General features: G+C 56.5%; 111 protein-coding genes, 3 tRNA genes and 1 other annotated feature (1 of these 115 cut by a window edge). Of the genes, 48 read left to right on the forward strand and 66 right to left on the reverse strand.

The genetic code is table 11. From position 1 onward, the window contains the following. The 7 genes from ELK40_RS03430 to ELK40_RS03460 form a co-directional block, all read right to left on the reverse strand. Positions 1-306: the 5' end (the start) of an ATP-binding cassette domain-containing protein gene (locus ELK40_RS03430; protein WP_115876565.1), read on the reverse strand. Its footprint begins 381 nt before the window's first position; the window shows 306 of its 687 coding nt (coding positions 1-306); it begins with the start codon at positions 304-306; its stop codon lies beyond the left edge, outside the window. Then, the gene (locus ELK40_RS03435) at positions 306-2,261 is read right to left on the reverse strand and encodes a vWA domain-containing protein (RefSeq protein ID WP_115876564.1); all 1,956 of its coding nucleotides are present in this window, start codon (positions 2,259-2,261) and stop codon (positions 306-308) included. Before ELK40_RS03435 ends, ELK40_RS03430 begins: the two co-directional genes overlap by 1 nt. Before the next feature lie 8 nt (positions 2,262-2,269). Next, positions 2,270-3,229, reverse strand: a complete 960-nt coding sequence (locus ELK40_RS03440) for a hypothetical protein (RefSeq protein ID WP_127729462.1) — start codon at positions 3,227-3,229, stop codon at positions 2,270-2,272. 6 nt (positions 3,230-3,235) lie between these two features. Then, entirely contained in the window at positions 3,236-5,899 is a 2,664-nt protein-coding gene (locus ELK40_RS03445) for a virulence factor SrfC family protein (protein WP_127729463.1), read from the reverse strand. After that, entirely contained in the window at positions 5,899-8,904 is a 3,006-nt protein-coding gene (locus ELK40_RS03450) for a virulence factor SrfB (protein WP_127729465.1), read from the reverse strand. The genes ELK40_RS03445 and ELK40_RS03450 overlap by 1 nt, the downstream gene beginning before the upstream one ends. Continuing rightward, positions 8,905-10,278 carry an SrfA family protein gene (locus ELK40_RS03455; RefSeq protein WP_164850614.1) on the reverse strand — a complete coding sequence of 458 codons (1,374 nt, stop codon included), beginning with the start codon at positions 10,276-10,278 and terminating at the stop codon, positions 8,905-8,907. Between the two features lie 249 nt (positions 10,279-10,527). Further along, positions 10,528-11,748, reverse strand: coding sequence for a VWA domain-containing protein (locus tag ELK40_RS03460; RefSeq protein WP_127729467.1), 1,221 nt, complete (start codon positions 11,746-11,748; stop codon positions 10,528-10,530). Positions 11,749-12,079: 331 nt separating this feature from the next. Between ELK40_RS03460 and ELK40_RS03465 the strand changes: the two genes are divergently transcribed. Next, on the forward strand, positions 12,080-13,201 hold the full coding sequence (locus ELK40_RS03465) for a cupin domain-containing protein (protein WP_127729469.1): 1,122 nt from the start codon (positions 12,080-12,082) through the stop codon (positions 13,199-13,201). Between the two features lie 61 nt (positions 13,202-13,262). On the opposite strand, the gene ELK40_RS03470 is transcribed toward ELK40_RS03465, so the two are convergent. Next, positions 13,263-14,681, reverse strand: coding sequence for a PLP-dependent aminotransferase family protein (locus ELK40_RS03470; protein ID WP_111964141.1), 1,419 nt, complete (start codon positions 14,679-14,681; stop codon positions 13,263-13,265). Positions 14,682-14,857: 176 nt separating this feature from the next. Here ELK40_RS03470 and ELK40_RS03475 point away from each other — a divergent pair, with 176 nt between their 5' ends. Beyond that, positions 14,858-15,019 carry a DUF1127 domain-containing protein gene (locus ELK40_RS03475; RefSeq protein ID WP_063154866.1) on the forward strand — a complete coding sequence of 54 codons (162 nt, stop codon included), beginning with the start codon at positions 14,858-14,860 and terminating at the stop codon, positions 15,017-15,019. Between the two features lie 39 nt (positions 15,020-15,058). On the opposite strand, the gene ELK40_RS03480 is transcribed toward ELK40_RS03475, so the two are convergent. Then, entirely contained in the window at positions 15,059-16,447 is a 1,389-nt protein-coding gene (locus tag ELK40_RS03480; protein ID WP_127729471.1) for a PLP-dependent aminotransferase family protein, read from the reverse strand. A 101-nt stretch (positions 16,448-16,548) separates the two neighbouring features. Here ELK40_RS03480 and ELK40_RS03485 point away from each other — a divergent pair, with 101 nt between their 5' ends. Further along, positions 16,549-17,028, forward strand: a complete 480-nt coding sequence (locus tag ELK40_RS03485; protein ID WP_127729473.1) for a carboxymuconolactone decarboxylase family protein — start codon at positions 16,549-16,551, stop codon at positions 17,026-17,028. Here ELK40_RS03485 and ELK40_RS03490 read toward each other — a convergent pair. Then, complete coding sequence (locus ELK40_RS03490; protein WP_127729475.1) at positions 17,015-17,917, reverse strand: LysR family transcriptional regulator; 903 nt, start codon at positions 17,915-17,917, stop codon at positions 17,015-17,017. The two genes, ELK40_RS03485 and ELK40_RS03490, sit on opposite strands and share 14 nt — an antisense overlap. Positions 17,918-18,017: 100 nt before the next feature. Here ELK40_RS03490 and ELK40_RS03495 point away from each other — a divergent pair, with 100 nt between their 5' ends. The 7 genes from ELK40_RS03495 to ELK40_RS03525 all read left to right on the forward strand — a co-directional run bounded on the left by ELK40_RS03495 (position 18,018) and on the right by ELK40_RS03525 (position 23,637). Then, complete coding sequence (locus tag ELK40_RS03495) at positions 18,018-19,433, forward strand: aldehyde dehydrogenase family protein (protein WP_127729477.1); 1,416 nt, start codon at positions 18,018-18,020, stop codon at positions 19,431-19,433. 75 nt (positions 19,434-19,508) lie between these two features. Beyond that, complete coding sequence (locus tag ELK40_RS03500) at positions 19,509-19,832, forward strand: antibiotic biosynthesis monooxygenase (protein ID WP_127729479.1); 324 nt, start codon at positions 19,509-19,511, stop codon at positions 19,830-19,832. Next, the gene (locus ELK40_RS03505; RefSeq protein WP_127729481.1) at positions 19,825-20,202 is read left to right on the forward strand and encodes an amino acid-binding protein; all 378 of its coding nucleotides are present in this window, start codon (positions 19,825-19,827) and stop codon (positions 20,200-20,202) included. Before ELK40_RS03500 ends, ELK40_RS03505 begins: the two co-directional genes overlap by 8 nt. Beyond that, positions 20,195-20,890, forward strand: coding sequence for a winged helix-turn-helix domain-containing protein (locus ELK40_RS03510; protein WP_127729483.1), 696 nt, complete (start codon positions 20,195-20,197; stop codon positions 20,888-20,890). Before ELK40_RS03505 ends, ELK40_RS03510 begins: the two co-directional genes overlap by 8 nt. A gap of 146 nt (positions 20,891-21,036) precedes the next feature. After that, positions 21,037-21,507 (forward strand): MarR family transcriptional regulator, encoded by a 471-nt coding sequence (locus ELK40_RS03515; RefSeq protein WP_127729485.1) that lies wholly within the window; start codon positions 21,037-21,039, stop codon positions 21,505-21,507. Continuing rightward, on the forward strand, positions 21,504-22,571 hold the full coding sequence (locus ELK40_RS03520) for an HlyD family secretion protein (RefSeq protein ID WP_111964134.1): 1,068 nt from the start codon (positions 21,504-21,506) through the stop codon (positions 22,569-22,571). Before ELK40_RS03515 ends, ELK40_RS03520 begins: the two co-directional genes overlap by 4 nt. Then, positions 22,561-23,637: a DUF2955 domain-containing protein gene (locus ELK40_RS03525; protein ID WP_127729487.1), complete on the forward strand. Its 1,077-nt coding sequence runs from the start codon at positions 22,561-22,563 to the stop codon at positions 23,635-23,637. The genes ELK40_RS03520 and ELK40_RS03525 overlap by 11 nt, the downstream gene beginning before the upstream one ends. On the opposite strand, the gene ELK40_RS03530 is transcribed toward ELK40_RS03525, so the two are convergent. Genes ELK40_RS03530 through ELK40_RS03540 form a run of 3 tightly spaced genes read right to left on the reverse strand, consistent with a single transcriptional unit; the run spans position 23,634 to position 26,353 of the window. Beyond that, the gene (locus tag ELK40_RS03530; RefSeq protein ID WP_127729489.1) at positions 23,634-24,905 is read right to left on the reverse strand and encodes a DUF445 domain-containing protein; all 1,272 of its coding nucleotides are present in this window, start codon (positions 24,903-24,905) and stop codon (positions 23,634-23,636) included. The genes ELK40_RS03525 and ELK40_RS03530 overlap by 4 nt on opposite strands. 3 nt (positions 24,906-24,908) lie before the next feature. After that, positions 24,909-25,562 carry a LysE family translocator gene (locus ELK40_RS03535; RefSeq protein ID WP_127729491.1) on the reverse strand — a complete coding sequence of 218 codons (654 nt, stop codon included), beginning with the start codon at positions 25,560-25,562 and terminating at the stop codon, positions 24,909-24,911. 47 nt (positions 25,563-25,609) lie between these two features. Further along, complete coding sequence (locus ELK40_RS03540) at positions 25,610-26,353, reverse strand: AraC family transcriptional regulator (RefSeq protein WP_127729493.1); 744 nt, start codon at positions 26,351-26,353, stop codon at positions 25,610-25,612. Positions 26,354-26,504: 151 nt separating this feature from the next. Here ELK40_RS03540 and ELK40_RS03545 point away from each other — a divergent pair, with 151 nt between their 5' ends. Further along, a complete protein-coding gene (locus ELK40_RS03545) occupies positions 26,505-27,875 on the forward strand; it encodes an NAD-dependent succinate-semialdehyde dehydrogenase (RefSeq protein WP_127729495.1) in 1,371 nt (456 codons plus the stop codon). Between the two features lie 46 nt (positions 27,876-27,921). On the opposite strand, the gene ELK40_RS03550 is transcribed toward ELK40_RS03545, so the two are convergent. Then, the gene (locus ELK40_RS03550; RefSeq protein ID WP_111964128.1) at positions 27,922-28,242 is read right to left on the reverse strand and encodes a hypothetical protein; all 321 of its coding nucleotides are present in this window, start codon (positions 28,240-28,242) and stop codon (positions 27,922-27,924) included. Next, positions 28,242-28,787 (reverse strand): YfaZ family outer membrane protein, encoded by a 546-nt coding sequence (locus tag ELK40_RS03555; RefSeq protein ID WP_023310269.1) that lies wholly within the window; start codon positions 28,785-28,787, stop codon positions 28,242-28,244. Before ELK40_RS03555 ends, ELK40_RS03550 begins: the two co-directional genes overlap by 1 nt. 411 nt (positions 28,788-29,198) lie before the next feature. Between ELK40_RS03555 and ELK40_RS03560 the strand changes: the two genes are divergently transcribed. After that, the gene (locus tag ELK40_RS03560; RefSeq protein ID WP_127729497.1) at positions 29,199-30,557 is read left to right on the forward strand and encodes an esterase-like activity of phytase family protein; all 1,359 of its coding nucleotides are present in this window, start codon (positions 29,199-29,201) and stop codon (positions 30,555-30,557) included. Positions 30,558-30,619: 62 nt separating this feature from the next. Here the strand turns inward: ELK40_RS03560 and yjiA are convergent, their stop codons facing one another. The 14 genes from yjiA to hpaG all read right to left on the reverse strand — a co-directional run bounded on the left by yjiA (position 30,620) and on the right by hpaG (position 45,518). After that, positions 30,620-31,573, reverse strand: coding sequence for a GTPase (yjiA, locus tag ELK40_RS03565; RefSeq protein WP_127729499.1), 954 nt, complete (start codon positions 31,571-31,573; stop codon positions 30,620-30,622). A gap of 10 nt (positions 31,574-31,583) precedes the next feature. Continuing rightward, positions 31,584-31,787 (reverse strand): YbdD/YjiX family protein, encoded by a 204-nt coding sequence (locus ELK40_RS03570; protein WP_003856610.1) that lies wholly within the window; start codon positions 31,785-31,787, stop codon positions 31,584-31,586. Positions 31,788-31,852: 65 nt separating this feature from the next. Beyond that, a complete protein-coding gene (locus tag ELK40_RS03575) occupies positions 31,853-34,006 on the reverse strand; it encodes a carbon starvation CstA family protein (protein ID WP_111964124.1) in 2,154 nt (717 codons plus the stop codon). A gap of 191 nt (positions 34,007-34,197) precedes the next feature. Then, positions 34,198-35,115, reverse strand: a complete 918-nt coding sequence (locus ELK40_RS03580; RefSeq protein WP_115876541.1) for a WYL domain-containing protein — start codon at positions 35,113-35,115, stop codon at positions 34,198-34,200. 179 nt (positions 35,116-35,294) lie between these two features. Next, positions 35,295-35,807: a 4-hydroxyphenylacetate 3-monooxygenase reductase subunit gene (locus ELK40_RS03585; RefSeq protein WP_111964122.1), complete on the reverse strand. Its 513-nt coding sequence runs from the start codon at positions 35,805-35,807 to the stop codon at positions 35,295-35,297. 17 nt (positions 35,808-35,824) lie between these two features. Next, positions 35,825-37,387, reverse strand: a complete 1,563-nt coding sequence (hpaB, locus tag ELK40_RS03590; protein ID WP_008501307.1) for a 4-hydroxyphenylacetate 3-monooxygenase, oxygenase component — start codon at positions 37,385-37,387, stop codon at positions 35,825-35,827. 195 nt (positions 37,388-37,582) lie between these two features. Then, positions 37,583-38,473, reverse strand: a complete 891-nt coding sequence (gene hpaA, locus ELK40_RS03595) for a 4-hydroxyphenylacetate catabolism regulatory protein HpaA (RefSeq protein ID WP_127729501.1) — start codon at positions 38,471-38,473, stop codon at positions 37,583-37,585. Between the two features lie 9 nt (positions 38,474-38,482). Next, positions 38,483-39,835: a 4-hydroxyphenylacetate permease gene (gene hpaX, locus ELK40_RS03600; protein WP_127729503.1), complete on the reverse strand. Its 1,353-nt coding sequence runs from the start codon at positions 39,833-39,835 to the stop codon at positions 38,483-38,485. A 21-nt stretch (positions 39,836-39,856) separates the two neighbouring features. Further along, positions 39,857-40,651: a 4-hydroxy-2-oxoheptanedioate aldolase gene (hpaI, locus tag ELK40_RS03605; protein WP_127729505.1), complete on the reverse strand. Its 795-nt coding sequence runs from the start codon at positions 40,649-40,651 to the stop codon at positions 39,857-39,859. Between the two features lie 9 nt (positions 40,652-40,660). Next, on the reverse strand, positions 40,661-41,464 hold the full coding sequence (hpaH, locus tag ELK40_RS03610; protein ID WP_127729510.1) for a 2-oxo-hept-4-ene-1,7-dioate hydratase: 804 nt from the start codon (positions 41,462-41,464) through the stop codon (positions 40,661-40,663). 69 nt (positions 41,465-41,533) lie between these two features. Continuing rightward, entirely contained in the window at positions 41,534-41,914 is a 381-nt protein-coding gene (locus ELK40_RS03615) for a 5-carboxymethyl-2-hydroxymuconate Delta-isomerase (protein ID WP_127729512.1), read from the reverse strand. 9 nt (positions 41,915-41,923) lie between these two features. Beyond that, complete coding sequence (gene hpaD / locus ELK40_RS03620; protein WP_127729514.1) at positions 41,924-42,775, reverse strand: 3,4-dihydroxyphenylacetate 2,3-dioxygenase; 852 nt, start codon at positions 42,773-42,775, stop codon at positions 41,924-41,926. 2 nt (positions 42,776-42,777) lie between these two features. After that, entirely contained in the window at positions 42,778-44,244 is a 1,467-nt protein-coding gene (hpaE, locus tag ELK40_RS03625; RefSeq protein ID WP_127729516.1) for a 5-carboxymethyl-2-hydroxymuconate semialdehyde dehydrogenase, read from the reverse strand. After that, on the reverse strand, positions 44,241-45,518 hold the full coding sequence (gene hpaG, locus ELK40_RS03630; RefSeq protein WP_127729518.1) for a 4-hydroxyphenylacetate degradation bifunctional isomerase/decarboxylase: 1,278 nt from the start codon (positions 45,516-45,518) through the stop codon (positions 44,241-44,243). Before hpaG ends, hpaE begins: the two co-directional genes overlap by 4 nt. A 270-nt stretch (positions 45,519-45,788) precedes the next feature. Between hpaG and hpaR the strand changes: the two genes are divergently transcribed. Together hpaR and tsr are read left to right on the forward strand one after the other, a co-directional pair. After that, positions 45,789-46,229 carry a homoprotocatechuate degradation operon regulator HpaR gene (gene hpaR, locus ELK40_RS03635; RefSeq protein WP_023334396.1) on the forward strand — a complete coding sequence of 147 codons (441 nt, stop codon included), beginning with the start codon at positions 45,789-45,791 and terminating at the stop codon, positions 46,227-46,229. Between the two features lie 83 nt (positions 46,230-46,312). After that, positions 46,313-47,977 (forward strand): methyl-accepting chemotaxis protein, encoded by a 1,665-nt coding sequence (gene tsr, locus ELK40_RS03640; protein WP_127729520.1) that lies wholly within the window; start codon positions 46,313-46,315, stop codon positions 47,975-47,977. Between the two features lie 92 nt (positions 47,978-48,069). Here the strand turns inward: tsr and ELK40_RS03645 are convergent, their stop codons facing one another. The 18 genes from ELK40_RS03645 to ELK40_RS03730 all read right to left on the reverse strand — a co-directional run bounded on the left by ELK40_RS03645 (position 48,070) and on the right by ELK40_RS03730 (position 63,277). Continuing rightward, a complete protein-coding gene (locus ELK40_RS03645) occupies positions 48,070-48,576 on the reverse strand; it encodes a GNAT family N-acetyltransferase (RefSeq protein ID WP_127729522.1) in 507 nt (168 codons plus the stop codon). Between the two features lie 29 nt (positions 48,577-48,605). Further along, on the reverse strand, positions 48,606-49,079 hold the full coding sequence (locus ELK40_RS03650; protein WP_023615762.1) for a hypothetical protein: 474 nt from the start codon (positions 49,077-49,079) through the stop codon (positions 48,606-48,608). Between the two features lies 1 nt (position 49,080). Beyond that, positions 49,081-49,821 (reverse strand): winged helix-turn-helix domain-containing protein, encoded by a 741-nt coding sequence (locus ELK40_RS03655; protein ID WP_127729524.1) that lies wholly within the window; start codon positions 49,819-49,821, stop codon positions 49,081-49,083. Positions 49,822-49,945: 124 nt separating this feature from the next. Next, entirely contained in the window at positions 49,946-50,902 is a 957-nt protein-coding gene (locus tag ELK40_RS03660) for a spore coat U domain-containing protein (RefSeq protein ID WP_115876530.1), read from the reverse strand. After that, positions 50,893-53,181 carry a fimbria/pilus outer membrane usher protein gene (locus ELK40_RS03665; protein WP_244599402.1) on the reverse strand — a complete coding sequence of 763 codons (2,289 nt, stop codon included), beginning with the start codon at positions 53,179-53,181 and terminating at the stop codon, positions 50,893-50,895. Before ELK40_RS03665 ends, ELK40_RS03660 begins: the two co-directional genes overlap by 10 nt. After that, positions 53,102-53,878: a molecular chaperone gene (locus ELK40_RS03670; protein ID WP_127729528.1), complete on the reverse strand. Its 777-nt coding sequence runs from the start codon at positions 53,876-53,878 to the stop codon at positions 53,102-53,104. The genes ELK40_RS03665 and ELK40_RS03670 overlap by 80 nt, the downstream gene beginning before the upstream one ends. Positions 53,879-53,880: 2 nt before the next feature. After that, the gene (locus tag ELK40_RS03675) at positions 53,881-54,375 is read right to left on the reverse strand and encodes a spore coat protein U domain-containing protein (RefSeq protein WP_127729530.1); all 495 of its coding nucleotides are present in this window, start codon (positions 54,373-54,375) and stop codon (positions 53,881-53,883) included. A 32-nt stretch (positions 54,376-54,407) separates the two neighbouring features. Next, positions 54,408-54,950 carry a helix-turn-helix transcriptional regulator gene (locus tag ELK40_RS03680; RefSeq protein ID WP_127729532.1) on the reverse strand — a complete coding sequence of 181 codons (543 nt, stop codon included), beginning with the start codon at positions 54,948-54,950 and terminating at the stop codon, positions 54,408-54,410. Further along, entirely contained in the window at positions 54,947-55,585 is a 639-nt protein-coding gene (locus tag ELK40_RS03685) for an EAL domain-containing protein (RefSeq protein WP_127729534.1), read from the reverse strand. The genes ELK40_RS03680 and ELK40_RS03685 overlap by 4 nt, the downstream gene beginning before the upstream one ends. A gap of 180 nt (positions 55,586-55,765) precedes the next feature. Further along, the gene (gene opgB, locus ELK40_RS03690) at positions 55,766-58,057 is read right to left on the reverse strand and encodes a phosphatidylglycerol--membrane-oligosaccharide glycerophosphotransferase (protein WP_127729536.1); all 2,292 of its coding nucleotides are present in this window, start codon (positions 58,055-58,057) and stop codon (positions 55,766-55,768) included. A 270-nt stretch (positions 58,058-58,327) separates the two neighbouring features. After that, positions 58,328-58,810: a DUF2501 domain-containing protein gene (locus tag ELK40_RS03695; protein WP_073001066.1), complete on the reverse strand. Its 483-nt coding sequence runs from the start codon at positions 58,808-58,810 to the stop codon at positions 58,328-58,330. An 82-nt stretch (positions 58,811-58,892) separates the two neighbouring features. Further along, the gene (gene dnaC / locus ELK40_RS03700) at positions 58,893-59,630 is read right to left on the reverse strand and encodes a DNA replication protein DnaC (RefSeq protein WP_014168503.1); all 738 of its coding nucleotides are present in this window, start codon (positions 59,628-59,630) and stop codon (positions 58,893-58,895) included. Next, positions 59,627-60,172, reverse strand: coding sequence for a primosomal protein DnaT (dnaT, locus tag ELK40_RS03705; protein ID WP_127729538.1), 546 nt, complete (start codon positions 60,170-60,172; stop codon positions 59,627-59,629). The genes dnaC and dnaT overlap by 4 nt, the downstream gene beginning before the upstream one ends. A 148-nt stretch (positions 60,173-60,320) precedes the next feature. Continuing rightward, entirely contained in the window at positions 60,321-60,749 is a 429-nt protein-coding gene (locus ELK40_RS03710) for an organic hydroperoxide resistance protein (protein WP_023310299.1), read from the reverse strand. A gap of 84 nt (positions 60,750-60,833) precedes the next feature. Further along, the gene (locus tag ELK40_RS03715) at positions 60,834-61,286 is read right to left on the reverse strand and encodes a MarR family transcriptional regulator (RefSeq protein ID WP_127729540.1); all 453 of its coding nucleotides are present in this window, start codon (positions 61,284-61,286) and stop codon (positions 60,834-60,836) included. Between the two features lie 41 nt (positions 61,287-61,327). Next, a complete protein-coding gene (locus ELK40_RS03720) occupies positions 61,328-61,969 on the reverse strand; it encodes a TetR family transcriptional regulator (protein WP_111964103.1) in 642 nt (213 codons plus the stop codon). A gap of 67 nt (positions 61,970-62,036) precedes the next feature. Continuing rightward, a complete protein-coding gene (locus ELK40_RS03725; RefSeq protein WP_020885295.1) occupies positions 62,037-62,510 on the reverse strand; it encodes a threonine/serine exporter in 474 nt (157 codons plus the stop codon). Continuing rightward, positions 62,501-63,277: a threonine/serine exporter ThrE family protein gene (locus ELK40_RS03730; RefSeq protein ID WP_115876516.1), complete on the reverse strand. Its 777-nt coding sequence runs from the start codon at positions 63,275-63,277 to the stop codon at positions 62,501-62,503. Before ELK40_RS03730 ends, ELK40_RS03725 begins: the two co-directional genes overlap by 10 nt. A gap of 409 nt (positions 63,278-63,686) precedes the next feature. Here ELK40_RS03730 and ELK40_RS03735 point away from each other — a divergent pair, with 409 nt between their 5' ends. Together ELK40_RS03735 and bglJ are read left to right on the forward strand one after the other, a co-directional pair. Beyond that, positions 63,687-64,424 (forward strand): LuxR C-terminal-related transcriptional regulator, encoded by a 738-nt coding sequence (locus tag ELK40_RS03735; RefSeq protein WP_115876514.1) that lies wholly within the window; start codon positions 63,687-63,689, stop codon positions 64,422-64,424. Beyond that, positions 64,421-65,056: a DNA-binding transcriptional activator BglJ gene (bglJ, locus tag ELK40_RS03740; RefSeq protein WP_127732727.1), complete on the forward strand. Its 636-nt coding sequence runs from the start codon at positions 64,421-64,423 to the stop codon at positions 65,054-65,056. The genes ELK40_RS03735 and bglJ overlap by 4 nt, the downstream gene beginning before the upstream one ends. A 38-nt stretch (positions 65,057-65,094) precedes the next feature. On the opposite strand, the gene ELK40_RS03745 is transcribed toward bglJ, so the two are convergent. After that, on the reverse strand, positions 65,095-65,553 hold the full coding sequence (locus tag ELK40_RS03745) for a YbaK/EbsC family protein (RefSeq protein ID WP_115876508.1): 459 nt from the start codon (positions 65,551-65,553) through the stop codon (positions 65,095-65,097). A 328-nt stretch (positions 65,554-65,881) separates the two neighbouring features. Between ELK40_RS03745 and ELK40_RS03750 the strand changes: the two genes are divergently transcribed. Continuing rightward, positions 65,882-67,228 carry a PTS sugar transporter subunit IIC gene (locus ELK40_RS03750; RefSeq protein WP_115876505.1) on the forward strand — a complete coding sequence of 449 codons (1,347 nt, stop codon included), beginning with the start codon at positions 65,882-65,884 and terminating at the stop codon, positions 67,226-67,228. 127 nt (positions 67,229-67,355) lie between these two features. Here the strand turns inward: ELK40_RS03750 and fhuF are convergent, their stop codons facing one another. Both fhuF and ELK40_RS03760 read right to left on the reverse strand, forming a co-directional pair. Beyond that, positions 67,356-68,144, reverse strand: coding sequence for a siderophore-iron reductase FhuF (fhuF, locus tag ELK40_RS03755; protein WP_127729542.1), 789 nt, complete (start codon positions 68,142-68,144; stop codon positions 67,356-67,358). Between the two features lie 95 nt (positions 68,145-68,239). Next, the gene (locus ELK40_RS03760) at positions 68,240-69,304 is read right to left on the reverse strand and encodes a diguanylate cyclase (protein WP_029740020.1); all 1,065 of its coding nucleotides are present in this window, start codon (positions 69,302-69,304) and stop codon (positions 68,240-68,242) included. Positions 69,305-69,519: 215 nt separating this feature from the next. Here ELK40_RS03760 and ELK40_RS03765 point away from each other — a divergent pair, with 215 nt between their 5' ends. Next, positions 69,520-69,789, forward strand: a complete 270-nt coding sequence (locus ELK40_RS03765; protein WP_206529377.1) for a DUF1435 domain-containing protein — start codon at positions 69,520-69,522, stop codon at positions 69,787-69,789. A gap of 41 nt (positions 69,790-69,830) precedes the next feature. Here the strand turns inward: ELK40_RS03765 and ELK40_RS03770 are convergent. The 4 genes from ELK40_RS03770 to rsmC form a co-directional block, all read right to left on the reverse strand. Beyond that, positions 69,831-69,916: transfer RNA gene (locus tag ELK40_RS03770), tRNA-Leu, on the reverse strand. A gap of 33 nt (positions 69,917-69,949) precedes the next feature. Continuing rightward, positions 69,950-70,036: transfer RNA gene (locus tag ELK40_RS03775), tRNA-Leu, on the reverse strand. Between the two features lie 28 nt (positions 70,037-70,064). Then, positions 70,065-70,151, reverse strand: a tRNA-Leu gene (locus ELK40_RS03780). Positions 70,152-70,323: 172 nt separating this feature from the next. Further along, positions 70,324-71,352 (reverse strand): 16S rRNA (guanine(1207)-N(2))-methyltransferase RsmC, encoded by a 1,029-nt coding sequence (gene rsmC / locus ELK40_RS03785; RefSeq protein WP_127729544.1) that lies wholly within the window; start codon positions 71,350-71,352, stop codon positions 70,324-70,326. Positions 71,353-71,454: 102 nt separating this feature from the next. Here rsmC and ELK40_RS03790 point away from each other — a divergent pair, with 102 nt between their 5' ends. The 8 genes from ELK40_RS03790 (at position 71,455) to ELK40_RS03825 (ending at position 77,816) form a co-directional block, all read left to right on the forward strand. Then, complete coding sequence (locus tag ELK40_RS03790; protein WP_008502079.1) at positions 71,455-71,868, forward strand: DNA polymerase III subunit psi; 414 nt, start codon at positions 71,455-71,457, stop codon at positions 71,866-71,868. Further along, positions 71,837-72,280 (forward strand): ribosomal protein S18-alanine N-acetyltransferase, encoded by a 444-nt coding sequence (gene rimI, locus ELK40_RS03795; RefSeq protein ID WP_127729546.1) that lies wholly within the window; start codon positions 71,837-71,839, stop codon positions 72,278-72,280. Before ELK40_RS03790 ends, rimI begins: the two co-directional genes overlap by 32 nt. Positions 72,281-72,299: 19 nt before the next feature. Further along, positions 72,300-72,977 carry a pyrimidine 5'-nucleotidase gene (gene yjjG / locus ELK40_RS03800; protein ID WP_127729548.1) on the forward strand — a complete coding sequence of 226 codons (678 nt, stop codon included), beginning with the start codon at positions 72,300-72,302 and terminating at the stop codon, positions 72,975-72,977. Between the two features lie 91 nt (positions 72,978-73,068). Further along, positions 73,069-74,658, forward strand: coding sequence for a peptide chain release factor 3 (gene prfC, locus ELK40_RS03805; RefSeq protein ID WP_127729550.1), 1,590 nt, complete (start codon positions 73,069-73,071; stop codon positions 74,656-74,658). Positions 74,659-74,957: 299 nt separating this feature from the next. Then, positions 74,958-75,575 (forward strand): molecular chaperone OsmY, encoded by a 618-nt coding sequence (osmY, locus tag ELK40_RS03810; protein ID WP_039260909.1) that lies wholly within the window; start codon positions 74,958-74,960, stop codon positions 75,573-75,575. Between the two features lie 127 nt (positions 75,576-75,702). Beyond that, positions 75,703-75,864, forward strand: a complete 162-nt coding sequence (locus ELK40_RS03815) for a DUF1328 domain-containing protein (protein WP_003856556.1) — start codon at positions 75,703-75,705, stop codon at positions 75,862-75,864. A 120-nt stretch (positions 75,865-75,984) separates the two neighbouring features. Next, positions 75,985-77,037 (forward strand): patatin family protein, encoded by a 1,053-nt coding sequence (locus tag ELK40_RS03820; protein WP_008502074.1) that lies wholly within the window; start codon positions 75,985-75,987, stop codon positions 77,035-77,037. Continuing rightward, positions 77,034-77,816 carry a TatD family hydrolase gene (locus tag ELK40_RS03825; RefSeq protein WP_127729552.1) on the forward strand — a complete coding sequence of 261 codons (783 nt, stop codon included), beginning with the start codon at positions 77,034-77,036 and terminating at the stop codon, positions 77,814-77,816. The genes ELK40_RS03820 and ELK40_RS03825 overlap by 4 nt, the downstream gene beginning before the upstream one ends. On the opposite strand, the gene ELK40_RS03830 is transcribed toward ELK40_RS03825, so the two are convergent. Both ELK40_RS03830 and ELK40_RS03835 read right to left on the reverse strand, forming a co-directional pair. Continuing rightward, entirely contained in the window at positions 77,811-78,671 is an 861-nt protein-coding gene (locus tag ELK40_RS03830) for a YjjW family glycine radical enzyme activase (RefSeq protein ID WP_127729554.1), read from the reverse strand. The two genes, ELK40_RS03825 and ELK40_RS03830, sit on opposite strands and share 6 nt — an antisense overlap. Continuing rightward, positions 78,646-80,193, reverse strand: coding sequence for a YjjI family glycine radical enzyme (locus ELK40_RS03835; protein WP_127729556.1), 1,548 nt, complete (start codon positions 80,191-80,193; stop codon positions 78,646-78,648). Before ELK40_RS03835 ends, ELK40_RS03830 begins: the two co-directional genes overlap by 26 nt. A gap of 262 nt (positions 80,194-80,455) precedes the next feature. On the opposite strand from ELK40_RS03835, the gene deoC reads away from it, so the two are divergent. From deoC to deoD, 4 genes are all read left to right on the forward strand, one after another. Further along, positions 80,456-81,235, forward strand: coding sequence for a deoxyribose-phosphate aldolase (gene deoC, locus ELK40_RS03840; RefSeq protein ID WP_023303054.1), 780 nt, complete (start codon positions 80,456-80,458; stop codon positions 81,233-81,235). Positions 81,236-81,344: 109 nt separating this feature from the next. Then, complete coding sequence (deoA, locus tag ELK40_RS03845) at positions 81,345-82,667, forward strand: thymidine phosphorylase (protein ID WP_127729558.1); 1,323 nt, start codon at positions 81,345-81,347, stop codon at positions 82,665-82,667. A gap of 52 nt (positions 82,668-82,719) precedes the next feature. Further along, positions 82,720-83,943: a phosphopentomutase gene (gene deoB / locus ELK40_RS03850; protein WP_127729560.1), complete on the forward strand. Its 1,224-nt coding sequence runs from the start codon at positions 82,720-82,722 to the stop codon at positions 83,941-83,943. Between the two features lie 89 nt (positions 83,944-84,032). Continuing rightward, complete coding sequence (gene deoD / locus ELK40_RS03855) at positions 84,033-84,755, forward strand: purine-nucleoside phosphorylase (RefSeq protein WP_032643987.1); 723 nt, start codon at positions 84,033-84,035, stop codon at positions 84,753-84,755. A 61-nt stretch (positions 84,756-84,816) separates the two neighbouring features. Here deoD and lplA read toward each other — a convergent pair whose 3' ends face one another. Both lplA and ELK40_RS03865 read right to left on the reverse strand, forming a co-directional pair. Further along, entirely contained in the window at positions 84,817-85,833 is a 1,017-nt protein-coding gene (gene lplA, locus ELK40_RS03860; protein WP_127729562.1) for a lipoate--protein ligase LplA, read from the reverse strand. A 39-nt stretch (positions 85,834-85,872) separates the two neighbouring features. After that, positions 85,873-86,517, reverse strand: a complete 645-nt coding sequence (locus ELK40_RS03865) for a YtjB family periplasmic protein (protein ID WP_115876488.1) — start codon at positions 86,515-86,517, stop codon at positions 85,873-85,875. 117 nt (positions 86,518-86,634) lie between these two features. Here ELK40_RS03865 and serB point away from each other — a divergent pair, with 117 nt between their 5' ends. From serB to nadR, 3 genes are read left to right on the forward strand one after another with little or no spacing between them, the layout of a single operon-like run. Beyond that, positions 86,635-87,603, forward strand: a complete 969-nt coding sequence (gene serB, locus ELK40_RS03870) for a phosphoserine phosphatase (RefSeq protein ID WP_008502066.1) — start codon at positions 86,635-86,637, stop codon at positions 87,601-87,603. Positions 87,604-87,614: 11 nt separating this feature from the next. Next, a complete protein-coding gene (gene radA / locus ELK40_RS03875) occupies positions 87,615-89,000 on the forward strand; it encodes a DNA repair protein RadA (protein ID WP_014068810.1) in 1,386 nt (461 codons plus the stop codon). A 35-nt stretch (positions 89,001-89,035) separates the two neighbouring features. Further along, positions 89,036-90,268: a multifunctional transcriptional regulator/nicotinamide-nucleotide adenylyltransferase/ribosylnicotinamide kinase NadR gene (nadR, locus tag ELK40_RS03880; protein WP_006810194.1), complete on the forward strand. Its 1,233-nt coding sequence runs from the start codon at positions 89,036-89,038 to the stop codon at positions 90,266-90,268. Between the two features lie 64 nt (positions 90,269-90,332). Here the strand turns inward: nadR and ELK40_RS03885 are convergent, their stop codons facing one another. Continuing rightward, positions 90,333-91,334 (reverse strand): zinc-binding alcohol dehydrogenase family protein, encoded by a 1,002-nt coding sequence (locus ELK40_RS03885; RefSeq protein ID WP_115876486.1) that lies wholly within the window; start codon positions 91,332-91,334, stop codon positions 90,333-90,335. Positions 91,335-91,442: 108 nt separating this feature from the next. Here ELK40_RS03885 and ELK40_RS03890 point away from each other — a divergent pair, with 108 nt between their 5' ends. After that, positions 91,443-92,342: a LysR family transcriptional regulator gene (locus tag ELK40_RS03890; protein ID WP_115876484.1), complete on the forward strand. Its 900-nt coding sequence runs from the start codon at positions 91,443-91,445 to the stop codon at positions 92,340-92,342. 128 nt (positions 92,343-92,470) lie between these two features. Here ELK40_RS03890 and ettA read toward each other — a convergent pair whose 3' ends face one another. Next, the gene (gene ettA, locus ELK40_RS03895) at positions 92,471-94,138 is read right to left on the reverse strand and encodes an energy-dependent translational throttle protein EttA (RefSeq protein ID WP_003856515.1); all 1,668 of its coding nucleotides are present in this window, start codon (positions 94,136-94,138) and stop codon (positions 92,471-92,473) included. 227 nt (positions 94,139-94,365) lie between these two features. Between ettA and sltY the strand changes: the two genes are divergently transcribed. Then, the gene (gene sltY / locus ELK40_RS03900; protein WP_115876482.1) at positions 94,366-96,303 is read left to right on the forward strand and encodes a murein transglycosylase; all 1,938 of its coding nucleotides are present in this window, start codon (positions 94,366-94,368) and stop codon (positions 96,301-96,303) included. A gap of 55 nt (positions 96,304-96,358) precedes the next feature. Next, a complete protein-coding gene (trpR, locus tag ELK40_RS03905) occupies positions 96,359-96,685 on the forward strand; it encodes a trp operon repressor (protein ID WP_047747961.1) in 327 nt (108 codons plus the stop codon). Here trpR and yjjX read toward each other — a convergent pair. Next, the gene (gene yjjX, locus ELK40_RS03910; protein WP_048961786.1) at positions 96,682-97,197 is read right to left on the reverse strand and encodes an inosine/xanthosine triphosphatase; all 516 of its coding nucleotides are present in this window, start codon (positions 97,195-97,197) and stop codon (positions 96,682-96,684) included. The genes trpR and yjjX overlap by 4 nt on opposite strands. A 50-nt stretch (positions 97,198-97,247) precedes the next feature. Here yjjX and gpmB point away from each other — a divergent pair, with 50 nt between their 5' ends. Continuing rightward, a complete protein-coding gene (gene gpmB, locus ELK40_RS03915; RefSeq protein WP_008502057.1) occupies positions 97,248-97,895 on the forward strand; it encodes a 2,3-diphosphoglycerate-dependent phosphoglycerate mutase GpmB in 648 nt (215 codons plus the stop codon). On the opposite strand, the gene robA is transcribed toward gpmB, so the two are convergent. Beyond that, complete coding sequence (robA, locus tag ELK40_RS03920; RefSeq protein ID WP_111964082.1) at positions 97,892-98,761, reverse strand: MDR efflux pump AcrAB transcriptional activator RobA; 870 nt, start codon at positions 98,759-98,761, stop codon at positions 97,892-97,894. The genes gpmB and robA overlap by 4 nt on opposite strands. Positions 98,762-98,972: 211 nt before the next feature. Between robA and creA the strand changes: the two genes are divergently transcribed. Next, entirely contained in the window at positions 98,973-99,446 is a 474-nt protein-coding gene (creA, locus tag ELK40_RS03925; protein WP_045907753.1) for a protein CreA, read from the forward strand. Positions 99,447-99,492: 46 nt separating this feature from the next. On the opposite strand, the gene arcA is transcribed toward creA, so the two are convergent. Next, a complete protein-coding gene (gene arcA / locus ELK40_RS03930; protein WP_003856501.1) occupies positions 99,493-100,209 on the reverse strand; it encodes a two-component system response regulator ArcA in 717 nt (238 codons plus the stop codon). A gap of 95 nt (positions 100,210-100,304) precedes the next feature. On the opposite strand from arcA, the gene yjjY reads away from it, so the two are divergent. From yjjY to ELK40_RS03965, 7 genes are all read left to right on the forward strand, one after another. Continuing rightward, positions 100,305-100,445, forward strand: a complete 141-nt coding sequence (gene yjjY, locus ELK40_RS03935; RefSeq protein ID WP_085928893.1) for a protein YjjY — start codon at positions 100,305-100,307, stop codon at positions 100,443-100,445. 399 nt (positions 100,446-100,844) lie between these two features. Next, a complete protein-coding gene (locus tag ELK40_RS03940; RefSeq protein ID WP_111964081.1) occupies positions 100,845-101,531 on the forward strand; it encodes a tRNA/rRNA methyltransferase in 687 nt (228 codons plus the stop codon). A gap of 211 nt (positions 101,532-101,742) precedes the next feature. Continuing rightward, positions 101,743-101,811 carry a thr operon leader peptide gene (gene thrL / locus ELK40_RS03945; protein WP_015572623.1) on the forward strand — a complete coding sequence of 23 codons (69 nt, stop codon included), beginning with the start codon at positions 101,743-101,745 and terminating at the stop codon, positions 101,809-101,811. After that, positions 101,750-101,867 (forward strand) — a sequence feature (Thr leader region). (Overlaps the previous gene by 62 nt.) A gap of 24 nt (positions 101,868-101,891) precedes the next feature. Continuing rightward, entirely contained in the window at positions 101,892-104,354 is a 2,463-nt protein-coding gene (gene thrA / locus ELK40_RS03950; RefSeq protein ID WP_127729564.1) for a bifunctional aspartate kinase/homoserine dehydrogenase I, read from the forward strand. 1 nt (position 104,355) lies between these two features. Next, the gene (thrB, locus tag ELK40_RS03955) at positions 104,356-105,285 is read left to right on the forward strand and encodes a homoserine kinase (RefSeq protein WP_048225593.1); all 930 of its coding nucleotides are present in this window, start codon (positions 104,356-104,358) and stop codon (positions 105,283-105,285) included. Positions 105,286-105,288: 3 nt separating this feature from the next. Further along, positions 105,289-106,575, forward strand: coding sequence for a threonine synthase (thrC, locus tag ELK40_RS03960; RefSeq protein ID WP_069720140.1), 1,287 nt, complete (start codon positions 105,289-105,291; stop codon positions 106,573-106,575). 246 nt (positions 106,576-106,821) lie between these two features. Beyond that, the gene (locus ELK40_RS03965) at positions 106,822-107,118 is read left to right on the forward strand and encodes a DUF2502 domain-containing protein (protein ID WP_127729566.1); all 297 of its coding nucleotides are present in this window, start codon (positions 106,822-106,824) and stop codon (positions 107,116-107,118) included. 32 nt (positions 107,119-107,150) lie between these two features. Here ELK40_RS03965 and yaaA read toward each other — a convergent pair whose 3' ends face one another. Together yaaA and ELK40_RS03975 are read right to left on the reverse strand one after the other, a co-directional pair. After that, on the reverse strand, positions 107,151-107,924 hold the full coding sequence (yaaA, locus tag ELK40_RS03970; RefSeq protein WP_127729568.1) for a peroxide stress protein YaaA: 774 nt from the start codon (positions 107,922-107,924) through the stop codon (positions 107,151-107,153). Between the two features lie 66 nt (positions 107,925-107,990). Next, positions 107,991-109,421: a sodium:alanine symporter family protein gene (locus ELK40_RS03975; protein WP_127729570.1), complete on the reverse strand. Its 1,431-nt coding sequence runs from the start codon at positions 109,419-109,421 to the stop codon at positions 107,991-107,993. A gap of 262 nt (positions 109,422-109,683) precedes the next feature. Here ELK40_RS03975 and tal point away from each other — a divergent pair, with 262 nt between their 5' ends. The 3 genes from tal (at position 109,684) to ELK40_RS03990 (ending at position 112,780) form a co-directional block, all read left to right on the forward strand. Continuing rightward, a complete protein-coding gene (gene tal, locus ELK40_RS03980; RefSeq protein WP_023310342.1) occupies positions 109,684-110,637 on the forward strand; it encodes a transaldolase in 954 nt (317 codons plus the stop codon). Positions 110,638-110,747: 110 nt separating this feature from the next. After that, positions 110,748-111,335, forward strand: a complete 588-nt coding sequence (mog, locus tag ELK40_RS03985; RefSeq protein ID WP_127729572.1) for a molybdopterin adenylyltransferase — start codon at positions 110,748-110,750, stop codon at positions 111,333-111,335. A 122-nt stretch (positions 111,336-111,457) separates the two neighbouring features. After that, the gene (locus ELK40_RS03990) at positions 111,458-112,780 is read left to right on the forward strand and encodes an MFS transporter (protein ID WP_127729574.1); all 1,323 of its coding nucleotides are present in this window, start codon (positions 111,458-111,460) and stop codon (positions 112,778-112,780) included. Here the strand turns inward: ELK40_RS03990 and satP are convergent. Then, a complete protein-coding gene (gene satP / locus ELK40_RS03995) occupies positions 112,757-113,323 on the reverse strand; it encodes an acetate uptake transporter (protein WP_008502042.1) in 567 nt (188 codons plus the stop codon). The two genes, ELK40_RS03990 and satP, sit on opposite strands and share 24 nt — an antisense overlap. Between the last annotated feature and the right edge of the window lie 121 nt (positions 113,324-113,444).

Below are 113,444 nucleotides of genomic sequence, written 5' to 3' on the forward strand. Positions count from 1 at the left end.
GGGTAACCAGGGCAACAAGCCGCCGTGCTGTAGCATAAACCCAAGCTCGCGTGCGCGAAGCGCGGCCAGGGCAGGCTCGTTTTCAGCCATGAGCGGTATTGAAATATCGCGACCGGCGAGCCGGTACTCGGCAAGATGCGCTGGGCGGAGGATCGCCCCTATCATCTCCAGAAGCGTGCTTTTACCGCACCCGCTAGGCCCGGTAAGAGCGACCACCTCTCCCTTTTTCAACGAGAGGTGCGGGAGGGCGACGCTATAGCCATGCGTCCCGCCCCGGCTGATCTCCATATCGCGGATCCTCAACATCAGGGCAGGTTCTCCAGAGGTACCGGATAAACGTTATCGCGTGGGTCGCTATCGGGCGCTAATGCCACCCAACGGTCTACATCCTGGTTGTAGCGTTGATAGTAATTAAGCTTGGTGTTCAGCCTGCGGATAAAACGCTCCTGCTCAAGGCCATCCCAGCTTTTCCAGGTTTCTTCATCCAGGCTCAATACTTCACTGAGGTAAGGTAAGCTCTCGATATATTCACCGAGCAGTCCCATCTCTCCGAGGCGGGTCGCATTTTTCCCTTTCGCCTGGTTTGGATCGTTGCCCATGGTTGCCGCCAGAGAACGCAGGCTGGCAAACATGTCATCCGGAGAAATCATCCCCTCATTGGCGGCATTGACGATCTTCTTCATGACATCGCTCAGATCGCTGAGCTCGCTTTTCGTGAGCAGTACGCGCACCTCGGTCGCCGGGATGTTTTGGTCAATCAGATCGCGGTCGCTTATCCATGACTTGAATACCGGTGGTGCCGTGGTGCCTTGCTTTTCACCCAGATAGGCAAGACGTATTGCCTTACTTAACTTGTCGGCATCACTGAGCAGGGGATCTTCTTTCTTACCGGCATATTTAGGGCTTGCCCCCAGCGCACTCCCCGCCGTTTCTTCGCCGCTCCAGGCTGTTTTAATCTGGCCGGTAATGGCATTCGCCAGCTTATCGACCATACTACCGAAGCTATTTACATCACCTGAATCAATAGGATAGTAGAGCGGTTTGTGCAGGAATGGATTTAACGTCAGCTCCTGATACTGGGCTTCAGCAGAACTGTGATTTTTCTTACCATCAGAGGTTTTCAGATGTAACGCATACAGCGCAACGCCACGATAGGCGGCTTCCTGACGCACCTGGGCGGCATCCAGATGGGTTGACGAGAGCTTATCTGTGCCATCAAGCGCGCCTGCGTCAGTAATCAGTACAACGTAGCGGGCGCCAAACTGCGTCCAGTCCACTTTGTCCAGCGCTGTCATGACCCCGCCGTAAGCATCTTCATCAACCTTGCTGCTGGAAACGGTAGCCTGCTTCAGGTCATGTACTTTAGCGAGGAAGTCTTTACCATCTTTAACGGTATTGGGGTCGACATACATCTTGCTGTCGTATTCAAGACCCGGAACCGCTTTCACGCTGGAGCGGAAAGCTACCAGGCCAAACTTGACCTGATCCTGTAAGTGTTCCTTCTCGATCCTCTTGTAGATCTTATCGATCGCCTCTTTGGTGCGATCGATATACGGCCCCATCGAGATGGTGGAGTCGATCACAAAGACAACCGAGGCGGAGAACCCTTTCATCATGTTCTTTTCATCAGCAGCGGACGCGGCCTTTTTTGCGGGCGACTTTTCGCTGACGGAGGCAACGTTGAGTACACGTACCTGGAAGCCGGTATCGGTAAACACATCATCTGAGCCAAGAACAGGTAAGAGATAAAAGTTTTTTAACTGATCCACCATGTAATCAGGCTCGCGTGCCAGAACCTGCGGGACCGGTTTATGGCTGCTCAAACTGTTGAGCATTGGTTGCAATGTTGCCGCAGGGTTTTTGCTGTTCAGAAGAGACTCAACGTCGGATTTCTCTTTAAAGAACAGCATCGGGTGACGGCCAGCAGGATTGGTAAACGCCAGCGTCAGCTGCATTTTCCAGTCAACGGTGCAGGAGGATTTCATCCAGCCAGCGGTATGACCAAAGCTGTCCGGCCCAACCTGCAGCCACGTGTCCTGACCCTGCGTTGTCCTTTGGTAAACATAGAATCGACTAAAGGCCGGCTGCTCTTTACCTGCTTCACCTGCTTTGGCGGACAGCTGGCAGCCTGGGTAAGTCAGTACCCGCTGGAATAACGCATGTTTACCTTCCTGCAAAAGCGGCTGTTTACCCGCGGCACAGACGGGGGATGCCAGCGTTGCGGCACACACCAGGCTACTGAACCAATGCATGTATTTCATTATTTATCCTATTTCTTCAGCTCAGCTAAACGGGCTTTGGCCTCGTTATTCTGCGGATCCTGATTTACAACCGACTCATACCAATACGCCGCTGTCTCTGCGTCAGGATTGAAGCATCCCCCTGGTTTTGCGGTTTTAGGGTCATATTCTTGTGCATAACGAACGGCCATCTGCGTATCGCCGGACTGGGCTTTATAGGCGTAAAGGCGCTGAGCGATATCGCAATGTTTTGCCGCTTTCGCTTTTGCGATGACGTCCAGCAGTTGTGCACTACTTGGCTGGCTACGCAGGCACCCTTTAACGAACGCCATTTCATTGCCGCTCGCCATTTGTTCATCACCACACGGCCCGGTAGTTTTCGCGACGGGTGCGGGAGGTGCCGCTGGAATTGCAGGCTCTGGCTTACGGGTAAACCACCACCCAGCAGCGGCCAGCAGGAGCAATAGAATGGCTAATCCCGCAAATAACGGCAGCTTACTTTTCGGCTTCTGCGGCTGTTGAGATACAGGCTTTTCTGCGACAGGTTCTAAAACGACAGGTTCCGGTTCTTGAACGGACATCGGCTGCACGATGGGGGTATCATTCAGCGTCTGTATATTTTCCGGAAGTGGGTTTTCACCACCGGCCTGGGAGCTAAGTAGCCCTTCAGCGATGGTCAGAATCCCCATATCCTTATTACTTCCATCTTTGATGGTGATGCGATAGGCCGCCTGGCGGTTAGCGAGTAGTGGATCGATCAGAGAAGGGCCGACCTGAACGCAGGGCGTCTCCTCATTTTGTATCAGTGGAGGGAGGGCGAGGAAAATCTCGCCACTGACCCAATCACCGTGGCTGTCCAGATACAGGCGATCCTGATTACGTACTACCGAGATTGTGACGCCCTCGGCATCGCCTTTCCAGCCTTTCAACAAGAGTAATGCGAATCCTGGTTGTATAGGGGTCAGCGTCTTAAGTTCAGGTTTGATCACGTCCAGTTACTCCTTTGCCGATTTAATCTGGCGGAGAATGACGCCCAGATTTTCGTTCTGCGCGACGCTAATCTCGCGTCCGGCAGAATGACCTGCGTTTTCGGTAATGAGTGCTTCCAGGCCAACCAGCCAGTCGATGATAAAGAAGGCACTGTAGTTCAGCTGTTGCGGCGTCAGGCGTGCCAGGCGTTCATCACCTTTCCAGACCACACTGTCGCACGTTGGTGGACGGGTAAAGATCGGCTGTTCGGGCTGGTTGAGACGGGCCGGGCGTTTCGATTCCGGCATATTTTGATAGCCCAGCCAGGTGATGAAATCGCTCATCACGTGAAGCACGCGTGAAACCTGACGCTCGACCATACGTTCACGACGAACGCCAGCCTGCTCGGTATTTTTCATTGCATTGACCAGCGCGTCCTCGACACGTGAACGCAATAACCCCGTGATCAATTCGTCTACCAGCGCTTCGGCAATCGGGCGCGGAAGACTGATGTAGTTGAGCATGGCGGCGGTTTCAGGCAGGCCGCGCAGATGGTTAATCCAGAGCTGAACGCTCTGGTGCGCGAAAGCGACCTCATGACTGTGCGTCGTCACCGCAGTTGCGCTGCTTTCGAAAGCATCTTCCACACCGATATCAAAGAATCCTGCATCTTCTTCTGCTTCAGGCGCAGACAGGGTCGTTTGCTGCATGTAAAGTGCATGGAGATCGCGGCGTGCCGGAACCAACCGCGCCAGCAGTTCGCCGTGCATGCCGCTGCGTTTTTTCAGGGTGGCAAGGATCTCTTGCGCAATTCGGGATTTTCTGGACAGCTCTTCTTCGCCGTCCGGTTGGTACCAGTTCCCCAGTCCCCCTTCGACCAGTTCGTGGCGGATCTCGTCGAGCTGTTCTGCGATCCGCTCCAGTTTCAGTTCAGGGCGGGCGACGCGGGCCAGATAATCGGCCATTCGGCGCATACCACCGTCGTTGAGGGTGAGCATCGCATCCCAGGCTTCAGCAGGGTTCGCGATGTAGCGAGCGACAGCTTCATCTTCAAGGAAGGTTTTCCGCATCAGTGCAAGCTGCCCGCCATTGTCGTCGTTGAAAGCCGCTTCACTACCTGCGTTCATGCGGATAAAGGGCGTTTGCTGGCGCGGTTTGCGCACCAGGAACGTGTTATTGAACGCCTGACCCTGGCTCCATTCCTGCATCCATTTGTACTGGCCAAAACGCTCTGTCATCGCCATTTTGATCATCCCGCCAAGCCCCCAGGACTGGCGAAGAAGTGCTTCGTCATGGGAAAGGTTTTGGCTAATGCGCAGATCAAACATGGTTAATGCCCAGACAAGGCCAGGTAAGCGACGACCACGCGCGTCGGCATCGGCGCCCTGGGTGTAACGGATCCACTCGTCCAGCACGCCGCCCACTTCTTTGACATCAGACTGTTTTGTTGAGGCCGTACACACCACCAGGACATTCATCTCCTGGTTTTCGGTATAACGTTCAAAAAGATAGGCCACTTTTCCGCGCAAAATTAACTGCGCTAGCGGGTTGCTCTCTGCATTTTTAACCTCGCGGGTGACATCACCCATGGACTCCACCGCCAGACGGCCGCGATAACCCGGGAAATCAAGCAAGTCGACGGCTTCGAAGATTGTTTCGCGAGGCGGAGCCATTAACGGGATATGCAATTCAACGGTAAGCGCGGTGAGCTCTGCCAGCGATAGCGAAATAGACGCACCCGTTTGCCCATTTACCACAGGACAGACTTCAATAGTCTGATCTGACGGGGTATTCAGCCGCTCCAGCATATCGACGTTCATGATGCTATCCCGTTGGAGAAGCATGCCGTTTTCGTTACGAACCAGCGTGCTCAGTGGGGCACGCAGCTCCTGCACTCCACCGAGACGCTGTAGCGTGTTGGCAAAACGGATATAGGCATTGGTTAGTTCTGGTACTTCGCCCCATAAAACGGAGAAAAGCTGGCCGCGATCTTCAACAGAAAGCCATGGTGCGAGGCTTACTGCCTGTGGCCAGTAGGTCAGGGCAAAACGGCTTTGCGTTTTCTCAGAATGGCGGATGAGGTAATCCCAAAAAGAAACTACGTCATCTTCGGTCACGCCAGGGCTGCGGGAGGTCAGGCGTCGTTTCGACAGGGACGCTAACAGATCGCTGATACGTTTTTCATCGAACTGCCAGTCAAATTTTTCCTGGTTGAAGTCATGGATGAATGCGTTGGCGAGGATCTTCCCCATTTCCACTTCGTTGAAGAGCTGTAACGTGACAGGCCAGCGTTCGTCCGTGCTCTGATCACTGCGGCTAAACCGGGTAACAAGACCCGTCGCCTCTTTGCCGCCGCCAGGCGGGTTGATGTGGGTCAGAAAATCGAGCTGATTGCCGCCGAGGCGTGTTTCCAGCTTTCCGTTTTCACCCGCAGCCAGCGCGGAAATGAGATACGATTTGCCTGCCTGCGACAAGCCAAAGAAGCCGATTGTCATCGGTTTCGCTGCGGCCTGCGCCAGCCTGCGTGCTTTGTTACGGCTGCGGCGCAAGTTCATGGTCAGGCGATCGGCTTCAGTGTTCAGGCGCGGCGCGTCCTGACGAACGCTAGCGATCCAATCAATGGCCAGGCCTGCACCTTGTTCGACGCCATTCCAGCCCTGGATAATGGTGTTGGGATGAATAGTGCTCATTAGCTTTTAATACTCCCGCTATCCAGCCAGTAATGGGTTTCACTCAGCCCGTTACCGACCATTGTGTTCAACTGGAATGCAACATCTCTACGGCCATAACCGCGCTGTGCGTTTTCCATTTCCATCGAGCCAATCTGGAAGCGCTCCGGACTGACCGGTTCTTCGCTACTACGTCCACGTCCCTGTTCTGCGGTTAAACCGATGCTTATTACAGCATCACCCGACAGCTCGCTTGCCAGGTTCGCACTGGTAATTTTTAGGGTATAAAGTGCGGTCGATGGCCAGCGTTCGTTATCAAGCTGGCGGAAACCGATACGCACTTCCCCCCGTGCTTCAAAGCCTTTCCCTTCGGGTAACTGGAAATTAGCGGAGTCCAAATCAACATCTCGATAGGCGACATTGCTGTCTTTAATCACATTGTTTCCATCAAGCATCCCGACATAGCGGATGGTTGAATAAGGCTTAAAGTTCGCAGTGCGGAAGAAGAAGTTGTTGAGTCTGGATTTCTCCGCTAACAGGCAGAGCATCGCCCCCACAACGGCTGTCGATTTCGGATCGTCAATGCATCCTTTCTTGTTAAACGGATACCAGCCACCGGTTTCATAACCGTGGAGTGGCAGTACGCGAGAAGGGGGAACAGGTTGAAGCTGGCGAATGAGCGCTTGAATTCCCGGCAGGCGAGATGGACGACCGGTTAAAAGTAATACATCGCAGTTGTAGTGCCAAAGTACTTCGCACAACGCGCGCAGGCTGTGGCAAATGTTCATTCGCCCGCTGCGAGGGTCGATAAATTCATTGTGCAGACGCGCAAGATCCAATTCCAGCGGTACATCCAGAATGGAGAACGGTACTTCGCTCGCAAGCTGTCCGGAACGGGCAACGTCGTTTACATAATCCTGTACTTTCTCGGTTGGAAGATTATCGGCAAGTAGCTCACGGAAGGTGTAATTCAGTATCTCCCGCCCATTTTCCGGGGAGTACTCTTCATAGCGATGCAAAATAGATAACGCCAGAGGCGCGAAGATCTGCAATGTAAGCTGCTGACGTAATACCTGTTTTCCGGCTTCGATAGATTCACTACCGAAGAGTTGTGACATCATTGATTCGGCTGCAAGATCGCTGTGGCCGACTTTGGTCATGGCCGCTTTTACTGCTGGTTGGAGGAAAAGCCGTATAACATCCAGCAGTATGTCGTCGCCTGCTACCTTAAACCCTTCACGGAAAAGCTGTTTCGGGGTAATTCGGACGTTAATGCCCTGGCCTTCATCCAGCGTGTAGCGAGAAATGACGAGGTCGGTCGTTCCTCCGCCAATGTCAATCGACGCGATTTTTAATGAGCGTGTATCGCTGGGGTCTTTTTGAGTATCGGGACGGCGAGTAGCTGCAAAAAATTCGTCCGTGCGACCGCCAAAGTAGTTCTGCGTTTCGTTATAGAGATATACCAACTGCCCACAGGTGGCTTCGTCCCACTTCACGTGTACGCCAGGATGGGCGTACTTCAAGCACTGCGGGTCATCGCCTTCATAATCCATCTCTTCCCAGCCGAGCGCTTTCCAGACCATGCGGATAGCGTCATGCATGCTCTCCTCAAAGATAGCGCGCTCAGGCTTTGGCATCGCCGGAGGGACAGTCATAATGACATTTCGTAAACGACGCGGTGTGCTGGCGTGGTTCATCTTCAGCCGCTGTGAAGGGCTGTTGATTTGCATGAGAGCCTGGCTTAATACCTCTGACAACATCATCGTCATCAGCGAGCTACGACTGTATACCGGCGTGAAGACGGGCATACGGTCTTCTTCATTTTTCAGGCGAATGAGCAATTTCCCCTGATCGTTGACCATATACAGCAGCGGTGCTGCAGTGGCTAACGGCTCTCTGTCACTTTTCACGAAGGCCTGGCTAAAGCGCCATCCCGGTGAATAGGGTTGATCGTCCCAGAGGTAGCGTTTAGGGCTGGAGATCCCTGTTGAGCCCTCGGTACCCAGGCGTTGAGCCGCCATTCTGAAGGCTTCTCCGCCGACGCGTCCAATGGTTGGCCATGTGAAGGCATCGCTGCGCCCGCTTTTTAGCGAGAAATCCTGCTTGCCGAATTCGGCCTGGGCAAACTCGAGACGGCTGTCAAAAGGCTCGTTATAAACAAATTGCGGTTGGCTCAAATCGCGGAGCTGAAGCTGATAAAGTTGAGAAAGCCCTTTATTGTCGTCACGATGTTCTTCGATCAAGATGCCGCAGCTACGTGAGTTACCAATGTCCAGCACGAGGTCTACAGGTATCGCTGAGTCCCGGATTTTTACGTCATTGACCTGTACTTCAGGAACGACAATCGTCGTCGCCAGGACATGCAGAAGGTTAAGATAATGCGCCTGATGTTCCTTCTGCAGCAGTTTTTCATCAATGTCATCAATATGTTGGCGTAATACTTCGCGAGCCTGAGTACTGAAAACTTCCCGTAGCCATTCATCCACCCATGGCAGTGAGAGAAACTCCCTCATCTCGTGAGGATGGCGTGCCAGAGCAAATCCCGCACCTGAACGGATATCATCCTCGCCCGGTGCGAGATACTGCGTGTTCTCGCGATCCGGGAAAATTTTGGTATCAAAAATCAGAGTAGCGCGCCAGGTATTACCCTTTTCATCCGGCTCAGGCAGCTCATGGAACTGGACGCGTGACCAGTTATAGGGCCCGTGAGCAAAGGCTCGTGGCGGGTTGAAGCGGAAAAATGGCAGCGGTAACCAGAGGCCGCGATAGAGGCGTAGCGACTCTTCGGTCGTCAATGTGTAGTCGGAGTCTGCGTAGCGAGGAGGTTCGCTGTCAGGCAGAGGGAGCTGCAGCTTATCTTCCCTCTCATTATAGATAAGCCGCATAATAGCCTCGTCACCCTGTTGACGAAGAAATTCCCCATATTCTTTACGCGTTGGCAGGGTAAAGGCGAAATCAAGGAACTGGATCCCGCTGTCGCGAATAAGTTTGACCTGTTTTTTAAAATCAGTGAGTTCAGCGAGCATTTACTGACTTGCCTCCTGCTTCATCGAAATAGGGAAAAGTGTTTTGGCGTCGTAACGGCCTTTGCAATTCGCAATGTTTTGCGCGCCGGGAGCACACAGAATTTCTGGCATTTGGTAGCGTGAGCCATCGGAGCACTGTGCTTCTCCCTGATTGTTAATGGCGAGATGACCTGACTGAATGGCCGCATTGACCGCGCCACGACAGGTCACACCGTCGCCACGGATCATCTGTACTTCGCCCTTACCGTCATTGATTTGGTAACTCAGACTAAGGGGCTTTCCTGTGCGTTGATCCTGAATACCAGCCCCTGCGTGCCAGTTCCCGTCCAGAAAACGGGTATTTCCTTGTGCCAGTGAAGATGCAGGCAGGGTCAACGGGACTTTAGCACCAGCTGAGGTATTGGCTGATGGCGCTTCGAGAGCAGGTGCTGTTCCGCCGGGATGAGGGCCATTCGTGGCTGACGCAGGATCCACAGCAGATGCCGTTGCTGCTGCGCTTTGTGACGGCGTTTGTAATGCTGATTGCTCTTGTGACGTTGTGAGTGAAGTGCCCGTGGCGCTTAAAATCTCACTGCCCGTTGTCGAATGCAGGTTCGCCTTAGACGTTGTTGTGCTGATGATGGCCCTTGACGACGGCGCAAGAGATTCGGCTGTTGGAAGGTGGGGCGCGGGCAAAGCGGGTACAGAAGATGAAATACCAGGGATCGTTATGCCTGGCATGCAACCCCGTAAGAACAGTAGCGCTAAAAGGAGTAACAGAAGTAGCGGCAGTAGCCAACGCAACCATGCGGGTAAGAGCAACCACCAGCGTCTTTTGGCGGGCCTTTGATGCGTAAAGGTGCGTTCTGGTATCACCGGTTCAATACTTGCTGATTGCGGAGGCAAGGCTGTAGATATTGGACGCAAACAGTCTAGCGGCTCGATGCGGGCCTGGTTAGTGGCGTTCACAAATCCCCAAAAACTGATGACCGGCTTTCCACCTACCAGCCACACGTGCTGCTGATCGGGGAATTGCATCGCTTTTTCAAGTAATTTCCCAAAGAGCCGGCGTTCCGGCTGCTGGCTTTGGGCAAATTCATTACTTATCTGGCGAAACGCTGCATGGGTGGTTTCGAGTTGCGCGAGCGCGGCCTGGCGCTCAGCTTCCGTTGCGGCCGTCCATGGAATAACGTCACCGGCCAGCGGGGCATACCAGTCGATTCGATCGCCATGCTCGCTGATTTGCGGGATGGCTAAAGTGTCAGCAACCGCCGTTTGTTTTCTAAGTCGTAGGGTTTCACGCAGCTGTAATGCGGAAATATATACTGCCTGTCCATTCTCACCCATCGACTGATATTTATCGAGCTTGTCACTGCATAGAAAAATTTCTTTCACGCTGCATGCCTTTGCTGTTAAACGAACAAGTGAAAGCTGGTTCCACTGTGGAAAAGGACGCCGCAAATACGCCTGGTAATCTGCGTCATTTGTTTATGGCAACAAAATATTGAGTATTATCGGCAAGTGGCCGAAAACGTTTAGACCTAAACTAAACTTATTATTGGGACCTGCGCATATCCGATTACCGCAAAAAAAGTTTCACTGTGAAACTATATTTCTGGCAATGTATTCATTTTCTCTAATGTGTTAGTCACAACCCTGCGGTATATATTCCTTCACGGCGTTGTTCATCATCTTATTAAATTCCTGCGTATTATTGACAGCAAATACCTTTCCACCTGTATTGCTGGCAATACAGTTTCCGGCGCCGGTATTCATGATATCGACAACATTGACCTGTAATCGGGGCTTACGTTTTTTTAGCTCAAGCGCGACATCGCAAGGCGAGCCTCCGCATGTCTCTTCCCCATCCGTCACCAGTAGAATTATGGCATCACGGTCAACGCCATTAACTCGTTTCCCCGCCTCTTCTAACGCCTCTGCCAGAGCGGTTTTACCCACCGGCTGGATTTTATCAATTAACTTTTTTAGCTCAGCGCGTTGTTCCGGCAGGAAAGCCGGAGTTGCGCTCACCTGGTGGCAGTTAGCTGCGGCAATAAGGCTAATGTCCATGTCATTTGGCACGTCATCGATAATGTGTTTAGCGGATTGATGCGCGAGCGTAATGCGGCGAGGTTCACGATCGATACCGGGTACAGGTTTATCCTGCATCCACCGCATTATCTCTTCTGGTGTGGCATCCATGCTCATGGCCATAGAGCCAGAAGCATCAAAAATAATAACCATTTCAGGTGCCTGCTGTTTTGTCCGCTGTGCCGGGCAGAGCATTTTGACCTGATGCTCAGGGGCTGGCTGGACGGGAGAAACGGCAGGAGTGACTACTTTGACAGTCGGCCAGCAGCCGCGCAGGAGAACAAGAGCCAGAAGCAGAGCCAGCGCTAAAAGCCCCAGCCATAACCACCCACGCTTTTTAGGCAGCTGTTCTGCCGGCAACTTAGTTGCCGGCATGATGTCCCAGCCTGTAATCACAGGCTGACCGTCAACGATCCATATTCTTTCTGGTGAGGGCTGTCTGGCTATTTTTGCCAGTAACTGCAGTGTTTCGGGAGAAGTCTGCGCGCTAGTCGAGAGTGTTTGATGAAGTTGAGTGAGTGCCGCCAGCTTTTGTGAGAGGAGTATGGCGATTTTGTCTCGCTCAACGACGTTTAAAGCGTTAAAGCGTTGGGGTTTACCATTTATTTCGCTATACCATTCAACCGCACCATCTTCAGCCTGCTGAGGGCGGGCAAAAAGATTTAGATAAGTTTTAGAAAGGTGTCGGTCAATAAGATTATTTACGACAGAAAACGTTGAAATATATTCTTGTAAGCAATGTTCGCTCTCAACGGTCCTTGTGATTCTAATCATTGCCTTTAATGAGCCAGGTATGCAAAAGAAAATAGCTTAGAGCTAAATATAAAAAATGACAATCTCTAATACTAATCTTGTTCTTAAAATTAAAAAACTACCAGTTTTAAGAGGTAAGATGTTTTGAGTAAAAGTAAACATCGGACAGGGGAAAAGGTTCAGGAAAAATTATCATTTAAGTTTTACTTTAATACCACTTCACCTAATGACCAGGTTTATCATTGCCAACACGCGCGTGGCAGGCAAATCATCTGCGCTTGACCCACGACAAAGCAGCCCTCCACGCTCTCCACCATAATCGCGCCTGTTTCCCTTCTCACTGGTGCTACCCATGGCGTATCAATTGAACCTGAACTGGCCGGAATTTCTTGAGAAATACTGGCAAAAACAACCCGTTGTGCTGAAAAATGCCTTCCCGAATTTTGCCGATCCGATTACACCGGACGAGCTGGCGGGTCTGGCGATGGAGCCGGAGGTCGATAGCCGTCTGGTAAGCCATTTCAACGGTAAATGGCAGGCCAGCAACGGTCCGTTTGAGCACTTCGACGATCTGGGCGAAACCGGCTGGTCGCTGCTGGCGCAGGCGGTGAACCACTGGCATATGCCCGCCGCGGAGCTGGTGCGTCCGTTCCGCGTTCTGCCGGACTGGCGTCTGGACGATCTGATGATCTCCTTCTCCGTGCCCGGCGGCGGCGTGGGTCCGCATATCGATCAGTACGATGTTTTCATCATTCAGGGGATGGGCAGCCGCCGCTGGCGCGTGGGCGACAAGCTGCCGATGCGTCAGTTCTGCCCGCATCCGGCGCTGCTGCATGTCGATCCGTTCGAGCCGATCATCGACGAAGATCTGGCCCCGGGCGATATCCTCTACATCCCGCCAGGATTCCCGCACGACGGCTTTACCCATGAAACGGCGCTTAACTACTCCGTCGGCTTCCGCGGGCCAAACGGCCGCGATCTGATCAGCAGCTTCGCCGATTACACGCTGGAGAACGATCTGGGCGGCGAGCACTACAGCGATCCGGATCTGACCTGCCGCGAACACCCGGGCCGCGTGGAGCAGTACGAGCTCGATCGCATTCGTCAGATGATGATCGACATGATCGGCAAGCCTGATGATTTCACAAAATGGTTCGGCAGCTTTGTCTCCACGCCGCGCCACGAGCTGGATATCGCCGCCGCCGAGCCGCCGTACGCGCCGGAAGAGGTGCTGGACGCGCTGCAGGGCGGCGAAACGCTGTCTCGCCTGAGCGGCCTGCGCGTGCTGAACGTCAACGGCAGCTTCTTTATCAACAGCGAACAGCTGGAGACGGTAGACGCGAAGGCGGCGGATGCGCTGTGCCGCTACACGGAACTCGGCCAGGCCGAGCTGGGCGATGCGCTGAAAAACCCGGCATTTGTTGAAGAGCTCACCGGGCTGATTAACCAGGGATACTGGTACTTCGACGAGTAGTGCGGCACGGTTTTCTCCCTCTCCCTGTGGGAGAGGGGCGGGGTGAGGGCATCAGGCCGCACTAGCCCTCCTCCATCGCAATCACAATCGCTTCACCCAGCTTCTTCAACGCCTCCCGATGTTTCTCCGTCGGCGGCAGCGCCACGTTGATCCGCAGGCAGTTGCGGTACTTCCCTGATGCGGAAAACAGCGACCCGGCCGCGGCCTGGATCTTCAGCCGGCACAGCTGCTTGCTGACGCACACCATGTCGACCTTCTCCGGCAGCTCAATCCACAGCAGGAAGCTGCCCTGTGGGCGCGTGACGCAAATCTCTGCTGGAAAGTACTGCCGTACCCAGCAGGTGTAAGTTTCCATATTCTGCTGATAAATCTGGCGCATGCGGCGCACGTGGCGATGGTAATGACCGTCGCGAATAAACGCCGCCACCGCCATCTGCGTGCCCGGCACGTTAAACCCGCCGGCGGCGTATTTCATGTGCATTACCCGGTCGTAGTAGCGTCCCGGTACAATCCAGCCGACGCGCAGGCCCGGCGCCACGGTTTTTGTAAAGGAGCTGCAGAGGATCACGCGGCCGTCGATATCCATCGAATGAATGGTGCGCGGGCGCGGGTACTCCGCCGCCAGCTCGCCGTAAATGTCATCCTCGACAATCACGATATCGTGCCGCTGAGCGAGGGCCAGCACCTGCTTTTTCCGCGCCTCCGGCATGATAAACCCGAGCGGGTTATTGCAGTTGGGCACCAGAATCACTGCCTTGATTGGCCACTGCTCCAGCGCCAGCTCTAACGCTTCGATGCTGATCCCGGTTTCAGAGTCGGTAGGAATTTCAATCGCCTTGATGTCAAACCCGCGCAGCATCTGCATGGTGCCGTGAAACGACGGCGATTCCACCGCCACGATATCTCCAGGTTTGCATACCGAGAGCAGGGCGATTGATAGCGCACCGTGGCAGCCGTTGGTAATCACAATGTCGCTTGCCGAGACGGTAGAGCCGCCGTCCAGCATCAGGCGCGCGATCTGCTCGCGCAGTTCCAGGCGCCCGTCGAGCACGTCATAGCTCAGCATCTCACCGGGGTTATGCTGCGCGATGCGGCTCATCTCGCGCCACAGGGGCTTCAGGCTCGGCTGGTTAATGTCCGGCGAACCGCCGCCAAAGGAGATCATCTCTTTGTCGGCGCGGGCGTCCAGCAGCATCATCACCTCATCCCACTGGGTAACGTCCACGGGGCGCTGCACCGGGCGCGTCATCGCCGGGACGGGCGGCTGGGCCTTGCGCGGTGAGACAAAATAGCCGGAGCGCGGCTGAGGCGTGATCAGCTGGAGGTTTTCGAGGATCTGGTAGGCCTGCTGTATGGTGCTGATGCTCACGCCGTGCTCCTGGCTCAGCGCACGCACCGACGGCAAACGTTCACCGCTGCGATACAGACCTTGTTGAATGCGTTCTGCCAGAAGGTTGGCGAGATGTTGATAGCGCGTCATTCTGTATCCTTTGTTTTCACCATACAGATTATAAAACCAGTACAGATTGCTGCGAAAATTGGCATGCAGATACTGTTTTAACGGATCTGTATGTTAAACAAAAGCTGTTTTTGCATCTGTATTGCACGGGTGGATTTCCGGGATGATAACCCCACTGGCACAGTGAGGAGAGCATCATGGAATTCTACGAGAATCGTTCAAAACGTCCGTTTATTGTGTTTGTCTGGATCGCAAAAACGCTGCGTAACTGGTATCGCATCAACCGCACCCGCCGCATCCTGAGCCAGATGAGCGACGAGCAGCTGAAGGACGTTGGTTTATCCCGCAATGATATTTAAACCCCAGGCCGGGTAAGGCGCAGCCGCACCCGGCGATGTTTAGCGCAACAGCTCAAGCGTCTGCCGCTTCGGCCTTTCCAGCAGCTCAACCGCCTCTTCATACGACCGCACGTTGTTATAGCCCATCACCAGCCCGTAACGTTTGCCCGACCCGCGATACCACTCCGAGAGCGCATTGACCTGCAGCTGCTGTTCCTGCCAGCAGCGCGCCACTTCCCGGTCACGGCTTCCTTTGGTCAGGAACGCCACGATATGCATCCCACCGTCGTTTTGCTCGGTGAAAAACAGATCGCCATACACCTCCTGCAGGGCGGCAATCATCCAGTCGCGGCGGGTCTGATACAGCGCGCGCATCTTTTTCAGATGACGGAAAAAATGCCCTTCGTTGAGAAACGCGGTGAGGATCTTTTGCGTCAGCACCGGCTGGCCGCTGGTGGTGATGTCCGCGCAGTCGGTAAAGGCTCCGACGGTGCTGGCGGGCATCACCACGTAGCCCATGCGCAGCGACGGCATGATGGTTTTACTGAAGGTGCCCATAAAAATCACCCGGTCGTGCTGGTCGAGGCTTTTCAGCGACGGCAGCACCTTGCGGGTATAGTGGAATTCCCCGTCGTAATCGTCTTCGATAATCCACGCCTCGTTCTGGCTGGCCCAGTCGAGCAGCTGCTGCTTGCGCGGCAGGGAGAGCGTTACCGCCAGCGGGCTCTGATGCGACGGGGTGACGATGGCAAAACGGGCGTCGCGATGGTAACGGAGCAGGTAGTCCGTATCGATGCCGCAGCGATCGACCGGCACGGTGTGCAGGCGCGGCACGATCCGCTTGAGCAGCTGCTGGCCCATAAAATAGCCCGGATCTTCAAACAATACCTTGTCGCTGCGGCTGGCTAGGGTGTCGAGGATCAGCCGCAGGCTACCGCTGTAGCCGCTGGTGATCAGCACCTGTTCGGCGCTGCAGGACAGCCCGCGCGAAATGTTGAGATAGCTGGCGATGGCCTGGCGCAGCGGATACCAGCCCAGTACGGGCGGGTTGAGCATCTCCTCCTGACGCATAGCCCGCGTCGCCTGGCCCGCCAGCAGCAGCCATTTTTTATACGGGAAGCTGTCGAGGGCCGGGATGCCGGGGCGCAGAAACCCCGCCCGCTCGCGCTGGCTGATGAGCGATGCCGGAAGCGTGCCGGTGGGCTGTTCCGCGGGGGCTGTCTTGTCCGGCAACAGTAAGTCCGGGTTAACCCGCGTGCCGCGCGCCCCCTGGCTCACCAGATACCCTTCGCCCGTCAGAATGGCATACGCCGTTTCGACGGTTTTACGCGCCACCTTCAGCTCTTCGGCTAGCACGCGGATGGCAGGCACCTTATCGCCCGGCTTCAGCACGCCGCGCATGATGTTGTCGCGATAGCGGGAATAAATCTCGTGATAGCCCGGCTTCATGTCCTACCTCATTTCACGATTTTTGTATCTTTTTACTATGTCATGAACGGCGTAGATTTGCCTCATCGCACGGCACATGCCGCACAAAAAGAGGAAAGACAATGAGCACTCGCGTTAACCACCATAAAGTTACACCTGCCCTCGCCAACGCGCTGTCTGCCCTGAGCATGGAGGTAGCAAAAACCTCCATCGACCCGGCGCTGAAGCACCTGATCGACATTCGCGTGTCGCAGCTGAACGGCTGTACGTTCTGTCTGGATATGCACTCAAAAGAGGCCAAAATCGCCGGCGAGCGCGAGCTGCGCCTGTACCATCTGGCGGCCTGGCGCGAGTCCCCGCTGTTCAGCGCCCGCGAGAAAGCGGCGCTGGCGTTCACCGAAGCGCTGACCCAGATTAGCGTTCACGGCGTAAGCGATGCGCTGTACCGCAGCGTGGCGGAGCACTTCTCGGACGTCGAGATTTCAGAGCTGAACTTCGCCATCGTGGCGATCAACGCCTGGAACCGTCTGGGGATTACCTCCCGCATGGCGCCCGGCGCGCTGGACGCGGCGTACGGGCTGAATAAGGCTAACCTGGAATAATTCCGCGCTCGCGGATCATCGCCACCAGCGCCCGCAGTCCCGGCGGGACGTGGCGATGGCCGGGGTAGTACAGGCGCAGCCCGGCAAACGGCTGCGCCCAGTCGTTTAAGACGCTCACCAGTTCCCCGCTTTTCAGCTCGTCCCGAATATAGAGTTCCGGTAAAAATCCCACCCCTAATCCCGCTTTCACGGCGCGGATCGAGGCAAAAAGATCGGACGTCGCAAAGCGCGGCGGCACGGCAAGGGCGTACGTTTCCCCCCGACGCGCCAGCTCCCAGCGGTAGATCCCGCCGTGAGCCATACGCATACCGATCCCCTGATGTGAAAGCAGATCGTCCGGCGTCTCGGGTATGCCGTGACGGGCGAAATAGTCCGGCGTGGCGGTGACGAGCTGGCGGATCTCACCGGTCAGCGGCACGGCGATCATGTCCTGCGGGACGGACTCTTCGAGGCGGATCCCCGCATCATAGCCTTCCGCGACGATGTCGATCATTCGCGCTTCGCTGACGGTCTCTACGCGCATCTTCGGGTAGCGGATCATGAAGTCGATCAGCAACTGGTCCAGAAACAGCGTGCCGATATGGTTCGGCACGTTCAGCCGTAGCGTACCGGCGGGTTCCCCGGTGTCGCTGTGGATCTCCTCGCTGGCGAGACGGATCTCCTGCAGGGCAGGGCCGATACGCGCCACGTACCGTTGCCCGGCGTCGGTGAGAGCCACGCTGCGGGTGGTGCGGTTGAAAAGTCGCGTCTCAAGGCGGCTTTCCAGCCCGGCGATGGCGTTGCTGACCGCCGTGGCGGACATCCCCAGCTCCTGTGCCGCGCCGCGAAAACTGCCGCGCCGCACCACCGCCATCACTACTTCCAGCTCTGTCAGACCTGAACGATGCATAGATTATCCTGAAAATCGAAACAACCCTTGCAGCATAGCGTGGATTATCGCAACGGAGAAGCCGTGACAGACTGGGCTCACACAGCCTGAGGAGGTTTATATGCACACCATCGAACAGATCTTTATTAACGGCGAGTTTGTTACCCCGCACGGTACCGAGTGGTTTGATTTGTACAATCCGGCGACGGCGCAGGTCATCGGCCAGGTTCGTCTGGCGGATGAGGTTGACGCAACGCGCGCCGTTGCGGCGGCAAAAGCGGCGTTTCCGGCGTGGTCGCAGACCACAAAACAGGAACGCATCACCGCGCTGAAGCGCATGCACGCCGCCGTGGCCGCTCGCCACGACGATCTGCTGGAAGCGGTCATTGAAGAGTACGGCGCGCCCGCCTCGCGCTCGGCGTGGATGGCCAGCTATCCGGCGGAGGTGATTGCTCAGGCCATCGAGGCACTGGAGGCGTTTGAGTTTGTCACCCCCGCAGGTGCAGCGACGGTGCAGATGACGCCGCTTGGGGTGGCCGGGTTGATTACGCCCTGGAACAGCGACGCGGGCTTTATCTGCGGCAAGCTGGCAGCCGCGCTGGCTGCGGGCTGCACGGCGGTGATCAAGCCGTGCGAAATGAGCGCCCTGCAAACGCAGATTGTCACCGAAGCGCTGCGCGATGCTGAATTACCGCCAGGGGTATTTAATATCGTCACCGGACGCGGCGAGACGGTAGGCGAAACGATTAGCCGTCATCCGGACGTGGCGAAAATCTCGTTCACTGGCTCCACGAATACCGGCAAGGCGATCCTGCGTAGCGCGGCGGAAAGCTTTAAGCGCGTGACGCTGGAGTTAGGCGGTAAATCGCCGACGATCCTGCTGGATGATGTGGATCTCGCGCAGGCGATCCCGCTGGCGATCCAGGCCGGGTTTATGAACAGCGGGCAGGCGTGCGTGGCCGGAACGCGCATTCTGGTGCCGCAGGCGCGCAAGGCAGAGATCGAAACCGCGCTGGCGCAGGCCGTGGCGGCGGTGAAATCCGGCGACCCGCGCGATAGCACAACGGACGTCGGCCCCATGGTCAGCGAAAAGCAGTGGCTGCGGGTGCAGGGCTATATCCGGAAAGGTATCGAAGAGGGGGCACGCCTGCTGGCGGGCGGTGAAGGGCGACCGGAAGGCACGCGGGACGGCTGGTTCGTGCGTCCGACGCTGTTTGCCGACGTGAACAACCGGATGACGATTGCCCGCGACGAGATTTTCGGTCCGGTGCTGTGCGTGATCCCCTATCGTGACGAGGCGGAGGCGATCGCCATTGCCAACGAAACCGACTACGGCCTGAGCGCGATGGTGCTGGGTGGTGATGTAAACCGCGCGCGACGCGTGGCGCAGCAGATTGTTTCCGGTCGCGTGCTGGTGAACACCCTGGCTCATGAACCGAAAGCGCCGTTCGGCGGGTTTAAGCACTCCGGTTTGGGGCGCGAGATGGGCGAGTGGGGAATTCGGGCGTTTATGGAGCCGAGGTCGATGGTGGGCTAAAACTTCGCTATTTACCGAAGCATTGTGCTTTTCCCTCCTGCATTCTCTCCCCAACATCACAACGGAGAGACCCTCATGATCGCAGTCATTTTTGAAGCTAAAGCCGCGCCTGCCCATCAGGCGCGCTATCTTCAGCTTGCCGCAGAGCTTAAGCCGCTGCTGGCGGACATCGACGGCTTTATTGATATCGAACGGTTCCAGAGCCTGACCACCGACGGCAAAATCCTGTCCCTTTCCTGGTGGCGGGATGAAGAGGCCGTCCGCCGCTGGAAGCAGAACGTCTTTCATCAGGCGGCTCAGGCCGAAGGGCGGACGTCGATTTTTGCGTACTACCGCATCCGGGTGGCGCAGCTGGTGCGGGAATACAGTTCCGAAACCGGAGGGAATGCCGATGTATGACGTTCATATCATTTTTCGCGATACCCCCGGTGAACTTGCGCGGTTTGGACAGCTGCTGGGCAGTAACGGCGTGGGGCTGGAGGGCGGCGGCGTATTTGGTGCAGATGCCCATTTCCTGGTGGAAGACGGGGAAAAAGCGCGACGCGTGCTGATGGAGGCCGGGTTTACCGTGCAGGCGGTGCGAAAGCCGGTGATCCGGAAACTCAGGCAGGAACGCCCCGGTGAGCTGGGCGAGATCGCAGCGGCGCTGGCGGCACGCGGCGTGTCTATACTGACTCAGTACAGCGACCATGCGAATCACCTTATTCTGCTGACGGATGATGATAAGCTGGCCGCTGAGATTACCGAACCCTGGGCGGCCCATGCTTAAGACGAGTTTACCTCCTGACAACAGCGCGATGCTGGAAAAGGCGATTGCCGCGGTGGCGGCTGCAATGGCCGATCCGTCGCGCGTGAAGATGCTCTGTGCGCTAATGGACGGACGGGCGTGGACCGCTACCGAACTGAGCGCCGCGGCAGACGTCGCCCCGTCGACCGCCAGCGGGCATCTCGCCCGGCTGCTTGAAGGGCAACTGATAACCTGCCTGTCGCAAGGGCGGCATCGCTATTATCGCCTTGCCGGGCACGACGTGGCGGCGCTGGTGGAGCAGATGATGGGGCTTTCGTGGAGCCGCATTACTCCACCGGAAACCACCGCGCCGAAAGCCATGCGTGAAGCCCGGACCTGCTACGACCATCTTGCCGGTACGGTGGCGGTGCAGATTTATGATTTCATGCAGGCGGAAGGCTGTCTGGAGGCAGACGGTTCAGCGTTGACACTCTATGGCCGGGAGCAGTTCCTGACGCTCGGCATTTCGTTAAGCGATCACCCGCACCGGAAGGCCTGCTGCGCCTGCCTGGACTGGAGCGAGCGGCGGTTTCATCTCGGCGGTGAGGCGGGCGCTGCGCTGCTCATCCACATGGAAAGCAAAGGCTGGATCCAGCGGGTGGCGGGGTATCGGGAGGTGGTGGTGACGGCGTCGGGGAAGGCCGCTGTAAAAAGACTTTTTAGCCGCTAAAAATGCCCGGTGGCGCTGCGCTTACCGGGCCTACGCGTACATCGCCTCCAGTAACACCTTTCGCAATTCCTGCGCTTTCGCCTCTCGTTTCTTGATACTTACCCTGATAACTATTATCTTGACCGCGTGTGACGAGAGGTTTCCCCATGAGTGAAGAAGAACTGTTCTGCCGCAGGCCGATGGGCATGCGGATGGCGATGATCGTGCGCCAGTGGCGTGCCGTCATCGACGAGGCCATTCTCGATACCGGGTTAACCCAGTCGAGCTGGACGGTGATGATGCAGCTTCATCAGCTCGGGGATAACGTCTCAATGAGTGAGCTGGCGGAGGTGCAGGGCATTGAACTGCCGCCGCTGATGCGCACCCTGACACAGCTGGAAAAGCAGGGTTACCTGCTGCGCACCACATCGCCTTATGACAAGCGCATCCGGCTTCTGACGCTGACGCCTGAGGGAAAAGCCATATTAAAAAGGCTCACTCAGGTGATTGAAACGTATCAGGCGCGCGTATCGCAAAACATCGCGCCGGAACATCTCGATATTTTCAGCGCCACGTTGAATCAAATCGCCTGCAATTTGCGGACAATCCGCGAAGAAGATAACAAGACCGAAAAATAATGACCCCTGAACAAAAGTTTGCCCGCTGGGTAAGGGTGAGTATTGCCTCTTTCCTGCTGATGTTTGTCTATTTTATCGTCGCGGATATCTGGATCCCGCTGACGCCGGACTCCACCGTAATGCGCGTGGTGACGCCGGTGTCTCCGCGCGTCTCCGGCTACGTGGCGGCGGTACATGTCCACAACAACAGCCAGGTGAAGAAAGGCGATCTGCTGTTTGAGCTCGACGACACGCCGTTTCGCAATAAGGTGGAAGCGGCGCAAATCGCGCTTGAGCAGGCACGCCTGTCCAATGAACAGCTGGACGCGCAGATCGCCGCCGCGCAGGCCAGCCTGAAAACCGCCGTGCTGACCGCGCGTAACGACAAAGTGACCTTTGACCGCTACCAGAAGCTGAGCACACTGCAGAACGTCTCGCAGGCGGATCTGGATAAGGTTCGCACGACCTGGCAGAGCAGCGAGCAGTCCGTCAGCACGATTCAGGCCAACATCCGCAACCTGCGCATCCAGCGTGGTGAGCGCGAAGAACACCGCAACGTGACGCTGCAAAAATACCGCAACGCGCTGGATGAAGCTGAGCTGAACCTCGGCTGGACGAAGGTCTATGCCCTGGCGGACGGCACGGTCAGTAATTTGCAGCTGAGCCCTGGCTTCTACGCCTCATCCGGTTCCGCCGCGCTGGCGCTGGTGAACAACCAGACCGATATCGTGGCCGATTTCCGTGAAAAAAGCCTGCGCCATACCCATCAGGGCACCGATGCGGCCGTGGTGTTTGACGCCTTCCCGGGACACGTTTTCCGCGCCCACGTCACCAGCAGCGACGCGGGGATCCTGGCGGGGCAGGAGGCCGTTAACGGCCAGCTTTCCGAGCCGGAAACCTCCAACCGCTGGGTGCGCGACGCCCAGCGCATGCGCATTCACGTGACGCTGGACGAGCCGCTGCCGAAGCATCTGCCGACCGGCGCCCGCGCGACCGTGCAGCTCTACAATAGCGAAGGGCCGTTTGCGCGCTTTTTCTCCGGGATGCAGATCCACCTGGTGAGCCTGCTTCACTATGTCTATTAGTACCCTGGCGCGGGTATTTACCCCGCACGGCAACATCGTCTATACGGCAAACGATTTCCGCCAGACCCTGCGCATCGTTTTTGCCGGGATGATTGCGCTCAGCATCTCCAGCTTTTACAACACCAGCTACGGCGTGTTTTTCGTGGTCTATCCGATCATGCTGCTCTCGCTGGTACCGGTGTTTAATCGCCACGTGGCAAAGCAGTTTATCTTCAGCGCATCGCTCAACTGCGTCGAAATGGTGATTATCATCGGCTACCTGTCGCAATGGCCGGTCATCATGACGCTGGTAGTCTTTGCCCTGTACGTGATGCGCTTTCGCTTTATGAGTAAAGGCCCGCTGTTTCTGTTCGGTTCGATGGGCGTGGTGTGCCAGAGCGTGATGCTCAACTTTATGAGCTATCCCACCACCAGCTGGCACACGCTGCTGTTTTCCAACATCGAAGCCAGCGTGATGGCGGTGTGCCTGAGCGCGCTGATGAACTATCTGCTGCCGGACGTGGAGCCCCGCAAGCCGCCGCCGCTGATTGAGAAAGACGACGCCCGCGTGCGCCACGAGTCGCTGCTCTCCGGCACCGTCGCGACGCTGATATTCGTGGTGTTCCAGATTAGCGACTTAAGCGATTCGCTTTCGGCGCTGATGGCAGGGATTTTGATCCTGTTCCCGATGCACTACCGAGGTTCAGTGATGAGCTCGATCTGGCGCGTGGTCGGCGTGGTGCTGGGCTGTCTCTACATTCTGGTGGTGCAGCTAATACTCTACGATCACAGCAGCCATATGCTGCTGATGATGCCGCTGATTGGCCTCGGGCTGGCGTTTGGCGCGCGACTCCACGTGATGGAAAAGGTGGGGGCGGGCGTGGGCTTTTCCAGCATCACCACCATCGGCATTATGTTCGGGCAGAACATGCACCCTGACACTGACCTGGTGTTCAGCGATCTGTACCGCATCACCTCTGTCACCTTTTCGCTGGTGGCGACGCTGACGATGGTCTTTCTGGTGCACCTGATCCTGAACCGCTTCGAGGCGACGCGCTACGTCATCGCGCCGCCAAAAGCGGATTAATGCCCCAGCACGGCAGGCAGCTGCGAGAGTAAAAACAGGATCAGGCCAATCGTCCCGCCCACCAGGGTTCCGTTGACGCGGATAAACTGCAGATCCTTGCCAATGTTCAGCTCAATCTGGCGTGACATGTCTTTGGCGTCCCAGCTTTTCACCGTGTCGCTGATGTGGCGGGTCAGAAACGCCGCGAAATCCGGCGCGAGGCGGTGTGCCGCCTGCTCCAGATGCTCGTTCAGCGAGGCCTGCAGGTTCGCATCGTTCGTCAGCGTTTCACCGAACCACAGCCCGGCGTTGGCGATGCGCTGCTTCACGCGCGAATCTTCACTCTGCATATCTGCCTTCAGCCACTGGCGCAGATCGGCCCACATCTCGCCCAGATAGCGGTTAAACGCCTCATCGTTTTTCAGGTAGTGCTTGATGTTGTCGGCTTTTGCCGCCATCTCCGGATCGTTTTTCAGGTTGTCGATAAGCTTCAGCGTGGCGCGGTCGAACGCCTGACGGATCTGGTGCGTGCGGTCGTGGCTGATATCGTCCAGCAGCGTATTCACCGCGTTCGACACCATCTCCGCGCTCTGATCGCCCAGCCACTCGGTGGGCAGCACCATCGCCTTGCGCGGGTGCTCGGTCTTCAGCCAGTGGACAATCTGATCGGCAATAAAGTCCCGCGTGCTCTCCCGCTGAATCAGGGTAATCAGACGGTTGATGATGGCGTCCAGCAGCACCTGATGGCGGTTGTTTTTGGTCATGCTCTCCAGCATCACGGCGCTGGTTTCAGTGAAGTCGACCTTGTCGATGGCCTTATGCACCGCGCGTTTTAGCAGGCGCTGAATGCGCCCGTCGTCGGTCAGTTCCAGAAAACCGCTCATCACCTGCATCAAGTGCAGCCCGACGCGCTGGGCGTTGTCGGGCTTGCTGAACCAGGCGCCGATCATCTGCGCGGGCTCATAGCGGCGGATCAAATCGACCAGCGACTGGGTATCCAGAAACTTCTCCTGCACGAACTGGCCGAGATTGTCGCCAATCCGGTTCTTATTGCGCGGGATGATCGCCGTATGGCGGGAGATAAAGGGAATCGGCACCCGGCGGAACAGCGCGACGACCGCAAACCAGTCAGCCAGCGCACCGACCATTGCCGCCTCGGCAATGGCCTTGACGCCGCGCACCCAGAAGGTCTGCGGCAGGAACAGGGTGGTGATAAAGGCCGCGGCGGCAACCAGCAGCAGCGACAGCGCCAACAGCTTGGCGCGTTTGAGTTCAGCTATTTTTTCCATGGGTTAAGGATAGAGGTAAGCGGGGGGAAAGTGCAAAAACCGCCACAGCACCCACCCGCCAAACCCCATCAACACCACCCCCGCCGTGCGCTCTATCAGCCACAGCGCAAGGCTGAGCTTCTGTTGCACCGGCGATAGCCCCATCAGCGTCACCAGCGCCAGATCCCACGCCAGCACCACCGTCACCATCCAGACGCCGCAGGTCGCCTGCTGAAGCAGCGTGACGTCCGGCCCCAGTAGCGCCGTCATCAGCGCCAGATAAAACAGCGCATTCTTCGGGTTAAGCAGCGCCGAGCCGAGCCCCAGCAGGATCTGCTTGCGCAGCGAGGGGCAGCGCTGATGGGTTTCATGCAGCCTCATCGCCTGCGGTTGGCTGCGCACCAGATGCGAGCCGATCCACAGCAGGTACAGCGCCCCGCAAAGCTCTATCAGCGTAAACAGCCACGCAAACTGCCGCAGCGCGCTCCAGCCGATAATCACCAGTAAGATATACAGCCCGTTACCCGCAGCGATGCCGACGCACAATCCGGCGCTGCCGCGCAGTCGGTAGCGCGCCGCGTAGCCCACCAGCAGGAAGAAGTCCGGCCCCGGGCTTAACAGGGCGACAAAATGCGCCAGCGCCAGGGCGAGAAAAGCGGAAGGGAAGAACAGTTCCATAGCAACCTCGGTTAACAATCTGAGGTCAGGCTACGGTGATGCCAACGTTATTTATTGTCAGATATTGATCGGCCCGTCGCGTACTGGCGCGGCGTGGCGGCGGTATAGCTGACGAAGGTCTTATGAAAATGGCTCTGGTCAGCAAACCCGCTCTGGTAGCCAACGTCGGCGATGTCGTCCCCGGCACGTAGCCGCGCTTTGGCGAACTCCACGCGGGAGATGTTGAGGAAGCTGCCCGGCGTCAGGCCGGTATCCTGCCGGAAGGTGCGGATCAGCGTCTCCTTGCGCAGCGAGAATCGTTGGGCAAGTTCATCGAGGGAAGGCGGAGCGGCCAGGTCGGCAAGAAACGCCTGCTGCACGTGCTGGCTGGTTGAGCGAAGCGCATCTGCGTTTTTCTCGCATCGGGGAAGGGCTGAAAGCAGCGTATCCACGGATGCAGGCGACATCGTCTCAACAATATCAAGGTAGCGCTTAAAGAGCGTAGGGTCGCGAATCACCTGGAGCGCCAGAGGAAGATCGGTGTCGATATAGAGCATATGGTAGCTGCGCGGTTGCCCGGCGACGGGGTTGCAGCTGTGCGGCGCACAGGCCGGGATCACGATGAGATCCCCGGGATGAAGGATGTACTCTCTGTCGTGACATACGCAGCAGGTCTGGCCCTCCACAATCGCGCCGATGGAAAGCTGAGGGTGACTATGGCGTTTGTACGCCTGCGTGCTCTGCCAGGTGCTGCGCAGCTCAAGGCCTGAGGCGCGGTGAAATGTCTGACGGACGTGTCGGGTATCGGTCATGGGCGCTCCTTCTGAAGGTTTTTTATACCACGTCAGCGAACCCTCTGGCAGCGCTTCATTAAGAACCTTCCGGATATACCCAACTTTACGCCCACAGCCAGTCATGTTGACTACCCTTAATACCCTAAGCGGTAAAACAAGGAGATTCGACATGGCTTATCAGACAGTAAACCCTGCCACTAACCAGCTCATCAAAGAATACCCCTCGCATACCGACGCGGATATCGAAGCGGCGCTGAAGGCGGCCGATGCGCTTTACCATTCGGACTGGGCGAAAGGCGACATCAGCCAGCGCCTGCCGGTGCTGCATAAGCTTGCCGACCTGATCGACGAGCGTACCGAGGAACTGGCGAAAATCGCCAGCCAGGAGATGGGTAAGCTCATCGAACAGAGCCGCGGCGAGGTGAAGCTGTGCGCGCAGATCGCCCGCTACTACGCCGACAACGCGAAGCAGTTTCTGGCTCCGGTGAAGTATCAATCCGAACTCGGGGAAGCGTGGGTGGAGCATCATCCCATCGGCGTGCTGATGGCCGTTGAGCCGTGGAACTTCCCGTATTACCAGCTGATGCGCGTTCTGGCGCCAAACCTGGCGGCGGGTAACCCCGTCATCGCCAAGCATGCCAGCATCGTGCCGCACTGCGCCGAAACCTTTGCCCATCTGGTCCGCGAGGCGGGCGCGCCGGAAGGTGCATGGACCAACCTGTTTATCTCGTCCGAGCAGGTGGCGAACATCATCGCCGACGATCGCGTGCAGGGCGCCGCATTAACCGGCTCCGAAAAAGCCGGCAGTGTGGTGGCCGCACAGGCGGCGAAGCACATCAAGAAATCCACGCTTGAGCTGGGCGGTAACGACGTATTCGTGGTGCTGGACGATGCGGACCTGGACAAAGCCGTCAAGACTGGCGTGAATGCGCGGCTCAACAACGCCGGGCAGGTCTGTACCGCGGCGAAGCGCTTTATCCTGCATGAAAAGATCGCCGACGCTTTCCTGAGCAAATTCACCGAGGCGTTTAAGCAGGTGAAGATTGGCGATCCGCTGGACGAAAGCACCACGCTGGGGCCGCTGTCGTCGAAAGATGCGCTAGAAACGTTGACCAAACAGGTTAACGAGGCGGTGAAAAACGGCGCGACGCTGCACTATGGCGGCAAGCCGGTGCAGCGCGACGGCAGCTTTTTTGAACCGACGATCCTGACGAACATCTCGCGCGACAACCCGGCGTACTTCGAAGAGTTCTTCGGCCCGGTGGCGCAGATGTACGTGGTGAAAAGCGACGACGAGGCGGTCGCGCTGGCGAACGACTCCCACTACGGCCTGGGCGGGGCGGTATTCAGCCAGGATATCGAGCGCGCGAAGAAGATGGCGTCGCGTATCGAGACGGGGATGGTGTACATCAACTGGCTCACCGATACCGCGCCAGAGCTGCCGTTCGGCGGTGTGAAGCGCTCCGGTTACGGACGCGAGCTGTCGGATCTGGGGATTAAAGAATTTGTGAACCAGAAGCTGGTGGTGGTGCGTCAGTAAGGGGTCATAAAAAAAACCTGCCGGCCGGCAGGTTTTTTTAAGGGGATTATTGCACTTCGATCTTGTCCCAGCCGCTTTTAAACATGCAGCTGTCGACTAACGTATCCCGGCGATATTCGTTCGCGTCTTCAACCGTGTAGCTCGTGGAAATATCCTTTTTCTTGTTCTTTTTGTCCGTTTTTTCCGAGCTCGAACCGGTCACGACGTTATCCGGGGGCAGATCGATCAGCGCCTGCGCTTCGCATTCCGTGAGCTTTTTATTCATTTCCGTATCGCTGACGCCCGGTTTCACCCATTTGTACTGGACGCAGCCGGTGAGCATCAGCGTGAGGCTCAGAACGCAAAGCGCGGTCATGCGGTGTTTCATCAGAAGGTGACTCCACCGCCTACATATGCGCCGTCAATCAGCGTGTGGCCAGGACGACCATCTTTACCGTCCACGCTCACGTGGCGGTAGCCCACTTTCAGGGTCACTGGCGTAATTGGCGTCCAGCTTACGCCGCCGTTGGCTTCGACGTAGTTTTTCACACTGTTGTTCAGGCCTTCTGGCGCCACATAGCCTTCACCGTACACGTGGATGCTGTCGGTCAGGGCAACGTTTACGCCGCCGCCAATCGGGAACGCCACGCCGTTATCGCCTTTTTTCGGGCCGAGGTAGATGGCTTTTGCGCCCGCGTTCAGCATGACCGGGCCAAGACCCAGGTTGTAGCCTGCGCCCACGCCGCCGGTCTGGGTACCGTCATCGGTGTTTTTCAGCCAGTTACTTTCCAGATAAACACCGGATGAGGATTTCCCCATTTCCAGATTGAGGTTGGTAAAGTTTTTACCCTGCTCAACGGTGCCGCCCATCGCCAGTGCGGAACCCGATACGGCAGCCAGAGCAGAAAGAAGAAGGATATTCAGTTTTTTCATGTTTTATGCCTCGTCATTAAATTCATCTGGGCGCACCTTAACAAGCGATGTTAATGACTGCAAATGTGATATAAATCGCGGTTTTATACTGATATTGTTAACTTTTTTATTGAAGTTGTTGCAATGATGTTTGATTGTCGGGGTGTCAACAGGGGATGTTTTTAGCGTTTAGGAACCGTTTAGTTTTTTGACTAAACATAAACTGAACGAGGCGGGGATAGTGATTTGAGATGAATTAATTGGGTTTCTAATAATTTCCAAAAATGTTTCGCCTGTCACACAAAACAACAAAGCCTTACATTTCGAGCGATGAATATACGTTCAATGGCGCAGGCCGGTTTCCCTTCCATGTCATTTTTCTGACACGTTTATTCTTTACGTTGTTGGCTTCACTAACTGGATGCTAACAATATGAAAAGAAAAATTATTCCTGTGCTAATCGGCTGTGCGCTCTCTTTCTCTGGCCTGGCGGCGCAGCCCACTGCTGAGCGCTATGTCGTCAGCTTCCCTGAAGGCTCCCACGTGAGCTACAGCGGCGCGTTTGCCAGCGCGTTTCCAAACGGACTCCCTGTGGGAATCGGCTCCGGCCTGCTGTTTACGGGCAAGCAGGGCGACGCCCTGACCTTTGCGACCGTGACCGATCGCGGTCCAAACGCCGATGCGCCAAAAATGGGTAAAAGCGAAGCCAAAATATTTGTCACGCCGGATTTCGCGCCGCTGCTGATGACCATCCGCGTCCAGAACGGCAAAGCGGAGGCGGTTGATGCCCGCCCGCTGCATGACGATAAAGGCGAGATTAACGGTCTGCCGCTGCAAAGCGGCGTGATTGGTTCCACCAATGAAGTGGCGTTCAGCGATACCTTAAAGACGCTCAAGGGTGACAACCGTGGCCTGGACACAGAAGGCATCACCCCGGACGGAAAAGGCGGCTACTGGCTGTGCGACGAATATGGTCCGTTCCTGATTAACGTCGACAGCAAAGGGAAGATCTTGGCGATCCACGGGCCGCAGGCCGAGGAAGGGGAGAAATCCATCGCGGGCGGCCTGCCAAACATCATCAAATGGCGCCAGCCGAACCGGGGCTTTGAAGGCCTGACCCGGATGCCGGACGGACGCATTATCGCCGCCGTGCAGAGCACGCTGGACATCGACGGTAAGAGCAAAAAGCAGGCGCTGTTTACGCGTCTGGTGAGCTTCGATCCGGCAACCGGCAAAACCGCAATGTACGGTTACCCCATCGACAGCGCGGCCTACGACAAAAACAGCGACGCCAAAATCGGCGATATCGTGGCGCTTGATGACCAGCACATCCTGCTGATTGAGCAGGGAAGCGATAAAAACGACGGAATGCGTAACCTGATTTACAAGGTGGATCTCAGCAAGGCGAGCGATCTTTCCGCCTTTGACAAGCCGGGCGAGTACCCTGAGTTTGATGATGAGAAAACCCTGGCGCAGCGCGGCATTATCCTTGCGGCAAAAACGCAGGTCGTCGATCTGCGCGCGTTGGGCTGGCAGCAGGAGAAGGCCGAAGGGCTGGCGCTGATCGACAGCAAAACGCTTGCGGTGGCGAACGATAACGACTTTGGCGTAAAGGTAGCGATGCAAAATCCGGTCGAGGGCAAGAAGCTCAAGGATTACCGGGTAAATGCGGAAGGCAAGCTGACGCTGGATGATAAACCGGTTGAAACCACGCTCAGCGTGAAGCCGCTGAAGAAGCCGGAGTCCGACAGCGAGCTGTGGATTGTGACGCTTCCGGAGGCGGTGAAATAATACCAGGGCTTACCCTTCACCCTAGCCCTCTCCCCATAGGGGAGAGGGGATGTTCGGTGCGGTTATTTCTTCAGCCCCGCAAACGCCGCCCGAATTTCTTCCTCCGGCAGTTGTATGCCGATAAACACCATCACGCTGTGCGGCGCTTCATCGCCCCACGGTCGGTCCCAGTCGGCGCTGTACAGGCGCTGCACGCCCTGGAACAGCAGGCGGTTGGGCTCGCCGTCAATCCACAGCATTCCTTTGTAGCGCAGCAGCTTGTCGGCAAACGACAGCAGCAGGTTCTCCATCACGCGGGAGACCTCGCTGATATCCAACGGATAATCCAGCTCCACCACAATCGACGCCACGTCGTTTTGCTTATCTCCCATAAAGTGGAAGCGCGGTTTCGCGGTGACGTTCTCCTCCAGCATAAAGCCGTTGGTGTTGAACAGCTGGGACAGGTCGATATCGCCGTGCGTCACCGTGTAAATCGGCGCGCGGGAGTTAATGCAGGTCAGGCGCTCGCGCAGTTTTTCGCTTCCGCCTGCCACGTCGGTTTTGGTCAGCAGGATGCGGTCGGCGTAGCCCACCTGAGACTGGGCGATGGTGAACTGGTTCATCTGCTCGTCGGCGTGGACCGCATCAACCAGGGCAATCACGCCGTCCAGCATATAGCGCTGACAAAGGATCTCATGGGAGAAAAAGGTCTGAATAATCGGGCCGGGATCGGCCATGCCGGTGCACTCGATCACCAGGCGGTCAAAGTCGATTTCCCCGCGATCGCGGCTGTCGAGCAGGTCCAGCAGGGCATCTTCTAATTCGTTAGAGCGGGTGCAGCAGATGCAGCCGTTGGTCAGGGTTTTGATCTGCGTGGCGCGATCGCCAATCAGCTGGTCGTCTACGGAGGCTTCGCCAAATTCGTTTTCGATGACGGCGATTTTGAAGCCGTGCTGCTCGTTCAGAATGTGGCGCAGCAGGGTGGTTTTACCGGCGCCGAGGAAACCGGTCAGCAGGGTAACGGCAATCGGGGTCATGGTCTCTCCTTTAGCAGCAGCGGACGCCGCCTTCTCCACTTCCGCCGTAGCGCGCTTCCTGACGCTCGCGGAAGAATTCGGTGTAGGTCATGTACGGCTTATCCGGATGGTTGGTCTTCATATGCTCAACGTAGTTGTCATAGTCCGGAATGCCAATCAGCATTTTCGCCGCCTGACCGAGGTATTTTTTTGCTTCGCCTAAGTTACCAAACATAACGGGTCCTGATAAGAAAAAGCCCGGTGGCGCGCAGCGATCCGGGCCTGGAGTGACATGCTGGATTAATGGTGTGAAGAAGTCTTCACGCCGCCTTCAGGCACCGGCACGTAAGGGGTTTCTTTGTCCGTACGGCCGTCGGCGTTACGCACTTTCAGCCAGGTTTTGATGCCATAGAAGATGATGCTGTACACCACCACCAGGAACAGAATGCTCAGACCCGCGTTGGTGTAGTTGTTCACCACGATATGGTTCATGTTGGCAATCTGCTGCGCGGTCAGATCCGCGCCGCCTGCGGCAATCTTCTCTTTGTACTGGTTAGCCATGAAGAAGAAGCCTTCCAGCTGCGGGTTGGCGCTGAACAGCTTCAGGCCAAGCGCCCAGGTGGTGCAGAGCAGCAGCCACAGCGCAGGGACCACGGTGACCCAGATGTATTTGGTGCGTTTCATCTTCACGAGGACAACGGTACCGAGCACCAGAGCTACAGCCGCCAGCATCTGGTTAGAGATACCGAACAGCGGCCACAGGCTCTTCACGCCGCCGAGCGGGTCGACAACGCCCTGATACAGCAGGTAGCCCCACAGGCCGACGCAGCCCGCCGTACCCAGAATGCCCGCTACCAGAGAGTCGGTTTTCTTCAGGAACGGCACGAAGTTACCCAGCAGATCCTGCAGCATGAAGCGGCCCGCACGGGTACCGGCGTCCAGCGCGGTGAGGATGAACAGCGCTTCGAACAGAATACCGAAGTGGTACCAGAAGCCCATGTCTGCCCACGGCAGCACTTTGTGGAACACGTGTGCGATACCGACAGCCAGCGTCGGTGCGCCACCGGCGCGGTTCAGCACGGACGGTTCGCCGATGTCCTTCGCGGTCTGCATGATCTGCTCAGGCGAAATCACGAAGCCCCAGGAGCTGACGGTCGCCGCCGCGTGTGCGCTGGCGTCTTTCAGCTGCGCCATAATTAGCGCCGCGTTGTCGCCGCCCATCTCGTGCAGGTTCGGCATGGTAATACCGAGACCCGCCGGAGGGGTGTTCATTGCAAAGTACAGACCCGGTTCGATGATGGACGCGGCAACCAGCGCCATGATCGCCACGAAGGACTCCATCAGCATGGCACCGTAGCCGATCAGGCGTGCGTCTTTCTCGTTTGCCAGCAGCTTAGGCGTGGTACCGGAGGAGATCAGGGCGTGGAAGCCGGAGACCGCACCGCAGGCGATGGTGATGAACAGGAACGGGAACAGGGCGCCTTTCCACAGCGGACCGGTACCGTCGATGTACTGGGTCACCGCCGGCATTTTCAGTTCAGGGTTGATGATCACAATCCCGATTGCCAGCCCGACGATCACGCCGATTTTCAGGAAGGTCGCCAGGTAGTCGCGCGGGGCCAGAATCAGCCAGACCGGCAGCAGCGCGGAGATAAACGCATAGCCAATCAGCGCGAAGGTGATGGTGGTGTCCTTGAAGGTCAGCGCCGGGCCCCAGTAAGGGTCGTGCGCGATGACGCCGCCGAAGTAGATCGAGGCCACCAGCAGCACGATACCAATTACCGACACCTCACCTACGCGTCCCGGTCTCAGGAAGCGCATGTAGATACCCATGAACAGCGCAATCGGCACGGTTGAGCAGACGGTGAAGACGCCCCACGGACTTTCGGCCAGGGCTTTCACCACGATCAGGGCCAGCACCGCGAGGATGATGATCATGATCAGGAAGCAGCCGAACAGGGCGATAGTCCCCGGCACGCGGCCCATCTCCTCTTTGACCATCTCACCCAGAGAGGCGCCGTTACGGCGAGAAGAGATAAACAGCACCATAAAGTCCTGCACCGCACCGGCCAGCACCACGCCCGCCAGCAGCCAGAGCGTACCCGGCAGGTAGCCCATCTGCGCGGCCAGTACCGGGCCGACCAGCGGGCCTGCCCCGGCGATAGCGGCAAAGTGGTGACCAAACAGCACGTAGCGGTTGGTTGGCACGTAGTTCAGGCCGTCATTGTTAATGACCGCCGGCGTGGCGCGCGTCGGGTCGAGCTTCATGACCTTCTGCGCGATGTATAAGCTGTAGTAGCGATAAGCCACAAGATAGACGGAAACGGACGCGACCACGATCCACAGGGCGCTTACGTGTTCGCCCCGGCGTAATGCGACAACCGCCAGACAAAAAGCGCCGAGGATCCCGAGTAAGGCCCAGGGCACGTGCTTCAGTAGTTTTTTAGTATCCATAGTAAGACCTGGTTTTTTATGTAAAGAAAAAAGGGTCAGGGTTCGTTGTGAGGAGGTATTGATTAATGCTGGAGCGATCGTGCCAGATCAACGCGCGCGTAAAGGACGGTAAATGAATGAGTGGTTGAAAGTGCCGGGTGAGCGGTCAAAGGCGGCGACGAGCGGTTTCGGCTCGCCGCCAGTGGGCGAAATTATGTGATTGAGATCACTTGATTATTCGGGTTGCGTTCCACTGCCAGATAGTTCTCCAGCGTTCTGATGAGCTTCTCCTTCAGCCAGCTCGGTTCCAGTATCTGAATATGGGGGAGCCAGTAGAACAGCAGCGGCAGGATCTGGTTCTCGTGGGCCGCCTGGCAGCGCAGCGTGACGCCGCCCTGTTGCTCCTCCAGCAGCTCCTGTTCCGGCAGAAGATCGCGGCGCAGGAAGTAATGTGAAATATTATCTTTAATAAATATTTTCACTGCGAAAGTATCTTCAGATACCCAAGGGTCGAGGCTTTTCTCCAGCAGCTCAAGGACATTTTCTTCAGGGGTGAAGGTCGTTTTCTGAATATCAAACCAGCTAATCTGGCTCAAGGAGAAGGATTTCAGGCGGCTATTTTCGGTGGCTTGTAAATACCATATATTTTTTTTGTTAATGAGTTTATAGGGATTAATCAGACGGGTTTTACCCTTATAAACGATCTGACAAACATTATGGTTTTTAATCGATTTCTCGATTTTCGTTAAATGACGGCGAATATCACGCTCTACCGTGTGTTCTGCTTCATTGCCAAGAATAAGAATATGGTTTTCGTCAACGCGCGTTTCAAGCTTCTGCCAGAATTCCGTATTTCTTTCAGGGAAAAAGCTGTCAGCATTCAGGAAGTTAGCAAGGGTGTGATGTAAGCCTTGTCCGCCGGGCGATTGTGCAGAATGGATCAGCCGATATAGCCCGTTACCGAAATGTTCAACAATGGGAGAGAGGGCATTTAAATCCCGGTAGACGGTACGCTCGGTAATTTTAAATTTCTCCATTAGCGCACTGCGGTTTACCACACCGTTTAAATGTAGCTCAACCAGAATATCGACCAGACGTTCAGCCGAGCGGCTACGCGTCGTTTTAGCCATAAGGTCATCCTGTATATTTAGGTATGCGCTGAATGATGCGGATGCACTGACAGATAGTGTCAGTATTCAGTCACAGAAAATTTCTCTTATGGCTATATAACGGCGTGATTTAGGGGAAACCTTAGGAGTTTTTGTAGAAAGCGGCGCTGGCCGGAAAAAAAGGCCAGCGCGAGGGGGCATCACAAGGCGGCTTCTGCCTCCAGCATGACCGGGTGGAAACGGCGCCTGAAGTAGATCAGGCCGTGTCCCGCGTCACTCAGGATAATGTTTTTAACTTCAACAAGGTAGACAAGATGCGTGCCGATGGTTTGCACCTGGCTAATCTCACCTTCAAGGCTGGCGAGCGCACCCTTGAGCACAGGCTGCGCCAGCGGCCCTTTCTGCCAGCAGGAGAGTGCAAAGCGCTCTTCCATCGTCATACCGGTCATCCCGGCGAAATGGCGAGCCATGATCTCCTGCTCGTGGTTCAGCACGTTAACGCACAGCCTACCGTTGCCCTGGAAAACCGGGTTCATGGCGCTGTTGGCGTTGATGCACACCATCACCGACGGCGGGGTGTCTGTGACCGAACAGACGGCGGTGGCGGTAATGCCGCAGCGGCCCGCCTCACCCTCGGTGGTGACCACGTTTACCGCCGCCGACAGGCTACTCATTGCGTCGCGAAAACGCAGGCGTTGTTCATCTGAATGCATTGCAACCTCCCGCTGCGCTATTTCAGCAGCTTGTCGAGCATGTTGATATCGCTGTTGTTGTGCAGGTGCGGTACGGTCCAGCCGTGCTGGTCGTATTCGGACATGCAGCGGTCGACCATCGCCATCATCTTGTCCATGTTGCCGGAGCTCTGCGCCTGGCGCAGACACTGCAGGCGAATTTCATCCTGGCTGCCGGAGTAGTTAATTTCGTACAGCTCGTGACGACCGCCGAACTCGCTGCCGATGGCGTCCCACATCAGTTTCAAAATCTTGATGCGTTCGACGTGATCCATGCCGTTGGAGCCGCGCACGTATTTCGCCAGATACTGGTCGATCTGCGGATTGTTCAGATCCCGGGCGCTGGACGGCAGGTAAATCAGGCCGGACGTCACGTTACGCTCGATGATGTTCTTGATTTTGGCGTAGGCCATCGGCGCCATCACGCGGTAGGTTTGCAGCGCGGCATGATCCGGCAGATACGCGCCGTTGACCCACGGCGTGGCTTCGGAACACATGGAGTCGCTCAGCGCCCAGAACATGTTGCGCCAGGCCACCACTTCGCCGAGATCTGCCTGCACGCCGCGGAACTCCAGGGTACCGGTGCACTCCAGGGATTTCTTCAGCAGGGCGGTGATGAAGTCGAGTTTTACCGCCAGACGCACGCAGGCCTGCAGCGGGTACATGCGGGCGAAACCGCCTTCCATCGTCCAGCGACGGCAGCGGTCGAAATCGCGGTAGATCAGCACGTTTTCCCACGGGATCAGCACGTGATCCATCACCAGGATCGCGTCGTTCTCGTCAAAGCGGCTGGAGAGCGGGTAGTCGTAAGGGGAGCCGGTCGCGCCTGCCACCATCTCGTAAGAGGCGCGGGAGATCAGCTTCACGCCCTCGGCATCCATCGGCGCGACGAACATCAGCGCGAAGTCCGGGTTTTCGCCCATCACCTGCGCGGAGCCGAAGCCGATCATGTTGTAGTGGGTCAGCGCCGAGTTGGTGGCTACCACTTTCGCGCCGCTGACGATAATCCCGGCGTCGGTCTCTTTCTCCAGCTTGATGTAAACGTCTTTCACCTCGTCCGCCGGCTTGTGGCGGTCGATCGGCGGGTTAACGATGGCGTGGTTGAAGTACAGGCCGGTTTCCTGAATGCGGGTGTACCAGTTCCGGGCGTTCTGTTCGAACTGGCCGTAGAAGGCCGGGTTGGCACCGAGCGCGCAGCCGAAAGCGGCTTTGTAGTCCGGCGTGCGGCCCATCCAGCCGTAGCTCAGTCGCGACCACTCGGCGATGGCATCGCGCTGCTGGCGCAGGTCGTCGGCGCTTTTCGCCACGCGGAAGAACTTGTGGGTATAGCCGCCGCTGCCGGTGTCGGTGCCCCAGCACAGCGTGTCCTGCATGTCCGGCTTGTGCAGCGCGTCGTACATCTGTGCGATGGAGGCTGCCGCATTGCGAAACGCCGGATGGGTAGTGACGTCTTTGACGCGCTCGCCGTAGATATAAATCTCACGACCGTCCTGCAGGCTTTTTAAATACTCTTCACCGGTTAACGGGCGTTTGGCGTCTGCGCGGAACTCTTCAGGCTTCATAGGGACCTCGTATCGGAATAGTGTTGTTAAATTTATGTTTTGTTTTTGTTGTTTAATTGAAGCCTGAGAGGGGCGTAACGTGAAGGGACGATTGGGACAACGACGGGTACTTTTCGGGTGGGATGTGGTTTTGTGATCTGTGCGGCTTTTCGGCGGGTGGCGCTACGCTTACCCGCCCTACGAACCGTGATGCGTTCAGGAAACCGGTACTTTCTGCGCCCGATACGCGCTGGGCGAGCATCCCACTAAGCGGTTAAAAAAGCGGGCGAAATAGGCCGGATCTTTGAACCCCAGCTGCCAGGCAATCTCGCTGACGGTGCTGTCGGAGAAGAGCAGCAGGCGCCTGGCCTCCCGCAGCTGGCGGTCGAAGATCAGCCGTTTTGGCGGGCGGTTGGCGAAGCGGCGGCAGATATCGGTCAGGCGGGATTCGGTCAGGTGCAGCTCGCTGGCGTATTCCGGCACCGTCCAGTGCTGGTGGTAGTGGGTGTCGATCAGCTGGGTAAAGCGCTGGAACAGCTTCAGCTCGCCGCGCATGCCGCCTGAGGCGTGGTCGTCGAGCTTCGCGTTGCGCAGCAGCAAGGTAAATACCGCCTGCGCCAGCAGGACCAGGGTATGCTCGCGCCCGGGCAGCTGCTCCGTGGATTCCCGGGCAATCAGCTGCCAGTAGTGCTTCAGCGCCGCCAGCTCGTCCGGCCTGTCGGCCAGCGAGAGGCAGATCCCCGGCAGGCCAAACGCCTCCCGCGTGCCGGGGTAGAGCACCTCCAGCAGCGGCCAGATCAGATCCTCACGGACCGTCAGCACGTGACCGTCGCTGTCGGATTCGGTGATAAACGCGTGCGGTACCGACGGCGGCGTGAGGACGAACAGCGGGGCCTGCACCGAATAGCGGTGATCGTCGAGCTGGAGCTCAATTTGCCCGGTATCGAGAAAGTGCATCTGAAAGTACTGGTCGTGACGATGCGCCTGCATGTCGCGGCCAAAAAAGGCCGCCATGCGGGCAAACGACTGGTAGTGCACATCGTCGGTGCCCAGACTTTCGTCGTACTCCTTGCTGATATCGATGTTGGTAATGGGGCTCTGGCACATAACGGCTTCCTAGTGGATCTTCTGCGCCGCGATGCCCGGCTCGCGTTCAAGGCTTTCGCGCTGCGTCATCGGGATGCGCGTCAGCACCAGCGCGCCGACCACCAGCAGCCCGGCCACAAACCACAGCCCCGAGCTGAAGCTGCCGGTCGCGTCGCGCAGGATCCCGATCAGCAGCGGGCTGACGGCGGAACCGACGTTGCCGATGGCGTTGATCACCGCCAGCGCCACCGCGCGGGACTGCAGGCTAATAACCCGATCCGGCGTGGTCCAGAATATCGCCATGGCGGTAAACGATCCGGTTGAGGCCATGATGATGCCAAGCAGCTGGATCAGGCTGTGATCCGTCGCGGAGGCCAGCATCCATCCCGCCGCGGCGAACAGGTACGGCAGGATGGTGTGCTTTTTTCGCTCTTTCAGCCTGTCGGAGCGGCGGCTCCACCAGATCATCCCGAGGATGGTGCAAAACTGCGGGATCGCCGCCAGCAGGCCAATGACGATATTGCTGCTTCCCGTGTTGAAGCTCTGCAGGATCTGCGGCGTCCAGATGTTGATCGCACTCAGCGTATTGGTCAGGCAGAAGTAGGCCAGCGTGTAGAGCAGCACGGCGGGCGTGAGCACCTCGCGCAGCGTGGAACGCGGCGTGACGGATTGGGCAATCGCGACCTCCTGCTCGCGGGCGATCATCGTTTTCAGCGCCTGCTTTTCGTCCTCATCCAGCCAGGTGGCCTGGTCCGGCGTGTCGTTGAGGTAAAACCAGGTCACCACGCCGAGCACCACCGATGGCAGCCCCTCCAGCAGGAACAGCCACTGCCAGCCCTTGAGGTTCCACAGCCCGTCCATCGCCAGAATGTACCCGGAGAGGATCGAGCCGAGCATCATGGTGACCGGCATGGCAATCATAAACAGCGCGTTGGCGCGGGCGCGGTGATAGGCCGGGAACCACCAGGTGAGATAGACCAGAATACCCGGCAGGAAACCGGCTTCGGCAATGCCCACCAGCATGCGCAGTACGTAGAGGGTTTCGGGGCTGGTGGCGAACATGGTGCAGGTAGAGGCAACTCCCCACACCACCATGATCCCGGCGATCCAGCGGCGTGCGCCGATCTTCGCCAGCATGATGTTGCTCGGGATGCCGCACAGCACGTAGGTGACGTAAAACAGCGTCGCGGCCAGGCCAAACATGGTTGACGTGAGGCCCAGATCTTTACCCATCGTCAGCCCGGCGAAGCCGATGTTGATGCGATCGAGGAACGAGAAGACAAACAGGATAAAGAGAAAGACGATCAGGCGTCGGAACAGCTTGTTAATGGCGCGATGTTCAACAGCTTTATTATCATGGGTTTGCAGGGTAGAGGTCGTCATGGTGCGCTCCAGATCTTACGTTTAGTAGACGGATTTATTGTTATCAACTGCTGTGGTGACGTTGGTAAAGCGGGCCGCCAGCGCTTCTGCGCCGCGGGCGAGCAGGGTGGTATCCACGCCAACCGCCACAAACAATGCGCCGAGGCCGAGATAGCGTTTCGCCAGCGGTTCATTCGCCATCAGGATGCCGGGGGCTTTACCGGCAGCGCGTATCTGTGCGATCGCCTGCTCGATGGCGGCCTGCACCTCCGGGTGCTGCGGATTGCCGGCAAAGCCCATGTCTGCGCTAAGATCCGCCGGGCCGATAAACACGCCGTCGACGCCTTCCACGTCCAGGATTTGCGGCAGGTTTTTCAGTGCCTCGCGGGTTTCAATCTGCACCAGCACGCACATGGCGTCGTTGGCCTGCTGCAGATAATCCGGGATTCGGTTCCAGCGCGAGGCGCGCGCCAGTGCGCTGCCCACCCCGCGAATGCCCGCAGGCGGGTAGCGGGTGGCACGTACCGCCAGCCGCGCTTCGTCGGCGTTTTGCACCATCGGCACCAGCAGGGTCTGCGCACCCACGTCAAGCAGCTGTTTGATCTGCACCGGGTCGTTCCACGACGGGCGGACCACCGGCTGGCTGGGATAAGGGGCGATAGCCTGCAGCTGGGTTAAGACGGTCTGCACGCTGTTCGGCGCGTGCTCGCCGTCGATCAGCAGCCAGTCGAAGCCTGCTCCGGCCAGCAGCTCGGCGCTGTAGCTACTGGTCAGCCCCAGCCATAGCCCAATTTGCGGACGGCCTGCTTTCAGCGCCGCTTTAAATGCGTTTTGCATCGTGCTCTCCTAGACAAAGCGGCAGCTGATGGAGCCCATGCTGCCGTAGTCGACGTGGAAGGTATCGCCCCTGCTGGCGGGCACCGGGCGGGTAAACGAGCCGCCGAGAACGATCTGGCCAGGCTCAAGCTGCACGTCGTACGGCGCAAGCTTGTTGGCCAGCCACGCCACGCCGTTGGCCGGGTGGTTCAGGACGCCTGCGGCCACGCCGGTCTCTTCGATCACGCCGTTGCGGTAGAGCAGGGCGGAGATCCAGCGCAGGTCCAGCTCGTCGGGCTTAATCGGACGGCCGCCGAGGATGACGCCCGCGTTGGCGGCGTTATCGGAGATGGTGTCGAACACCTTGCGCGGGCGCTGGGTCTCCGGGTCGACGTTGTGGCAGCGGGCGTCGATCAGCTCCAGCGCGGGGATGACGTAATCCGTGGCGTTGTAGACGTCGAAGATCGTGCAGTTCGGGCCGCGCAGCGGTTTTGCCAGCACGAAGGCCAGCTCCACTTCAATGCGCGGGACGATGAAGCGATCGACGGGAATGTCGCTGCCGTCGTGGAAGAACATGTCGTCCAGCAGCGCGCCGTAGTCCGGCTCGCTAATCTGCGAGCTGGCCTGCATCGCTTTGGAGGTGAGACCGATCTTGTGGCCCTTCAGCACGCGGCCTTCGGCAATCTTCAGGCTGACCCATTCGCGCTGGACGGCGTAGGCGTCTTCAATTGTGATCTCCGGATAGTCCAGCGAGATCGCGCGGATCTGCTCCCGGGACAGTTCCGCCTGATGCAGACGATGGGCGATCAGGGTATGGGTATGTTTGTCGAGCATGGCGATATCCTGTCTTATGTTTGTTTTCTCCCTCTCCCCAAAGGGGCGAGGGGACTGGCCGTGCCGGTATTACTTAAACAACGCGTGCACGTTGTTCTGTTTGTAATTAAGCGTCGGGTGCAGTTCGTCGAGCTCAAACGACAGCGCCAGGTAGCGGCTCGCCATCAGCTCCGCGAAGTGCGCTTTGATAAGCCCAAACAGCATCTCCCCCACGGCTTCCCGGCTCTCCAGGCTGCGCCCGGCGCCGATCTTCAGCGTCATATGGACAAAGGCGTAATCGTGCCTGCCGTCAGCCATCTGCCAGGTGTCCAGCCAGTGGGCGCGGCTGCGGATACCGCCGAGCGGGAAGATGCCCGTGGCGGCCAGCGCCTCGTTCACTTTGGCGAACAGCCCCGGCAGGTCGGCCTGCTCGCGGATGTTGTCGGTACATTCAGCAATAAAGTGCGGCATGGTGGCTCCTTACGCGGGCAGGGGGAAAACGGCGTTGACCTGGCCGGTTCCGGAGCTGGCGAACAGCTCGGTGAGAAACTCCACCTTGCCGTCGTATTTGTCCCAGCCGAGCATCCCCAGCAGCATCACAGTGTCGTGCATGTTGCCCTCGCCGTAGCAGTAGTTGGCGTACTCCGGCAGCATGCTGCAGAATTCTTTAAACTGACCCTCACGCCACAGCTTCACCACGCGCTCGTCCATCTGACGGTCGAACTCCCGGGTGTAGCTGTTCATCCCTTCTTCCGCGCGCTGGTCGTCGATAAAGCGGTGCGACAGCGAGCCGCTGGCGAGCACCGCCACGGTGCCGTCGTATTTTTCAATGGCGCTGACGATGGCCTCGCCCAGCCTGCGGCTGTCGGCGAAGTCGTGAACCGTGCAAAACGCCGAGATGGAGACCACCCTGAAGTGCTTATCCGCGTTCATGTAGCGCATCGGCACCAGCGTGCCGTACTCCAGCTTCAGGCTTGGAATGTTGTGCGCTTTGGCGCGCACGCCAAGCTTCACCGCCTCGTCGGCGATGAGCTGGCCGAGTTCCGGATTGCCGTCGTAGTCGTAGGTCATGTCGCGGATAAAGTGCGGCAGCTCGTTGCTGGTGTAGACGCCCGAAAAATGGTCCGCACAGTTGATGTGGTAGGCGCTGTTCACCAGCCAGTGGGTGTCGAAGACGATAATGGTATCGACGCCCAGCTCCCGGCAGCGCTTGCTAATTTCTTTATGACCGTCGATGGCGCCCTGGCGGCAGCCGTGGTTTTTGCCCGGCAGCTCGGAGAGATACATCGACGGTACGTGGGTGATTTTCGCCGCTAACGCTAGTTTACCCATGCTCAGATCCCCCACTTTGGAATCGGATGGTCGCCCATGGAGATGCAGACGTTCTTCATCTCCGCGAACACCTCGAAGCTGTACTCACCGCCCTCGCGGCCGGTGCCGGAGGCCTTCACGCCGCCAAACGGCTGGCGCAGGTCGCGCACGTTCTGGGTGTTGACGAACACCATGCCCGCTTCAATGCTGCGCGCCAGACGCAGCACCTTGCTGACGTCCTGGGTCCAGATGTACGACGCCAGGCCGTACTCCACGTCGTTCGCCAGGCGCAGACCTTCCGCTTCGTCTTTAAACGGCAGCAGGCAGGCCACCGGCCCGAAGATCTCCTCCTGCGCCACGCGCATGCGGTTATCAACATCCGCCAGCACGGTCGGGCGCAGGAAGTTGCCGCCCTTCAGGTGTGCAGGCAGGTCGGTCGGTTTGTCCGGGCCGCCCGCCAGCAGGGTTGCGCCTTCCTCGATGCCGAGGCGGATATAGCCGGAGACTTTTTCCCAGTGCTGCTGGCTAATCAGCGCGCCAATCTGGGTGTTCGGATCGGTCGGGTCGCCCACGCGCAGGCGGTTGGCGCGCTCGGCGAATCGCTTGACGAATTCCGGGTAGATGCTCTGCTGGATAAAGATGCGCGAGCCCGCGGTGCAGCGCTCGCCGTTGATCGAGAAGATGGTGAACAGGGCGGCGTCCAGCGCGCGCTCGATGTCGGCGTCTTCAAAAATCAGCACCGGGGATTTGCCGCCCAGCTCCATGGAGTACTTCTTCAGCCCGGCGTTTTTCATGATGTTGCGCCCGGTGGCGGTGCCGCCGGTGAAGGAGACCGCGCGCACGTCGTGATGACGCACCAGCGCGTCGCCTGCCGTGGCGCCATAGCCCTGAACGACGTTCAGCACGCCCGTCGGAATACCCGCTTCGAGGGCCAGCTCGCCCAGACGATCGGCGGTCAGCGGGGAGAGCTCGGACATCTTCAGCACCGCGGTATTGCCTAAGGCCAGACAGGGCGCGACCTTCCAGGTGGCGGTCATGAACGGCACGTTCCACGGCGACACCAGCGCGCAGACGCCCACCGGCTGCACCAGGGTGTAGTTGAGCATCTTGTCGTCGACCGGGTAGGTCTTGCCGTTCATCTGCTGGCACACCTCGGCGAAGAATTCGAAGTTGTGCGAGGCGCGGGGGATCAGCACGTTTTTGGTCTGGTGGATCGGCAGCCCGGTATCGGCGGTTTCCATGGCGGCGATCTCCGGCACGTTCTGGTCGATCAGATCGCCCAGACGACGCATCAGGCGCGCGCGCTCCTTCATCGGCAGGTTGGCCCACTTCGGAAACGCCTCCTTGGCGGCGGCAACGGCCTGATGGATTTCGGCTTCTCCGCCTGAGGCCACTTCTGCCAGGACCTCGCCGGAGGCCGGGTTAGTGGTGTGGAAGTAGTCGCTGCCCGCGACGTTTTTACCGTTGATCCAATGGTTAATCTTTTTCATTTTGCCGTCTCCTCACTCACAATTCTGTTCACCAGGCGTCCCACGCCTTCCACTTCAACCACCACCTCATCGCCCGGTACCACGTCGGAGAGCCCCTTCGGCGTGCCGGTGGCAATCATGTCGCCCGGCTGCAGGGTCATAAAATCGCTCAGGTAGGCGATCAGGTACGGGATGCTGAAAATCAGATCCGCCGTGGTGCCTTCCTGACGCAGTTCGCCGTTAACGAAGGTGCGCAGGGCGAGGTTGTGCGGGTCGGGAATGGCCTCTTTTGGCACGACGTTTGGGGAAATGGGGGTCAGTCCGTCGCGGCTTTTCACCCGCAGGTTCGGGCGGTAGTAGTTTTCCAGGTAGTCGCGGATGGCGTAGTCGTTGCAGACCGTATAGCCCGCAACATAGTCCATCGCCTCGGCTTCACTCACCTTACGCGCCGTTTTGCCGATGACCACCACCAGCTCCGCTTCATAGTGCATGTATTCGACGTTGTTCGGGCGCACCGACGTCTGGTTGTCGCCGTTGAAGGTGTTTGGCGCTTTGATAAAGACCAGCGGCTCGGTGGGCGGCTTGAAGTCCAGCTCGCTGGCGTGATCGGCATAGTTCAGACCGAGGGCAAACAGCGTGGCGTGCGGCGGCGTGCTGTGCGCAATAGCGACGTCGCGTTCATCTACCACCGGGTTTTCCAGCGGCGGAAAACCTGCCGCCAGAATACGCACCCGATCGCCCGGGCGGATCTCAACGCGGCTTTGCGGGGTACCGAGCAATATCGCATCGCCGGGATTGAGGGTAGCGAACTCGCTCAGGGCGCTCAGCAGTTCGGCTGCGTTACGCTGAAGGTCGGCCGTGTTCCAGTGGTCCGCTTCGCGGCCGTTGATCTCGGTGATGATGGTCAGGTTATCCACGTTACCAACGGCGACCATTTCACCGAGCGGGCAAAATCCGTCACGGCATTTCGCCTTGATGGCAGGGCGGTAGAAGCTCTCTTCCGGCAGGCTCACCTCGTTGGCGAGCGCGTATCCCGCAATATATTCCGCGGCGTCCTCCACGCGCACCTTGCTGGCGGTTTTGCCCACGACCAGCGCCACCGTCGCGCCGCTCAGCACCGTTTCCCCCTGCCGGAACGAAATGGGCTCGCCCGCGCCGATCACCGTGTTATGCGGTTTGATAAACCACACCGCTGTTTTCGGCGGCGTGTTGTAGGGGGCTTTTTCAAAGGCCTCACGCCAGGCTTCACGCTGGCTTTGATGGTTGAGGGCGACGGCAAAAACGGTACCTTTCATTCACATACTCCTCAGGCCGGATGTCCGGTTTGGATTTCATTAATATGTTAATGATTTGGTTTTATGCTTTTGCTGTTTATTTCGCAATCAGAAGTGAAAAATTTGTGATATGAATAACAATAAATTTACATGTTGGATTTTATTAATATTTAAATCATAGAGTTAATAAAATTGACGGGTTTCTGTTAGACTTTTTGACGGAAAACGCGTTGTTTATAAAAACATCTTTTAGTGATTGTTTACTTGTTAATGATGTGAAGGGGAGACGCTATGCATGATTCATTAACCATCGCGCTGCTGCAGGCGCGGGAAGCGGCGATGTCCTATTTCCGCCCCATCGTGAAGCGCCATAACCTGACCGAGCAGCAGTGGCGCATTGTACGCGTGCTGGCTGAACATCCGTCGATGGATTTTCACGATCTGGCGTTTCGCACCTGTATTTTGCGCCCGAGCCTGACCGGCATCCTGACGCGGATGGAGCGCGACGGCCTGGTGCTGCGCTTAAAGCCGGTGAACGACCAGCGCAAGCTGTACGTATCGCTGACCAAAGAGGGAAATGCGCTGTATGAACACGCCCAGGCGCAGGTCGAAGAGGCGTATCAGCAGATCGAGGCGGAATACACGCCGGAGAAGATGAAACAGCTGACGGCGCTGCTGGAAGAGTTTATTGAACTCGGAAACCGGCATAACGCAGCGCGGGAAGAAGAGTAAAAACCACAAATTCCAGGATGATTTTCGTAAAGTTTTCCCTTTCCAGGCCGAAAATTCTGTATCTGTCTGAGGAAAGAGAAAACATGTTAAACCGTATCAAGATTGTCACCAGCTTAATGCTGGTTTTAGCGATATTTGGCCTTTTACAACTCACATCCGGTGGTCTTTTCTTTAATGCCCTTAAGAATGACAAAGAGAATTTCACCGTCCTGCAAACCATTCGCCAGCAACAATCCACGCTGAACGCCAGCTGGGTAGCATTGCTGCAAACCCGTAATACCCTGAACCGTGCGGGTATCCGCTACATGATGGATCAGAGCAATATCGGCAGCGGCGCGACCGTTAATGATTTGATGCAAATCGCGTCTTCGTCTCTGAAACAGGCGGAAAAAAACTGGGCTGCCTATGAAGCCCTGCCGCGCGATCCGCGTCAAAGCGATGCGGATGCCATGGAGATCAAGCGTAACTATGATATTTACCACGGCGCGCTGGCGGAGCTGATTCAGCTGCTGGGCGCGGGCAAAATCAACGCCTTCTTCGACCAGCCGACCCAGAGCTATCAGGACGGTTTTGAGAAGCAGTACGTGAGCTACCTGCAGCAGAACGACAAGCTGTATCAGACGGCGGTCGAAGACAGCAACAGCTCCTACAGCCAGGCTATCTGGGTGCTGATTAGCGTCCTGATTGCCGTGCTGGTGGTGATCGTGGCCGTCTGGCTGAATATCAAGCAGACGCTGATCTCCCCGCTGAATCGTCTGATCGACAACATTCGCCATATCGCCAGCGGCGACCTGGTGAAGCGCATTGAGGTTCAGGGCACCAACGAGATGGGTGAACTGGCCGACTCGCTGCGTCATATGCAGGGCGAGCTGGTGCGTACCGTTGGCGACGTGCGTAACGGCGCGAATGCGATCTACAGCGGCGCGAGTGAAATCGCGATGGGCAATAACGACCTCTCCTCCCGTACTGAACAGCAGGCCGCTTCCCTGGAAGAGACCGCTGCCAGCATGGAGCAGCTGACGGCGACCGTTAAGCAGAACGCCGAGAACGCCCGTCAGGCAAGCCATCTTGCGCTGAGCGCCTCCGAAACCGCGCAGAAAGGCGGCAAAGTGGTGGACAACGTGGTGCAGACCATGCGCGATATCGCGGGCAGTTCGCAGAAAATCGCCGACATTATCAGCGTGATCGACGGGATTGCCTTCCAGACCAACATTCTGGCACTGAACGCGGCGGTAGAAGCGGCGCGTGCGGGCGAGCAGGGTCGTGGTTTTGCGGTGGTGGCAGGTGAAGTGCGTAACCTGGCCCAGCGCAGCGCCCAGGCGGCACGCGAGATCAAGAGCCTGATTGAAGACTCCGTGGGCCGCGTGGAAGTAGGCTCAACGCTTGTCGAGAGCGCCGGTGAAACCATGGGTGAGATCGTGAACGCGGTTACCCGCGTAACGGACATCATGGGTGAAATCGCCTCTGCGTCTGACGAGCAGAGCCGCGGTATCGACCAGGTGGGCCTGGCGGTAGCAGAGATGGATCGCGTGACCCAGCAGAACGCCTCGCTGGTTGAGGAATCTGCCGCAGCGGCGGCCGCACTGGAAGAGCAGGCAAGCCGTCTGACTCAGGCCGTAGCGGTATTCCGCATTCAGCAGGAGCAGATGAAAGCGCGCGAATTCGCTTCTGCGAAAACCGTTGCAGCACCGGCGATGACGCGTAAAACGGTTACCGCTGACGCAGGTGATAACTGGGAAACCTTCTAACGCCGTGTGTTGTGCCGGGTGGCTGCTGCGCCTTACCCGGCCTACGGTTCAGGGTTTTGTAGGCCCGGTAAGCGCAGCGCCACCGGGTGATATTACAGAGGCAGGCGCATGGCGCAGCGCGTTTCATACGCGAAGCCGTGCGCTGTCTCTTCTTCCCTTTTCCGACGCAGTTCAGGCGTCAGCGTCGTCATTTTTTCAAACCCCAGCCGAGCATAGAACGGCGCATTCCACGGTACGTTCCTGAACGTCGTCAGCGTCAGCGCTGTCAGCCCCCTTTTACGGGCATGGTCTGCCACGCAGGCGATGAGCTGCCTACCGATCCCTTTTCCCTGCCAGTGCAGATCGACCGAGAGTTCGACAATAAACAGTGATGACGAATGGGCTTCGGCGAGGATAAACCCGACGGGCTGGTCGTTTGCCAGCGCCAGCCAGCTTAACCCGCGTTCGACATAGCCGAGGTGTTGGTCAGTGGAAATGACCTCGCCATCGGCAAGCCAGGCGAGTTCCGGGTCTTCACGAAAGCGCTCCCCCGCCGCGCGTTCAATGGCGGGCAGGGCGACAACGTCTTTGAGGGTGGTAGGGCGAATGCGAATGGTCATGGCGGCAAGTATAGCCTGACCCGTCGACATTATTCCGAGCAGATCAGCACCGGCGAATAGAAATTGCTGATCACCAGCGCGTCTTCCGGCGTGCGCTCTATTGTCAAGAGCCTTTTATTGCCCAGCGTCAGGCCGGCAACGTATTTTTCAAAGACCCCGGGCGGCATGGCGTCATGGCTAAAACGCTCGACTTTTTGAATAGCAATCTCATACAGTTCGCCCTCCACGTGACGCCATTTAAACATCTCCTGGCGGGAAACCTCCCAGCTGCGCGGGGCATTCACCACGCTGCCGTTAACCGTGATATACCCCGTTTTGTCGGGATGAAAACGCATAATGATCTCACCGTCAAAGGTGAAATCGTGGCTGTCGCGCCGGTCGGAGAAGGTCAGGTTTCCATCGCAGGCCACCGACAGCGGGGGCGTGTGAAAGTACCACGCCGTCACGGCGCCCAGCAGCAGCAGGTTGAGGAACAGGATTAGCCAAACTTTTTTGTGTCTCATATCACCACTCGTAATAGTAAAGCGTACGACAGGCGCTGGCTTTACCCCGCGTGAGGGAACATTGGGAGAGCACCAGCCGCCCTTCGTGGCCGTAGAAAAGCGTTCTCTGAATGTGCATGTAGAAAATTGAATTTTTCAGGCACGGAAGATGGCCGTCCTTCTGAAGCGTTTGCGCCAGCGTTATTGCCTTCCCGTGAAACACGTCCGCCAGCGGCGTAAAGGTATAGACCGGGCAGGTGCCGATATGCGTCAGCAGATGGATCTCCCGCTGTGAATTTTCTGGCTTGATCAGCGCGATCCAGAGGCATAGCGCAACGACGACCAGCGTGAGCGCGCCGCAGAACAGCCATTCCGGGCGAACGCGCCATGCAGGTTTTGCCGTTTCGGCGGTCGGCGGAGCCTCCTCCAGCGGAGTGACCGTGACGTCCGCGCTGAGCATAAAGCCCGTTTTCGGTACGGTAACGATAAGCAGCGCGTCGGGAAGCAGGGCCGCCAGCATCTTGCGCAGAATGCTGATGTACTGGTTTAAGGAGTTGTTAGAGCCCTGGAGCCCTCGCCGATCCCAGACTTCCTGGAGAAAGGTTTCCCGTTCAACCACGTTCCCATGATGCTGAACCAGCAGCTTCATGATGGTATTGGCCGTACAGGTGAGGAGCTGCGCATCCTCATCCGGCGCATTGATAAGAGAAACAGAACCGTCCTCGTCGTTATAGACGATGGCGTCAGCAAGCAGGTATTTCATAAGTTGTTGTAATAAAAACAGAGATAAAAATAAAAGAGAAGGTCTACGCCTTCCGGGCTGCATTGCTGGCTATTTTAACGCCACTGTTACCGATAACATTGATCCAGACAGGATTTTGGGTGGTTTAATAAGTTAGCGTGATAATCACGTCATCAATAAATTCCCCGGTACCGGTTAGCGGCTGTGCCGGAACCTCGCCATAAACGGTGTAGTTCTGGGTGCCGCCTGCGGGATTGGTGACCTGCAGCGCATCGCCGCTGCTTCGATCTCCCCAGCGTTGCGTGGCCGCCTCATCCTGCCAGAGCCCGTAGCGCAGGCACTGGCCCTCGCTGTTGCAGAGCTGCCGCTGGTTACCGCTGGCATGGTTGCCTTTGCCCATGGCAAGGGTGAACGCGGTTCCGGCCGGACAGCGCGTGGTGAGGGTGGCGGTGGAACGTGTCGGACGCAGGGTTGCGGTGCTGGTCAGGGTGCCGAAGTTAAGGGGCGTCACGCGCTCGATGTAGCATCCCTGGCTGATTTCGGCCTGCGCGCTGGTGCCGCCCTGCACCTGCTCCCCCTCTGCGGAACCGTCCGAGCAGTTTTGCAGGGCATCCTGACGCAGGGCGCTGTGCCAGGCGATACGCAGATTCATGTTGTAGTTGTAATAGTGGTAGGCCGGAAGCTGGCTTTGCCCTGCCGGAATGGTAGCGATAAGCGGAAAGGTACCGCTGACGTTGGCATTGCTTTGCGCGGCCAGAGTCTGCTGAATCAGGTTCCCGCTGCTGGCAGGCCCCAGCTCCTGAGAGTGCGCTGCGCCGTTCAGCAGGCGGAAGAGGAGGGTGTACTGTTTTCCCTCCTGGTCCCCCGGCGAGATCATCTCAAAGGGCGGGGCGTCTACGCTGCTCAGGCAGACGTTGAGATATTCCGTCCTGCCCTCGTTGTCGGCCTGGCAGCTAAATTTGACCTCGGTGTTGACGGAGGTGGTATTGCCCGCCACGACGTTGCCAAAGTTAATGGCGGGCATGGAGGTTATCCAGCAGGCTGCCGCCATCGCCTTCACGGACAGGACGAGCAGCAATAATAACGGTGCTCTTAATGACACAGTTGTTCTCCGATGTTCTGTATAGATGACCCGGTGCGCGGCGCCGGAAGCGTGACCCGGCACTCTTCCTCACCGGTTTTCACCACCAGTTCACCCGGCAGGGGCGGATCTTCAAGCCAGATAAAGCCATCGCGTCCCACGATGGTGGCACCCTGCGGCGTTGACACGACGCTGCCCAGCGGGAGCGGCCTGCGGCGGCTGTCGACCAGCCGGGCCTGAACCGTGACGGCATGATGGACGTTAAAATCGACTTTGACCGCGCTGCTGTTGCCCGGTCTGGCATGCATGTCGGTGACGGGGGCGATCACATCGGCGGGCAGATCGAGCGGGTTAATGCTGACTTTGCTGTTGTGGTAGCGCGGCAGGTCGGTCAGCAGAAGATAACCGTCCTCATCCGTTTCACCGGCCGGGCGGTTTTCCAGCATCACCGGTACGTGCCCAATACCGTGCGTGGACACCAGCGCCATACCCTGCTGGATGTAGCGCAGCGCGTGCAGGCTGCCGTCCAGCAGCGTCAGGCTACCTTCGGCTGAGGCGTACTGGTTGCCCTGGCTGGCACCCTGCTGCAGCCCAACGTGCCATTCGCCCGCTCGGCCCAGATAGCCTACGTCCGCATATCTTTCACGTCGTTCGCCAAAGCCCTGGCCCAGCTCCCATGACCAGCCGCCGGCCTCATCGTCCGGCTGGTGGCGGTAATCCATGCGCGGCGTATCCCGGCTGGCCTGAGCGGAGAGCGTGTCCTCGCGACCCAATGGGACGGAAAGCAGTAGCTGAACCTGGCTCGACGCGTCCGTAAACGAGCGGGTATAGCTCAGCGTGGTGGAGATGTGTGCCGGTAGCGACACCGACCAGGAGGCGTTGAGGTAGCGCTCTGTGCTGCCCTGAATGTTCTGCTGTACCCAGCCCGCGCCCACGGTACCGAAATGGGGGATGGACTGGCTTACCCACACGCTGTCGCTGCGCCTGACAGGCGCGGCACCGCTCATGCGGGCGTTGTCGGCGAAATCCGCCCCGGTACGGACGGTGCTGGCAGAAATGCCCGTTCCTCTGCCGTTCCACTGCCAGCCGAGGCCCCACTGAACGCCCTGCCCGTAAGGGCTGTCGCTCACGGCAACGTGCTGGCTGACCACCCCTACGGCGGGGGAGACCAGCCAGTCAGCGCCCGTGCCCACGTTGTGCAGCCTGCGCTGCTGCTCCGTATGCAGTGCCAGCGTCAGGTGATTATTCACTCCATAGCGCCAGCCCGCGTCCAGCAGCGGCGAGGCGGCATAGTCGTCGGAGTGCAGGGCGTAGTTTTCCCGCATCCAGCCGATGTCCAGCGAACCGCTGCTGAGCCCTTCCGCCAGCATGCCCGGCGCGCCGTAGAGATCGAGCTGTACGGTGCGACGCTGGCCGTTGATATCGGTAATGACCACCTCCGCCTGCCCGCTTCCGGTGAAGGAGGGAAGGGTATCCAGCAGAAAGTCTCCCGGCGTGACGCGCTGGCTGCTCTGCTTAAGGCCGTCGATATACAAATCGACCGTGGAAGGCAGTACGGCCGTGTCGCTGTAGCGGCTGCGCGGTTCAGTATTAAGTTGCGGATTGAGCTCAAAATTACGTGCCCAGTGCAGTCCGCCAAAGCGTACCTGCCGGCTCCAGCGGGTGCCGGTGGTGATGCTGTCGCCCAGCGCCAGCGTGGTCAGCGAGTCGGTGTTGTCCCACTGCCAGCGGGTTTCGAGGCGGGTGTGGGTAGGCCGACCGGCGCTGTTTTCCTCCCCCGCATGGCTTGAAAAACTACTGCTGAACGTTCCGGGTAGCCCTCCGGACGCGGTCAACATGGTCTGGGCGTTAAGCTGGCGCTTCCCCTGCGCATCGCTGGCGTAGAGCGCGTATCCGAGCGTATACGCGCTGACGGGCTGCGCATCAGGATAGCGGTACATCGGCGTGGGCCTTGAGACGGTCAGATGCTGCTGGCCCTCGAGCGCGTCTGCTTCTGCGGTAATCGACACCTGCTGGGACAGCACGTCGAGATTGACCTTCAGGCCCGGCAGGGAGGTTAGCTCAACCCACTCTGCGCGATCGTCCGGGGCGTGAAGCCCCAGCTTTTTCATGTCGCTGCGGCTTATCCATAGCGCATTATCCACCACCCGGCAGGCCCACAGCTCGCCTCGCGGGGCGTGGTTCACGGTAATGGCCAGCCATTGTACGGTGTCGGCGGGTTCAGTCCGGGCTGACAGCATGAGCGGTAGCCAAAACAGGAGCGCGAGAAGCGAACGGGCGCAGGGGTATCTGGCTGGCATGATGGTCATCATTGAGATAGACGCGCAGCGAGCTGAGCGCGTGACGTGTGGGCTGCTTGAGCGATAAAAGGGCGATTTGTCCCGGGAGCACATAGCCCGCCAGGCCTTTAATCGACCCTACAACCTGCCCATCGGCCGTCAGGGCCTCAAGGTGGCTCAGGCGGATATGGCGGTTTCCGGCGTTAAAGCAGCGGAGAGTGGCCGGTATGTCTGCCTGCTCACAGCTCAGGGCATCGTGGCTGACGGGCGCGCTCTGGTTCCCGGCAATAAACACCGGAATCGAGTAGCGCAGCAGGAAGTGCACCGCGGTGGGATTGGCGGCGCGGGACGTGGCGTCCGGCAGTTCGTCGATGACCAGCCGGTAACTTTGCTCCTTTGCACGGTTGCCTGGCTGCATGACGATAATGCGCACCAGCTGCTGCTGGCCCGGCGCCAGTGATGTCATCGCCGGGCTGGTGACCACCTCCCCGGTGTTCACCAGAACATCTTTACCGTTTTTTTGCGTCCATTCGTACACCCGAATCTGCGCATGGATGGCCGCTTTCCCACTGTTAGTGAGATAGACCGCCGCTGCCCGCTGGTCGCTCTGCAGATCGAGCGTTACCGGGGCCACCTGAAGCGTGGCGGCCAGCGCGTAGCGTGACAGCAGCGCCAGCATCATGAGCCACAGAATGAAGCAGGGAAGGTAGCGACGCACGATCAGTACTCCAGTTTTAACGTGATATCGTCGCTGTAGGTACCTGCCTGGGCGGTTGTCAGCGCCCCGGCTTCAATGACGCCATACAGCGTTTCCTCCTGTTCCACACCGTTGCCGGTATCGTCCAGGCCATTCGTGCCGGTGATTTGCGTCTGTTTGCCTTCGTCGGCAAAGAGTTTCCACGCAATCTTCTGTGCGCCCGTTTCGCCGTTTTCCGGTTTCAGCCAGAAGGTTCCGTTTTCGCCGTCGTTGCTGGTGGCGGTGAGGGTGAAAGGCGTGCCGTTGGTACAGACGATATCGACCTGCGTTTTGGCCAGGATTTCGCTCGACTCATCGGAGCCGTGACGCGAGAAGTTGAGGTCGTTGGCTTTGAGGGTGCACGACTTCACGACTTCAAGTGATACGTGCATCGTCGCGCTTGCGCTACTGTCTGCGGCGATCGCAGCAGCAGGAAGCAGGAGAACGGAACAACATGCAACGGTGGGAATAATTTTCATGATTTTATTTCCTGACGTGAGTAACAGTGGAATTACAAAGCGAATGACTGAGCGTCCAGAAGGCAGAGTTTTCGATGGAATTCCGCCAGGCTGTGGCAGCAAAATTTGTTCATCGCGTTACGCTTGTGGGTGTAGATCGTTTTAGGGGACTTATTCATGATTTTTGCGATGCGAACCGGACTGAATCCTTTATGGAGCAACATGCAAACCCGTCTCTCCTGATACGAGAGCATGGCGGCGTTTTCGAAGGCGAATGTCGTGTCGCTAAAACAGTGGCTTAGCTGCGCAAAAGAGAGGTTGTCCGCGACCACTCGGACCCGCTCGTTGCGCAGGAAGGCGTGAACGTCGCAGACCCGCGCTGCATCCGTAAATACCAGCCAGTTCTCTCCAGCGTGTGTATTGAGCAGCCGTTCCTGCAGGCGAAAAAGCCCTTCCGGATTAACGTCATGGATCCAATACATCTCCGGGCGAGGGGTAACGGCCGTCGAGATCATCGAAGTGAGGCCAAGCCATAAAAACGTATTCCCGCTCAGAACGATAACCTGATAGCCAGCATTCAGAATGAAAGGGGTCATTTTCTACCCCACAGATAGCCCTGGCCGTAATCGGCCGCGCTGGCGCGGGCCAGCGCGAAATCACCCGCGGTTTCGATGCCTTCGATCAGTACCTTGCTGGCGATGCGCTTGCACTGGCGGGTGAGATGCAGAAACTTTGCCTGCTCGATCCGTCCGTTCCAGAAGGTATGTTTGTCAATTTTGATGCCGCAGAAGCGGATCTGGCTGGTCAAAAGTTCGGGAAGAAGGTCTTCGCAAACATCGTCTGCCCACACTTCTATTCCCCACTGATGGAGCGTTGCGATGCATTTCCTCAGCGCCCGGCTTTGCGTATCGTCGAGTTGTACCATCGTATGGAGATCGGTGACCTCGATAGCAAGTCTCTCCGGGCAGGGTGTTTCTTCTTTGAGCCTGTCGAGGAAATCCGTTTCCAGCAGTAAATCCGATGTCGCATTGAGGTAAAACTTATCGCCCTCTTCGCAAAACATGGCATGACGAAGCTGCGCAAAGAAGTGCGCCTTACGCAGCGTCGAGGACATCGAGCCAAAGTAGTCTTCAAGATCGACGTGGGGCTTTGCCGTGGACAATACCTCCCAGGCAATCACATTTTCGCTGCGCAGTGCCCGGATGGATTCGAACTTATAGCCGGTTAGCATGATAAAAGTGCGTAACGCTCCGTGGTGATTTCAGGAGCTGCACATTTTATTTATTTGGTTTTTGGCGGGATATTTATAGATAAAAATGGCTTATATAAAGTGTTTTTATCTAATTTATAAGGCTTGTAAAGGATTATTTATTTTCATAAGCGCCCGGCAGAACGCCGGGCGCGACGCGCATTAACCCGCTTTGCTGATGATTTTGATTTCGACCATGCCAATTCCGATCTCGCGCGGTGAGTGCCCAAGGATATTTCCCTCATTCGTGGACTGCGGGTCCGGCGGCACGATCACCAGGGTATTGCTGCGCGAAGGATTCTCAAAATGCAGCGTTTGTGTGCTCACGTCGTATCCAAGCGTTAACGTCTGCTCCCGATCCCCCACGCGCACGGGTACGGGCTTGTTAGCATTGGGGCCATACGCTCTGGCGGTGATCACCAGGTCGAACTGTTCCGGCAGCGGATGGGCGTATTCAATTTTCACCTCATTGCCCAGCTGCGCGTTGGACCAGCGCCCCCAGGACTCCGGACGCGAGATGCCGCTAAACTGCTTCACTTCTTCCGGTGCGCCGGCCACGTTAAAGATAAAGCTATCCGCTTTATAGCGAATATCGCTATCGCTGATTTTCAGCATGTCGATGTTGTGCTGATAGCGCGCGGTATCAATCACCGTATCGTTGAACGCTGTTTTGCCCTTCCACTGCGCCTTATCAACGTGCTGCACGGTTTGCTCCCCGCCGAGCTGACCCTGAGAGACGCACCAGTCGGTAGAAAGCGCCAGCGGCTGCGACCAGAGCTGGCCCATTTTGTAGCATCGGTCGACCCAGACAAAATTATCGCGTGGCGCGAAATCGGCCAGCTGATAGCGCAGCGGCGCGGAATATTCGCTTTCCGGCAGCGGCTCAACGCGCCCCTCCGACACGCGCACCAGCAGCGGCAGACGGAAGCTGCTGCCCGAGAAGGCAATCGTGTTTTTATCCCGATCGACGGTGAAGTCCTTCATCTCTTTCGGGAAGTTCCACAGGCGGATAATGTCTGGCTTCCAGGCGAGGATTTTATCCTTCATGTTGAGGAACACTTCCGACAGGGACTGCCCCGACAGCGTGCTGCGGCCAAGGCCAATAAAGTTGTCGCCGCCCAGAATGTCCAGCACGGTTGCGCCGTTATCCATGGAGTTGCGTTTGGTGGCAATGACCTCCTGCTGCGGCTGGTCGCCGCGCAGGACGAAGAACAGGTTGCTGCGATCCTGCTTATTGAGCTGATCCCATGCGCTGTTTTTCATCGCCAGATGGTCAGACGAAACGACGATGACGGTGTTTTTAAACCAGGGCGAGGCTTTGATTTTCTCGACCAGCGCGGCAATGTGTTCCTGACTGCAGGTGACGGCGCTGAAAGATTTGTTGTTTTTGCCGTCCACGTCATAGCTTTTGCGCTTGCAGCTGCGCGAGACGAACCCGTCCGGATGGTGTGTGTCCACCGTCAGCGCAAAGAGAGAGAAACGCTTGCCCGCGCGGGACAGCTCCTCGAATTTCTTCCAGGTTTCGTCGAGTACCGTATCGTCATAGAAGCCCCAGTCGTTGCGGTAGTTCGGATCGGCAACCGTCGTTTTTAACTCTTCTGAGCCATACAGGTGGTCAAAACCGTGGGATTTCAGGAACACATCTTTTCCGGCAAAGCGCAGGTTTGCCCCCTGCACAAAATAGTTTTCGTAGCCGGAGTTTTTCAGGATATCGCCCAGGCAAATATTCTGCGGGAAGAAGGTCGACATGGAGGCTGAGGCGTTACCTTCAAAAGGCGCGAACAGCGGAATACCGCACTGGGAGGCAACCATCCCGGCAATCGTATAATCCGTACCGGGCAGCTGCATGGTGTGGCTGAAATCGAGCCCTTCATTTTTCAGCGCACCCAGGTCCGGCGTCAGGTTCGGGAATGCATCGTTATCAAAGTAAGTGCGTTCCAGGCTTTCACCGTAGATGTAGACCAGGTTGAGCTTCGGGTTGGCGATCGTTTTCGACGGTTCTTTGTAGTAAGCCACGAAATCCGGATCGCCGTCGCGCGACTGCGATTTCACCAGCTCGGTGATCTGATGGAACGCCGGGCTGGCGTCGACGGAGGCCAGCGCCAGGAATAACGCCAGCAGGCTGTAGCCATGATGGTGCGGATGATGGCGACGTCGACGCAGCACCCAGGCCAGCGCGCCAAATATCGTCACCAGCGCGACGATAAGGCCGAGCCCAGGCAGAATGTACTTGCCCACGCCCGCGCCCGTCAGGCTGTTCGTCAGCGTGTAGAGTACCGCATCGTTAATACCGTCACCGGTAAAGTAATCGCTGGCGTATAAGGTAATGTTTAAAATGATAAAAATGCCGAGCACCACCAGCGTGGCGATAAACCACCAGGTGTTACGGCCGGCTTTCCACGCGTAAACGCCGACAGAAGCCAGAAAAAGGATAAGAGACATGAATTCAGACAACAGCATATCCTCGTGACGCCAGATAATTCGCTGGCTAACTGTTTATTTTTTGGGTCATACAATGTAATTGCGATGTCGTTAAGCTGCAATTTTAGTGTCACGAAAGTGTGCTGTTGTTAGGATTTGGTTTAGAAAATCGTTTTTATGAAGACGTGCACATCCTGACAAACGGACGCTGAGGCGGTGGCAGGTGGGGAAAACGCTCATTTAGCGCCGCGCTGCAAGACTATCGCATTAAACGCGGCGTGTTGTGGCAGAAAATGGGATGGATCAGGAGATGAAATTAACGCCTTGTTTCAGCACCAGATCGCAGGCTTTGGTTTTCACCTGTTTTGCCAGAGAAGAGTTGCCGAGGGTGCTCAGATTCAGCTGCTGCCCGTTTTGTGCGTTAAGCAGGCCCTGAATGCCGTCCATATAGTTGGTGTCCGCTTTTTGCTCCTGGGTATCCAGACCCAGTTTACCCAACACCTGGTTTTTCACGTTTTGCGCGTCGGTCACGGAGGCCAGCTTTTGCTTCGCGCAATATTCCAGAATCCCCGCCGCGTTGTTCATCGTGCCTGCACTCAGACTCTGGGAGCTGTTGCCCAGCAGGCTGGTAAGAGAAGAGGCGGAGAGTCCACCCTGAGAGCTGCTGCTCTCTTTGGTCAGCTCATTTGCTGCGCTTGACAGGGACTCCTGCCAGGACGCCGCTTGCGCTGCGCCGGTCACCAGCAGCGCGCCTAAAAAGGTGCTGATTAGAATCTGTTTTTTCATTATGGCTCTCTCAAAAAGGTCCGTTTTGGGCCGAGGGGTTCCAGTATATACCTATGCCCTGTCGGCGATTCCTGGAACTGTCTTAATACTCTTTGCCGGTGACGCGGCTGCGGTAGCTTTCCCAGTCGAAAATGACATACAGGCTGTTACCCAGCTTCATGCGGTCCATGACGCGTTCACCTAATAAGCGGGTCATTTCGTCGATGTTGTGGTTCGTCAGCATGCCGGTGGGGCGTTTGGACGAAGAGCGGCGATCGACAATCTGGTTGATGATCACTTTTTCATAGCGGGATTCCGTCTGAACGCCAATCTCGTCGATGACCAGTAAATCGACATTGCTTAAATCATTAAGCAATTGCTCTTCACTGGTTTCGCGGTTGCTGAAGGTGTCTTTCATCGCGGACATGATATCGGCCACGGTGATGATGAGGACCGATTTACCGCGCAGAAGCAGCTCGTTGCAGATGGCGGCAGCAAGGTGATTTTTGCCGGTGCCCGGCTTGCCGCTAAAAATGAAGCTGGCGATATTGCCGTCGAATTCATCCACGTACTGACGGGCGGCGGCAAGGGCGTTCATCTGCCCGTTGGTCTCAATTTTATAGTTATCGAACGAGCAGTTCTGGTGCAGGGGACGGATACCGGAACGGTTAAAGGTGCGCTGCATTTTCATTGCCCGATTTTCGCGGGCAAGCGCGGCGGCGCGGATCTTGCCTTGCTCTTTTTGCCACGCCAGCAGCTCTTCACCGGTGGTGAAAGCAGGCTTCACGTTGGCAGGCATCATTTTTTGCAGACGTTTCATCAGGTCGCCGACGTTCTTCATTTCGCACCTCGGAATCCGCTGGGGATCTGTTTATCCGGTTCTGAAAACGCGTTGATGTCGCGTTTTGGCTGGCCATTGTTGCCGGCGCGAGTAATTTGCAGATGACGCGCGAGCTTTTGCTGCCACTGAATATGGGTGAAGACTTTACCTTCCGCCTGCCACCAGGCAGTAAACGCGGCAAGCTCTTCCGCGGTGGCCGGTTGGGTTAACGCAATCCCCCACAGCGCGGCCTGCCGCTGAAAATCCGCATCCGGCTGCCAGCCCGTGTAAAGAGCAAATTTTCCCATTGGAACGGTCACGGGAACGTTGACCGGCTCATCAAAGAACTGGTTGTCCAGCGTGACATCGCTCGCCGGGCGTGACAGTTGCGCTTCAATCTCCAGAAGCTGTGCCAGACGTTCCGGTGTGATTGCGTAAAACGCCGGCGCGTTGTCGGCAAAAACGGCAACCGTGCCGCCTTCAGCGTGGGTCAACACACCGCGTGGGTCGCGCATAAAGGCATCAATGCCAGCAATGCTGGTGGTCAGAATTCTGGAGGACATAACGCTTACTCTACTGATTACTACGGGCGTGATATGGGCTTATGGTAGCACATAGAGGGGAAAGGGAAGGAGGGGATTTCCCCGGTGGTGCTGCGCTTACCGAGGCTACAGTCGTAGGCCGAATAAGCGCAGCGCCATCAGGCAGTTATCACGCAATGATGTTCAGCGTGACGTCGATGTTGCCGCGGGTCGCGTTAGAGTACGGGCAAACAATGTGTGCTGCATCGACCAGCTTTTTAGCTTCCGCAGGATCCATACCTTCAACATGGATGTTCAGCTTTGCTTCGATACCAAAACCGGTTGGCAGCGGGCCAATCCCCACTTCGCCTTCAATAAAGGCATCTTTTGGCAGGGTGAATTTGTCGCGTGCGGCCACGAACTTCATCGCGCCGAGGAAGCAGGCAGAGTAGCCCGCAGCAAACAGCTGCTCAGGGTTAGTCACTTCTCCGCCCATGCCGCCCATCTCTTTTGGCACACCCAGTTTGACGTCCAGTACGCCATCGGAGGAGGTGGCACGGCCGTCACGGCCACCGGTGGCTTTTGCTTTGGCGGTATAAACAACTTTTTCTAAAGACATGGCAGGTTCCTCATCTTGTTTTGATATGTGCTATTAAATAGCGTGCGATATATATGGGCAAATAATAACGCCTAAAGTATAGCGTTACGCGCGGTGTAGCTGTTGTCGCAAAAGTTCGAGCTCCTGTTTGAGCGTCACCAGAGTGTCAGTATCACACTGCGCTGCGCAACCCACCGCATCGGGGATACCCCGTGCCTGCTGCTGAAGTTCACGTCCCGTTTCACTCAGGGTGACGGCGACCTGACGTTCGTCTTTACGCGAACGGTGACGGTTGATTAGGCCGGCACTTTCCAGCCGCTTCAACAGCGGCGTCAGCGTCGCAGAGTCCAGAAACAGCCGTTCGCCGATGTCCGACACCGTTATGTCATCCTGCTCCCACAGCACCAGCATCACCAGATATTGCGGGTAAGTCAGGTTCAGCGGTGCCAGCAGCTGCCGGTACAGCTTATTAAGCGCCAGATTTGCCGAATAGAGGGCAAAGCAGAGCTGGTTATCCAGCTTGAGCGCAGCGGTTGCGTCGTTCGTTTTCGCGTTCATGAGATGAATATAGATAGTGTGCAATTTAATTGCAAGCAATTTTATGGGCAGGTGTAACGGAGCGCTACCTGAACGGCCATTTTGCGGTAGTGCTCGCGCTGAGCCTGTTCGTCTGCGCCATCTTCAAACAACAGCGTAAAGGTGTAGCTGTTGGCAACGTAGTGAAAGCTGAAGCTGCTTATCAGGCGGTGAAGATCTCGGGCGTCAACGGTCTGGCTGAATAGCTGTTTTTCTTTGCCCCGGTGCAGGATGCCCTCCAGCAGGTCGAGCGCGCTACGGTTGACCTGACGAAGATAGTTCGACTGCTGCATAAAGCGGCCGCGCTGCATGTTTTCCATGCAGATAATCCGGATGTAATCCGGATGGTCGGCATGATAGTCAAAGGTAGCTTCAACCAGATTGACCAGCGCTTCGACGGGAGGCATTCCCGCCAGGCTTAGCGCTTTTTCACTGGCGCGAATCTGAGTGTAAACATGTTCCAGGACCAGGAGATAGAGGTTCTCTTTATTCTTAAAATGGTAAACCACCATGCGTTTGGTCGTACCCGCTTTCTCCGCGATCTGCTCCATGCGGGCACCGTTCAATCCATACTCGGCAAAAAGCGCGATGGCGCTCTGAAAGATTTTCTCTTTCAGGCTAGATTCTTCGCTGTGCTCGGGGTGTTCGCTGCCAGGGTTAGCCACATCCTTTCCTTATTTTCACCAAACGGACCAGAAGGATTATCTCCACGGCAGCGAAATAACACAAATATCAAACGCGTGGGCGTTTGCGGTACAGCCACAGCCCGGGGATCGACAGCCCGATAGAGAGCGCGCCAACGATGGACGACGCCTTAAGAAAGTTGCTCAGGAGGAGGATCATCTGAGGTTCGGTGTAGCCAAAATGGCTGATTTTCACCGCGGAAATCATCGCTGTGTACGCAGATATGCCCGGGAACATCGGGATAACGGCGGCGACGGTGAACACTTTGGGATGCGCCAGATACCAGCGTGACCACTGGATGCCGATACTGCCAACCAGCATGGAAGCCATAAATGTTGACCATTCGATGTTAAAACCCGCCGTCATCATCACCATTCGCGAGCCATGACCAATCGCGCCCAGCAGTGCACACCATGGCAACGCGCGTTGCGGAACGTTAAATACCATCGCAAAGCCGACGGCAGGAATGGCGGCCAGAAGCATGTCCTGTGCCAGCGCCAGCAGAAAATCTATCACGCCCATCCGCGTAACCCCCAGAGTGTCATGGCCATGACCACGCCGATGCAGGTCGCCAGCGTCAGCAGGCTGGCAATAGCCCAGCGTGCCAGACCTGTATTGATGTGCCCTTTAAACATGTCGGCGACGGCGTTTATCAACGGAAAGCCCGGGACCAACAGAAGCACGCTGGCGGCCATAGCAATCGTCGGGGTGCTGGCAAACTGCGGCAGGCGCAGCAGCAGACCGGAAACCGTGGTGGCGACAAACGCGGTAATACAGAAGTTAATTTGCGGATGCAGCTGTCGGTGCGTCAGCAACTGACGAACATACATGGCGATACTGCTGGCGAAAAAGGTGACGATCGCACCGTCCCAGCCGCCTTTATTGAGCTTACAAAAGCAGGCGCACGACAGCCCTACCATCAACACGACAAGCCAGCGCGGATAACGTAATGGCTTAATTTGGCTGAACCTTTTTTCAATCTCCCGAAGTTCGAGAAGCTTATGTTCAGCAAGGATGACGATGTGCTGCACTTCGGTCACGACGTGCATGTTAATGCCACGGTCATGGTTTTTGCGGGTGGAGGTCAGGCACTGACCATCTTTAATCGTGGTCAGCACAATGGCGTTGGATGAAATAGCGCTTTCAACGCTATCCATACCCAGCGCCAGTCCCAGTCGGGTGGAAAGCTCCTCAACCAGCGCGCTTTCCGCGCCATGCTGGAGCAGAAAAAGACCGCACTGGATACATAGCCGCGTGATAGCACGCTGCGTTGACCGATCTGCCTGCATGTATTGTCCTGAAAAAGGGTGAAAGTTGCCGGTTGGGCCATAGCAATTATTTTTAACACAAAGTGCAGTGTCTCTTGCTGTGGGCCAGATCAAGGTTTATGCAAACAGTTGCCGTCCCTTAGTGCGGAAGAGCTTGGGATTAATTTATCATTTTCATGAATAATTAATATTGAAAGATAAGTTATTTATATTTAGTTATTCTAATTTTATATTGTAGTTATTTTAATGGCACTGCAATTAAATTTTGTTTCGCTTTGTGAGATATTAGTGCTGTTTAGGCATTTCTTATACTAAGAATACATCTCATCTTCTACTTGTATTAACCTGCATTACACTCAGGGACAAAAATACTCATACGTTGATGCGTTTTAACGTTACTCATCAAATGAAGAATGGACACGGAGGGTCTATGTTGTCTTTGCACGGTAAGCATAGCGTTATCATCAGCCGGATACCTGTGATGCAAAACGGGTTAGGGGGCGTGATGACTCGCCATTTCCCCGATTTTGAATTGACCTATTGCAACTCATTGCAGGAGTTAACGCTGCTCCAGCTACGCCGCGCTGACGTCATCATTGCCGACATTTCAGGCGAATACTGGAATCCTCGAGGGGCGCTTGAAGAGTATTTCAGTTTATTGAATCAATACCGGAATATTCACTGGATCTTTTTAGTTTCGCGGCCACTTAACCCTATTGCCGTTGAGTTACTTGTGCGCCCTGAAAGTACGTTGCTTTCTGATATGGAACCCATTGAAGGCCTGGTTAACGCTGTACGGGCAGGTCGCGAACGCGCAGAGCGAGTAAGCCAGATGTTGTTAACCCCGGAACCTCTAAGTTCAGAGGAGGAAAACGAACATGTTATCGCGCTCACGCACTCCGAACGCAAGGTATTGAGACTGTTAGGTAAAGGATGGGGGATCAACCAAATCGCCACATTGCTCAAGAAGAGCAATAAAACCATCAGTGCGCAGAAAAACAGTGCGATGCGACGACTTTCATTACGCAGTAACGCCGATATGTACGCCTGGATAAACAGTACACAGGGAATGCGAGAGCTGAGTTTGATGTCAGCCTATGGAGAGTTCGAAGAATGGAAAAAACCGATTCAACAAGCCATATTGCCATCGTCGAAAATTGCACGATGAGTGCTGTTGGGCTAAAGCATCTTTTTGCGATGCCCGGCCTAAATCATTACCAACTGCATCTGTTTAATGAATTTGACAGTTTTAAGAAAGCACTTCAGCACGTCAATTTTTTCTCGCTGATCTATTCATATTCCGATGCGCGGGAAGAGCGTCGTAGCTGCCTGGCGCACCTGCGGGATTTTGCGTTTACGCATGGTCATATCCAGCGCATCATCCTGGTCGCTGACGAGATGGAAGCAAGATTAATTAGCTATCTTTCCCCGTCACGCCTTCACGGTGTGGTTAGTAAATCGCTGACGCTTGAGCTCCTGCAGAAGGAACTCATGGTGTTGTTGAGTGAAACCTTGTGCATCAATGACAATATGATGAATCACTGGTACCGGAGTCAAAGCAGAATGTTAAGCCCAACGGAAAGGGCAATATTGCGTTATATGTCTTGCGGGTATTCCATTCCTCAAATCGCGGCACGGCTTGAACGCAATATTAAGACCATCCGGGCGCATAAGTTTAATGCGATGGTGAAGCTGGGGGTGAACTCTGACGTAGGGTTGCTCGATGCGGCAGATATTATTACCCACCTTTCGGCAAGAGAACCGCGAAGTCCGACGCTTAGCAAGCCGACCTTTTTATAACCTGCCTGTTGCGCGCCAGACAGGCTCTGGCGCATCAATCAGATGCAAACATCCACCCATTTTGCGGAAGTCAGCTCTGCCATTCTGTCAGGTGAGATACGCACAGCGCTGTGAATTGCGCCTGCGGCGGGCAGCACTTCGGCGTACTGCTTTAACGAGACATCGCAGTAAACCGCGAGCGGGTTTTCCAGGCCAAACGGGCACACGCCCCCAACGGGGTGACCGGTTATGGTCACCACTTCATCACTGCTGAGCATGCGCGCTTTTGCACCAAAGGTGTCTTTCAGCTTTTTGTTATCCAGACGCGCATCGCCTTTCGCTACCACCAGAATCACCTCATTTTTCACCTTTAGTGACAAGGTCTTGGCGATTTGTCCCGGTTCCACACGGTGGGCGGCAGCAGCCAACGCAACGGTAGCGGTACTCTGGCTAAGTTCAATGACGTCTATATCCGGCGCGTTGTCGGCAAAAAACTGCTGTACAGACTGCAAACTCATTGTTTCCTCCTGACAAATATCCTGCGTAATCTGTCATAAGAATTTATGCTCTGTAAATATCTCTTCAGTAACAAATATACCGAACGGCTGATTTCTGGATCCTCTTCACAATCACGGAAACCGGTTACAGTAACCGGTTGCAGAGCGTGATGCGTCGATTAATACTGAGTACGTAACGTCCCCTGTATCTAATAATAAGAGCAAATTATGAAACCATTCCGTCTTAGCAGTACTACTGGTACACAAGCCAGCAAGGTTGTGAAGGTGATTTATGGAACAACGTGCGGCGCAAATGTGCCCGTAACAAACGTCTGACAGGAGATCTGCCATGTCTGCCAACCATGCTGCGTTTAACCTAATATTCCGTTTTGTTGAAAATTACGTCAGCCCGATTGCCGGGCGGATCTCTTCCCAGCGTCATGTGATGGCCATTCGTGATGGGTTCATCTCCGCGATGCCATTCATGATTGTGGGTTCATTTTTGTTAGTGTTCGCATACCCGCCATTTTCGCCTGATACCACCTGGAGTTTCGCCCGCGCCTGGCTGGATATGGCGAAGCAGTTTGAAGGTCAGATCCTGACGCCGTTTGATATGACGATGGGCATTATGTCCATTTATATCTGTGCGGCCATTGCCTATAACCTTGGCAAACACTATGTCAAATCGCACCAGTTAGACCCGTTTATGTGCGCCATGCTGTCGCTGATGGCATTTCTGCTGGTCGCGGCACCGAAAACCAAAGGCACGCTGCCTGTCGACAGCCTGGGTGGAACGGGGATTTTTACCGCGATTCTGGTGGCGATCTACTGCGTTGAGATGATGCGTTTCCTCAAGGCGCACAACATCGGTATTCGCCTGCCAGACCAGGTACCTCCGATGATCAAAAACTCTTTTGATCTGCTCATCCCTGTGCTGGTGGTGGTCTTGACGCTTTACCCTCTGAGCCTGGTCATTCAGTCTCAGTTCGGCATGCTGATCCCGCAGGCCATTATGTCGGTCTTTAAACCTCTTGTTTCCGCAGCGGATTCCCTGCCTGCGATCCTGCTGGCCGTGTTGATTGGTCATCTGCTGTGGTTCGCCGGGATCCACGGAGCCGCCATCGTCTCCGGGATGCTTCAGATGTTCTGGCTCACGAACCTCGGCGCGAACCAGACCGCTCTGGCCGCCAGCCAGCCTCTGCCGCATATTTTTATGGAGGCGTTCTGGACGTTCTTTATCGTGATTGGCGGGTCGGGCGCCACGATGGGGCTGGTGATTTGCTATCTGCGTAGCCGTTCAGCGCATTTACGCTCTATCGGACGTTTGAGCGTGGTACCCAGCTTCTTTAACATCAATGAACCTGTCATTTTCGGTACGCCGATTGTGATGAACCCGGTGTTCTTTATTCCGTTCCTGCTGGCACCGATGGTAAATGCCGTGCTGGCCTGGGCGGCGATGACGTTTGACCTGATTGGCCGCGTCATCTCAGTAGTCCCTTGGACAGCACCGGCGCCAATAGGTGCAGCGTGGGCTCTGGGCTGGGATTTCCGCGCGGCTATTCTGGTTGTGGTTCTGGCCTGCGTATCTGCAATCATCTACTTCCCGTTCTTCAAAGTATACGAGAAACAGCTGCTGGAGCAGGAAGCGGAAGAAGCGCAGCGTAACGCGGAAGAGGACAATCAGCAAGTGGCATAAGTAAAAACAAAACGGCAACGCATGTTGCCGTTTTTAGTGTTTATTCCCTCTCCTTGTGTGAGAGGGTTTAGGCCGGGCCCGGTTTTGTAGGCTCGGTAAGCAAAGCGCCACCGGGCAATTCACTGCTCTACTTCAGCGTACAGTCCCCACACTGCTTAACGTCCGGCAGGCGATAGCGCTGGCAGCAGGTGCGGCGAACCAGAAGCCCATCACGGAGCACGACGGTGCGGAATAGCGGGTTGTCACGGCCATCGGAAAGCTGTTTTGCAAAGAAACAGGACTGACGCAGGGCATCAACGTTCTCATCACCAAGCAGAGGCTTCATTTCCGTTAAATACCAGTGGATTAAATAGCCCGTATTGCTCCAGATAAGCTTTGCGTTAATCTCTCCCGTCGCTTCAAGCACTTCCACCACCGGGATCAGGGCCTGGATGATAAGCTGCTCCATACGTTCCTGAGCCGTCAGGCGTTCAGCGTTCTGGTCTTCGTGGAGATCAATCCAGAAACAGGCCGCACGCCCGGTTTCGTGGAACTCGACGTGGAAATTATCCGGCGAGAGTTCCAGCATGCTCTTCTGGGTTAACAGCGCCAGCATGAGGGGGGGCACCATCAGCCCGATATACCACTGCGCCCATAGAGAGAGCAGGGGTTTATTTTCCCGCGTAAGGGTGGGCTGATTGCGATAGATATGGTCGGAATAGGTAGCCAGCAGAGACTGCAGTTTTGTCGGGTGACGCCACTCTGAGAGCGTCATGGCGTGATTCGGGTGCGCTTCATCAAGCCGGATGAAGTCCAGCAGGTGGGCGCGCGTCTCCGCAATCTTATCCCGTACGGCATCCGCAAGCGAAACATTCCCGCTGGTGAGGGGCGCTCGCCAGAGGAGTGGTTCGACGATGTGTGCGGTATGCGTAGCCATAGTATAGATAGAAATCTAAATGATAATGATTGCCAATCCTAACTATTGCTTATACCAATGGCAAGACTTTTGTCCGGGTGACATCGTCGTGATGTTTAAGCCGTCTGCAGCTCTTCACTCAGCAGAATGTTATTGCGCCCCATATGCTTGGCTTCATAGAGGGCTTTGTCCGCTTTTTCCAGCGCGCCTTCTACGTCTTCATCCTCGAAAATGGCAATACCAATGCTGATGGTGACGTTTGTCGCTACGCTCTCGTTAAACAGATGCGGGATTTTCAAATCGTAGACTTTCTGACGGATCCGCTCGGCCGTCTGGCGAGCATGTTCGAGAGAAATATTCGTCAACAGCACCATAAACTCTTCCCCGCCAAAACGCGCCACAATATCGCGAGAACGCACGGCGTCGCGGATTGCCGCAGAGACACGCTTCAGCGCCTGGTCGCCCATCATGTGGCCATAATGGTCGTTATAGGCTTTGAAGTGATCGATATCCATCAGCAGGACAAAATGCTCGCCATTTTCAACCGTCGGCAGATTCTCCAGACGGCTTTGCAGACCGCGACGATTATAAAGCCCGGTAAGCGGGTCCATCATGCTGAGATCGGTAAGGGTTTCTCGCTCTTCCAGAAGACGTGAGAGCAGCTCCTGAGCAAAACGGTCGTTACGTGTTTGCAAAATGTTATGAATAGCAATTGCCACCACAGGAAGTGCGAAAGAATAGGTCATTCTCAGCCATATATCGTGATCGCTTAACCACAGGCAGACAATAAACGTAGGCAGTGAGTGCAGCGTAAAGGCTTTGATATTACTGGCGAATGCCAGCGTTCCGATAAAAAGCACCGTTAATAGGGCGATTAACAAATACGTCGCGTGATCGTGGGTAATTAAGGCGAATTTAGACACAATTTGCCAGGCCCACAAAATACCGAATATCCCTGAAACAACAGGAATATTTATCTTCCGCGCGCGCTTTCTCCAGTGCCAGACGAACAGGCCGGTGCTGATGGAGAAAATAGCAATAAGTGGGGCTGATAACAGGCGTACAGAATTGAGCGGATTTGTTACCGAGAACACTGCCGAGGTTGCGTTCAGAAATAAAAATAAACGTAACGACAATTGATATTTTCTGTGAACCAAAGACCGCCAGGATTGTGATGTCATAGTCGTGCGTTTTTATTAAAATTTAATTAAAACAAATAAGTAGGTGCTGTATCGCAATAAAATATGAAAAAAACTCAAAGAGTAATTATCAGAAAATCTTTAGATGTTGTTAACAGGTGTGCAATTTATCACCTTAGGCAATTCCTGTCATTACGGGAAAGGTAAAGGACGATGGATTTTGATTCATTCAGCTGACAAATGATAATCCGTGTCATATGATATTGGTTATCATTATCGCTTTGAGAGGGCAGAGCATGTTGAACAGGGCGCTTGGCAGTGGTTGGGGGGTATTGCTACCGGGAGCCATTCTCGGCGGGTTGACGTTTGCCGATCTCTCCCTTGATACATGGAAAGCGATCATTGTGTCAGGACTGTTAGTCACGTCAGGCATGATCTGGCATAAGCAACTGCGCCACTTTGTTTTACTACCATCATGTGTAGCACTGGTCAGTGGAATTCTGGTGATACTGATGAGCTTGAAATAACAGGGAAAAGAAGAGGAACTACAGAAGGGATGTAAGATAATTGGTGCGAGGGGGGGGACTCGAACCCCCACATCCTAAGGACACTAACACCTGAAGCTAGCGCGTCTACCAATTCCGCCACCTTCGCACAGTCATCTTACTATTGTTGATATCGCCTCGTTGGTGCGAGGGGGGGGACTCGAACCCCCACATCCGTAAGGACACTAACACCTGAAGCTAGCGCGTCTACCAATTCCGCCACCTTCGCCCAGTGCGAGCAATATCATTGTGATTTATGGTGCGAGGGGGGGGACTCGAACCCCCACATCCGTAAGGACACTAACACCTGAAGCTAGCGCGTCTACCAATTCCGCCACCTTCGCATACCATCGATACTGTAAAAGTATCGTAACCACGGAGGCGCATTCTAGATGTTTTCAGCTTTACGTCAACAGAAAAGTGCGCGCGACGCCTTGATTGCTGCAAAAATGGCCGATGCAGGCGCCATGCGGAGCCGGATGGTGCTTGCACTTATCCGGCCTGCATGAGTGGAGATTACTTTTTGGCCTGACGCGTCATCACGGTACGGTAGACCTTAAAGCGGCCGGTCTGGGCGATCACTTCGTGGAAACCGAAGGTTTCGTCAAGCACTTTCGGGTACGCCAGGAAGGCGTTCGCGACAATACGCAGCTCACCGCCGCTGTTGAGGTGACGGACCGCGCCACGGATCAGCGTTTGCGCGGCTTCCAGGCTGGTTTCCATACCGTCGTGGAACGGCGGGTTAGAGATGATCATGTCGAAGCGACCGGTGACGTCGGAGAAGACGTTGCTGGCAATCACCTCGCCTTCAATACCGTTTGCGGCAAACGTTGCGCGGCTGGCTTCTACCGCCGGAGCGCTCACGTCACACAGGGTTAAGCGCACTTTTGGTGAATGGCTGGCGAGCACGGTAGAGAGCACGCCCGCACCGCATCCTACGTCCAGCACTTTGCCTTTGGTGTGCGGCGTCAGGGTGGAGAGCAACAGCTTGCTGCCCGTATCCAGCGCGTCGCGGCTGAACACGCCCGGCAGGGTTTTGATGGTCAGGCCGTCAAGCTGGTACTCGTCCCAGTAAGCCTGCGCATCAAACGTTGTCTGTTTTTCCAGACGGCCATGGTAGAGACCACAGCGGCGAGCGCTGTCGACTTTATTCAACGGCGCGTAGCCTTCCAGCATCTGTTCAGCGCTACGCACGCCGCTGCGGTTTTCACCGACCACGAAAATATCGCAGCCGACCGGCAGCAGGGAGAGCAGGTTCATCAGCTGGAACTGGGCCTCAGGTTTATTCTTCGGCCAGTAGTAGATCAGCGTATCGCAGTCGGCAATATCGCTCTGCTCTGCCACCAGGCTAAAGCGCGCGCGCTCGCCCATCTGGCGGCTCAGCACCTGCCAGTGGTGGTAGTATTGGGTATGGGCACGGCTTTCAGCACAGTCGAAACGCGCAGGCAGGTCATCCTGCATATCTCCGGCAAACAGAATACGGCTTTCTTCGAAATCATCACTGTGACGCAGCAAGACTTCACTTGCCGGGGTAAATGCAGACATGAATTGTTCCTCAATAAACTCAGGCGGGGATTATAGTAGGTAGATGGCGCACTTTCGACACATTTGCTATATTTGCGCGCCTGAGAGACAGGAGTTTTCCCTATGACATCCCGACGAGACTGGCAGTTGCAGCAGCTGGGCATTACCCAGTGGGCTTTGCGTCGCCCGACGGCGTTGCAGGGCGAAATCGCCATCTCCATCCCGGCGCACGTTCGTCTGGTGATGGTGGCGGAAGAACTGCCTGCCCTGAATGACCCCCTGATCGGTGATGTCCTTCGCAGCCTGAAGCTGACGGCCGACCAGGTTTTACCGCTGACGCCAGAGCGTGTCGCGATGCTGCCTCCTGATAGCCGCTGTAACAGCTGGCGTATCGGAGAGGCAAATGAGATCTCTCTTCAGGGGAGCCAGATCTGCTCGCCAGCGCTGGACGAACTGAAAGCCAACCCAAAAGCGCGCAGCGCGCTATGGCAACAAATCTGCGAATATGAACACGATTTCTTCCCTCACGACGCCTGACCTGTCCACCGCGTTCGCGATTGAAACACGCGCCCACGCGTTTCCGTGGAGCGAAAAAACTTTCGCCAGCAATCAGGGCGAACGGTATCTGAACTACCGCCTGGACGTTGACGGCACCATGGCCGCTTTCGCGATCACGCAGGTTGTTCTTGATGAAGCGACGCTGTTTAATATCGCGGTTGATCCCGCGTTTCAGCGCCGTGGGCTGGGAAGAGAACTGCTTGAGCACCTCATCCGTGAGCTCGAAACCCGTGACGTTTTCACCCTGTGGCTGGAGGTGCGCGAGTCGAATGTCGCCGCCATCGCGCTCTATCAAAGCTTAGGCTTTAACGAGGCGACAATCCGCCGTAACTACTACCCCACCGCAGAGGGACGTGAAGACGCCATTATCATGGCTCTGCCGATTGGATAACGAATATAAGGTTGTAACGATGAAATGGGACTGGATTTTCTTTGATGCCGACGAAACGCTGTTTACGTTTGATTCGTTCGGCGGCCTGCAGCGGATGTTTCTCGACTATAGCGTAACCTTCACCGCTGAAGATTTTCAGGACTATCAGGCGGTAAATAAGCCGCTGTGGGTGGATTACCAGAACGGTGCCATCACCGCGTTACAGCTTCAGCACCAGCGCTTTGACGTCTGGGCGGAACGCTTAAAGGTCAGTCCGGGGACGCTGAACGAGGCTTTCCTTAACGCCATGGCCGATATCTGTGCGCCGCTGCCGGGCGCGGTTTCCCTGCTGAATGCGTTGAAAGGCAAGGTGAAACTGGGGATCATCACCAACGGTTTTACCGCCCTGCAGCAGATCCGCCTTGAGCGCACCGGCCTGCGCGATCATTTCGACGCGCTGGTGATCTCGGAAGAGGTTGGCGTGCCGAAGCCGGATCCGCGTATTTTCGATTATGCGCTGGCGCAGGCCGGAAATCCCGACCGCGATCGCGTCCTGATGGTGGGTGATACGGCAGAGTCAGATATCCTGGGCGGCATGAAGTCAGGTCTGTCGACCGTGTGGCTCAACGCGCATGGCCGCGTGAAGCCTGAAGGCATCGAGCCGACCTGGACCGTGACGTCGTTGAACGAACTGGAGCAACTCCTGTGTAAACAATGATTGCCTGCCCCCCGTTGATGGGTAAAATAGCCGCAATTTTGTATTCCATGATGCGTGGCGTGCTGCCGCGCTTATAAAAGAAGATTTAATTATGACGTTGTCTCCTTATCTGCAAGAGGTGGCCAAGCGCCGCACTTTTGCCATTATCTCTCACCCGGATGCCGGTAAAACGACCATCACCGAGAAGGTGTTGCTGTTCGGACAGGCGATCCAGACTGCGGGTACCGTTAAAGGCCGTGGTTCCAGCCAGCATGCAAAATCCGACTGGATGGAGATGGAAAAGCAGCGTGGTATTTCGATTACCACCTCCGTGATGCAGTTCCCGTATCACGACTGCCTGGTGAACCTGCTGGACACCCCGGGCCACGAAGACTTCTCCGAAGATACCTACCGTACCCTGACGGCAGTGGACTGCTGTCTGATGGTGATCGACGCCGCGAAAGGTGTAGAAGACAGGACCCGTAAGCTGATGGAAGTCACCCGTCTGCGCGATACGCCGATCCTCACCTTTATGAACAAGCTCGACCGTGACATCCGCGATCCGATGGAGCTGATGGATGAAGTAGAAAACGAGCTGAAGATCGCCTGTGCGCCAATCACCTGGCCAATTGGCTGCGGTAAGCTGTTCAAAGGGGTGTATCACCTCTATAAAGACGAAACTTACCTGTATCAGACCGGTAAAGGCCACACCATTCAGGAAGTGCGCATTGTTAAAGGTCTGGACAACCCGGATCTGGACGCGGCGGTTGGCGAAGAGCTGGCCGCGCAGCTGCGCGAGGAGCTGGAGCTGGTCAAGGGCGCGTCTCACGAATTCGACAAAGAGCTGTTCCTGAGCGGCGAAATTACCCCGGTCTTCTTCGGTACCGCACTGGGTAACTTCGGCGTTGACCACATGCTCGACGGCCTGGTGGAGTGGGCGCCGCAGCCGATGCCGCGCAAAACCGACACCCGTGAAGTGGAAGCAAAAGAAGAGAAGTTCACCGGCTTCGTATTTAAGATTCAGGCCAACATGGACCCGAAACACCGTGACCGCGTGGCCTTTATGCGCGTGGTGTCCGGTAAGTATGAAAAGGGCATGAAGCTGCGCCAGGTGCGTATCGGGAAAGACGTTGTCATCTCCGACGCGCTGACCTTTATGGCGGGTGACCGTTCGCACGTTGAAGAGGCCTATCCGGGCGACATCATCGGGCTGCACAACCACGGCACCATCCAGATCGGTGATACCTTCACCCAGGGCGAAATGATGAAGTTCACCGGTATTCCGAACTTCGCGCCGGAGCTGTTCCGTCGCATTCGTCTGCGCGATCCGCTGAAGCAGAAACAGCTGTTGAAAGGCCTGGTCCAGCTTTCCGAAGAGGGCGCCGTGCAGGTCTTCCGCCCAATCGCGAACAACGATCTGATCGTTGGCGCGGTCGGCGTGCTGCAGTTTGACGTGGTCGTTGCGCGTCTGAAGAGCGAGTACAACGTGGAGGCGATTTACGAATCGGTGAACGTCGCGACTGCGCGCTGGGTTGAGTGTTCTGACGTGAAGAAATTCGAAGAATTTAAGCGTAAGAATGAAGTTCAGCTGGCGCTGGATGGTGGCGATAACCTGACCTATATCGCGCCAACGATGGTGAACCTGAACCTGACGCAGGAACGTTACCCTGACGTTCAGTTCCGTAAAACCCGCGAGCACTAATCCCCTCTCTGAGCACGGCTCCCGCCGTGCTCTTCTTTAATTCCTGTCTTATTAATCCCTTGCGGAATGTTCTTAATTCAACGCAATTTCACGCTATTCGCGCGTTTTTTGCCCAATTCTGAAAGCGGCTCTGTGAGAGTGATCTATATTTAACTCAGTGTTTAACACCGGGCGTGGATAAATTAACTGTTCAATGCATGACTTTAGGTTATCCATTTTGCCCGCGTGTTTATTCGCAATATATAAAACTACTAAGGAAGTATGCAGCCCGAATAACGGGTCAACACAGGAATAGATCGATGAATATGACAAGACTGAAGATTTCTAAAACTCTGCTGGCTGTAACTCTGGGTAGCGTTCTGGTGAGCGGCTCCGCCCTGGCGGAAAGCAGCACCATGGATAAAGCACAATCCACGGCCGATAACGCAGGGCAAAAAATCGATAGCTCTATGAATAAAGTCGGCAACTTCATGGATGACAGCTCAATCACAGCAAAAGTGAAAGCCGCACTGGTGGATGATGAAGCCATTAAGAGCACCGACATTTCCGTTAAGACCGACAAGAAAGTGGTCACGCTGAGCGGCTTTGTCGAAAGCCAGGCTCAGGCTGAACAGGCGGTGAAAGTGGCGAAAGGCGTCGAAGGTGTCGCATCCGTCAGCGATAAGCTGCACGTACGTGACGGCAAAAACGCGTCGGTGAAAGGTTATGCCGGTGATGCAGCCACCACCAGCGAAATCAAAGCTAAACTTTTAGCGGATGACATCGTGCCGTCCCGTAAGGTGAAAGTAGAAACCACCGATGGCGTGGTTCAGCTTTCCGGTACGGTAGATTCGCAGGCGCAAAGTGAACGTGCCGAGTCCATCGCGAAAGCGATTGACGGTGTGAAAAGCGTTAAAAACGATCTGAAAACGAAGTAAATCTTGACCATTCGCCCGTCTGGCTAACACCAGCGGGCGAAATAAGAACGACTCTTGAAAAACGCCGGTGAGTGACCTGAGCGCTCACGTTTAGCGGCCGACATTAACTATGGTAAAGGAGAAGCTTATGTTTCGTTGGGGCATTATATTTCTGGTTATCGCGTTAATTGCCGCCGCATTGGGCTTTGGTGGACTGGCAGGTACAGCGGCATGGGCAGCTAAAATTGTCTTCGTTGTGGGTATTATTCTGTTCCTGGTCAGCCTGTTTACGGGACGTCGACGTCCATAGCAAACGCAATATTCCTTCAACAAAATAAAGCCAGTCACTGTGACTGGCTTTTTCTTATTTGCGGAACAGGTCGGGTGCGTTACTGTGGTGTTATAAAATAATCAAAACAGGAAAGCAGAGGTGGGGCAACGAATTCCCGTTACGCTCGGCAATATTGCGCCGCTGACGTTAAAACCGTTCCGCGCAGGTCAACTCGCGCTGGTCTGCGAGGGTGGCGGACAGCGCGGCATTTTCACCGCCGGTGTGCTGGATGAGTTTATGCGCGCGCAGTTCAACCCGTTTGACCTCTATTTCGGCACGTCTGCCGGGGCGCAGAACCTCTCTGCCTATGTCTGCAACCAGCCCGGCTACGCGCGAAAGGTCATCATGCGCTATACCACGGCGAAAGAATTTTTTAATCCGGTGCGCTTTGTGCGCGGCGGCAACCTGATCGATCTCGACTGGCTGCTGGAGTCGACCTCCAGCCAGATGCCGCTGGCCATGGATACTGCCGCCCGTCTGTTTGATAGCGGCAAAGAATTCTGGATGTGCGCCAGCCGGGGCGATGACTATTCGCCGGGCTATTTTTCTCCTCAAAAGGAGAACTGGCTGGACATCATCCGCGCCTCCAGCGCGATCCCCGGTTTTTATCGTACCGGCGCCCTGCTGGACGGTATTAGCTATCTTGACGGCGGGATCAGTGACGCGGTGCCGGTGCAGGAAGCCGCCCGTCGCGGGGCGAAAACCATCGTGGTAATCCGTACCGTGCCGTCGCAAATGTATTACACCCCGCAGTGGTTTAAGCGGATGGAGCGCTGGCTGGGCGACAGCAGCCTCCAGCCGCTGGTGAACATCGCGAAGCAGCATGAAACAACCTACGGCGCGATGCAGCGATTCATTGAAAAGCCGCCGGGTAAGCTGCGTATTTTTGAAATTTATCCGCCTAAGCCGCTGCTGAGCATGGCGCTGGGCAGTCGCGTTCCTGCGCTGCGCATGGATTACAAAACGGGGCGGCTGTGCGGACGCTACTTCCTGGCGACGGTGGGTAAAATGCTGGCAGAGCAACCGCCGCTTCATCGCCATAAACGCATTATTACGCCGCCTGCGATTGTCGCTAACGACGCTCTGACGGTGCCGCTTGTGGATATTCCGCAGGCGAATGACGCTTTACTGGATAACGAGGATCTGGCGTGACGCACCGCTTTATTGATACCCACTGCCACTTCGATTTCCCGCCGTTTACGGGAGATGAAGAACACAGTATTGCGAAAGCGGCCGAGGCAGGCGTTCAGGCCATCATTGTTCCTTCAGTGGAAGCGGCCTATTTTTCCCGCGTGCTGGATCTTTCCATGCGGCACTCCGCGCTCTATGCCGCGCTCGGCCTGCATCCGATTGTGATTGAGCGACATCGGGATGAGCACATTGAGGGACTTGATGAGATCGTGCAGACCGCAGGCGACAAGCTTGTCGCCATCGGTGAGATCGGCCTCGATCTTTATCGCGAGGATCCGCAGTTTGAGCGCCAGCAGACGATCCTCGACGCGCAGCTCAGGCTGGCGAAGCGCCACGATCTGCCGGTGATCCTCCACTCAAGACGCACGCACGATAAGCTGGCGATGCACCTGAAACGCATCGATCTGCCGCGCAGGGGCGTCGTGCACGGTTTCTCCGGCAGCCTGCAGCAGGCGCAGCGTTTCATTGAACTGGGCTATAAAATTGGTGTAGGTGGCACCATCACCTATCCCCGGGCCAGTAAAACCCGGGACGTAATGGCACAGTTGCCGCTGTCGGCGCTTCTGCTGGAAACTGACGCGCCGGATATGCCATTGAATGGTTTTCAGGGCCAGCCGAATCGTCCGGAGCAGGCGGCACGCGTGTTTACCACCCTGTGTGAACTGCGAAAGGAGCCAGAAGAGGTGATTGCCGACGCGCTGCTGGAAAATACCCGTTTGGTATTTAGCATCACGCTATAGATAAAGCGCCGGGCGGATCACCGTTATCTTCTGTTTTTCCAGCGCCCGCGCCAGCGGTTCAACGTCCTCGGGCGTGGCGCTGCGCCATGACGCCGCCTCACCGTACACGCCGTGCGCATGAAACGCATTGAGGCGTACCGGCACGTTTCCCAGCCCGTGGATAAACGTCGTCAGCGGCTTGAGGTGTTCCAGATAGTCACACTGCCCCGGAATCACCAGCAGGCGGAGCTCCGTCAAACGGCGACGATCTGCCAGCCAGCGGATGCTCTGCTTGATCTGCGGATTGTCGCGCCCGGTCAGGAAGCGATGGTGCGCGTTACCCCACGCCTTGAGATCCAGCATCGCGCCATCCAGTACCGGCAGCAGCTTTTGCCAGCCGGTTTCGCTTAACAAGCCGTTGCTGTCGACCAGGCAGGTCAGATGATGCAGGGCGGGATCGGCTTTGATCGCGGTGAACAGCGTTACTAAAAACGGCAGTTGCGTTGTGGCTTCCCCGCCGCTTACGGTGATCCCCTCTATAAACGGTGCAGATTTGCGGACCTGAGCGAGGATCTCCTCCACGCTCAGGCGGTGCGCCATAGGCGTTGCCTGCTGCTGGCACAGGCGCAGGCAGGTGTCGCACTGGTGGCAGTCGCTCTCCTGCCACCAGACGCGTCCCGCATGCACAATCAGCGCGTCGTGCGGGCAGTGGGGCACGCAGTCCCCGCAGTCGTTGCAGCGGCCGATCGTCCACGGGTTGTGGCAGGTTTTACAGCGCAGGTTGCAACCCTGCAGGAACAGTGCCAGGCGGCTGCCCGGCCCGTCTACGCAGGAAAAAGGAATGACCTGACTAACTAAAGCGCATCTGCTGTTCATGGCTAATCACGCGAGGCTGACGTTCCAGAATACGGGTATTACGTGCGGCTTCTTCACCCAGCCACGTGGTGTTCGTTCTCGACCCTGCTTCGCGGTATTTCTCCAGATCCGATAGCCGCACCATATACCCGGTTACGCGCACCAGATCGTTACCCGCTACGTTGGCGGTAAACTCACGCATACCCGCCCTGAACGCGCCCAGGCACAGCTGAACCACCGCCTGCGGGTTGCGTTTTACTGTTTCATCCAGCGTCAGAATATCGCTTATCCCGGAAGAGTAGTGCTTGTGATGGGGAGCCACCGCCAGCAGGTGGCTGATGGGATCCGGCTCGTCGCCGTAGGGCAGGCGCGCGCCTGGCGTGGTACCCGAATCGGAGCTGATCCCCGACTGGGCATGAAGCATCGCGCGCTGCTTCCAGGCGTGCTTCACCGGCGTGTTTTCGACAAACGCCGCAAGCTGTTCGCTGATGCGATAGCCCAGCGCGTTGGCCTGTTCATCCTTTCCGTAGCGTCCCGCTATTCCTGCTTTCTCACAGAGCGCGTTTACCGCTTCCGCCAGGCCGTACATGCCAAACATCGGCACAAACCGATCGGCATCAATCAGCCCCTCTTTCACCAGGAAGCTATTCTCAAAGAAGCCAGATTGCTCGTACAGGAAACCGCAGCGTGCATCGATGATGGCCATTTGCTGCTGGCAGTAGTGCGGGAGCGTGCGGGTGAAGAAGTCTTCAATGGATGTGCTGCGTTCAGCAATGGCTTTGAGGTTAAGGCGCACCAGGGTGCTGCCACCGCCTGCAAGCGGCAGGGAGTTGTAACAGCTCACCACGCCGTAACGGCCTTTTGTGAAAATTTTATCATTCACCGGGCCATAAGAAATATGAGGTTTGCTGCATTCACATATGTTTTTCGCCACCTCAAGCAGCAAATCATCCGGGGTGATATCCGGATCGTAGATAAAGGTCAGGTTTGGCGCGACCTGCTTCAGCTCTGCATCGGACCGCAAAATGGCACGGGTGATGGGGCCGTCAGCAGGCCCGATGTTTGCGTGCATAAACGCATCGGGCAGCGTACGGTCGAGATAGCGCCAGAAACGTTTTATTCGGCTATCGATCTCTTCTTGTGTTAGAATTCTAACATAAGGTTGCAGCAACGCATCAAGCTGACCGAGATAGACCGGCATCGATGTGACGGACGGAACATGATGGTAGAGGATGGTTAACAGCGAGAGGGCATCGTCGAGATCTTTTGCCCCTTCCAGCTCAAGCCATTCTGAACCATTAGCCAGAAATTTTGCGTAATCCGGCAGAACGTAACGGGGTTTGTAAGGCGCATGGCCTTCGAACATGTCGCAGATAAACCCCTCGTCCAGCGCGGCGCGCGCAGCTTCAGGGAGTGCCGGATACGGCAGGTTGTTTTCCGCTTCCAGCGCCAGAAAATGACGTTTTTGTTCCGGGGTTAACACCGGGCTTGTCACAATCTGCTGGCAACGTTGCTGCAGGGCGTCGGGGCTGGAGTGGGGCATATTCGCTTCCTTGAATGTTCTGCGGATGATGAACGGATTGTAGAAAGCCTGCCTGTTGGCGCTTTTGATCCCACAGGGGGTATTGCTGCTTTAGTCGGCAATCTCCCTACTAAAGTTTGAAGAAGATCTCATTACAGTAATGCAAATTTGTATGCAGTTTTCATTAACTGTGATGAATGTCGAAGTGTGGATGCGGGTGAATGTTAGAATACTCACAGACCCGCAAGGTAAAATTTATACGGCACTGCCGTTGGAGAATGTTATGACCGATTTAACTGCAAGCAGCCTGCGCGCGTTGAAACTGATGGACCTGACCACCCTGAACGATGACGACACTAATGAGAAAGTCATCGCCCTGTGCCATCAGGCGAAAACGCCAGTGGGTAATACCGCAGCCGTTTGTATTTACCCGCGCTTTATCCCGATTGCCCGTAAGACGCTGAAAGAGCAGGGCACCCCGGACGTGCGCATTGCAACCGTAACTAACTTCCCGCACGGCAACGACGATATCGACATTGCGCTGGCAGAGACCCGCGCGGCGATTGCCTACGGCGCAGACGAAGTTGACGTAGTGTTCCCGTACCGCGCGCTGATCGCCGGTAACGAGCAGGTCGGTTTTGACCTGGTGAAAGCCTGTAAAGACGCGTGTGCGGCGGCAAACGTGCTGCTGAAAGTGATCATCGAAACCGGCGAGCTTAAAGAAGAGGCGCTGATTCGTAAGGCGTCTGAAATCTCCATCAAAGCCGGTGCGGATTTCATTAAAACCTCTACCGGTAAAGTACCGGTGAATGCGACCCCGGAAAGCGCGCGCATCATGATGGAAGTGATCCGCGACATGGGCGTGTCCAAAACCGTTGGTTTCAAACCTGCGGGCGGCGTGCGTACCGCGGAAGACGCGCAGCAGTTCCTGGCGATTGCCGACGAGCTGTTTGGCGCCGACTGGGCCGATTCCCGTCACTACCGCTTCGGCGCCTCCAGCCTGCTGGCCAGCCTGCTGAAAGCGCTGGGTCACGGCGACGGTAAGAGCGCAAGCAGCTACTGATTGCCATACAACGCCGGATGACGCTTCGCTTATCCGGCCTACAGGATCGTAGGGCGGGTAAGCGTAACGCCACCCGCCACAACTCCCCCGATTCCGCATGGAGGTTACCGTGTTTCTCGCACAAGAAATTATTCGTAAAAAACGTGATGGTCATGCATTAAGCGACGAAGAGATCCGCTTCTTCATCAACGGCATTCGTGATAACACCGTCTCAGAAGGGCAGATTGCGGCTCTGGCGATGACCATTTTCTTCCACGATATGTCGATGCCTGAGCGCGTGTCGCTGACCATGGCGATGCGAGATTCAGGAACCGTTCTGGACTGGAAAAGCCTCAACCTTAATGGCCCGATTGTGGATAAACACTCCACCGGCGGCGTGGGCGACGTGACCTCCCTGATGCTTGGCCCAATGGTGGCAGCCTGTGGTGGTTACATCCCGATGATCTCCGGACGCGGCCTGGGCCACACCGGCGGTACGCTCGACAAACTGGAAGCCATTCCGGGCTTCGATATCTTCCCGGATGACAACCGCTTCCGCGACATAATCAAAGACGTTGGTGTGGCGATTATCGGCCAGACCAGCTCTCTTGCTCCGGCAGACAAGCGTTTCTACGCGACCCGCGACATCACCGCGACCGTTGACTCCATCCCGCTGATCACCGCCTCTATCCTGGCGAAGAAGCTGGCGGAAGGGCTGGATGCGCTGGTGATGGACGTGAAGGTGGGCAGCGGCGCCTTTATGCCAACCTATGAACTCTCTGCGCAGCTTGCCGAAGCGATCGTTGGCGTCTCCAACGGCGCGGGCGTGCGCACCACCGCACTGCTCACCGACATGAACCAGGTGCTGGCCTCCAGCGCCGGTAACGCCGTCGAAGTGCGTGAAGCCGTCCAGTTCCTCACCGGGGAATACCGTAACCCGCGCCTGTTTGACGTGACCATGGCGCTGTGCGTTGAGATGTTAATCTCCGGCAAGCTGGCCAAAGACGATGCGGAAGCGCGCGCGAAACTGCAGGCGGTGCTGGATAACGGCAAAGCGGCGGACATTTTCGGCCGCATGGTTGCAGCCCAGAAAGGCCCGACCGATTTCGTCGAAAACTATGCGAAGTACCTGCCGACCGCGACGCTCAGCAAAGCGGTCTATGCCGATAGCGAAGGGTTTGTCTCCGCCATGGACACCCGCGCGCTGGGTATGGCGGTGGTCTCGATGGGCGGCGGTCGCCGTCAGGCATCGGACACCATTGATTACAGCGTCGGCTTTACCGATATGGCTCGTCTGGGCGACAGCGTTGACGGCCAGCGTCCGCTGGCGGTGATCCACGCGAAAGACGAAGCCAGCTGGCAGGAAGCGGCTAAAGCGGTGAAAGCGGCTATTACGCTTGACGATAAAGCGCCGGAAACCACACCGACTGTCTATCGCCGTATCACCGAATAGCGGTATACTGATCTGATCAATCATTTTTAAGCACTACGTACGGAGAACAATTATGAAACGTGCATTTATTATGGTGCTGGACTCATTCGGCATCGGCGCAACCGAAGATGCAGAACGTTTTGGTGACGTGGGTTCCGATACCATGGGTCACATCGCGGAAGCCTGTGCGAAAGGCGAAGCGGACAACGGTCGTAAAGGCCCTCTGACTCTACCTAACCTGACCCGCCTCGGGCTGGTGAAAGCACATGAAGGCTCTACCGGTAAAATCGCAGCCGGTATGGACGGCAACGCGGAAGTCGTGGGCGCCTATGCCTGGGCGCACGAGCTCTCCTCCGGTAAAGACACCCCGTCTGGCCATTGGGAAATCGCAGGTGTGCCGGTGCTGTTCGACTGGGGCTATTTCTCCGATCACGAGAACAGCTTCCCGCAGGAGCTGCTCGATAAGCTGGTGAAGCGTGCCAACCTGCCGGGTTACCTCGGCAACTGCCACTCTTCCGGTACCGTGATTCTGGATCAGCTCGGCGAAGAGCATATGAAAACCGGCAAGCCGATTTTCTACACTTCTGCTGACTCCGTGTTCCAGATTGCGTGCCATGAAGAAACGTATGGCCTGGATAAACTCTACGAGCTGTGCGAAATCGCCCGTGAAGAGCTGACCGAAGGCGGCTACAACATTGGGCGCGTGATCGCGCGTCCGTTTATCGGCGACAAAGCGGGTAACTTCCAGCGTACCGGTAACCGTCACGATCTGGCCGTTGAGCCGCCGGCGCCAACCGTGCTGCAGAAGCTGGTTGAAGAGAAGGACGGTCACGTGGTGTCCGTGGGTAAAATCGCGGATATCTACGCTAACTGCGGCATCACCAAAAAGGTCAAAGCGACCGGTCTGGATGCGCTGTTCGATGCCACCATCAAAGAGATGAAAGAAGCGGGCGACAAGACCATTGTCTTCACCAACTTCGTGGACTTCGACTCCTCCTGGGGCCACCGTCGCGACGTCGCAGGCTATGCGGCTGGTCTGGAACTGTTCGACCGCCGTCTGCCGGAGCTGATGGAACTGGTGGGTGAAGATGACATTCTGATCCTGACCGCGGACCACGGCTGTGACCCAACCTGGACCGGTACCGACCACACCCGTGAGCACATTCCGGTGCTGGTGTACGGCCCGAAAGTGAAGCCGGGCTCGCTGGGGCACCGTGAAACCTTCGCGGACATCGGCCAGACTATCGCCAAATACTTTGGTACGTCTGACATGGAATATGGCAAGGCCATGTTCTGAATCATGTTGGGTGAGGTCTGATGCCCTCACCCCGACCCTCTCCCGCAGGGAGAGGGTGAAAAGAATAAACAATGTTAAAGGAACTGAAGATGGCAACTCCTCACATTAACGCAGAAATGGGTGATTTCGCTGACGTCGTATTGATGCCGGGCGACCCGCTGCGCGCGAAGCACATTGCAGAAACCTTCCTGGAAGACGTGCGTGAAGTGAACAACGTTCGCGGCATGCTGGGCTTCACCGGTACCTATAAAGGCCGCAAAATTTCCGTTATGGGCCACGGTATGGGTATCCCATCCTGCTCTATCTACACTAAAGAGCTGATCACCGATTTCGGCGTGAAGAAAATCATCCGCGTTGGCTCCTGCGGCGCGGTGCGCATGGACGTTAAGCTGCGCGACATCGTTATCGGTATGGGTGCCTGCACCGATTCCAAAGTTAACCGTATGCGTTTCAAAGACCATGACTTCGCAGCGATTGCTGACTTCGGCATGGTGCGCGACGCGGTTGACGCAGCAAAAGCGCTGGGCGTTGAAGCGCGCGTGGGTAACATCTTCTCTGCGGACCTGTTCTATGCCCCGGACGGCGGCGAGATGTTCGACGTGATGGAAAAATACGGCATCCTGGGCGTGGAAATGGAAGCGGCGGGTATCTACGGCGTCGCGGCTGAGTTTGGTGCGAAAGCGCTGACCATCTGTACCGTGTCTGACCACATCCGTACCCACGAGCAGACCACCGCTGCCGAGCGTCAGACTACCTTCAACGACATGATCAAAATCGCGCTGGAATCCGTTCTGCTGGGCGATAAAGCGTAATTCTGTCTCTTCCCTCCCTCTCCCACAGGGAGAGGGCTGGGGTGAGGGCACCAGACCGCACCTAGCGCACGGCCTGCGCAATCCATGCTGACAAATCCCTTAACTCTTTCTCCTGCTCAGGGAAATCCCCAATCAACGCGTCACTCTCCTGCTGCAGCATATCCGCCCGATACAAACAGCCCTGCAGACGAGCGGCCAGCGCCTCTAACGGTGCCGGATTGAGACTATCCGTAAAGACCTGCGTACGGGTAATGTGGCCCTTCTCCACGTCAAAGTGCAATTCCACGCCGCCCCAGGTAAAACGCTCATCCAGTAGATGGGAAAACGCAGGAGCCTGACCGAAGTTCCACTCCCAGCTGCTCTGGCGGGCGAAGGTGTCGGCGAAGTTGGGCAGATCCGGGGTTTTGTCTGGGGAGATCACTTCTGCTTCCACGCGCTCGCCGTAATGTTCAAAGAACGCTTCACGGATCGCGTCGCAAATCTGCTCGTGCGTAATCCCCGGCAGCAGCTCCACCAGATTTGCCACGCGCCCGCGTACGGACGTAATGCCCTTGGCCTGTAACTTTTTCTTATCAGGATTAAGGTAGTTCGCCAGACGGCTGAGATCGGCATTCAGCAGCAGGGTGCCGTGGTGGAACCCGCGATCCATCGTTTCGCGGTAGGCGGAGCCGGACACCTTGCGATCCCCGTCGGGGGTTTTCACCACCAGATCGTTACGTCCTGAGGCTTCAGCCGTCACGCCGAGCGCGTTAAGGGCGTTGAGGACGATGGACGTCGAGATGGTTTTGTCGTATTCCGGTTTTCCCGCCATAAAGGTAAAGCAGGTATTGCCCAGATCGTGAAAGACCGCGCCACCGCCGCTGCTCCGGCGCGCGAGGCGGACGTTATCCTCTTCCATACGCCGCGTATTGCACTCTTTCCACGGGTTTTGCGCGCGGCCAATGACCACCGTATCGGCGTTACGCCAGAGAAAGAGGACGCGCTGGGTGGCGGGCATCTGGCGGAAGATGCACTCTTCCACCGCGAGATTAAACCAGGGATCGTAAGAGTCAGAGATAAGCAGGCGTAACGTCGTCATGGCAAAGTTCCTTTTCTGAATCGTTCGCCTACTTTATCACTATTCTTTCTTCTCGCTCTCTTCGTCTTCGGGAACGGATCTGCTGGCGGTCAGCAGGAACGGGGATTGCTGCCATCGCGAGCGCTTGCCGCGAAGCAGGGTGCGCGCCAGCACAACGCCGATGGCGAGAGAAAGCAGCAGCATCAGGCGCAGAATATTGGTGGTATTATCGACCTGCTTGGCTTCAGTGGGCAGGGTGTGGGTGTCGAGCGTCAGGCGCAGATACCCCAGGGGGCCATTCTTACCCTGAATAGGTTCAACAAGCTGCTGGTTGAAGTAGCCGCCGGCTTTTTTACCGTCAAGCGCCAGCCTGTCGCGCACGTCGACATGTTCGCCCGCGCGGGCAATCAGGTTGCCTTGCTCATCATAGACGCCAGCATCAAGAATGCGGCTATTCTCCGTGAGCAGGCGTAAAACCTGGCCTATTCGCTTATCGTCCGGCGTTTCGGTTCGCATGGACGGTGCGACGTTGAGCGTCACCTGGCGTGCCAGCGTGCGGGCCAGCTCTTCAAACTGCGGGTTGCGTTGCCGTTGATGATTCTGGCTAAACCACGATGCCCCCTGCATCAGCACCACTAAGAGTGCGAGACAGGAAAGGACGATCACGGCGCGATGGAGCCGGAATTTCAGTTTTGCGCGAGCCATATTCCACCTGCTGAAAATTTACGGCTTAATGTTGCCAGAAGTGATGGTTACAGGGTAGCCTCATGCGTTATTTTCCCTCTGCAACCTTCCGGCGCGAACGAAATTACAGGAGCTTTAATGCCGAACATTACCTGGTGTGACCTGCCAACGGATGTCTCTTTATGGCCAGGATTGCCGCTCTCTTTAAGTGGCGATGAGGTGATGCCTCTGGATTACCATGCCGGTCGTAGCGGCTGGCTCCTTTACGGACGCGGTCTGGATAAGCAACGCCTGACCCAGTATCAAACCAAACTGGGTGCGGCGATGGTCATCGTCGCCGCCTGGTGTGTGGAAGACTATCAGGTCATTCGCCTGGCAGGCTCTTTGACGCAGCGCGCCACGCGTCTGGCGCATGACGCCGGGCTGGACGTCGCGCCGCTGGGTAAAATTCCGCACCTGAAAACGCCAGGCCTGCTGGTCATGGACATGGACTCTACCGCCATTCAGATCGAGTGTATCGACGAAATTGCGAAGCTGGCGGGCAGCGGCGAGCTGGTGGCGGAAGTCACCGAGCGTGCGATGCGCGGCGAGCTGGATTTCACCGCCAGCCTGCGCCAGCGCGTGGCGACCCTGAAAGGGGCCGATGCCAACATTCTGCGCCAGGTGCGCGACGTTCTGCCGCTGATGCCTGGGCTGACGCAGCTGGTGCTGAAGCTGCAGTCCCTCGGCTGGAAGGTGGCGATCGCCTCAGGTGGCTTCACCTTCTTCGCGGATTACCTGCGGGAAAAACTGCATCTGACCACCGTGGTGGCCAACGAGCTGGAGATCATGGACGGCAAGCTGACCGGCCAGGTGATCGGCGATATCGTTGATGCCCAGTACAAAGCCAATACGCTGACGCGCCTCGCGGAAAAATATGAAATTCCGGTTGTCCAGACCGTCGCTATCGGGGACGGCGCGAACGACCTGCCGATGATCAAAGCGGCCGGCCTGGGCATTGCCTACCATGCCAAGCCAAAAGTGAATGAAAAGACGGAAGTCACTATCCGTCACGCTGACCTGATGGGGGTGTTCTGCATTCTCTCCGGCAGCCTTAATCAGAAATAACGAGGTAAACCGTGGCGAAAGCTCCAAAACGCGCATTTGTCTGTAATGAATGTGGTGCGGATTATCCGCGCTGGCAGGGGCAATGCAGCGCCTGTCATGCCTGGAACACCATCACCGAAGTGCGTGGTGTGGCGGCTTCGCCGAGCGTGGCGCGCAATGAACGCCTGAGCGGCTACGCGGGCAATGCGGGCGTTGCGAAGGTGCAAAAACTTTCGGACATCAGCCTCGAAGAGCTGCCGCGCTTCTCCACCGGGTTCAAAGAGTTTGACCGCGTGCTCGGCGGCGGCGTGGTGCCGGGGAGCGCCATTTTGATCGGCGGTAACCCGGGCGCGGGTAAATCGACCCTGCTGCTGCAAACGCTCTGCAAGCTCGCCGAACAGATGAAAACCCTGTACGTCACGGGCGAAGAATCACTGCAGCAGGTGGCGATGCGCGCACACCGTCTGGGCCTGCCGACCGGCAATCTGAACATGCTCTCCGAAACCAGCATCGAGCAGATCTGCATGATTGCCGAAGAAGAGCAGCCGAAGCTGATGGTGATCGACTCCATCCAGGTGATGCACATGGCGGACATTCAGTCCTCGCCGGGCAGCGTGGCGCAGGTGCGTGAAACGGCGGCCTACCTGACGCGCTTTGCCAAAACGCGCGGCGTGGCGATTGTGATGGTCGGCCACGTGACCAAAGACGGCTCGCTGGCCGGACCTAAAGTGCTCGAACACTGTATCGACTGCTCCGTGATGCTCGACGGCGACGCGGACTCCCGCTTCCGTACCCTGCGCAGCCATAAAAACCGCTTTGGGGCGGTGAACGAGTTAGGCGTGTTTGCCATGACCGAGCAGGGGCTGCGCGAAGTCAGCAACCCGTCGGCGATCTTCCTGAGTCGGGGAGATGAGATCACCTCCGGAAGTTCAGTAATGGTGCTGTGGGAAGGCACGCGCCCGCTGCTCGTCGAAATTCAGGCGCTGGTGGACGTGTCGATGATGGGCAACCCGCGGCGCGTGGCGGTCGGTCTGGAACAGAACCGTCTGGCGATCCTGCTGGCGGTGCTGCACCGTCACGGTGGGCTGCAGATGGCGGATCAGGACGTTTTCGTTAACGTGGTGGGTGGCGTGAAAGTCACTGAGACCAGCGCAGACCTGGCGCTGCTGCTGGCGATGGTCTCAAGCCTGCGCGACAGACCGCTGCCGCAGGATCTGGTCGTCTTCGGTGAGGTGGGCCTCGCCGGGGAAATCCGTCCGGTGCCCAGCGGCCAGGAGCGTATCTCCGAGGCGGCAAAACACGGTTTCCGCCGGGCTATCGTTCCGGCCGCTAACGTGCCGAAAAAAATCCCGGAAGGGATGCAGGTTTTCGGCGTGAAGAAACTCGCAGATGCGTTAAATGTCTTTGACGACTTATAATTACGTATTCGATTTTGCAGGAGGCACCGTAATTTATGTCATCATTTGACTACATCAAGACCGCTATCCGCCAGAAGGGCTGCACGCTGCAGCAGGTGGCGGACGCCAGCGGCATGACTAAGGGCTACCTGAGCCAGCTGCTGAACGCCAAAATCAAAAGCCCCAGCGCGCAGAAGCTGGAAGCGCTGCACCGCTTTCTGGGGCTGGAATTCCCGCGTATGCAAAAGAACATCGGCGTGGTGTTCGGCAAGTTTTACCCGCTGCATACCGGTCATATCTATCTGATCCAGCGAGCCTGTAGCCAGGTTGACGAGCTGCACATCATCATGGGCTACGATGAAACCCGCGATCGTCAGCTGTTTGAGGACAGCGCCATGTCGCAGCAGCCGACCGTGCCTGACCGCCTGCGCTGGCTGCTTCAGACCTTCAAATACCAGAAAAACATCCGTATTCACGCCTTTAACGAAGAGGGCATGGAGCCGTATCCGCACGGCTGGGACGTGTGGAGCAACGGCATCAAAGCGTTTATGGAAGAGAAGGGCATTGCGCCTAACTGGATCTACACCTCTGAAGAGTCCGATGCGCCGCAGTTCCGCGAGCATCTGGGCATCGAGACGGTGCTGATCGATCCGAAACGCACCTTCATGAACATCAGCGGGGCGCAGATCCGCGAAAATCCGTTCCGCTACTGGGACTACATCCCAACCGAGGTGAAGCCGTTCTTTGTGCGCACCGTCGCGATCCTGGGCGGCGAGTCGAGCGGTAAATCAACGCTGGTCAACAAGCTGGCGAATATCTTCAATACCACCAGCGCATGGGAGTACGGCCGCGATTATGTCTTCTCGCACCTGGGCGGCGACGAGATGGCGCTGCAGTATTCCGACTATGACAAAATCGCGCTCGGTCACGCTCAGTACATTGATTTCGCAGTGAAATATGCCAACAAGGTGGCGTTTATCGATACCGATTTCGTCACCACTCAGGCGTTCTGTAAAAAATACGAAGGGCGCGAGCACCCGTTCGTGCAGGCGCTGATTGACGAATATCGCTTTGACCTGGTGATCCTGCTGGAAAACAACACCCCGTGGGTGGCCGACGGCATGCGCAGCCTCGGCAGCTCCGTGGACAGGCGTGAATTCCAGTCCATGCTGGTGGAGATGCTCAACGAAAACAACGTTGAGTTTGTGCACGTGGAAGAGTCGGACTACGACTCCCGTTTCCTGCGCTGCGTAGAGCTGGTGAAGGAGATGATGGGGGAGCAGGGGTAAAAACTTACCCCTCACCCTAACCCTCTCCCTGCGGGAGAGGGCCGGGTTGAGGGCATCAAGCCACTCAGAACTCAACCACCACTTTTCCGCGCATATGCCCGTCCAGCACCTTACGGTGCGCCTCGGTAATGCTCTCCACGCTCAGCCCGTGCAGCGTTTCACTCAGTGAGCTTTCCACTACGCCATTATCTACCAGCTTCGCCACCTCATTGAGGATCTCACCCTGACGCGCCATATCCGCGGTCTGGTACATGCTGCGGGTGTACATAAATTCCCAGTGCAGGGCGGCGGATTTCGACTTCAGCTTGTCCTGGTTCAGCGGGTGTTCATTCTCGACGATAGAACAGATATGCCCCTGTGGGGCAATCAGTTCGCTGACCGCATCCCAGTGCCCGTCGGTGTCGTTGAGGATGAAAATGTAATCCACAAATTTGAGCCCGTGTTTCGCCAGTTCGCCTTTCAGATCGCGGTAGTTTACCACCACATCTGCACCGCGGTCGCGGCACCACCGGGCGGAATCTTCGCGAGACGCGGTTGCGATGACCTTCACCTTGCTGTTGTGCTTCGCAAACGGGATCGCCAGCGATCCCACCCCGCCCGCGCCGCCAATGATCAGCAGGGTTTCGTCCGCGCCGGCATCCTGAATGTTCAGCCGTTCAAACAGGCCTTCCCACGCGGTGAGTGCGGTCAACGGCAGTGCAGCGGCAGCGGCCCAGCCGAGGCTTGCAGGCTTGCGCCCGACAATGCGCGCATCAATCAGCTGATGCGTGGTGTTGCTGCCCGGGCGGGTGATGTCGCCCGCGTACCACACTTCATCTCCCGGTTTGAATCCGGTGACGTCCGTCCCAACGGCTTTGACGATCCCGCTGGCGTCCCACCCGAGAATGCGCGGCTCGTTCAGTCCGTTTTTGGCAATGCCCGCGTGGACTTTGGTATCGACCGGGTTAACGGAGACGGCTTTCACCTCCACCAGCAGATCGTGCTCGCCGGGATGCGGCATCGGCGGGGTGATTTCAATGAACGTTGCGGGATTTTCTGGGTTAACGGCAATCGCTTTAACTGACATGGTGTGCTCCTCAATGGCATGCGTTTTGTTGAGGCTAGTCTATTAAGTGGCCAGCTGCATGATAAGATGGACAATCAAGAACTCAGCGTTCGTACAGGATGAACAATCATGTTTAAACAGCTGCAGGATATGGCGCTTTTCGCGCTGGTGGCGGAGATGGGCAGCTTTACCGCGGCAGCCCAGAAAGCCGAACTGCCGAAATCCAGCGTCAGCCAGCGAATTAGCCAGCTGGAGCAGCAGGTGGGTATCCGCCTGCTTAACCGCACCACGCGCAGGCTGAACCTGACGTTTGCGGGCGAGCACTATCTGGTGCACTGCCGCGAAATGCTGGCGGCCAGCGAGCGGGCGGAGTATGCCATTCAGCGCCTGCGCGAAAACCCGAGCGGGCGGCTGCGCATCACCTGTCCGGCTGGGATTGGCGCGACGCTGCTGGCGCATATGAATGCCGAGTTCCAGCTTCGCTATCCTGAGGTTTCGCTGGACGTGTCGATCTCTGATGATGTGGTGGATCTGGTCGAGTCCGGCTTTGACGTGGCGCTGCGTACCGGCAAGCCGCAGGACTCCTCCCTGATTGGCCGAATGATCGGGCATTGTCCGCGCTACATGCTGGCCTCGCCGGACTATCTGGCGCGCCGGGCGCCGCTAACGCATCCCCGTCAGCTGGTGGAGCACCGCAGCATTACGCACAGAGCCTGGTCGGAGTGGCTTCTGCGAAGCGAGAATGAGGATTACCGCTACCTGCCGGATAACGCGCACATGACCGATAATCTGGTGTACGCCCGCGAGTGCGCGATGGCCGGGGCGGGGATCACGCTGCTTCCTGCATTTCTGCTGGGAGATAAGGTTGAAAAGGGCGCGCTGGTGCAGGTGCTGCCGGAGTGGAACGTTGAAGGCAACGACCTCTGGCTGGCCTACCCGAGCCGCAAGCTGAATTCGCCCGCGCTGATGAGCTATATCGAGTTTGCGATGCAGTTTGACGAGGTGAAGCGGTATTACGTGGGCAAATAAAAAAGCCGGGTGGCGGCTTCGCCTTACCCGGCCTACACACTGTGCGGCCTGATGCCCTCACCCTGGCCCTCTCCCACAGGGAGAGGGAACAACCATAAAAAACGGCAACCGAAGTTGCCGTTTTGCTTTTATTTCGCAATACGCTTGTACTTAATACGCTTCGGCTCCAGCGCGTCGGCGCCCAGCGTGCGTTTCTTGTACTCTTCGTATTCGGTGAAGTTACCTTCGAAGAACTCCACCTTACCTTCGTCCTGGTAGTCCAGAATGTGGGTCGCGATACGGTCGAGGAACCAGCGGTCGTGCGAGATAACCATCGCGCAGCCCGGGAACTCCAGCAGGGCGTTTTCCAGCGCGCGCAGGGTTTCGATATCCAGGTCGTTTGTTGGTTCATCGAGCAGCAGAACGTTACCGCCCACCTGCAGCAGCTTCGCCAGGTGCAGACGACCGCGCTCACCGCCGGACAGCTCGCCTACACGTTTGCCCTGATCGGTGCCTTTGAAGTTAAAGCGACCAACGTAGGCGCGGCTTGGCATCTCGGTGTTGCCGATGCGCATGATATCCAGGCCGCCGGACACTTCTTCCCACACGGTTTTGCTGTTGTCCATCGCGTCACGGAACTGGTCAACGGAGGCCAGCTTCACGGTCTCACCCAGGGTGATAGAGCCGCTGTCAGGCTGTTCCTGACCGGACATCATGCGGAACAGGGTCGATTTACCCGCGCCGTTCGGACCGATGATGCCCACGATAGCGCCTTTCGGTACGGAGAAGGTCAGGTCGTCGATCAGCACGCGGTCGCCGTAAGACTTACGCAGGTTGGTCACTTCAACCACTTTATCCCCCAGACGTGCTCCAGGTGGAATAAACAGTTCGTTGGTTTCGTTACGTTTCTGGTATTCGGTGTTGTTCAGCTCTTCAAAGCGTGCCAGACGGGCTTTGCCCTTAGACTGACGGCCTTTCGCGCCCTGACGAACCCACTCCAGCTCTTTCTCGATAGACTTACGACGCGCCGCTTCCTGAGAAGCTTCCTGAGCCAGACGCTGATCTTTTTGCTCCAGCCAGGAGGAGTAGTTGCCTTCCCACGGAATACCTTCACCGCGGTCCAGCTCCAGGATCCAGCCGGCGACGTTGTCGAGGAAGTAACGGTCGTGGGTAATCGCCACAACGGTGCCTTCGAAGTCGTGCAGGAAGCGCTCCAGCCACGCCACGGATTCCGCATCCAGGTGGTTGGTTGGTTCGTCGAGCAACAGCATATCTGGTTTTTCCAGCAGCAGGCGGCACAGCGCCACGCGGCGACGTTCACCACCGGAGAGGTTCGCGATTTTCGCATCCCAGTCCGGCAGACGCAGGGCATCCGCCGCGCGCTCCAGCTGCACGTTCAGGTTGTGACCGTCGTGCGCCTGGATAATCTCTTCATACTTGCCCTGCTGTGCAGCCAGCTTGTCGAAGTCCGCATCCGGCTCGGCGTATTTGGCATACACTTCATCGAGACCTTTCAGGGCGTTAACCACTTCGGATACCGCTTCTTCAACGGATTCGCGCACGGTGTGTTCCGGGTTCAGCTGAGGTTCCTGCGGCAGGTAGCCAATCTTGATGCCAGGCTGCGGACGGGCTTCACCTTCGATGTCTGTATCAATGCCGGCCATGATGCGCAGCAGGGTGGACTTACCGGCACCGTTGAGACCCAGAACACCGATTTTTGCGCCCGGGAAGAAGCTCAGCGAGATATTTTTAAGAATATGACGTTTCGGCGGGACAACTTTGCCGACACGATGCATGGTATAAACGAATTGAGCCACGTTGGACTTCGCCTCTTTTATCGTAATGAGAAGGAATTTCAGCCTCGAAGTGTAGCCTTTTTCACGTCCTAATCCCAGCCAGGAACGTCGGGAGTGTTAAAACGCGCAAGAAAGGTAAAAAAGTGTCCATGACGTGGCGCGTTGAAGGATGCCTGGTTAGCATAAGTTAATTAGACTTTGACGTGGCAAGACGCTGCAATTGACGAAAAAACAATGAGGAAGAGCTTGTGGAAAAAGCCAAACGGGTGGTCTGGCGTCTGCTGGCTGCCAGCGTATGCGTAATGGCGGTAAGCCAGGCGGTGCATGCCGATTCACTGGATGAACAACGCAACCGCTACGCCCAGATTAAACAGGCGTGGGACAACAAGCAGATGGATACCGTGCAGGCGCTGATGCCGACGCTAAAGGATTATCCGCTGTATCCGTATCTGGAGTATCGTCAAATTACGGACGATCTCATGAATCAACCCACCGTCACCGTGAATAACTTCATTCAGGCGAACCCGACCCTGCCGCCTGCCCGAAATCTCCAGTCTCGATTTGTGAACGAACTGGCGCGACGCGAAGACTGGCGCGGACTGCTGGCGTTTAGCCCTGAAAAGCCGAATACCACCGAAGCGCAGTGTAACTACTACTACGCGAAATGGGCGACCGGCCAGCAGGAAGAGGCCTGGGCCGGGGCGAAAGAGCTCTGGCTGACCGGGAAAAACCAGCCGAACGCCTGTGATTCCCTGTTCGGCGCGTGGCGCGCATCCGGCAAGCAGGATCCGCTGTCCTATCTTGAGCGCATCCGTCTGGCGATGAAAGCCGGCAACACGCGTCTGGTGACCACGCTGGCGGGGCAGATGCCGTCCGATTACCAGACGATCTCCACCGCGGTTATCTCGCTGGCTAACGATCCCAACAGCGTGCTGACCTTTGCCCGCAGTACGGGCGCGACCGATTTTACCCGCCAGATGGCGGCGGTGGCCTTTGCCAGCGTGGCGCGTGACGATGTGGAAAACGCGCGGCTGATGATCCCGCAGCTGGTGCAGGCGCAGCAGCTTAATGAGGAACAAACCCAGGAGCTGCGCGATATCGTGGCGTGGCGACTGATGGGCACGGATGTGACCGATGAACAGGCGCGCTGGCGTGACGATGCCATTATGCGTTCGAACTCCACGTCTCTGGTGGAACGTCGCGTGCGCATGGCGCTGGGTACGGGAGATCGCCGTGGGCTGAATACCTGGCTTGCGCGGTTGCCTATGGAGGCCAAAGAGAAGGACGAATGGCGCTACTGGCAGGCCGATCTGCTGATGGAGCGCGGTCGTGATGACGAGGCCAAAGAAATTCTCCATACGCTGATGCAGCAGCGCGGGTTCTACCCGATGGCAGCCGCGCAGCGCCTGGGCGAGGAGTACACCTTCCGCATTGATAAAGCGCCAGCCAACGCGAACCCGGCGCTGACGCAGGGGCCAGAAATGGCGCGCGTGCGCGAGCTGATGTACTGGAATATGGATAATACCGCGCGCAGCGAGTGGGCGAATCTGGTGACCAGCCGCAGCACCGACGAGAAAGCCCAGCTTGCCCGCTATGCTTTTGATAACCACTGGTGGGATCTGAGCGTGCAGGCGACGATCGCCGGTAAGCTTTGGGATCATCTCGAAGAGCGTTTCCCGCTGGCTTACAAGGATCTGTTCGATCGCTACACCAGCGGCAAAGATATCCCGCAAAGCTACGCGATGGCAATTGCCCGTCAGGAGAGCGCATGGAACCCGAAAGTCCGTTCCCCGGTGGGCGCCAGCGGCCTGATGCAGATTATGCCGGGCACGGCGACGCACACGGTGAAGATGTTTAATATTCCTGGCTACAGCAGCCCGTCACAGCTTCTGGATCCGGATACCAACATCAACATCGGTACCAGCTACCTGCAGTACGTGTATCAGCAGTTCGGCAATAACCGCATCTTCGCGTCGGCGGCGTATAACGCGGGGCCGGGTCGCGTGCGTACCTGGCTCGGCAACAGCGCCGGACGCATTGACGCCGTGGCGTTTGTCGAGAGCATCCCGTTCTCGGAAACGCGCGGCTATGTGAAGAACGTGCTGGCCTATGACGCCTACTATCGCTACTTCATGGGGCAGAAAGATACCCTGATGAGTGATGCCGAGTGGCAGAGACGTTACTGATCGGCGCGGGTTGTGTTATGCTGTACTCGCTAATGAGTACAAGAGGCAGCATAACATGACCCAGCATTCCCCGTATTCCTCGGCAATGGCCGAACAACGTCATCAGGAGTGGCTTCGTTTTGTGGAGCTGCTTCGCCAGTCTTACGAGCAGGATTTGCACTTACCCCTTATGCAGCTGATGCTCACGCCGGACGAGCGTGAGGCGCTGGGCACGCGCGTGCGCATCATTGAAGAGTTGCTGCGCGGCGAGATGAGCCAGCGCGAGCTGAAAAATGAGCTCGGCGCGGGCATCGCAACGATTACCCGCGGATCGAACAGCCTGAAGTCGGCACCCGTTGAGCTGCGCCAGTGGCTGGAAGCGGTATTGCTGAAAAATACCTAACGATAAATCGCGTTATGGAACGGGCTTAACGCCAGGATCACCGCCTGATGATAAACGCCTGAACGCGTCAGCGCGCCTGCGGTAAAGACGCCAATCGCCCCTTCTTTACGGCCAATCTCATCAATGCCGGTGTACTGCGACATCACCGGCCCAAGCGCTTCACCCGCGCGGACTTTTTCCAGAATAATCTCCGGCAGCGGCAGGGTGGCTGAACGCGCTTCACCGCGCTGTTCACGGCTTTCGATCACCACCCAGCTAAAGGTTGCGCCTTCGTCGATACCGGCTTCAATTGCCACCCAAAAGTCCGCATCCGGTGCCGCAGCCCTGGCATTTGCTACGCGGTTTCGTGCGCCAGCGCGCGTTTCCTCACTACCAAACGGCTGTTCAGGAACGCCACTCTCGACGCCGATGGCTTCAATATGGCAGGATCCTGCGCCGAAGATCTCTTCAAATGCCCTTAGAATTGCCTGAATTTTGGCAGGATTAGTGGTAGCAGAGACAACATGGTGCATAATTAAGCTCGATTCAAAAAAAACTCATCGCAGTATAACGGAAAAAAAGCATGTTACAGGTATACCTTGTTCGCCACGGTGAAACGCAGTGGAACGCCGAGCGACGTATTCAAGGCCAGTCAGACAGTCCTCTTACAGAGAAGGGCGTGCAGCAAGCGTGGCAGGTGGCAGAACGCGCCCGAACGCTGGGCATTACCCACGTCATTACCAGCGATTTAGGTCGCACACAGCAGACGGCGCGCATCATTGCAGACGCCTGCGGCTGTGACGTCATGCTTGAGCCGCGCCTGCGCGAGCTGGATATGGGCGTGCTGGAAAAACGCCATATCGATACGCTGACGGAAACGGAAGAGGGCTGGCGCCGCACGCTGGTGAACGGTACCGAAGATGGCCGTATTCCTGAGGGCGAATCCATGCAGGAGCTCAGCGTCCGTATGCATGCCGCACTGGCGGAATGCCTGAAGCTTCCGGCGGGAAGCCGTCCGCTGCTGGTGAGTCATGGGATTGCGTTGGGATGCCTGGTGAGCACCATTCTGGGATTACCGGCTTACGCTGAGCGCCGTTTGCGTCTGCGTAACTGCTCCATTTCCCGAATTGATTATCAGGAAAGCGCGTGGCTGGCGTCAGGATGGGTCGTGGAGATGGCAGGGGACATTTCGCATCTCGATGCCCCTGCGCTTGACGAACTGCAGCGTTAACGACGTATTGGAATCAAAAATTCCATACGCAGATTGATTGGGCCTTCTTCCGGTTTGGCATCCTGCGCCGGGTAGTAGCGCTCAATGTCCTGACCTTTACGGCGATTAAGATTCAGCATTGGCATGCAGGTACCGTAAACGGTCAGGATAAACTCCTGTACCCCCGTTCCCAGCCCTTCATAGGCGAACATCACGTATTCGCCCCCTTCCAGCACGACAGGCTTCGAACCCTGAATATACCCGTTGGCCATCTCTGGCGTCAGCGCGGTGGTGTAGAACACCTCCTGCTCGTCGTCTTTTTCCTGGCTTGGATGCGTTTCGTTGAGGCCATACAGGATAGGCGGGATCGCCGGCGCGTGGCTCAGGAAGTCGCGCCAGAACTGGACGCGCATCTGATGTCGGAACTCGGAAATCTGCTCCAGTGAACAGGAGTAGCTCTGCGTTGTGCCGATCAGATGGGTTTCCGGCAGTGTAATAATGTCGTACTTCGGCATTGCGAACTCGCCCAGACGCAGCGGCGGACGCATGCCAAACGAGCTCCAGTCAGGCGAGCGACGATAAAGCGCTGGCGTCAACAAGAACTGTTTTTTAAAGGCGCGGGTGAATGTCTGCTGTGAATCGAAACGATATTGCAGGGCAATATCCAGAATCGGCCGCGCGGTGAGGCGCAATGCTACAGCAGATTTTGATAAACGACGTGCGCGAATATAGGCCCCGATAGCATGACCGGTGACATCCTTGAACATCCTTTGCAGATGCCACTTGGAATAGCCTGCTTTAGCCGCCACATGATCCAGTGACAAAGGCTGGTCGAGATGACCTTCCAGCCAGGTGAGCAGGTCGCGAATAATTCCAGCCTGATCCATATACTATCCTCATCCTTAAAACAGCAGGTGCCTGATAACAGGTTAGCGGATAATAGCATTTTTTGATGTTTTAGCATTCAGTGTTTTTTTTGCGCATTCATGCTTTTTCTAGCACATTACAGGCAGATATATTCTAATCCTGTGATCTTGCTACATTTTTGTCTAAAGTGTTGAATAATTGCTCAGTGTAATTTTAAAGAATGGTAACAATATGAAATACAAGACTTTGCTCTTCACCGCGCTGATGTTGATGGTCGGGCGCGCTGCACAGGCGGAACAGATTGGTTCCGTCGATACCGTGTTCAAAATGTTTGGCCCGGACCACAAAATCGTGGTGGAGGCGTTTGACGATCCGGACGTGAAAAACGTCACCTGCTATGTCAGCCGCGCGAAAACGGGCGGCATCAAAGGCGGACTGGGGCTGGCGGAAGATACCTCCGATGCGGCGATCTCATGTCAGCAGGTGGGCCCGGTTGAATTGAGCGACAAAATTAAAAACGGCAAAGCGCAGGGCGACGTGGTATTCCAGAAACGGACCTCGCTGGTGTTCAAAAAGCTGCAGGTTGTGCGTTTCTACGATGCCAAACGCAATACGCTGGCCTACCTGGCCTATTCTGACAAAGTGGTGGAAGGGTCACCGAAAAACGCGATCAGCGCGGTGCCGATTATGCCCTGGCGGGAATAAAAAAAACGGCGCATAAGCGCCGTTTTTTAATGCATTAACTGCGGGATTATTCCTGCAAATCGCCGCAGAAACGGTACCCTTCGCCGTGAATGGTGGCGATGATTTCCGGTGTATCTGGCGTAGATTCGAAATGTTTACGAATACGACGGATGGTGACGTCTACGGTACGGTCGTGCGGCTTCAGCTCACGGCCGGTCATTTTCTTTAGCAGTTCTGCACGGGACTGAATTTTTCCCGGGTTTTCGCAGAAGTGCAGCATCGCGCGGAATTCACTGCGCGGCAGTTTATACTGCTCACCGTTCGGGCTAATCAGCGAGCGGCTATTAATATCAAGTTCCCAGCCGTTGAATTTGTAGCTATCTACGCTACGACGCTCTTCGCTGACAGTACCCAGGTTCATGGTGCGGGACAGCAGGTTGCGTGCACGAATGGTTAACTCGCGAGGGTTGAATGGCTTGGTGATGTAGTCATCCGCACCGATTTCCAGGCCAAGAATTTTATCAACTTCGTTATCACGGCCCGTCAGGAACATTAACGCGACGTTCGCCTGCTCGCGCAGTTCGCGCGCCAGAAGAAGACCGTTTTTGCCCGGCAGGTTAATATCCATGATCACCAGGTTAATATCATTTTCAGAAAGGATCTGATGCATCTCTGCGCCATCGGTCGCTTCAAAGACATCGTAGCCTTCTGCTTCGAAAATGCTCTTTAACGTGTTGCGTGTTACCAACTCGTCTTCAACGATAAGAATGTGCGGGGTCTGCATGTTTGCTACCTAAATTACCAACTAAATCGAAACAGGAAGTACAAAAGTCCCTGACCTGCCTGATGCATGTCGCAAATTAACATGATCGGCTTAACGTGACTAAAGTACGTAATTGCGTTCTTGATGCACTTTCCATCAACGTCAACAACATCATTAGCTTGGTCTTGGGTACTTTCCCTTTGGACCCGACAGTGTCAAAAACGGCTGTCATCCTAACCATTTTAACAGCAACATAACAGGCTAAGTGACACCAGACACCCAATAAAACTACGCTTCGTTGACATATATCAAGTTCAATTGTAGCACGTTAACAGTTTGATGAAATCATCGTAGCTGAATGCTAGCCTTTGTCACAATTTTTCAATAAACCAACTAGTTGCGGACATTGATTTATAAACGAAGCGAATCCAATCAGAATAGGGTATTCATGCTGCCATTATCATTATAAAACATAGGGATAATGGTGTTCTATTAACATTCTAACTGATTGTTCAGACACAGAATAGTTTAGCGTTTTTAATTTGTTATGAAACGCTATTTCGGTGATTTGTGTTGCAATTTTGTAAATTCGCGCTGCGTAATATGTTGAAGTGCATCACATTTTTACCGGCTAACTGATTAAAAAGAGAGCATAAATGCATCTGTCGATTGTACTGGTTGCCCCAGCCAGAGCAGAAAATATAGGCGCAGCGGCGCGTGCCATGAAGACCATGGGTTTTACCGATTTGCGCATTGTGGACAGCACGGCCCATCTGGAGCCAGCCGCGCGTTGGGTGGCGCACGGATCGGGAGATATTCTCGATAATATAACCACTTACGCTACGCTTGCCGACGCGCTGCACGACATTTCGTTTACCGTTGCAACCACGGCGCGTAGTCGCGCTAAGTTCCACTACTATGCGACGCCAGCGGAGCTGGTGCCGATGCTGGAAGAGAAAAGCCAGTGGCTGGAGAAAGCGGCGCTGGTATTTGGTCGTGAAGATTCCGGATTAACCAACGAGGAGCTGGAACTGGCGGACGTGCTCACCGGTGCGCCGATGGTGGCCGATTATCCTTCCCTGAATTTGGGCCAGGCGGTCATGGTGTACTGCTATCAATTAGCCTCCCTAATACAAATTCCCCAGCCTCAGGCTGAAAGGGCAGATGAAAATCAGCTGGCTGCGCTGCGCGCACGCGTTGAGCAGCTGTTAACGCAGTTGGAAGTAGCTGACGATCAAAAAATGGCTGACTGGCTGCAGCAGCGTTTGGGACGTCTTGAGCAGCGGGACACCGCAATGCTGCACCGTTTGCTGCATGATATTGAAAAAAAATTGGCCGAGTAAAATACTGCCATAAGTTTTTACTATGGCGAATAAGTCTGTCTGTATGGGTTGCATCTGGGGGAATCGGATGAAAATAAATCTGCACGCAGCGGGACGTGAGAGTCTTCCGAATTGTGATCAAATTAAAAATTCGTTGACTTAACGAGCCCGATCCTTTAACCCTAAAAGAATACAGCACAGACAGATAATAATGACAGAGTACACAACATCCATGAAACGCATCAGCATCACCACCATTACCACAACCATCATCATTACCACTGGTAACGATGCGGGCTGACGCGTACAGGAAAAACAAAAAAAAGCCCGCACCTAGACAGTGCGGGCTTTTTTTTCGGCTAAAGGAAACGAGGTAGAACCATGCGAGTGTTGAAGTTCGGCGGTACATCAGTGGCAAATGCAGAACGTTTTCTGCGAGTTGCCGATATCCTGGAAAGCAACGCCAGGCAGGGGCAGGTTGCGACCGTGCTCTCTGCCCCGGCAAAAATCACGAACCATCTGGTGGCGATGATCGAAAAAACCATCGGTGGCCAGGACGCACTCCCGAACATCAGCGACGCAGAGCGTATATTCGCTGACTTATTGCAAGGGCTGGCAGAGGCGCTGCCTGGCTTCCCGCACGCTCAGCTGAAGTCCTTCGTTGAGCAGGAATTTGCGCAAATCAAACACGTTCTGCACGGTATCAGCCTCCTCGGCCAGTGCCCGGACAGCATCAACGCGGCGCTGATTTGTCGCGGTGAAAAACTCTCTATCGCCATTATGGCCGGCGTGCTGGAAGCGCGCGGCCATAGCGTGACCGTGATCGATCCCGTTGAAAAACTGCTTGCGGTGGGCCACTACCTCGAATCCACCGTTGATATTGCCGAATCAACCCGCCGTATCGCCGCCAGCAAAATTCCCGCTGACCACATGATCCTGATGGCAGGCTTTACCGCCGGTAACGAGAAGGGCGAGCTGGTGGTGCTGGGCCGTAACGGTTCCGACTACTCCGCCGCCGTGCTGGCCGCCTGCTTACGCGCGGACTGTTGTGAGATCTGGACTGACGTCGACGGCGTCTATACCTGCGACCCGCGCCAGGTTCCGGACGCCAGGCTGCTGAAGTCGATGTCGTACCAGGAAGCGATGGAGCTTTCCTACTTCGGTGCCAAAGTGCTTCACCCGCGTACCATCTCCCCGATTGCCCAGTTCCAGATCCCTTGCCTGATTAAAAACACCGGTAACCCGCAGGCGCCGGGTACGCTGATTGGCGCAAGCAGCGATGAGGACGGTCTGCCGGTGAAAGGCATCTCCAACCTCAACAATATGGCGATGTTCAGCGTCTCCGGCCCTGGGATGAAAGGGATGGTCGGCATGGCAGCGCGCGTATTTGCGGCCATGTCCCGCAACGGTATCTCGGTGGTGCTGATTACCCAGTCCTCTTCCGAATACAGCATTAGCTTCTGCGTGCCGCAGGGCGACTGCCTGCGCGCCCGTCGCGCGCTGGAAGAAGAGTTCTATCTGGAGCTCAAAGAAGAATTGCTCGAGCCGCTCTCCATTCAGGAGCGTCTGGCGATTATCTCCGTGGTTGGCGACGGCATGCGCACGCTGCGCGGTATCTCCGCCAAGTTCTTTGCCGCGCTGGCGCGCGCCAATATCAACATCGTGGCGATTGCTCAGGGCTCGTCGGAGCGTTCAATTTCTGTTGTCGTGGACAATGATGATACGACCACCGGCGTTCGCGTGGTTCACCAGATGCTGTTCAACACCGATCAGGTCATCGAGCTGTTCCTGATTGGCGTGGGTGGCGTAGGCGGCGCGCTGCTGGAGCAGGTGAAGCGTCAGCAGGAGTGGCTGAAGAAGAAACACATCGACCTGCGCGTCTGCGGGATTGCGAATTCCAAAGCGCTGCTTACCAACGTCCACGGCCTTAACCTGGAAAACTGGCAGGCAGAGATGAACGAGGCGAAAGAGCCGTTCAACCTGGGCCGCCTGATCCGTCTGGTGAAAGAGTACCATCTGCTTAACCCGGTCATCGTCGACTGCACTTCGAACCAGGCGGTGGCGGACCAGTACGCCGATTTCCTGCGCGAAGGTTTCCACGTGGTGACGCCGAACAAAAAGGCCAACACCTCGTCGATGGATTACTATCACCAGCTGCGTCTGGCGGCGAGCAAGTCGCGCCGCAAGTTTCTGTACGACACCAACGTTGGGGCTGGTCTGCCGGTTATCGAAAACCTGCAGAACCTGCTTAACGCGGGTGATGAACTGCAGCGTTTCTCCGGCATTCTCTCCGGCTCGCTGTCGTTTATCTTCGGCAAGCTGGATGAAGGGATGAGCCTCTCCGAAGCCACCCGCGCCGCGCGCGAGCTGGGCTACACCGAGCCGGATCCGCGTGACGATCTCTCCGGTATGGACGTGGCGCGTAAGCTGCTGATCCTCGCGCGCGAAACGGGCCGTGAGCTTGAGCTTTCCGATATCGTGATTGAACCGGTCCTGCCGGCAGAATTTGACAGCAGCGGTGACGTCAGCACCTTTATGGCCAGACTGCCGCAGCTTGACGACGCGTTTGCCGCGCGCGTTGCGAAAGCCCGTGATGAAGGTAAGGTATTGCGCTATGTTGGCAACATTGAAGAAGATGGCGTGTGCCGGGTGAAGATTGCCGAAGTGGATGGCAACGACCCGCTGTACAAAGTCAAAAACGGCGAAAACGCCCTCGCGTTTTACAGCCACTATTATCAGCCACTGCCGCTGGTGCTTCGCGGCTATGGCGCAGGGAACGATGTTACGGCGGCGGGTGTGTTTGCCGATCTGCTGCGTACCCTGTCATGGAAGTTAGGAGTTTAACATGGTCAAAGTTTATGCCCCGGCTTCCAGCGCGAATATGAGCGTCGGATTTGACGTGCTGGGTGCGGCGGTGACGCCGGTGGATGGTTCGCTGCTGGGCGATACGGTTACGGTGGAAGCGGCAGACAGCTTCAGCCTGAATAACGTGGGCCGCTTCGCCAGCAAGCTACCGTCCGACCCGCGCGAGAACATCGTCTATCAGTGCTGGGAACGCTTCTGTCAGGAGATCGGTAAAAACGTGCCGGTCGCTATGACGCTGGAAAAAAGTATGCCGATTGGCTCGGGGCTGGGTTCCAGCGCCTGTTCGGTGGTCGCCGCTCTGGTGGCAATGAATGAGCACTGCGGCAAGCCGCTGAACAACAACCGCCTGCTGGGCTTAATGGGCGAGCTGGAAGGGCGTATCTCCGGCAGCATTCACTATGACAACGTGGCGCCGTGCTTCCTCGGTGGCATGCAGCTGATGATCGAAGAAAATGGCATCATCAGCCAGCAGGTGCCAGGGTTTGATGAGTGGCTGTGGGTGCTGGCCTATCCGGGCATTAAGGTCTCTACCGCGGAAGCGCGTGCGATCCTGCCCGCGCAATATCGTCGTCAGGACTGTATCGCCCACGGGCGTCATCTGGCGGGCTTTATCCACGCCTGCTACACCCGTCAGCCGCAGCTGGCGGCAAAACTGATGAAGGACGTCATTGCCGAGCCGTATCGCACGAAGCTGCTGCCCGGCTTTAACGAGGCGCGGCAGGCATCAATGGATATCGGCGCGCAGGCGTGTGGCATCTCCGGCTCCGGCCCGACGCTGTTCGCCCTGTGCGACAAGGCAGACACTGCGCAGCGCGTGGCGGACTGGCTCTCTAAACACTACCTGCAAAATCAGGAAGGCTTTGTTCATATTTGCCGTCTGGACACGGCTGGCGCACGAGTACTGGGATAATTAATGAAACTCTACAACCTTAAAGATCATAACGAGCAGGTCAGCTTCGCGCAGGCGGTGACTCAGGGACTGGGCAAAAATCAGGGGCTGTTTTTCCCGCATGACCTGCCGGAATTCCAGCTGACCGAGATTGATGACCTGCTGAAGCAGGATTTTGTCACCCGCAGCACCAAAATTCTGTCCGCGTTTATCGGCGATGAAATTCCGCAGGAGCTGCTGGAAGAGCGCGTGCGTGCGGCATTCGCGTTCCCGGCGCCGGTTCAGCAGGTTGAGCCTGACGTGGGCTGTCTGGAGCTGTTCCACGGCCCAACCCTGGCGTTTAAAGACTTCGGCGGCCGCTTTATGGCGCAGATGCTGACCCACATCAGCGGCGACAAGCCGGTGACCATCCTGACCGCAACCTCCGGCGATACCGGCGCGGCGGTGGCACACGCGTTCTACGGCCTGAAAAACGTCCGCGTGGTGATCCTCTATCCAAAAGGCAAAATCAGCCCGCTGCAGGAGAAACTGTTCTGCACCCTCGGCGGCAACATTGAAACCGTGGCAATTGACGGTGATTTCGATGCCTGCCAGGCGCTGGTCAAGCAGGCCTTCGACGACGAAGAGCTGAAGGTAGCTCTGGGTCTTAACTCTGCGAACTCCATCAACATCAGCCGTCTGCTGGCGCAGATCTGCTACTACTTCGAAGCGGTGGCGCAGCTGCCGCAGGAAGCGCGCAACCAGCTGGTGATCTCCGTGCCGAGCGGTAACTTCGGTGACCTGACGGCGGGCCTGCTGGCAAAATCCCTGGGTCTGCCGGTGAAACGCTTTATCGCCGCGACCAACGCCAACGACACCGTGCCGCGCTTCCTGAAAGACGGGAAGTGGGCGCCGAACGCCACGCAGGCGACCCTCTCCAATGCGATGGATGTGTCTCAGCCGAACAACTGGCCGCGCGTGGAAGAGCTGTTCCGCCGTAAGATCTGGCGTCTGGGCGACCTGGGCTATGCCGCGGTGACGGATGAAACTACCAAATCCACCATGCGCGAGCTGAAGGCGGTCGGGTATACCTCTGAACCGCACGCGGCGATTGCCTACCGCGCGCTGCGCGACCAGCTTAACCCGGGTGAATATGGCCTGTTCCTGGGCACCGCGCATCCGGCGAAGTTCAAAGAGAGCGTGGAGGCAATCCTGGGCGAAACGCTGCCGCTGCCGAAAGAGCTGGCCGAGCGTGCCGACCTGCCGCTGCTGTCCCATGAACTGCCGGCAGACTTTGCCGCGCTGCGTAAGCTGATGATGTCCCGAGCATAATTTTTGTCGGGTGCGGCTTCGCCTTACCCGACCTACAACGGCTCAGAACGTAGGCCGGGTAAGGCGTAGCCGCTACCCGGCTTTTTTTATGGAGAAATTAAGGAGGAAAATAGCAGGGAAAAAGCAGAAATTCCCAATAAATGCGGTCACTTAGCGATTAGGATTGCAGAGAATAACATCCCCCGTTTCCCTCGCGTAATCTCCTTACATCGGCCCACGTAGGGCAAAGATAATAAGGAGTCACCGATGTCTACACTGAAACCTGTGCTGATTGCGCTTTCAATGATGCTGGTCGCTCCCATGGCGGTACAGGCATCCGAAATCACCCTCGTACCTGCGGTAAAACTGCAGATTGGCGACCGGGATAATAACGGGCACTACTGGGACGGTGGCCGCTGGCGCGACCACGACTGGTGGAAGGCGCATTATGACTGGCGCGATAACCACTGGCGTCCACATGATGAGCATCGCGAGCGTGACCACCATCATGACGACCGTCGCCATGACGATCATCGTCCGGGCCCGGACTGGAAACACCACTAATGCAAAACCCCGCCAGCCGGCGGGGTTTGTTTTTACTGCTCGTGGCGCTTAAACACCAGCTCGCCTTTCCCTGACGCTTCTTCGTCAAAGAAATAGCCTTCGCTGTTAAAGGCGGTCAATTGCTCCGGCTTCGTCAGGCGGTTCTGGATAATGTAGCGGCTCATCAGACCGCGCGCTTTCTTGGCGTAGAAGCTGATCACTTTGAACTTACCGTTCTTCTCGTCGAGGAACACCGGTTTGATAATCTCCGCATCCAGCTTTTTCGGCTTCACCGACTTGTAGTATTCATCGGACGCAAGGTTTATCACCACGTTATCGCCCTGGGCGTGCAGCGCCGCATTCAGCTTGTCGGTAATGATATCGCCCCAGAAATGGTACAGGTCTTTGCCTTTGGCATTCTCCAGACGAATCCCCATCTCCAGACGATACGGCTGCATGAGGTCCAGCGGTCTCAGTACGCCGTACAGACCCGACAGCATGCGCAGATGCTGCTGGGCAAAATCGAAATCGGCTTCGCTAAAATCTTCCGCCTGCAGGCCAGTATAGACATCGCCTTTAAACGCCAGGATGGCCTGGCGAGCGTTAGCCGGGGTGAAATCCGGGTGCCACTCGTGAAAGCGGGTCGCGTTAAGGTCTGCCAGCTTTTCGCTGATGCTCATCAGCGAGGCGATTTGCGGCGCAGAGAGCTTACGCGCTTCGCGGATCAGCTGTTGCGAGTAGTCCAGCAGTTCAGGCTGGGTATAGCGCTCTGTAGCGAGCGGGCTCTGGTAGTCGAGCGTTTTTGCAGGTGAAATCAGAATCAGCATATCCAGTCCTTGCAGGAAATTTAGAGCGACTTTAGCAAAAAATCGCCCTGAATTGATCGATAGCTGTTATTGCCGCGGCAAATCATCCCACGTGCCGGGGGCAAGCTGCGCCTTAATATCGGGATAACGGGCGGGATCAAATACCGGCGGAACGCCGAGTTTGCGCTGGCGCAGATAGTCTCTGGCAATCAGGGTCACAACGGGGGAGAGCAGCAGGATCGCCGTGAGGTTAGTGATCGCCATCAGCGCCATAATGATATCGGCCAGTTGCCAGACCAGCGGCATACTGAGCAGGGAGCCTGCGATCACCATCAGGATGACCCCCAGACGCAGGGTTCCGATTGCGGCGCGGGAGTCGAGCTTCAGGAAAATAAGGTTATTTTCGGCGTAAAGGTAATTCACCACTATCGAGCTGAAGGCAAACAAAACCAGGATTAGCGAGACAAACCCTGCACCCCAGCCGCCGGTCAGGTTCACCAGCGCCTGCTGGAGAAGCTGTATTCCGACGGTGCCCGACGCGTGCGGTACGGGGCCTGCCAGCAGCAAAATCATGGCGCTGGCGGAACAGATAATAATGGTATCGGTAAAGACGCCAATCATCTGCACAATGCCTTGCGCGGCCGGGTGCGGCGGCCAGGAAGAGGCGGCGGCTGCCGCGTTGGGGGTTGACCCCATGCCGGCCTCATTAGAGAACATGCCCCGCTGAAAACCCGCCATCAGCGCCTGGCTGAAGGTATAGCCCAGCGCCCCGGAGGCCACTTCGCGCCAGCCAAAGGCGCTTTTGACGATGGTCGCAATCACGCCCGGCACCTGGTCGAGATGCAGGGCGGCAACGAACAGGCTCGCGGCAACCCAGAGCAGCGCCATAATGGGCACCAGCCACTGCATCAGACGGGCGATGCCCTTGAGACCGACCGAGATGGTAAGCAGAACGACGATGGCTAAAGCGAGACCCGAGAGCCACTCGGGGCAGGAGAAGGCATAGCGCAGGGCGTTGGCGACCGAGTTAGCCTGGACGGTATTAAAAATAAGGCCGTACGCGAGCAGTAAAAAAAGCGAGAACAGGACGCCCATCCAACGCATCCCTAAGCCACGCGCCATGTACCAGGCTGGACCACCGCGAAACTGGCCGTTTTTATCTTTCTCTTTATAAAGCTGGGCGAGCGAACTTTCGGCAAAGGAGGTGGCCATCCCGAGAAGCGCCGTCACCCACATCCAGAAGACTGCGCCTGGCCCACCGGCGCTGATGGCCAGCGCAACGCCCGCCAGATTGCCGCTGCCGAGGCGTGCCGCCAGGCTGGTACAAAGTGCCTGAAACGACGTTAATCCGCCCGGCTGAGGCGTGACGCTGTTTTTCAGACTTCTGCCAAACTTGCGAATATAACGAAACTGGATGAACCCACTGCGTAGCGTAAACCAAATACCTGCTCCCAGAAGCAGGTAAATCATTATCGAACCCCACAGGACTTCGTTAATAAAGAAAAAGAAATCAGGCATTAACGTCCCTCTTGTTGATGCCAAAGTGAATATGTAAGCGCTACCACTGATTGGGCATGCTGTTGCTTAGCAGCCTGTTAATATTCCGAGTTTACCATACTCTACCTAAGCGCACTGTCTGCGGTTGCGCTACCCCTCCGTCGTGTTATCATCAGGGCAGACCGGTTACATCCCCCTAACAAGTAAACCTGTCATTTTTCCGCTGCAGGCATGCTGTCGGTAGCGTGAATTATCCAGGGCACGTTAAAAGAGAAACACTATCATGACGGATAAATTGACCTCCCTTCGTCAGTTCACCACTGTCGTAGCTGACACCGGAGATATCGCGGCAATGAAGCTGTACCAGCCGCAGGATGCCACAACTAACCCTTCTCTGATCCTTAACGCCGCACAGATCCCTGAGTATCGCAAACTGATTGACGACGCAGTGACCTGGGCGAAAGCACAGAGCAACGACCGCGCGCAGCAGGTTGTGGATGCCACCGACAAACTGGCAGTGAACATCGGTCTGGAAATCCTGAAACTGGTTCCTGGCCGTATCTCTACCGAAGTAGATGCGCGTCTTTCCTACGACACCGAAGCGTCTATCGCCAAAGCGAAACGTCTGATCAAAATGTACAACGACGCGGGCATCAGCAACGACCGTATCCTGATCAAACTGGCTTCCACCTGGCAGGGTATCCGCGCGGCAGAGCAGCTGGAAAAAGACGGTATCAACTGTAACCTGACCCTGCTGTTCTCCTTCGCGCAGGCGCGTGCTTGTGCAGAAGCGGGCGTATACCTGATTTCTCCGTTCGTGGGCCGTATTCTGGACTGGTACAAAGCCAACACTGATAAGAAAGAGTACGCACCGGCTGAAGATCCAGGCGTAGTTTCTGTTACTGAAATCTACGAATACTACAAGCAGCACGGTTATGAGACTGTGGTTATGGGCGCAAGCTTCCGTAACGTCGGTGAAATCATCGAGCTGGCTGGCTGTGACCGCCTGACCATCGCTCCTGCGCTGCTGAAAGAGCTGGCAGAAAGCGAAGGTACCATTGAGCGTAAACTGTCTTACACCGGTGAAGTGAAAGCACGTCCAGAGCGCATCACTGAATCCGAGTTCCTGTGGCAGCACAACCAGGATCCAATGGCGGTAGACAAGCTGGCGGACGGTATCCGTAAGTTTGCTGTTGACCAGGGCAAACTGGAAAAAATGATCGGCGACCTGCTGTAATCATTCTGCGTGACCGGGCTCCCGGTCACGCGACTTCTTTCGTCCCCTGTCTGAATCTCCTCTCTGCGTGTATCATTCCCTTTAATCAGTACTCTTTGAATGGAATGGATATGAATACCTTACGCATCGGCTTAGTGTCGATTTCTGACCGCGCCTCCAGCGGTGTTTACCAGGATAAAGGCATCCCCGCTCTGGAAGAATGGTTGAGCAGCGTGCTGACCACCCCCTTTGAGATTCAGACCCGCCTGATTCCTGACGAACAGCCGATCATCGAGCAGACGCTCTGCGAGCTGGTGGATGAGATGAGCTGCCATCTTGTTCTGACGACGGGCGGAACCGGCCCCGCGCGCCGTGACGTGACGCCGGACGCGACGCTGGCTATCGCCGATCGCGAAATGCCGGGCTTCGGTGAACAGATGCGCCAGATCGGTCTACACTTTGTTCCGACGGCCATTCTTTCCCGCCAGGTGGGGGTGATCCGCAAGCAGGCGTTGATTCTGAACCTGCCGGGTCAGCCGAAGTCGATCAAAGAGACCCTGGAAGGGCTTAAAGCGGAAGACGGCAGCGTCATCGTTAACGGTATCTTTGCAAGTGTACCGTATTGTATACAGCTTCTTGACGGCCCGTATGTCGAAACCGATGAGAAAGTGGTAGCAGCTTTTCGTCCTAAAAACGCGCGTCGCGAAACAATCTCCTGAAATTAATCAATATGTGACATAAGCTGAAGCGGCGATAGCGTGGGCAAGGTTTTACGGTATAGTAATTTTTTCTTTACGATTGCTGTAAAAATAAATCCACAATACACGCATAATGGTTCGCTATGTCACATAACGCCCGACCTCTGAATCGACAGGATTACAAAACCCTCACGCTTGCGGCCTTAGGCGGCGCGCTGGAGTTTTACGACTTCATTATCTTCGTCTTCTTCGCCGCCGTGGTGGGAGAGCTCTTCTTCCCGGCGGATATTCCGGAATGGCTGCGTCAGGTGCAAACCTTCGGCATTTTTGCCGCCGGGTATCTGGCGCGTCCGCTGGGCGGCATCATCATGGCCCACTTTGGCGATCTGGTCGGGCGTAAGAAGATGTTTACCCTTAGCATCCTGCTGATGGCCGTGCCGACGCTGGCCATTGGTCTGCTGCCCACCTATGCCTCGATGGGTATCCTTGCGCCGTTGCTGCTGTTGCTGATGCGCGTTCTTCAGGGCGCGGCGATTGGCGGTGAAGTGCCGGGCGCGTGGGTGTTTGTCGCGGAACATGTTCCGGCGCGCCGCATTGGTATCGCCTGCGGAACCTTAACCGCGGGCTTAACGGTAGGGATTTTGCTCGGGTCCGTCGTCGCAACGATCGTTAATACCAGCATGACGCAGCAGGCCGTGCACGACTGGGGCTGGCGTATTCCATTCCTGCTGGGCGGAGCGTTTGGCCTGGTCGCGATGTACCTGCGTCGCTGGCTGCAGGAGACCCCGATTTTCCTCGAAATGCAGCAGCGCAAGGCGCTGGCGCAGGAGCTGCCGGTGAAGGCGGTCGTTGTACGCCATAAAAAAGCGGTAGTGGTGTCGATGCTGCTTACCTGGCTGCTCTCGGCGGGCATCGTGGTGGTGATATTGATGTCCCCGGTGTGGCTGCAAAAGCAGTATGGTTTCGCTCCTGCCGTGACGTTACAGGCGAACAGTATCGCGACAATCATGCTCTGCTTTGGCTGTCTTGCCGCCGGGCTGGCGGCGGATCGTTTCGGTGCCAGCGTTACCTTTGTTGTCGGGAGCCTGTTACTGGCCGCATCAAGCTGGGCGTTTTACCATCTGGCTGGCAGCCATCCTGAACAGCTGTTCCTGCTGTACGGCGTGGTAGGCCTGTGCGTGGGCGTTGTCGGGGCTGTACCGTACGTGATGGTGCGCGCGTTCCCGCCAGAGGTACGCTTCACCGGGATTTCTTTTTCCTACAACGTGTCGTATGCCATTTTCGGTGGGCTGACGCCGATTGCGGTGACGGTGTTGATGGGCGTGTCTCCCATGGCTCCGGCCTGGTACGTGCTGGCGCTGTCGATGATGGGGCTGGGATTAGGGATTTGGCTGGGGCAGAAGCGGGGATGTCGTGCCCGCGAGGCGGACACGACAGAAGGATCAGTGTTTTTCACCAATCGGTAAAACGGTGCGGTCAAACTGCTCGTTCAGCACTTCACCCATTGCAAGGTAGATAGCGCTTGCGCCGCAAACCAGACCAATCCAGCCTGCAACATGAACGATGCCTTCGTTATCCACCAGGTGACCGATCGCCAGCAGGGCGAACAGGACGGTCAGGCTCAGGAAAACGAACTGCAGCATGCGGTTGCCCTTCAGGGTACCGAAGAACATAAACAGGGTGAAAACGCCCCACAGACCCAGGTAAACGCCCAGGAAGTGGGCGTTTGCCGCGTCTGCCATGCCCATTTTAGGCAGCAGCAGAATGGCAACCAGGGTCAGCCAGAAAGAACCGTAAGAGGTGAATGCGGTTAAGCCGAAGGTATTGCCTTTCTTATATTCCAGCAGGCCCGCGAAGATTTGTGCGATACCGCCGTAAAAAATGCCCATCGCCAGGATGATGCCATCCATCGGGAACATCCCGATATTGTGCAGGTTCAGCAGAATAGTGGTCATGCCAAAACCCATCAGGCCCAGCGGAGCCGGATTAGCCAACTTAGTGTTGCCCATAAGTCCTCAAAAAAATCATCATTAATATGGTGAAATGGTTAAACCCGCGTCAGTTCTCCCTGACTGGGCGCGGCATCATAATGGGCGCAATCAATGGCGTCTATGATCTCATCAGGGTGAA

The organism is Enterobacter sp. N18-03635 (genome assembly GCF_004006055.1).
Classification (GTDB): Bacteria; Pseudomonadota; Gammaproteobacteria; order Enterobacterales; family Enterobacteriaceae; genus Enterobacter; species Enterobacter vonholyi.

What these genes read in the sequence shown, in the direction of transcription:
- ELK40_RS03460 (WP_127729467.1), bottom strand. Translation starts at nt 11,748, where the DNA reads ATGATTAGAATCACAAGGACCGTTGAGAGCGAACATTGCTTACAAGAA.
- hpaE (WP_127729516.1), bottom strand. Translation starts at nt 44,244, where the DNA reads ATGAAAAAGATTAACCATTGGATCAACGGTAAAAACGTCGCGGGCAGC.
- ELK40_RS03515 (WP_127729485.1), top strand. Translation starts at nt 21,037, where the DNA reads ATGAGTGAAGAAGAACTGTTCTGCCGCAGGCCGATGGGCATGCGGATG.
- ELK40_RS03725 (WP_020885295.1), bottom strand. Translation starts at nt 62,510, where the DNA reads ATGGGCGTGATAGATTTTCTGCTGGCGCTGGCACAGGACATGCTTCTG.
- ELK40_RS03555 (WP_023310269.1), bottom strand. Translation starts at nt 28,787, where the DNA reads ATGAAAAAACTGAATATCCTTCTTCTTTCTGCTCTGGCTGCCGTATCG.
- trpR (WP_047747961.1), top strand. Translation starts at nt 96,359, where the DNA reads ATGACCCAGCATTCCCCGTATTCCTCGGCAATGGCCGAACAACGTCAT.
- ELK40_RS03450 (WP_127729465.1), bottom strand. Translation starts at nt 8,904, where the DNA reads ATGCTCGCTGAACTCACTGATTTTAAAAAACAGGTCAAACTTATTCGC.
- arcA (WP_003856501.1), bottom strand. Translation starts at nt 100,209, where the DNA reads ATGCAGACCCCGCACATTCTTATCGTTGAAGACGAGTTGGTAACACGC.
- ELK40_RS03815 (WP_003856556.1), top strand. Translation starts at nt 75,703, where the DNA reads ATGTTTCGTTGGGGCATTATATTTCTGGTTATCGCGTTAATTGCCGCC.
- ELK40_RS03750 (WP_115876505.1), top strand. Translation starts at nt 65,882, where the DNA reads ATGTCTGCCAACCATGCTGCGTTTAACCTAATATTCCGTTTTGTTGAA.
- ELK40_RS03500 (WP_127729479.1), top strand. Translation starts at nt 19,509, where the DNA reads ATGATCGCAGTCATTTTTGAAGCTAAAGCCGCGCCTGCCCATCAGGCG.
- ELK40_RS03790 (WP_008502079.1), top strand. Translation starts at nt 71,455, where the DNA reads ATGACATCCCGACGAGACTGGCAGTTGCAGCAGCTGGGCATTACCCAG.
- ELK40_RS03580 (WP_115876541.1), bottom strand. Translation starts at nt 35,115, where the DNA reads ATGGCTAAAACGACGCGTAGCCGCTCGGCTGAACGTCTGGTCGATATT.
- dnaC (WP_014168503.1), bottom strand. Translation starts at nt 59,630, where the DNA reads ATGAAGAACGTCGGCGACCTGATGAAACGTCTGCAAAAAATGATGCCT.
- ELK40_RS03890 (WP_115876484.1), top strand. Translation starts at nt 91,443, where the DNA reads ATGTTTAAACAGCTGCAGGATATGGCGCTTTTCGCGCTGGTGGCGGAG.
- ELK40_RS03615 (WP_127729512.1), bottom strand. Translation starts at nt 41,914, where the DNA reads ATGCCGCACTTTATTGCTGAATGTACCGACAACATCCGCGAGCAGGCC.
- ELK40_RS03765 (WP_206529377.1), top strand. Translation starts at nt 69,520, where the DNA reads ATGATATTGGTTATCATTATCGCTTTGAGAGGGCAGAGCATGTTGAAC.
- bglJ (WP_127732727.1), top strand. Translation starts at nt 64,421, where the DNA reads ATGAGTGCTGTTGGGCTAAAGCATCTTTTTGCGATGCCCGGCCTAAAT.
- ELK40_RS03525 (WP_127729487.1), top strand. Translation starts at nt 22,561, where the DNA reads ATGTCTATTAGTACCCTGGCGCGGGTATTTACCCCGCACGGCAACATC.
- creA (WP_045907753.1), top strand. Translation starts at nt 98,973, where the DNA reads ATGAAATACAAGACTTTGCTCTTCACCGCGCTGATGTTGATGGTCGGG.
- ELK40_RS03585 (WP_111964122.1), bottom strand. Translation starts at nt 35,807, where the DNA reads ATGCATTCAGATGAACAACGCCTGCGTTTTCGCGACGCAATGAGTAGC.
- ELK40_RS03835 (WP_127729556.1), bottom strand. Translation starts at nt 80,193, where the DNA reads ATGCCCCACTCCAGCCCCGACGCCCTGCAGCAACGTTGCCAGCAGATT.
- ELK40_RS03680 (WP_127729532.1), bottom strand. Translation starts at nt 54,950, where the DNA reads ATGACCCCTTTCATTCTGAATGCTGGCTATCAGGTTATCGTTCTGAGC.
- ELK40_RS03650 (WP_023615762.1), bottom strand. Translation starts at nt 49,079, where the DNA reads ATGAGACACAAAAAAGTTTGGCTAATCCTGTTCCTCAACCTGCTGCTG.
- ELK40_RS03710 (WP_023310299.1), bottom strand. Translation starts at nt 60,749, where the DNA reads ATGTCTTTAGAAAAAGTTGTTTATACCGCCAAAGCAAAAGCCACCGGT.
- hpaX (WP_127729503.1), bottom strand. Translation starts at nt 39,835, where the DNA reads ATGACGACCTCTACCCTGCAAACCCATGATAATAAAGCTGTTGAACAT.
- ELK40_RS03965 (WP_127729566.1), top strand. Translation starts at nt 106,822, where the DNA reads ATGTCTACACTGAAACCTGTGCTGATTGCGCTTTCAATGATGCTGGTC.
- ELK40_RS03940 (WP_111964081.1), top strand. Translation starts at nt 100,845, where the DNA reads ATGCATCTGTCGATTGTACTGGTTGCCCCAGCCAGAGCAGAAAATATA.
- thrC (WP_069720140.1), top strand. Translation starts at nt 105,289, where the DNA reads ATGAAACTCTACAACCTTAAAGATCATAACGAGCAGGTCAGCTTCGCG.
- ELK40_RS03665 (WP_244599402.1), bottom strand. Translation starts at nt 53,181, where the DNA reads ATGCCAGCCAGATACCCCTGCGCCCGTTCGCTTCTCGCGCTCCTGTTT.
- hpaA (WP_127729501.1), bottom strand. Translation starts at nt 38,473, where the DNA reads ATGTGCCAGAGCCCCATTACCAACATCGATATCAGCAAGGAGTACGAC.
- gpmB (WP_008502057.1), top strand. Translation starts at nt 97,248, where the DNA reads ATGTTACAGGTATACCTTGTTCGCCACGGTGAAACGCAGTGGAACGCC.
- ELK40_RS03510 (WP_127729483.1), top strand. Translation starts at nt 20,195, where the DNA reads ATGCTTAAGACGAGTTTACCTCCTGACAACAGCGCGATGCTGGAAAAG.
- dnaT (WP_127729538.1), bottom strand. Translation starts at nt 60,172, where the DNA reads ATGTCCTCCAGAATTCTGACCACCAGCATTGCTGGCATTGATGCCTTT.
- ELK40_RS03465 (WP_127729469.1), top strand. Translation starts at nt 12,080, where the DNA reads ATGGCGTATCAATTGAACCTGAACTGGCCGGAATTTCTTGAGAAATAC.
- ELK40_RS03485 (WP_127729473.1), top strand. Translation starts at nt 16,549, where the DNA reads ATGAGCACTCGCGTTAACCACCATAAAGTTACACCTGCCCTCGCCAAC.
- ELK40_RS03475 (WP_063154866.1), top strand. Translation starts at nt 14,858, where the DNA reads ATGGAATTCTACGAGAATCGTTCAAAACGTCCGTTTATTGTGTTTGTC.
- hpaR (WP_023334396.1), top strand. Translation starts at nt 45,789, where the DNA reads ATGCATGATTCATTAACCATCGCGCTGCTGCAGGCGCGGGAAGCGGCG.
- rsmC (WP_127729544.1), bottom strand. Translation starts at nt 71,352, where the DNA reads ATGTCTGCATTTACCCCGGCAAGTGAAGTCTTGCTGCGTCACAGTGAT.
- ELK40_RS03885 (WP_115876486.1), bottom strand. Translation starts at nt 91,334, where the DNA reads ATGTCAGTTAAAGCGATTGCCGTTAACCCAGAAAATCCCGCAACGTTC.
- hpaB (WP_008501307.1), bottom strand. Translation starts at nt 37,387, where the DNA reads ATGAAGCCTGAAGAGTTCCGCGCAGACGCCAAACGCCCGTTAACCGGT.
- ELK40_RS03695 (WP_073001066.1), bottom strand. Translation starts at nt 58,810, where the DNA reads ATGAAAAAACAGATTCTAATCAGCACCTTTTTAGGCGCGCTGCTGGTG.
- fhuF (WP_127729542.1), bottom strand. Translation starts at nt 68,144, where the DNA reads ATGGCTACGCATACCGCACACATCGTCGAACCACTCCTCTGGCGAGCG.
- tsr (WP_127729520.1), top strand. Translation starts at nt 46,313, where the DNA reads ATGTTAAACCGTATCAAGATTGTCACCAGCTTAATGCTGGTTTTAGCG.
- deoB (WP_127729560.1), top strand. Translation starts at nt 82,720, where the DNA reads ATGAAACGTGCATTTATTATGGTGCTGGACTCATTCGGCATCGGCGCA.
- ELK40_RS03490 (WP_127729475.1), bottom strand. Translation starts at nt 17,917, where the DNA reads ATGCATCGTTCAGGTCTGACAGAGCTGGAAGTAGTGATGGCGGTGGTG.
- ELK40_RS03745 (WP_115876508.1), bottom strand. Translation starts at nt 65,553, where the DNA reads ATGAGTTTGCAGTCTGTACAGCAGTTTTTTGCCGACAACGCGCCGGAT.
- satP (WP_008502042.1), bottom strand. Translation starts at nt 113,323, where the DNA reads ATGGGCAACACTAAGTTGGCTAATCCGGCTCCGCTGGGCCTGATGGGT.
- ELK40_RS03535 (WP_127729491.1), bottom strand. Translation starts at nt 25,562, where the DNA reads ATGGAACTGTTCTTCCCTTCCGCTTTTCTCGCCCTGGCGCTGGCGCAT.
- ELK40_RS03550 (WP_111964128.1), bottom strand. Translation starts at nt 28,242, where the DNA reads ATGAAACACCGCATGACCGCGCTTTGCGTTCTGAGCCTCACGCTGATG.
- ELK40_RS03480 (WP_127729471.1), bottom strand. Translation starts at nt 16,447, where the DNA reads ATGAAGCCGGGCTATCACGAGATTTATTCCCGCTATCGCGACAACATC.
- ELK40_RS03530 (WP_127729489.1), bottom strand. Translation starts at nt 24,905, where the DNA reads ATGGAAAAAATAGCTGAACTCAAACGCGCCAAGCTGTTGGCGCTGTCG.
- ELK40_RS03540 (WP_127729493.1), bottom strand. Translation starts at nt 26,353, where the DNA reads ATGACCGATACCCGACACGTCCGTCAGACATTTCACCGCGCCTCAGGC.
- rimI (WP_127729546.1), top strand. Translation starts at nt 71,837, where the DNA reads ATGAACACGATTTCTTCCCTCACGACGCCTGACCTGTCCACCGCGTTC.
- yjjX (WP_048961786.1), bottom strand. Translation starts at nt 97,197, where the DNA reads ATGCACCATGTTGTCTCTGCTACCACTAATCCTGCCAAAATTCAGGCA.
- yaaA (WP_127729568.1), bottom strand. Translation starts at nt 107,924, where the DNA reads ATGCTGATTCTGATTTCACCTGCAAAAACGCTCGACTACCAGAGCCCG.
- ELK40_RS03975 (WP_127729570.1), bottom strand. Translation starts at nt 109,421, where the DNA reads ATGCCTGATTTCTTTTTCTTTATTAACGAAGTCCTGTGGGGTTCGATA.
- ELK40_RS03735 (WP_115876514.1), top strand. Translation starts at nt 63,687, where the DNA reads ATGTTGTCTTTGCACGGTAAGCATAGCGTTATCATCAGCCGGATACCT.
- robA (WP_111964082.1), bottom strand. Translation starts at nt 98,761, where the DNA reads ATGGATCAGGCTGGAATTATTCGCGACCTGCTCACCTGGCTGGAAGGT.
- hpaI (WP_127729505.1), bottom strand. Translation starts at nt 40,651, where the DNA reads ATGCAAAACGCATTTAAAGCGGCGCTGAAAGCAGGCCGTCCGCAAATT.
- deoC (WP_023303054.1), top strand. Translation starts at nt 80,456, where the DNA reads ATGACCGATTTAACTGCAAGCAGCCTGCGCGCGTTGAAACTGATGGAC.
- nadR (WP_006810194.1), top strand. Translation starts at nt 89,036, where the DNA reads ATGTCATCATTTGACTACATCAAGACCGCTATCCGCCAGAAGGGCTGC.
- ELK40_RS03760 (WP_029740020.1), bottom strand. Translation starts at nt 69,304, where the DNA reads ATGACATCACAATCCTGGCGGTCTTTGGTTCACAGAAAATATCAATTG.
- yjjG (WP_127729548.1), top strand. Translation starts at nt 72,300, where the DNA reads ATGAAATGGGACTGGATTTTCTTTGATGCCGACGAAACGCTGTTTACG.
- ELK40_RS03865 (WP_115876488.1), bottom strand. Translation starts at nt 86,517, where the DNA reads ATGGCTCGCGCAAAACTGAAATTCCGGCTCCATCGCGCCGTGATCGTC.
- ELK40_RS03830 (WP_127729554.1), bottom strand. Translation starts at nt 78,671, where the DNA reads ATGAACAGCAGATGCGCTTTAGTTAGTCAGGTCATTCCTTTTTCCTGC.
- lplA (WP_127729562.1), bottom strand. Translation starts at nt 85,833, where the DNA reads ATGACGACGTTACGCCTGCTTATCTCTGACTCTTACGATCCCTGGTTT.
- deoD (WP_032643987.1), top strand. Translation starts at nt 84,033, where the DNA reads ATGGCAACTCCTCACATTAACGCAGAAATGGGTGATTTCGCTGACGTC.
- ELK40_RS03645 (WP_127729522.1), bottom strand. Translation starts at nt 48,576, where the DNA reads ATGACCATTCGCATTCGCCCTACCACCCTCAAAGACGTTGTCGCCCTG.
- mog (WP_127729572.1), top strand. Translation starts at nt 110,748, where the DNA reads ATGAATACCTTACGCATCGGCTTAGTGTCGATTTCTGACCGCGCCTCC.
- ELK40_RS03685 (WP_127729534.1), bottom strand. Translation starts at nt 55,585, where the DNA reads ATGCTAACCGGCTATAAGTTCGAATCCATCCGGGCACTGCGCAGCGAA.
- thrB (WP_048225593.1), top strand. Translation starts at nt 104,356, where the DNA reads ATGGTCAAAGTTTATGCCCCGGCTTCCAGCGCGAATATGAGCGTCGGA.
- tal (WP_023310342.1), top strand. Translation starts at nt 109,684, where the DNA reads ATGACGGATAAATTGACCTCCCTTCGTCAGTTCACCACTGTCGTAGCT.
- hpaD (WP_127729514.1), bottom strand. Translation starts at nt 42,775, where the DNA reads ATGGGTAAACTAGCGTTAGCGGCGAAAATCACCCACGTACCGTCGATG.
- ELK40_RS03445 (WP_127729463.1), bottom strand. Translation starts at nt 5,899, where the DNA reads ATGAGCACTATTCATCCCAACACCATTATCCAGGGCTGGAATGGCGTC.
- ELK40_RS03675 (WP_127729530.1), bottom strand. Translation starts at nt 54,375, where the DNA reads ATGAAAATTATTCCCACCGTTGCATGTTGTTCCGTTCTCCTGCTTCCT.
- yjiA (WP_127729499.1), bottom strand. Translation starts at nt 31,573, where the DNA reads ATGACCCCGATTGCCGTTACCCTGCTGACCGGTTTCCTCGGCGCCGGT.
- hpaH (WP_127729510.1), bottom strand. Translation starts at nt 41,464, where the DNA reads ATGCTCGACAAACATACCCATACCCTGATCGCCCATCGTCTGCATCAG.
- ELK40_RS03570 (WP_003856610.1), bottom strand. Translation starts at nt 31,787, where the DNA reads ATGTTTGGTAACTTAGGCGAAGCAAAAAAATACCTCGGTCAGGCGGCG.
- hpaG (WP_127729518.1), bottom strand. Translation starts at nt 45,518, where the DNA reads ATGAAAGGTACCGTTTTTGCCGTCGCCCTCAACCATCAAAGCCAGCGT.
- ELK40_RS03505 (WP_127729481.1), top strand. Translation starts at nt 19,825, where the DNA reads ATGTATGACGTTCATATCATTTTTCGCGATACCCCCGGTGAACTTGCG.
- ELK40_RS03495 (WP_127729477.1), top strand. Translation starts at nt 18,018, where the DNA reads ATGCACACCATCGAACAGATCTTTATTAACGGCGAGTTTGTTACCCCG.
- ELK40_RS03560 (WP_127729497.1), top strand. Translation starts at nt 29,199, where the DNA reads ATGAAAAGAAAAATTATTCCTGTGCTAATCGGCTGTGCGCTCTCTTTC.
- osmY (WP_039260909.1), top strand. Translation starts at nt 74,958, where the DNA reads ATGAATATGACAAGACTGAAGATTTCTAAAACTCTGCTGGCTGTAACT.
- thrA (WP_127729564.1), top strand. Translation starts at nt 101,892, where the DNA reads ATGCGAGTGTTGAAGTTCGGCGGTACATCAGTGGCAAATGCAGAACGT.
- ELK40_RS03435 (WP_115876564.1), bottom strand. Translation starts at nt 2,261, where the DNA reads ATGAAATACATGCATTGGTTCAGTAGCCTGGTGTGTGCCGCAACGCTG.
- ELK40_RS03655 (WP_127729524.1), bottom strand. Translation starts at nt 49,821, where the DNA reads ATGAAATACCTGCTTGCTGACGCCATCGTCTATAACGACGAGGACGGT.
- prfC (WP_127729550.1), top strand. Translation starts at nt 73,069, where the DNA reads ATGACGTTGTCTCCTTATCTGCAAGAGGTGGCCAAGCGCCGCACTTTT.
- ELK40_RS03715 (WP_127729540.1), bottom strand. Translation starts at nt 61,286, where the DNA reads ATGAACGCGAAAACGAACGACGCAACCGCTGCGCTCAAGCTGGATAAC.
- ELK40_RS03990 (WP_127729574.1), top strand. Translation starts at nt 111,458, where the DNA reads ATGTCACATAACGCCCGACCTCTGAATCGACAGGATTACAAAACCCTC.
- ELK40_RS03730 (WP_115876516.1), bottom strand. Translation starts at nt 63,277, where the DNA reads ATGCAGGCAGATCGGTCAACGCAGCGTGCTATCACGCGGCTATGTATC.
- ELK40_RS03575 (WP_111964124.1), bottom strand. Translation starts at nt 34,006, where the DNA reads ATGGATACTAAAAAACTACTGAAGCACGTGCCCTGGGCCTTACTCGGG.
- serB (WP_008502066.1), top strand. Translation starts at nt 86,635, where the DNA reads ATGCCGAACATTACCTGGTGTGACCTGCCAACGGATGTCTCTTTATGG.
- ELK40_RS03470 (WP_111964141.1), bottom strand. Translation starts at nt 14,681, where the DNA reads ATGACGCGCTATCAACATCTCGCCAACCTTCTGGCAGAACGCATTCAA.
- ELK40_RS03545 (WP_127729495.1), top strand. Translation starts at nt 26,505, where the DNA reads ATGGCTTATCAGACAGTAAACCCTGCCACTAACCAGCTCATCAAAGAA.